This is a genomic window from Maricaulis sp., from assembly GCF_034670125.1.
Classification (GTDB): Bacteria; Pseudomonadota; Alphaproteobacteria; order Caulobacterales; family Maricaulaceae; genus Maricaulis.
This window is the reverse complement of the sequence record NZ_JAXMOC010000002.1, coordinates 57,672-171,588: the sequence shown is the minus strand read 5'-3', so window position 1 is coordinate 171,588 and position 113,917 is coordinate 57,672. Positions and strand designations below refer to the sequence as shown.

General features: G+C 63.2%; 108 protein-coding genes (2 of these 108 only partly in view). 41 read left to right on the top strand and 67 right to left on the bottom strand.

What is annotated here, in order from left to right:
• The 6 genes from VOI18_RS04125 to VOI18_RS04100 all read left to right on the top strand — a co-directional run.
• On the top strand, positions 1–651 hold the 3' portion of the coding sequence (locus VOI18_RS04125) for an arginyltransferase (protein ID WP_323761148.1). It extends 114 nt beyond the left edge of the window; only the last 651 of its 765 coding nucleotides appear in the window; the start codon falls outside the window, past its left edge; its stop codon occupies positions 649–651.
• Between the two features lie 36 nt (positions 652–687).
• Positions 688–1,809 carry a TRAP transporter substrate-binding protein gene (locus VOI18_RS04120; protein ID WP_323761147.1) on the top strand — a complete coding sequence of 374 codons (1,122 nt, stop codon included), beginning with the start codon at positions 688–690 and terminating at the stop codon, positions 1,807–1,809.
• 2 nt (positions 1,810–1,811) lie between these two features.
• On the top strand, positions 1,812–2,591 hold the full coding sequence (locus VOI18_RS04115; RefSeq protein WP_323761146.1) for a TRAP transporter small permease subunit: 780 nt from the start codon (positions 1,812–1,814) through the stop codon (positions 2,589–2,591).
• Positions 2,592–2,594: 3 nt separating this feature from the next.
• Entirely contained in the window at positions 2,595–4,187 is a 1,593-nt protein-coding gene (locus VOI18_RS04110) for a TRAP transporter large permease (RefSeq protein ID WP_323761145.1), read from the top strand.
• 12 nt (positions 4,188–4,199) lie between these two features.
• A complete protein-coding gene (locus tag VOI18_RS04105) occupies positions 4,200–5,399 on the top strand; it encodes an AI-2E family transporter (protein ID WP_323761144.1) in 1,200 nt (399 codons plus the stop codon).
• Positions 5,400–5,524: 125 nt separating this feature from the next.
• Positions 5,525–5,926 (top strand): hypothetical protein, encoded by a 402-nt coding sequence (locus VOI18_RS04100; RefSeq protein WP_323761143.1) that lies wholly within the window; start codon positions 5,525–5,527, stop codon positions 5,924–5,926.
• Here VOI18_RS04100 and VOI18_RS04095 read toward each other — a convergent pair.
• The 4 genes from VOI18_RS04095 to parC form a co-directional block, all read right to left on the bottom strand.
• Positions 5,923–6,744 carry a hypothetical protein gene (locus VOI18_RS04095; protein ID WP_323761142.1) on the bottom strand — a complete coding sequence of 274 codons (822 nt, stop codon included), beginning with the start codon at positions 6,742–6,744 and terminating at the stop codon, positions 5,923–5,925. The two genes, VOI18_RS04100 and VOI18_RS04095, sit on opposite strands and share 4 nt — an antisense overlap.
• Positions 6,745–6,975: 231 nt before the next feature.
• Complete coding sequence (locus VOI18_RS04090; RefSeq protein ID WP_323761141.1) at positions 6,976–7,995, bottom strand: M48 family metallopeptidase; 1,020 nt, start codon at positions 7,993–7,995, stop codon at positions 6,976–6,978.
• Positions 7,996–7,998: 3 nt separating this feature from the next.
• Positions 7,999–8,550, bottom strand: coding sequence for a LemA family protein (locus tag VOI18_RS04085; protein ID WP_323761140.1), 552 nt, complete (start codon positions 8,548–8,550; stop codon positions 7,999–8,001).
• A 74-nt stretch (positions 8,551–8,624) separates the two neighbouring features.
• Positions 8,625–10,901 carry a DNA topoisomerase IV subunit A gene (gene parC / locus VOI18_RS04080; RefSeq protein WP_323761139.1) on the bottom strand — a complete coding sequence of 759 codons (2,277 nt, stop codon included), beginning with the start codon at positions 10,899–10,901 and terminating at the stop codon, positions 8,625–8,627.
• A 164-nt stretch (positions 10,902–11,065) separates the two neighbouring features.
• Between parC and VOI18_RS04075 the strand changes: the two genes are divergently transcribed.
• The gene (locus tag VOI18_RS04075) at positions 11,066–11,446 is read left to right on the top strand and encodes a hypothetical protein (RefSeq protein WP_323761138.1); all 381 of its coding nucleotides are present in this window, start codon (positions 11,066–11,068) and stop codon (positions 11,444–11,446) included.
• A 630-nt stretch (positions 11,447–12,076) separates the two neighbouring features.
• Here VOI18_RS04075 and recO read toward each other — a convergent pair.
• Complete coding sequence (gene recO, locus VOI18_RS04070) at positions 12,077–12,805, bottom strand: DNA repair protein RecO (RefSeq protein WP_323761137.1); 729 nt, start codon at positions 12,803–12,805, stop codon at positions 12,077–12,079.
• Positions 12,806–12,930: 125 nt separating this feature from the next.
• On the opposite strand from recO, the gene VOI18_RS04065 reads away from it, so the two are divergent.
• Positions 12,931–13,440 carry a hypothetical protein gene (locus VOI18_RS04065; RefSeq protein WP_323761136.1) on the top strand — a complete coding sequence of 170 codons (510 nt, stop codon included), beginning with the start codon at positions 12,931–12,933 and terminating at the stop codon, positions 13,438–13,440.
• A gap of 198 nt (positions 13,441–13,638) precedes the next feature.
• Here VOI18_RS04065 and era read toward each other — a convergent pair whose 3' ends face one another.
• The 8 genes from era to folK are packed head-to-tail and all read right to left on the bottom strand — an operon-like array spanning position 13,639 to position 20,213.
• The gene (gene era / locus VOI18_RS04060) at positions 13,639–14,583 is read right to left on the bottom strand and encodes a GTPase Era (protein WP_323761135.1); all 945 of its coding nucleotides are present in this window, start codon (positions 14,581–14,583) and stop codon (positions 13,639–13,641) included.
• The gene (gene rnc, locus VOI18_RS04055; RefSeq protein WP_323761134.1) at positions 14,576–15,262 is read right to left on the bottom strand and encodes a ribonuclease III; all 687 of its coding nucleotides are present in this window, start codon (positions 15,260–15,262) and stop codon (positions 14,576–14,578) included. Before rnc ends, era begins: the two co-directional genes overlap by 8 nt.
• Entirely contained in the window at positions 15,255–15,683 is a 429-nt protein-coding gene (gene acpS, locus VOI18_RS04050) for a holo-ACP synthase (protein ID WP_323761133.1), read from the bottom strand. The genes rnc and acpS overlap by 8 nt, the downstream gene beginning before the upstream one ends.
• Positions 15,680–16,417: a pyridoxine 5'-phosphate synthase gene (locus VOI18_RS04045; protein WP_323761132.1), complete on the bottom strand. Its 738-nt coding sequence runs from the start codon at positions 16,415–16,417 to the stop codon at positions 15,680–15,682. The genes acpS and VOI18_RS04045 overlap by 4 nt, the downstream gene beginning before the upstream one ends.
• Complete coding sequence (gene pyrE, locus VOI18_RS04040; protein ID WP_323761131.1) at positions 16,414–16,998, bottom strand: orotate phosphoribosyltransferase; 585 nt, start codon at positions 16,996–16,998, stop codon at positions 16,414–16,416. The genes VOI18_RS04045 and pyrE overlap by 4 nt, the downstream gene beginning before the upstream one ends.
• Positions 16,995–19,226, bottom strand: a complete 2,232-nt coding sequence (locus tag VOI18_RS04035) for a bifunctional (p)ppGpp synthetase/guanosine-3',5'-bis(diphosphate) 3'-pyrophosphohydrolase (RefSeq protein WP_323761130.1) — start codon at positions 19,224–19,226, stop codon at positions 16,995–16,997. The genes pyrE and VOI18_RS04035 overlap by 4 nt, the downstream gene beginning before the upstream one ends.
• 6 nt (positions 19,227–19,232) lie before the next feature.
• Complete coding sequence (rpoZ, locus tag VOI18_RS04030) at positions 19,233–19,604, bottom strand: DNA-directed RNA polymerase subunit omega (protein ID WP_323761129.1); 372 nt, start codon at positions 19,602–19,604, stop codon at positions 19,233–19,235.
• A 48-nt stretch (positions 19,605–19,652) separates the two neighbouring features.
• A complete protein-coding gene (gene folK / locus VOI18_RS04025; RefSeq protein ID WP_323761128.1) occupies positions 19,653–20,213 on the bottom strand; it encodes a 2-amino-4-hydroxy-6-hydroxymethyldihydropteridine diphosphokinase in 561 nt (186 codons plus the stop codon).
• A gap of 34 nt (positions 20,214–20,247) precedes the next feature.
• Here folK and VOI18_RS04020 point away from each other — a divergent pair, with 34 nt between their 5' ends.
• Both VOI18_RS04020 and VOI18_RS04015 read left to right on the top strand, forming a co-directional pair.
• Complete coding sequence (locus VOI18_RS04020) at positions 20,248–20,787, top strand: NYN domain-containing protein (protein ID WP_323761127.1); 540 nt, start codon at positions 20,248–20,250, stop codon at positions 20,785–20,787.
• Complete coding sequence (locus VOI18_RS04015; RefSeq protein ID WP_323761126.1) at positions 20,784–21,446, top strand: uracil-DNA glycosylase; 663 nt, start codon at positions 20,784–20,786, stop codon at positions 21,444–21,446. The genes VOI18_RS04020 and VOI18_RS04015 overlap by 4 nt, the downstream gene beginning before the upstream one ends.
• 68 nt (positions 21,447–21,514) lie before the next feature.
• Here the strand turns inward: VOI18_RS04015 and VOI18_RS04010 are convergent, their stop codons facing one another.
• Positions 21,515–21,721: a glutathione S-transferase gene (locus VOI18_RS04010; protein WP_323761125.1), complete on the bottom strand. Its 207-nt coding sequence runs from the start codon at positions 21,719–21,721 to the stop codon at positions 21,515–21,517.
• A gap of 73 nt (positions 21,722–21,794) precedes the next feature.
• On the opposite strand from VOI18_RS04010, the gene VOI18_RS04005 reads away from it, so the two are divergent.
• A complete protein-coding gene (locus VOI18_RS04005) occupies positions 21,795–22,802 on the top strand; it encodes a GlxA family transcriptional regulator (protein ID WP_323761124.1) in 1,008 nt (335 codons plus the stop codon).
• 19 nt (positions 22,803–22,821) lie between these two features.
• Here VOI18_RS04005 and smpB read toward each other — a convergent pair whose 3' ends face one another.
• Positions 22,822–23,292, bottom strand: a complete 471-nt coding sequence (gene smpB, locus VOI18_RS04000) for an SsrA-binding protein SmpB (RefSeq protein WP_011643521.1) — start codon at positions 23,290–23,292, stop codon at positions 22,822–22,824.
• A gap of 11 nt (positions 23,293–23,303) precedes the next feature.
• Complete coding sequence (dapA, locus tag VOI18_RS03995) at positions 23,304–24,185, bottom strand: 4-hydroxy-tetrahydrodipicolinate synthase (RefSeq protein WP_323761123.1); 882 nt, start codon at positions 24,183–24,185, stop codon at positions 23,304–23,306.
• Positions 24,186–24,330: 145 nt separating this feature from the next.
• Here dapA and VOI18_RS03990 point away from each other — a divergent pair, with 145 nt between their 5' ends.
• The gene (locus tag VOI18_RS03990; protein ID WP_323761122.1) at positions 24,331–26,391 is read left to right on the top strand and encodes a lytic transglycosylase domain-containing protein; all 2,061 of its coding nucleotides are present in this window, start codon (positions 24,331–24,333) and stop codon (positions 26,389–26,391) included.
• Positions 26,392–27,029: 638 nt separating this feature from the next.
• Here VOI18_RS03990 and VOI18_RS03985 read toward each other — a convergent pair.
• On the bottom strand, positions 27,030–27,728 hold the full coding sequence (locus tag VOI18_RS03985; protein WP_323761121.1) for a helix-turn-helix transcriptional regulator: 699 nt from the start codon (positions 27,726–27,728) through the stop codon (positions 27,030–27,032).
• A gap of 124 nt (positions 27,729–27,852) precedes the next feature.
• Here VOI18_RS03985 and VOI18_RS03980 point away from each other — a divergent pair, with 124 nt between their 5' ends.
• Positions 27,853–28,209 (top strand): VOC family protein, encoded by a 357-nt coding sequence (locus tag VOI18_RS03980; protein ID WP_323761120.1) that lies wholly within the window; start codon positions 27,853–27,855, stop codon positions 28,207–28,209.
• An 18-nt stretch (positions 28,210–28,227) separates the two neighbouring features.
• Here VOI18_RS03980 and VOI18_RS03975 read toward each other — a convergent pair whose 3' ends face one another.
• The 3 genes from VOI18_RS03975 to VOI18_RS03965 form a co-directional block, all read right to left on the bottom strand.
• Positions 28,228–28,599, bottom strand: a complete 372-nt coding sequence (locus VOI18_RS03975; protein WP_323761119.1) for a hypothetical protein — start codon at positions 28,597–28,599, stop codon at positions 28,228–28,230.
• 49 nt (positions 28,600–28,648) lie between these two features.
• On the bottom strand, positions 28,649–29,092 hold the full coding sequence (locus VOI18_RS03970; RefSeq protein ID WP_323761118.1) for a helix-turn-helix domain-containing protein: 444 nt from the start codon (positions 29,090–29,092) through the stop codon (positions 28,649–28,651).
• A 224-nt stretch (positions 29,093–29,316) separates the two neighbouring features.
• Positions 29,317–30,306 carry a threonine/serine dehydratase gene (locus VOI18_RS03965; RefSeq protein WP_323761117.1) on the bottom strand — a complete coding sequence of 330 codons (990 nt, stop codon included), beginning with the start codon at positions 30,304–30,306 and terminating at the stop codon, positions 29,317–29,319.
• Between the two features lie 163 nt (positions 30,307–30,469).
• On the opposite strand from VOI18_RS03965, the gene VOI18_RS03960 reads away from it, so the two are divergent.
• The 4 genes from VOI18_RS03960 (at position 30,470) to VOI18_RS03945 (ending at position 35,124) form a co-directional block, all read left to right on the top strand.
• The gene (locus VOI18_RS03960; protein WP_323761116.1) at positions 30,470–32,113 is read left to right on the top strand and encodes a long-chain-fatty-acid--CoA ligase; all 1,644 of its coding nucleotides are present in this window, start codon (positions 30,470–30,472) and stop codon (positions 32,111–32,113) included.
• Positions 32,114–32,308: 195 nt separating this feature from the next.
• Positions 32,309–32,512 carry a superinfection immunity protein gene (locus VOI18_RS03955; protein ID WP_323761115.1) on the top strand — a complete coding sequence of 68 codons (204 nt, stop codon included), beginning with the start codon at positions 32,309–32,311 and terminating at the stop codon, positions 32,510–32,512.
• Between the two features lie 343 nt (positions 32,513–32,855).
• Positions 32,856–33,053, top strand: a complete 198-nt coding sequence (locus VOI18_RS03950; RefSeq protein WP_323761114.1) for a hypothetical protein — start codon at positions 32,856–32,858, stop codon at positions 33,051–33,053.
• A gap of 328 nt (positions 33,054–33,381) precedes the next feature.
• Positions 33,382–35,124 carry an alpha/beta hydrolase family protein gene (locus VOI18_RS03945; protein ID WP_323761113.1) on the top strand — a complete coding sequence of 581 codons (1,743 nt, stop codon included), beginning with the start codon at positions 33,382–33,384 and terminating at the stop codon, positions 35,122–35,124.
• Between the two features lie 58 nt (positions 35,125–35,182).
• On the opposite strand, the gene VOI18_RS03940 is transcribed toward VOI18_RS03945, so the two are convergent.
• The 14 genes from VOI18_RS03940 to hutI form a co-directional block, all read right to left on the bottom strand.
• A complete protein-coding gene (locus tag VOI18_RS03940; protein ID WP_416374861.1) occupies positions 35,183–35,851 on the bottom strand; it encodes a nitroreductase family protein in 669 nt (222 codons plus the stop codon).
• A 40-nt stretch (positions 35,852–35,891) separates the two neighbouring features.
• Complete coding sequence (tdh, locus tag VOI18_RS03935; protein WP_323761111.1) at positions 35,892–36,920, bottom strand: L-threonine 3-dehydrogenase; 1,029 nt, start codon at positions 36,918–36,920, stop codon at positions 35,892–35,894.
• Positions 36,917–37,756 carry a hypothetical protein gene (locus VOI18_RS03930; RefSeq protein WP_323761110.1) on the bottom strand — a complete coding sequence of 280 codons (840 nt, stop codon included), beginning with the start codon at positions 37,754–37,756 and terminating at the stop codon, positions 36,917–36,919. The genes tdh and VOI18_RS03930 overlap by 4 nt, the downstream gene beginning before the upstream one ends.
• Before the next feature lie 44 nt (positions 37,757–37,800).
• The gene (locus VOI18_RS03925; protein WP_323761109.1) at positions 37,801–38,910 is read right to left on the bottom strand and encodes an NAD(P)/FAD-dependent oxidoreductase; all 1,110 of its coding nucleotides are present in this window, start codon (positions 38,908–38,910) and stop codon (positions 37,801–37,803) included.
• A 347-nt stretch (positions 38,911–39,257) separates the two neighbouring features.
• On the bottom strand, positions 39,258–40,436 hold the full coding sequence (locus VOI18_RS03920) for a hypothetical protein (protein WP_323761108.1): 1,179 nt from the start codon (positions 40,434–40,436) through the stop codon (positions 39,258–39,260).
• Positions 40,437–40,640: 204 nt separating this feature from the next.
• Positions 40,641–41,570, bottom strand: a complete 930-nt coding sequence (locus VOI18_RS03915) for a hypothetical protein (protein WP_323761107.1) — start codon at positions 41,568–41,570, stop codon at positions 40,641–40,643.
• Positions 41,571–41,608: 38 nt separating this feature from the next.
• Positions 41,609–43,036, bottom strand: a complete 1,428-nt coding sequence (locus VOI18_RS03910; protein ID WP_323761106.1) for an amidohydrolase family protein — start codon at positions 43,034–43,036, stop codon at positions 41,609–41,611.
• Between the two features lie 99 nt (positions 43,037–43,135).
• Positions 43,136–44,338, bottom strand: coding sequence for a glycine C-acetyltransferase (locus VOI18_RS03905; protein WP_323761105.1), 1,203 nt, complete (start codon positions 44,336–44,338; stop codon positions 43,136–43,138).
• A 368-nt stretch (positions 44,339–44,706) separates the two neighbouring features.
• On the bottom strand, positions 44,707–45,042 hold the full coding sequence (locus VOI18_RS03900; protein ID WP_323761104.1) for a hypothetical protein: 336 nt from the start codon (positions 45,040–45,042) through the stop codon (positions 44,707–44,709).
• 492 nt (positions 45,043–45,534) lie between these two features.
• Positions 45,535–46,059: a hypothetical protein gene (locus VOI18_RS03895; RefSeq protein WP_323761103.1), complete on the bottom strand. Its 525-nt coding sequence runs from the start codon at positions 46,057–46,059 to the stop codon at positions 45,535–45,537.
• 242 nt (positions 46,060–46,301) lie between these two features.
• A complete protein-coding gene (gene hutU, locus VOI18_RS03890; protein WP_323761102.1) occupies positions 46,302–47,972 on the bottom strand; it encodes a urocanate hydratase in 1,671 nt (556 codons plus the stop codon).
• Entirely contained in the window at positions 47,973–48,785 is an 813-nt protein-coding gene (hutG, locus tag VOI18_RS03885) for an N-formylglutamate deformylase (RefSeq protein WP_323761101.1), read from the bottom strand.
• Complete coding sequence (gene hutH / locus VOI18_RS03880) at positions 48,785–50,308, bottom strand: histidine ammonia-lyase (RefSeq protein WP_416374860.1); 1,524 nt, start codon at positions 50,306–50,308, stop codon at positions 48,785–48,787. The genes hutG and hutH overlap by 1 nt, the downstream gene beginning before the upstream one ends.
• A gap of 5 nt (positions 50,309–50,313) precedes the next feature.
• On the bottom strand, positions 50,314–51,522 hold the full coding sequence (gene hutI / locus VOI18_RS03875; protein WP_323761099.1) for an imidazolonepropionase: 1,209 nt from the start codon (positions 51,520–51,522) through the stop codon (positions 50,314–50,316).
• 86 nt (positions 51,523–51,608) lie between these two features.
• Here hutI and VOI18_RS03870 point away from each other — a divergent pair, with 86 nt between their 5' ends.
• Positions 51,609–52,982, top strand: coding sequence for a formimidoylglutamate deiminase (locus VOI18_RS03870; RefSeq protein ID WP_323761098.1), 1,374 nt, complete (start codon positions 51,609–51,611; stop codon positions 52,980–52,982).
• Positions 52,979–53,713 carry a histidine utilization repressor gene (hutC, locus tag VOI18_RS03865; RefSeq protein WP_323761097.1) on the top strand — a complete coding sequence of 245 codons (735 nt, stop codon included), beginning with the start codon at positions 52,979–52,981 and terminating at the stop codon, positions 53,711–53,713. Before VOI18_RS03870 ends, hutC begins: the two co-directional genes overlap by 4 nt.
• Positions 53,714–53,851: 138 nt before the next feature.
• Here hutC and VOI18_RS03860 read toward each other — a convergent pair whose 3' ends face one another.
• The 8 genes from VOI18_RS03860 to VOI18_RS03825 are packed head-to-tail and all read right to left on the bottom strand — an operon-like array spanning position 53,852 to position 61,691.
• The gene (locus tag VOI18_RS03860) at positions 53,852–55,843 is read right to left on the bottom strand and encodes a TonB-dependent receptor (protein WP_323761096.1); all 1,992 of its coding nucleotides are present in this window, start codon (positions 55,841–55,843) and stop codon (positions 53,852–53,854) included.
• A gap of 44 nt (positions 55,844–55,887) precedes the next feature.
• Positions 55,888–56,514, bottom strand: a complete 627-nt coding sequence (gene hisIE / locus VOI18_RS03855) for a bifunctional phosphoribosyl-AMP cyclohydrolase/phosphoribosyl-ATP diphosphatase HisIE (protein WP_323761095.1) — start codon at positions 56,512–56,514, stop codon at positions 55,888–55,890.
• Entirely contained in the window at positions 56,511–57,278 is a 768-nt protein-coding gene (hisF, locus tag VOI18_RS03850) for an imidazole glycerol phosphate synthase subunit HisF (RefSeq protein ID WP_323761094.1), read from the bottom strand. Before hisF ends, hisIE begins: the two co-directional genes overlap by 4 nt.
• Positions 57,260–57,994, bottom strand: a complete 735-nt coding sequence (gene hisA / locus VOI18_RS03845; protein ID WP_323761093.1) for a 1-(5-phosphoribosyl)-5-[(5-phosphoribosylamino)methylideneamino]imidazole-4-carboxamide isomerase — start codon at positions 57,992–57,994, stop codon at positions 57,260–57,262. The genes hisF and hisA overlap by 19 nt, the downstream gene beginning before the upstream one ends.
• A complete protein-coding gene (gene hisH / locus VOI18_RS03840) occupies positions 57,991–58,590 on the bottom strand; it encodes an imidazole glycerol phosphate synthase subunit HisH (protein ID WP_323761092.1) in 600 nt (199 codons plus the stop codon). The genes hisA and hisH overlap by 4 nt, the downstream gene beginning before the upstream one ends.
• The gene (hisD, locus tag VOI18_RS03835; protein WP_323761091.1) at positions 58,587–60,482 is read right to left on the bottom strand and encodes a histidinol dehydrogenase; all 1,896 of its coding nucleotides are present in this window, start codon (positions 60,480–60,482) and stop codon (positions 58,587–58,589) included. Before hisD ends, hisH begins: the two co-directional genes overlap by 4 nt.
• Before the next feature lie 10 nt (positions 60,483–60,492).
• Complete coding sequence (gene hisG, locus VOI18_RS03830) at positions 60,493–61,377, bottom strand: ATP phosphoribosyltransferase (protein WP_323761090.1); 885 nt, start codon at positions 61,375–61,377, stop codon at positions 60,493–60,495.
• Complete coding sequence (locus VOI18_RS03825; RefSeq protein WP_323761089.1) at positions 61,374–61,691, bottom strand: YerC/YecD family TrpR-related protein; 318 nt, start codon at positions 61,689–61,691, stop codon at positions 61,374–61,376. The genes hisG and VOI18_RS03825 overlap by 4 nt, the downstream gene beginning before the upstream one ends.
• 142 nt (positions 61,692–61,833) lie before the next feature.
• Between VOI18_RS03825 and VOI18_RS03820 the strand changes: the two genes are divergently transcribed.
• The gene (locus tag VOI18_RS03820; protein ID WP_323761088.1) at positions 61,834–62,148 is read left to right on the top strand and encodes a metalloregulator ArsR/SmtB family transcription factor; all 315 of its coding nucleotides are present in this window, start codon (positions 61,834–61,836) and stop codon (positions 62,146–62,148) included.
• On the opposite strand, the gene VOI18_RS03815 is transcribed toward VOI18_RS03820, so the two are convergent.
• A complete protein-coding gene (locus tag VOI18_RS03815) occupies positions 62,145–62,672 on the bottom strand; it encodes a rhodanese-like domain-containing protein (protein ID WP_323761087.1) in 528 nt (175 codons plus the stop codon). The two genes, VOI18_RS03820 and VOI18_RS03815, sit on opposite strands and share 4 nt — an antisense overlap.
• Before the next feature lie 131 nt (positions 62,673–62,803).
• Between VOI18_RS03815 and VOI18_RS03810 the strand changes: the two genes are divergently transcribed.
• The 4 genes from VOI18_RS03810 (at position 62,804) to VOI18_RS03795 (ending at position 67,994) form a co-directional block, all read left to right on the top strand.
• Positions 62,804–63,673: an MBL fold metallo-hydrolase gene (locus tag VOI18_RS03810; protein WP_323761086.1), complete on the top strand. Its 870-nt coding sequence runs from the start codon at positions 62,804–62,806 to the stop codon at positions 63,671–63,673.
• On the top strand, positions 63,663–65,426 hold the full coding sequence (locus VOI18_RS03805) for a SulP family inorganic anion transporter (RefSeq protein ID WP_323761085.1): 1,764 nt from the start codon (positions 63,663–63,665) through the stop codon (positions 65,424–65,426). The genes VOI18_RS03810 and VOI18_RS03805 overlap by 11 nt, the downstream gene beginning before the upstream one ends.
• A 97-nt stretch (positions 65,427–65,523) precedes the next feature.
• Positions 65,524–67,479 (top strand): acetate--CoA ligase, encoded by a 1,956-nt coding sequence (acs, locus tag VOI18_RS03800; RefSeq protein ID WP_323761084.1) that lies wholly within the window; start codon positions 65,524–65,526, stop codon positions 67,477–67,479.
• Positions 67,476–67,994, top strand: coding sequence for a hypothetical protein (locus VOI18_RS03795; protein ID WP_323761083.1), 519 nt, complete (start codon positions 67,476–67,478; stop codon positions 67,992–67,994). The genes acs and VOI18_RS03795 overlap by 4 nt, the downstream gene beginning before the upstream one ends.
• Before the next feature lie 276 nt (positions 67,995–68,270).
• Here VOI18_RS03795 and aceB read toward each other — a convergent pair whose 3' ends face one another.
• Together aceB and aceA are read right to left on the bottom strand one after the other, a co-directional pair.
• Positions 68,271–69,914 carry a malate synthase A gene (gene aceB / locus VOI18_RS03790; RefSeq protein ID WP_323761082.1) on the bottom strand — a complete coding sequence of 548 codons (1,644 nt, stop codon included), beginning with the start codon at positions 69,912–69,914 and terminating at the stop codon, positions 68,271–68,273.
• A gap of 82 nt (positions 69,915–69,996) precedes the next feature.
• Positions 69,997–71,283 carry an isocitrate lyase gene (gene aceA / locus VOI18_RS03785; protein WP_323761081.1) on the bottom strand — a complete coding sequence of 429 codons (1,287 nt, stop codon included), beginning with the start codon at positions 71,281–71,283 and terminating at the stop codon, positions 69,997–69,999.
• 159 nt (positions 71,284–71,442) lie between these two features.
• On the opposite strand from aceA, the gene VOI18_RS03780 reads away from it, so the two are divergent.
• The 4 genes from VOI18_RS03780 to VOI18_RS03765 all read left to right on the top strand — a co-directional run bounded on the left by VOI18_RS03780 (position 71,443) and on the right by VOI18_RS03765 (position 74,347).
• Entirely contained in the window at positions 71,443–72,873 is a 1,431-nt protein-coding gene (locus VOI18_RS03780) for a helix-turn-helix domain-containing protein (protein WP_323761080.1), read from the top strand.
• An 11-nt stretch (positions 72,874–72,884) separates the two neighbouring features.
• Positions 72,885–73,505: a suppressor of fused domain protein gene (locus VOI18_RS03775; protein WP_323761079.1), complete on the top strand. Its 621-nt coding sequence runs from the start codon at positions 72,885–72,887 to the stop codon at positions 73,503–73,505.
• Between the two features lie 306 nt (positions 73,506–73,811).
• A complete protein-coding gene (locus VOI18_RS03770; RefSeq protein WP_323761078.1) occupies positions 73,812–74,060 on the top strand; it encodes a type II toxin-antitoxin system ParD family antitoxin in 249 nt (82 codons plus the stop codon).
• Positions 74,057–74,347, top strand: coding sequence for a type II toxin-antitoxin system RelE/ParE family toxin (locus tag VOI18_RS03765; RefSeq protein WP_011643568.1), 291 nt, complete (start codon positions 74,057–74,059; stop codon positions 74,345–74,347). The genes VOI18_RS03770 and VOI18_RS03765 overlap by 4 nt, the downstream gene beginning before the upstream one ends.
• 79 nt (positions 74,348–74,426) lie before the next feature.
• Here the strand turns inward: VOI18_RS03765 and VOI18_RS03760 are convergent, their stop codons facing one another.
• On the bottom strand, positions 74,427–75,518 hold the full coding sequence (locus tag VOI18_RS03760) for a ferritin-like domain-containing protein (RefSeq protein WP_323761077.1): 1,092 nt from the start codon (positions 75,516–75,518) through the stop codon (positions 74,427–74,429).
• A 388-nt stretch (positions 75,519–75,906) separates the two neighbouring features.
• Between VOI18_RS03760 and VOI18_RS03755 the strand changes: the two genes are divergently transcribed.
• Positions 75,907–76,821: a PAS domain-containing protein gene (locus VOI18_RS03755; protein WP_323761076.1), complete on the top strand. Its 915-nt coding sequence runs from the start codon at positions 75,907–75,909 to the stop codon at positions 76,819–76,821.
• A 692-nt stretch (positions 76,822–77,513) separates the two neighbouring features.
• On the opposite strand, the gene VOI18_RS03750 is transcribed toward VOI18_RS03755, so the two are convergent.
• The 3 genes from VOI18_RS03750 to VOI18_RS03740 form a co-directional block, all read right to left on the bottom strand.
• Positions 77,514–78,452, bottom strand: coding sequence for a sterol desaturase family protein (locus tag VOI18_RS03750; protein ID WP_323761075.1), 939 nt, complete (start codon positions 78,450–78,452; stop codon positions 77,514–77,516).
• A 2-nt stretch (positions 78,453–78,454) separates the two neighbouring features.
• Positions 78,455–78,883: a hypothetical protein gene (locus VOI18_RS03745; protein ID WP_323761074.1), complete on the bottom strand. Its 429-nt coding sequence runs from the start codon at positions 78,881–78,883 to the stop codon at positions 78,455–78,457.
• An 81-nt stretch (positions 78,884–78,964) separates the two neighbouring features.
• On the bottom strand, positions 78,965–81,685 hold the full coding sequence (locus VOI18_RS03740; RefSeq protein WP_323761073.1) for a TonB-dependent receptor: 2,721 nt from the start codon (positions 81,683–81,685) through the stop codon (positions 78,965–78,967).
• Between the two features lie 247 nt (positions 81,686–81,932).
• Between VOI18_RS03740 and VOI18_RS03735 the strand changes: the two genes are divergently transcribed.
• From VOI18_RS03735 to VOI18_RS03715, 5 genes are read left to right on the top strand one after another with little or no spacing between them, the layout of a single operon-like run.
• Entirely contained in the window at positions 81,933–83,219 is a 1,287-nt protein-coding gene (locus VOI18_RS03735) for a serine hydrolase (RefSeq protein ID WP_323761072.1), read from the top strand.
• Complete coding sequence (locus VOI18_RS03730) at positions 83,206–84,810, top strand: GMC family oxidoreductase (protein WP_323761071.1); 1,605 nt, start codon at positions 83,206–83,208, stop codon at positions 84,808–84,810. The genes VOI18_RS03735 and VOI18_RS03730 overlap by 14 nt, the downstream gene beginning before the upstream one ends.
• A gap of 10 nt (positions 84,811–84,820) precedes the next feature.
• Positions 84,821–86,242, top strand: a complete 1,422-nt coding sequence (locus tag VOI18_RS03725) for a coniferyl aldehyde dehydrogenase (protein ID WP_323761070.1) — start codon at positions 84,821–84,823, stop codon at positions 86,240–86,242.
• Between the two features lie 7 nt (positions 86,243–86,249).
• Positions 86,250–87,008, top strand: a complete 759-nt coding sequence (locus VOI18_RS03720; protein WP_323761069.1) for an SDR family oxidoreductase — start codon at positions 86,250–86,252, stop codon at positions 87,006–87,008.
• Positions 87,005–87,619: a methylated-DNA--[protein]-cysteine S-methyltransferase gene (locus VOI18_RS03715; RefSeq protein ID WP_323761068.1), complete on the top strand. Its 615-nt coding sequence runs from the start codon at positions 87,005–87,007 to the stop codon at positions 87,617–87,619. Before VOI18_RS03720 ends, VOI18_RS03715 begins: the two co-directional genes overlap by 4 nt.
• 34 nt (positions 87,620–87,653) lie before the next feature.
• Here VOI18_RS03715 and VOI18_RS03710 read toward each other — a convergent pair whose 3' ends face one another.
• Positions 87,654–88,148 carry a response regulator gene (locus tag VOI18_RS03710; RefSeq protein ID WP_323761067.1) on the bottom strand — a complete coding sequence of 165 codons (495 nt, stop codon included), beginning with the start codon at positions 88,146–88,148 and terminating at the stop codon, positions 87,654–87,656.
• A gap of 468 nt (positions 88,149–88,616) precedes the next feature.
• Here VOI18_RS03710 and VOI18_RS03705 point away from each other — a divergent pair, with 468 nt between their 5' ends.
• The gene (locus VOI18_RS03705; protein WP_323761066.1) at positions 88,617–88,964 is read left to right on the top strand and encodes a DUF6481 family protein; all 348 of its coding nucleotides are present in this window, start codon (positions 88,617–88,619) and stop codon (positions 88,962–88,964) included.
• Positions 88,965–89,069: 105 nt separating this feature from the next.
• Here the strand turns inward: VOI18_RS03705 and VOI18_RS03700 are convergent, their stop codons facing one another.
• Both VOI18_RS03700 and VOI18_RS03695 read right to left on the bottom strand, forming a co-directional pair.
• Entirely contained in the window at positions 89,070–90,842 is a 1,773-nt protein-coding gene (locus tag VOI18_RS03700; RefSeq protein WP_323761065.1) for an N-acyl-D-amino-acid deacylase family protein, read from the bottom strand.
• Between the two features lie 12 nt (positions 90,843–90,854).
• Positions 90,855–91,793 carry a bile acid:sodium symporter family protein gene (locus VOI18_RS03695; RefSeq protein ID WP_323761064.1) on the bottom strand — a complete coding sequence of 313 codons (939 nt, stop codon included), beginning with the start codon at positions 91,791–91,793 and terminating at the stop codon, positions 90,855–90,857.
• Between the two features lie 277 nt (positions 91,794–92,070).
• Between VOI18_RS03695 and VOI18_RS03690 the strand changes: the two genes are divergently transcribed.
• The 3 genes from VOI18_RS03690 (at position 92,071) to VOI18_RS03680 (ending at position 94,522) form a co-directional block, all read left to right on the top strand.
• Entirely contained in the window at positions 92,071–92,538 is a 468-nt protein-coding gene (locus VOI18_RS03690) for a helix-turn-helix domain-containing protein (RefSeq protein WP_323761063.1), read from the top strand.
• 246 nt (positions 92,539–92,784) lie between these two features.
• Complete coding sequence (locus VOI18_RS03685) at positions 92,785–93,933, top strand: parallel beta-helix domain-containing protein (RefSeq protein WP_323761062.1); 1,149 nt, start codon at positions 92,785–92,787, stop codon at positions 93,931–93,933.
• Between the two features lie 274 nt (positions 93,934–94,207).
• The gene (locus VOI18_RS03680; RefSeq protein WP_323761061.1) at positions 94,208–94,522 is read left to right on the top strand and encodes a hypothetical protein; all 315 of its coding nucleotides are present in this window, start codon (positions 94,208–94,210) and stop codon (positions 94,520–94,522) included.
• A 54-nt stretch (positions 94,523–94,576) separates the two neighbouring features.
• Here the strand turns inward: VOI18_RS03680 and VOI18_RS03675 are convergent, their stop codons facing one another.
• The 10 genes from VOI18_RS03675 to VOI18_RS03630 all read right to left on the bottom strand — a co-directional run bounded on the left by VOI18_RS03675 (position 94,577) and on the right by VOI18_RS03630 (position 105,761).
• Positions 94,577–95,947: a M28 family metallopeptidase gene (locus VOI18_RS03675; RefSeq protein WP_323761060.1), complete on the bottom strand. Its 1,371-nt coding sequence runs from the start codon at positions 95,945–95,947 to the stop codon at positions 94,577–94,579.
• Positions 95,948–96,099: 152 nt separating this feature from the next.
• Entirely contained in the window at positions 96,100–97,074 is a 975-nt protein-coding gene (locus tag VOI18_RS03670; RefSeq protein ID WP_323761059.1) for an NADPH:quinone oxidoreductase family protein, read from the bottom strand.
• A 25-nt stretch (positions 97,075–97,099) separates the two neighbouring features.
• Entirely contained in the window at positions 97,100–98,020 is a 921-nt protein-coding gene (locus tag VOI18_RS03665; protein WP_323761058.1) for an SDR family NAD(P)-dependent oxidoreductase, read from the bottom strand.
• A gap of 33 nt (positions 98,021–98,053) precedes the next feature.
• Positions 98,054–98,512: a MaoC family dehydratase gene (locus VOI18_RS03660; RefSeq protein ID WP_323761057.1), complete on the bottom strand. Its 459-nt coding sequence runs from the start codon at positions 98,510–98,512 to the stop codon at positions 98,054–98,056.
• Entirely contained in the window at positions 98,512–100,224 is a 1,713-nt protein-coding gene (locus VOI18_RS03655) for a class I adenylate-forming enzyme family protein (RefSeq protein WP_323761056.1), read from the bottom strand. Before VOI18_RS03655 ends, VOI18_RS03660 begins: the two co-directional genes overlap by 1 nt.
• A gap of 2 nt (positions 100,225–100,226) precedes the next feature.
• Entirely contained in the window at positions 100,227–101,456 is a 1,230-nt protein-coding gene (locus VOI18_RS03650) for an acyl-CoA dehydrogenase family protein (protein WP_323761055.1), read from the bottom strand.
• A 60-nt stretch (positions 101,457–101,516) separates the two neighbouring features.
• Complete coding sequence (locus VOI18_RS03645; protein ID WP_323761054.1) at positions 101,517–102,308, bottom strand: SDR family oxidoreductase; 792 nt, start codon at positions 102,306–102,308, stop codon at positions 101,517–101,519.
• 20 nt (positions 102,309–102,328) lie between these two features.
• Positions 102,329–103,468 carry an acyl-CoA dehydrogenase gene (locus tag VOI18_RS03640; RefSeq protein ID WP_323761053.1) on the bottom strand — a complete coding sequence of 380 codons (1,140 nt, stop codon included), beginning with the start codon at positions 103,466–103,468 and terminating at the stop codon, positions 102,329–102,331.
• 24 nt (positions 103,469–103,492) lie between these two features.
• The gene (locus tag VOI18_RS03635) at positions 103,493–104,659 is read right to left on the bottom strand and encodes an acyl-CoA dehydrogenase family protein (RefSeq protein ID WP_323761052.1); all 1,167 of its coding nucleotides are present in this window, start codon (positions 104,657–104,659) and stop codon (positions 103,493–103,495) included.
• A 193-nt stretch (positions 104,660–104,852) separates the two neighbouring features.
• Positions 104,853–105,761: an acyl-CoA desaturase gene (locus VOI18_RS03630; protein WP_323761051.1), complete on the bottom strand. Its 909-nt coding sequence runs from the start codon at positions 105,759–105,761 to the stop codon at positions 104,853–104,855.
• Between the two features lie 446 nt (positions 105,762–106,207).
• Here VOI18_RS03630 and VOI18_RS03625 point away from each other — a divergent pair, with 446 nt between their 5' ends.
• Complete coding sequence (locus VOI18_RS03625) at positions 106,208–106,429, top strand: hypothetical protein (RefSeq protein WP_323761050.1); 222 nt, start codon at positions 106,208–106,210, stop codon at positions 106,427–106,429.
• Positions 106,430–106,493: 64 nt separating this feature from the next.
• Here the strand turns inward: VOI18_RS03625 and ccmI are convergent, their stop codons facing one another.
• The 5 genes from ccmI to VOI18_RS03600 are packed head-to-tail and all read right to left on the bottom strand — an operon-like array spanning position 106,494 to position 111,860.
• Positions 106,494–107,348: a c-type cytochrome biogenesis protein CcmI gene (gene ccmI, locus VOI18_RS03620; RefSeq protein ID WP_323761049.1), complete on the bottom strand. Its 855-nt coding sequence runs from the start codon at positions 107,346–107,348 to the stop codon at positions 106,494–106,496.
• The gene (locus VOI18_RS03615; RefSeq protein ID WP_323761048.1) at positions 107,345–107,824 is read right to left on the bottom strand and encodes a cytochrome c-type biogenesis protein; all 480 of its coding nucleotides are present in this window, start codon (positions 107,822–107,824) and stop codon (positions 107,345–107,347) included. The genes ccmI and VOI18_RS03615 overlap by 4 nt, the downstream gene beginning before the upstream one ends.
• Entirely contained in the window at positions 107,821–108,354 is a 534-nt protein-coding gene (locus VOI18_RS03610; RefSeq protein WP_323761047.1) for a DsbE family thiol:disulfide interchange protein, read from the bottom strand. Before VOI18_RS03610 ends, VOI18_RS03615 begins: the two co-directional genes overlap by 4 nt.
• On the bottom strand, positions 108,351–110,330 hold the full coding sequence (locus VOI18_RS03605; protein WP_323761046.1) for a heme lyase CcmF/NrfE family subunit: 1,980 nt from the start codon (positions 110,328–110,330) through the stop codon (positions 108,351–108,353). The genes VOI18_RS03610 and VOI18_RS03605 overlap by 4 nt, the downstream gene beginning before the upstream one ends.
• Before the next feature lie 60 nt (positions 110,331–110,390).
• The gene (locus VOI18_RS03600) at positions 110,391–111,860 is read right to left on the bottom strand and encodes a sodium/proline symporter (protein WP_323761045.1); all 1,470 of its coding nucleotides are present in this window, start codon (positions 111,858–111,860) and stop codon (positions 110,391–110,393) included.
• A 175-nt stretch (positions 111,861–112,035) separates the two neighbouring features.
• On the opposite strand from VOI18_RS03600, the gene VOI18_RS03595 reads away from it, so the two are divergent.
• On the top strand, positions 112,036–113,256 hold the full coding sequence (locus VOI18_RS03595) for an acyl-CoA dehydrogenase (RefSeq protein WP_323761044.1): 1,221 nt from the start codon (positions 112,036–112,038) through the stop codon (positions 113,254–113,256).
• Positions 113,257–113,354: 98 nt separating this feature from the next.
• Positions 113,355–113,917, top strand: the 5' portion of a protein-coding gene (locus VOI18_RS03590) for a tetratricopeptide repeat protein (RefSeq protein ID WP_323761043.1). Its footprint extends 172 nt past the window's final position; only the first 563 of its 735 coding nucleotides appear in the window; its start codon is at positions 113,355–113,357; the stop codon falls past the right edge of the window.

Here is a 113,917-nt window from a genome sequence, read left to right as displayed (position 1 = left end):
GAAGGACCCGCGCTCAATGACGCGCTGACCCATGCCGGTTTCCGCCGGTCCCAAGGGGTACTCTACCGCCCGGCTTGCGAAGCCTGTGACGCCTGCAAGTCGGTGCGCATCGACGCCGAATCCTTTGACTGGAAACGGCGCTGGCGCAAGATCACCCGCCGCAATCGCGATCTTCATGTCTCGATCGACGCCCAGACCGCGACGATGGAACAGTTCGACCTCCTCTCGCGCTATCTCGACAGTCGCCATGGCGATGGCGACATGGCGGGCATGTCGTTCGGCGAGTATGTGATGATGGTCGAGGAAGGCGCCCAGCGTACCCATGTCGCAGAATATCGTGACAGCGACGGTGTGCTTCGGGCCGCCGCCCTGACCGATGTCCTCAAGGACGGCCTGTCGCTCATCTACAGCTATTTCGATCCGGACTGGGAGCGCCGCAGCCTCGGCGCGTACCTCATTCTGGACGCCGTCCGCCAAGCCGAACTCGCCGGCCTGCCTTTCGTGTATCTGGGCTATTGGGTGCGTCAGAGCCGCAAGATGAGCTACAAGGCACAGTACCAACCGCTGCAAGTTCTGACGCCCTCGGGCTGGCAGCCACATGCCGAACTCGCTAACCATGATATCGAAGACGAACAAGACGGTTTCGACTGAGCGAACACGCGCGGCGAAACTGCGGGGGAGTTGAACATGGATCGACGCACATTCATCAGCGGCGGCGCTGTCGCTGCTGCCACGGTTGCCACAGCTTGCGGGGAAACCGGCCAGGATACGTCCGGCGCCCCGGTGGCCCCGAACATCAATCGCGGCGTGACCCGACTGCGGATGGTGACGACCTGGCCGGCCAACTTCCCGGGACTGGGCACGGCCGCCAACAATGTCGCCGACTATATCAACCGCATGTCCGGCGGTTCGCTGGACGTCCGGGTCTACGCCGCCGGCGAGATTGTCTCGGCATTCGAGGCCTTTGACGCGGTCTCCGAAGGTACGGCCGACATGTATCATGGCGCCGAGTATTACTGGCAGGGCAAGTCTCCCGCTTTCAACTTCTTCACCGCCGTGCCAATGGGCATGACCGCCTATGAGATCATGGGCTGGGTCGAGGCCGGTGGCGGTCAGGCGCTGTGGGACGAGTTGTCCGGCCAGTTCAACATCAAGCCCTTTCAGGCCGGCAATACCGGCCACCAGATGGGCGGATGGTTCAAGCGCGAAATCAATTCGCTGGAGGACTTCCGCGGCCTGCGTATGCGCATTCCGGGCCTTGGCGGCAATGTGCTGCGCGAACTCGGCGGCGCAGCGGTGACCCTGTCGGGCGGCGAAATCTATCCGGCCCTGCAGTCCGGTGCCATCGACGGGACCGAATGGGTCGGCCCCTGGAATGATCTCGCCTTCGGCTTCTATCGCGAAGCCCCGTTCTACTATGGTCCGGGTTTCCACGAGCCCGGCTCGGCCCTGGCTGTCGGCATGAACAAGACGGTCTGGGATGGGCTGGCCAGCGACCACCAGGCCATCATCGCGACCGCCTGCCAGGCGGCCAACAACCTGTCGATTGCCGAATTCCAGTATCAAAACGGCATCGCCCTGGATGTACTGGTCAATGAGCATGGCATCGAGCAACGCCAGTTCTCCGACGAAATCTGGAGCCGGACCGGCGAGATCGCCGAGCAGGTCGTCGCCGATACCGGCAATGCCGACGCCTTCACCCGACGTGTCTATGACAGCTATCTCGCAACCCGCGACTCCATGCGTGGCTGGGGCCGGATCTCCGAAATGCCCTACATGGTCCAACGCGAACGCGTTCTGGGACGATAGGCATGCGCAAGGGTGACGGGCTGCTTCTGTCGGTCGTGCTGCTGTCGCTCGGCCTTCTTCTTGCCGACCTGGTGAGTGACGGCAGGCTGGGAGCCTTGCTTGATGAGCGGCTCCCCGGCCTGGCGCTGACCGCCGGGAGGCGATTGGCTCAGCTGGGCTTGTGGATCTCACCCGTCCTGCTTGTCCCCCTGGTCAGTGGCCTGACCGGCCGTTTCCTGCCGCTTCCATCGCAGACCTGGAGCCTGCTGGGTGCCATCGTGACGCGGATCGACGCCATCACCGAAACCATCGCCGGCGCCGCCCGCTGGTTTGCCCTGGGACTGGTGGTCGCCACAGCGATCATTGTCATCCAGCGCTACGTGTTCGGCTATGCCTCGACCAAGCTGGCCGAGAGCGTGATCTACATGCACGCCCTGTTGTTCCTGCTCTCATCGGGCAGCGCCCTGCTTCATGGCGGCCATGTCCGGGTCGATGTGTTCTACGCCAAGATGAGCGAACGCGGACGCGCCTGGGTCGACCTGCTGGGCACCTACCTTGCGCTGATACCGATGAGCCTGCTCATCCTGTGGTCCTCGACCGGCTATCTCAGCTCTACCTGGCGCATCCTGGAAAGCTCGCGCGAAAGCGACGGCCTGGCCTTTGTCTTTCTGTTGAAAACCGCCATACCGCTCTTTGCCATCTTGATGATCCTGCAAGGGTTTTCGATGGCTGCCCGGGCAGCGGCGACTTTGGCCGGGCAAGCTGCACCGGCCCTTCCCGCGTCAGCGGAGGGGGAGCTCTGAGCCATGACACTCTTCCTTGAACTCCTCCCCTTCCTGATGTTCCTCGCCGCCTTTGCCGCGCTTTTGCGCGGCTATCCGGTTGCCTTCACCCTTGCCGGTGTGGCCCTGGCGTTCGCGTTGATCGGCATGGCGATCGGTGTCTTTGACCCGATCCATTTCCGAGCTTTCCCGCAGCGCATATACGGTAATCTGATGGAGACCGACCGGTCGATCCTGGTCGCCGTCCCCCTCTTCGTCTTCATGGGTGTGATGCTCGAGAAGTCAAAGATCGCCGAGGAGCTGCTTGAGGCAATGGGCGCCCTGTTCGGCTCGATGCGTGGCGGATTGGGCATATCGGTCGTCATTGTCGGCGGCCTGCTCGCCGCCTCGACCGGTATCGTCGGAGCCACTGTGGTGACCATGGGACTTCTGTCCCTGCCCACCATGCTCAAGCGCGGTTATGACCCGGCACTGGCAACGGGGACAATCGCCGCGTCCGGCACGCTGGGACAGATCATCCCGCCCTCCATCGTGCTGGTCCTGCTCGGCGACCAGATTTCCAACGCCTACCAGGAAGCACAGCGTTCGCAGGGAATATTCTCGCCGGACATCGTTTCGGTTGGCGACCTGTTCGCCGGTGCCCTGATCCCGGGAATGCTGCTGGTTTCGCTCTATATCGGCTATCAGATCGTCATGGCGATCGTGAAGCCGGACAGCGCTCCGGCCGCCCCGGCAGAGGGCAAGGTCACCCTCGCCGGACTGTTGCATGCCCTGCTGCCCCCCCTGGCCCTGATCATCGGTGTGCTCGGCTCGATCCTGACGGGCCTGGCGACGCCGACCGAAGCGGCCGGTGTCGGCGCGGTCGGTGCGACTTTCATTGCCGGTGCCCGCAATGCCGGCCACAGCGGCAATCCCCGGCTCGGTCAATTGGTCAGCTATTTGGGTCTTGCCGCGCTGCTGGGCCTGATCGCCCTCGTCGTCTTTGCCAATATCGGCGCTGAACGCCGCCTCTATGTCACAGACCTTGGTACCCTCGGCGGCGTGTTGACCGGGGCGTTGGTGGTCATCACCCTGTTGGGCGCCGGTTGGAGCCTGATCCGCCTGAAACGATCCGGTGTGCTTGACCAGGTGATGGGCTCGACGGCGATGATCTCGGCCATGGTCTTCGTGATCCTGATCGGCGCGTCCCTCTTCTCCCTGATCTTCCGCGAACTCGGCGGCGACGATACGGTCGCGGCGGCCTTGAACGCCGTTCCGGGCGGCGTGTTCGGCGCCGTCGCCGTGGTCATGCTGGTGATGTTCATCCTCGGCTTTTTCCTGGACTTCATCGAAATTACCTTCGTGGTGGTCCCGATCGTCGCGCCGATCCTGTTGATGATGGGCGTCGACCCGGTCTGGCTGGGCGTCCTGATGGCGATGAACCTGCAGACCAGCTTCCTGACACCGCCCTTCGGCTTCGCCCTGTTCTATTTGCGCGGCGTGGCCCCCAAGACTGTCCGGACTACGGACATCTATCGCGGTGCCATCCCGTTTGTGATCATCCAGATACTGGCCATCATCGCGGTCGCCATCTTCCCGTGGCTGGCAACCGGTCTGCCCGAATGGCTGTACGGCTAGGAGGCCCACCCCATGAGCCCGCCACGCAAGCTGGAACTGCAACGCGCCTTCATCGCCGCACTGGCCCTGATCATCTCCGGCATCTTCCTGTGGATGATCCGCGACTACCTCGCCGCCCTCTTCCTGGCCGGCGTGATCACGCTCTTCCTCGCCAAACCCCATGACTGGCTCAGCGGAAAACTGGGCAAGCGCCGCGGTCTCGCCGCCGGCCTTCTGGTCACCGGAGCCGTCCTGGCCTTCGTCATTCCGGCGGCCATCCTGCTGGGACTGGTAGCCGAACAGGCGATCGACGTGACCGGCATGGTCACCCCCTGGGTCCAGTCGCAGGTCACCGAGATCCGGACCAATGGCCTGGATGGCCTGCCGGACTGGCTGCCCTTCCGTGACGAGATGATCGAATACCAGGCGACGCTGACCGCCCAGATCGGCAATCTGGCCGGTTCGGTCGGCCGGATGCTGGTCGGCTCCTTGCGGGCCGGCACAGGCGGTTTCCTGGTGGCGACGCTGAACTTTTTCATTCTCGTCTACGCGCTGTTCTTCTTCCTGATGACGGGACGCAATGCGGCGCGGTCCGCTGTCTCCTTGCTCCCGATGACGGTGGAATCCCGCGAGCTGCTGGCCGAGCGGGCGCTGTCCACCATCCGCGCCACGGTGAAGGGCTCATTCCTGATCGCCCTGGTGCAGGGTGGGCTGACCGGGGTGGGCCTGTTCGTGGCTGGCGTGCCGGGTGCGATCTTCTGGGCCGCCATCGCCGCCCTGCTCTCGATCATCCCGATGATCGGACCACCGCTGATCTGGGTCCCCGCGGCAATCTGGCTGGCCGCAACCGGTCACCCCGTCGCCGCGGCCGGCCTGGCCGCCTGGGGCGCCATCGTGGTCTCCACTTCCGACAACATCCTGCGCCCCATCCTGGTCGGCAAGGACGCCAAGATGTCCGACCTGATGGTGCTGATCTCGACCCTGGGCGGGCTGACCCTGTTCGGCGCCGTCGGCATCATCATCGGCCCGGTCATTGCCGCGCTTTTCACCTCGGTCTGGTTCATCTTCCGCGAGAGCTATGCGGGATTGCTGGACGAGGATGAGGATGGAAAAGCGGGTGCGGACGGGATGGAAGTCGTCGGGGCCGGCGCCGGTACAGGGGCGGCGGAGCGCGGTCTCGATGCAGGTGAGGACCAGTCAGCCCGTGATGACCAGGACAGCACACCCTCCTGAGCCTCCTGTTTGCCGATTCCCGCATTCCCCTCACGATGAGGTTGTTCTAGGATACCGTTCGGTCCCCACCGATTTGGGGTTGGAACACCAACGCGTTGGCCCGAGTGGCAACAGACAGGGCATGAATGCTGAAAAATCGTCGGCTCATCGTCGGGATCCTGCTCGCGCTCCTGACAATTCCAGCCTTTTTCTCACTTCAGATCGCTCTGGTACTGGCGGGTCAGTACCATCTCACGCCTGAACCCGCGAATGCGCAATATATTCTTCAATCCACCCCATTGTGGGCCTCGCTGGCACCGCCACTGCGAGTGCTGGTGTTGGCCGCGGCCCTTGCGCTGGCAGTGCGCCGGTCACGCTGGATCGTGCTGACCGCCTGCCTTGACCTGGCTCTTCACATCAGCGGATGGCTGACCATTATCGGCAATGGCAGCTTTGACCTGCCAACGGGATACATCACGTTCGCGATCCAGGCTGTGCTGTTCTATACGCTGGCGCAGTCAGGTTGCCTGCCGGTCAAACGCCTCTAACCCACCGGGGCGCCCCTCTCCAATTCGGCTTCGACCTCCCGCAGGAAACGGTTCACGTCACCCATGTCCAGGGTACGCGCCAAAGCGTCACAATCAAGCCGTCGCCGCGAAGACCTCAGGGTTCTGGACGCCTGGATGGCCGCTCGATGCGCATCGACATCTCCCTCAGGCAGAGCGCGCAGTTCGCGTTTCAGCCGGGCCAGAGCATCGCGATCACTCGCGGTATACAGCTCCAGCGCGTCGAACAACGCCTCGATATAGGTGATGTACAGCTCGCGGCGATTACCGACGAGGTCCGGCTCATGACCGTCAAACACGTGCCCGTAAAGCTCGCCATAGGCCTCGCCGGCCGGATTGGTGTGCGCGTAGCTGTCACCCAGCGCGTGGATCAAAAAGCCGGTCTGCCAGTCCACTCTGTCGGTTGACCTGACTCGCGCCTCGACCATGGCCGCAAGGTCAGCTCGCCGCTGGGCAACGGCGTCCCGGTCGCCGCCGTGAAGGGAATGCAGAACGGCGTTGATACGATGCCGGTAGCCCCAAGCCCCGAACAATCCCCACACGCTGACCTCCGGCGCTGCATAACGCAAAGCCAGATCGTCAGCTGCCTGATTGAAAAAGGCGAGACGGGCCGCCTCCTCGTCCGAGTGACCTGCCAGCCTCGCGATCACATAGGTCGTGTCCTGATGCCCGTCGCGCTGGTATTTGGGCTGCCCGTCGAGGCTCAGGCAAGATGGATTCAGCGTTCGGTATCCAGGGGTGGAGCAGGCTGCCAGGCCTGTCAGAGCCGCAAGCGCCGCTGTCCGGACAAGGTGTTTCATGGGGTTCCTCCGTTCCGTTCCGTTCCGTTCCGTTTCGATTGCCCGCCACAACCGGCGGTCCACAAGCCCAAGCCACCCAAAGCCTTGTCATCCCGGATGGACGCCCCGCGGAAACGGGGCACAAGTCCGGGACCAAGCTCTCGGCCACATCGAGGTTCCCGCCTTGCGTCCGGCCTTCGCCGGACATTCAGCGGGGATGACAAGGACAATGGTCAAGCCCTCGATCCGTGCTCAAACCTCCGGCACGCCGCTCCCGCGGGCGCGGCGTTTTCCGCCGGCATGCTCGACCAGCATCTCGATGCGTTTCTCGATTGGCGGGTGGGTCGCGAACACGCCCATGAAGCCGGATTTCGGGTTCTCGATGAACATCTCGCGGACTTCGTCCGGTGAGTCCTCGATGTCGGAGTTCCCGGAAATCTTCTCTAGCGCCGAGATCATGGCGTCAGGATTGCGGGTCAGCTCGACGGCGCCGGCATCGGCCATGTATTCGCGCCGGCGCGACAGCGAAAAGCGGATCATGATGGCCAGAAAATAGGCCACGGCGATGATGGCAATGGCGATCACGATGACCAGGCCGCCGCCGCGTCCGCCGGAACGCCGGTCCCCACCCGCGCGCATGCCCATCCAGAACATGCGGCGAAACATGATCTCGGCGACAAAGGAGATAATGCCGACAAAGATGATGGAGATCACCAGCAGCCGCACATCATGATGGCGGATATGCGAGAGCTCGTGCGCCAGCACGGCTTCCAGCTCTGCCTTGTCGAGACGCTGCATCAGACCGCGGGTCACGGTGACGGTATATTGCCCCTCGCGCACACCCGAGGCGTAGGCGTTGAGTGCGCCGGTCTCGATAACCGCCAGTTTCGGCATGGTCAGCCCGCGCGAGATGCACAGGTTTTCCAGCAGATTGTAGAGTTCCGGCTCGGCCTTGCGGTCAACCGGCCGCGCCCCTGTGGCGGCATTGATCATCGACTGGTGAAAGAACCAGGCGATGACAAACCAGATGGCCGCGATACCCAACGACCAGGCCGCGATCATGGGCAGTCGCGAGGCTTCCGAGGTCAGGAAGTCCATCCCGCCCCCGTCCTTGCCCGACTGGGTATGGGACGGGTCGCCGAAGCCGGTCATCAGGAGGGTCAGCGCATATCCGATGGCGACCAGCAAGACCGGAAAGGCCGCCAGCAGAAAGACCGAGCGCAGATTGTTGTTCCAGATATGGGTGCGGAGCCCTGTCGCGCCGCCCAACATGACCTAGAACTGCACCTTCGGGGCGGCACGCTCGGCTTCGCCGACTTCGAAATATTCGCGCTGCTTGAAGCCCATCGAATTGGCAATGACGACAGCCGGGAATTGCTCGGTCGAGGTGTTGTACTCGTTGACCGCATTGTTGAAGAAGCGGCGGGCAGCGGCGATCTTGTTTTCCAGATCGGACAGTTCGGCCTGCAGCTGCATGAAGTTCTGGTTGGCCTTCAGGTCGGGATAGGCTTCCGACAGGGCGAACAGTTGGCGCAGCGCGCCGGAGAGCATGTTCTCGGCGCCGGCCAGGTCTTTCACCGAGGTCGCATCAATCGCGGTCTGGCGCGCCTTGATGACGTTTTCCAGCGTCTCTTTCTCGTGACTGGCATAGCCCTGGACCGTGCTGACCAGATTGGGCACCAGATCATGGCGCTGCTTCAGCTGGACATCGATATCGCCCCACGCCTGGTTGCAGGTCTGCCGCAGGGCGACAAGCCGGTTGTAGACCATGACCAGGAACACGCCGAGGGCGATGATCACGAGCAATAGAATGAGGCCGGTATCCATGCCTGTCTCTCCTTGAGGGGCAAATTTCGAGCTGCGGCATCACCCCGCCGGGCGATGCACGGTCAAATCACTAACTATTCTGCCTTCGCCTGTGAAGCGAGGAATTCCGAACCGCGCGGCGAGAAACGGAGCGAACGCGGGAATCCACGCGGCGCCATCTTGCCGGCCTGGGCCCGCTTGGCTGTCCACAACAGCCAGTCATCCAGGCTGAACCGCCGTCCGGCACCGTCCAGCCAGGTCAGCCCGTCCTCGGCGTTGAAGACGGTGGCGTCCGCCAGCTTGGCCCCCTTGCCGCCGAGCAGCTTGACGCCCTTGCCGCGGCTCATGACCGGAATTTCCTCCAGTTCAAAGACCAGGAGCTTCTTGTTCTCGCCGATCAGCGCGACGCGGTCGCCGGTCGCCGGGATACACAGGAAGGCCTCGTCACCCTCTGCCAGGTTGAGGATCTGCTTGCCGCCCTTCTTCAGGGCCAGACAATCCTTCTCCTGGATGCGGAAACCGGAATTACCGTCCGACGCCACCAGCAGCGTCCGTTCGGGATCGAATTTGAACAGACCGATCGGCGCGGCATCATCAGGCAGATCGACATGCAGGCGCACCGGCTCACCATGACCGCGGCCGCCGGGAAGCTTGGAGGCTTCCAGCGTGTAGAATTTGCCATCCGTCGCGAACATCAACAGCCGGTCGGTGGTCTCGCATTTCACCGCGAAAGCGGACTTGTCGCCTTCCTTGAACTTCAGCTCGGTGACGTCGTTGATATGGCCTTTCAGCGCCCGTACCCAGCCGCGCTCCGACAGCACCGCGGTGATCGGTTCGCGCACGACAAAGGCCTCGATCGGCGCTTCGCCGGAAATGTCGGGGGCCTTGTCGAAGACGGTGCGGCGCTTGCCCAATGGCGTGGTCTCGGCATAGATCTCGCCCAGACTTTTAACCTCGCCGCGCACCTTGTCCCACTGCAGCGCCGTTGACCCGATCAGCTCCTTCAACGTCTTGCGCTCGGCGCGGAGGTTTTCATCCTCCTTGCGGATTTCCAGCTCTTCCAGCTTGCGCAAGGCGCGCAGGCGCATGTTGAGGATGGCCTCGGCCTGACGCTCGGTCAGCTCGAAATGCGCCATCAGCTTGGCCTTGGGCTCATCCTCGAAACGGATGATGCGGATCACCTCATCGAGATCGGCATAGACGATGAGATAACCGGCCAGCACTTCCAGCCGGTCCTCGACCTTGGCCAAGCGTGTCGTCGCCCGCCGCACGGCGACCTCGCGGCGATGTTCCAGCCAGATTTGCAGCACTTCGCGCAGACCCATCACGCGCGGCACGCCTCTGGGGTCCAGCACATTGAGGTTCAACGAGACCCGGGTCTCCAGATCGGTCAGCTTGAACAGGCTTTCCATCAGCATGTCCGGGTCGACCAGCTTGGACTTCGGTTCCAGCACCAGGCGGATATCCTCGGTACTCTCGTCGAGCACGTCGTCCAGAAGCGGCAGTTTCTTGGCATCCATCAACTGGGCGATGCGTTCGACCAGCTTGGATTTTTGCACCAGATACGGAATTTCGGTGACGACAATGCGCCACATGCCACGGCCGATATCTTCCTTTTCCCATTTGGCCCGCACCCGGAACCCGCCACGCCCGGTCTCATAGGCTGAACGAATGGCTTCGGGTGGTTCGACAATCGTGCCACCGGTCGGCAGGTCCGGGCCCTTGATATGTTTCAGCAGGGCTTCAGTTTCGGTCTCCGGATGGTCGATCAGCGTCATCGCGGCGGCGCAGATCTCGGCGACATTGTGCGGCGGCACCGAGGTCGCCATGCCGACAGCAATCCCGGTCGAGCCATTGGCGAGCAGGTTGGGAAAGGCACCCGGCAGGACCAGCGGCTCACGCTCGGAGCCGTCATAGGTCTCCTCGAAATCAACCGTGCCCTGGTCGATATCCTGCAGAAGGAGCTCCGCCGCCTTGGTCAGGCGGGCTTCGGTATATCGCATGGCGGCCGCGCCATCGCCGTCAATATTGCCGAAATTGCCCTGCCCTTCGACCAGCGGATAGCGCGAGGCAAAGTCCTGGGCCAGGCGGACCAGTGCCTCATAGACCGACTGGTCGCCATGCGGGTGGTATTTACCGATCACGTCACCGACGACACGGGCCGATTTCTTGAACGCCTGGTCCGGGTTCAGCTTCAGCTCGCGCATGGCGTAGAGAAGGCGCCGGTGGACCGGTTTCAGGCCATCGCGGGCATCGGGCAAGGCCCGCTGGGTGATCGTCGAGAGCGCATAGGCGAGGTATCGCCGCGACAGCGCCTCGTTGAATGTCTCCTCGATGATATGCCCGCCGTCGGGATCAAAATGATCGCCCATGAAGCCCACCTGACTGATTCGCGTTTGGGTCAGTATAGGCAGGGCTGGCGGGCAAGGCAGGGTCCGGACGCAGGATTAGCTGTGGGGAATGAGCGTGCGGGACAACAGTGGACTTTGTCATATCCGCATCTTAACGCTGTGCCATTGCACAAGCGCAAGGCACAATGAACTATAAAGCCCGCCGCATTGGCCTCCTGAAAACAAAGCGGATAAATCAGACGCTTGGCACCGAGCTCGAAGATGCTGACTTATGGGTCAGCAAAGCCGCACACCGGCACATCGCCCTCGACCATCCAAATGACTATTTGACCGTGCTACCCAATCTGAGCCGGGTTATCGAAGACCCGGCCTATGTCGGCCAGAAGCCGGGACAAGCCGACAATTTCTACCTGTTCCGCAAAATTCATGACAAAGACCGAGCTGTCCTGATCGCAATTGGCATCCGTAGAAACCGGTACGGGACCTATAATCTTCGCAGTGCCTATGCAATCTCGGACGCGAATATTCAACGCTACCGGATGGCTGGCCATCTCCGCATACTATAAAGGCCGCGCTGAGCGCGGCCCCTATCGTACTCGAGCGCGTTGCCAACCGCGACCTCTCGGCTCGAAGCCTCTACCTTTGCAGGTGTATGGGGTGGCTGTTCCCACCTCATCGAGTAGCTACTGTCTGCTTTATTTTGCCGGAAAAATCAAGAGATCTTGGCTCCACACGAGGGGCCAGGGTCGACTCTCGGGCTACTCAAGCAGTATGCGGTTCTACCGCCCTCGCCGCGTCCACGCCGTTTCGTAAATGGAGACCAGCGCACCAGACCTCGAACTCATCGGCCCGGTCGAAACCTCGAAAATTTTGACAGGAATTTCCTGACTCGCGGCTGGTGCCCCACCAATCCTCCAGAAACAAGGACACAGCCGGCAGCAATAACATTCAAAGGCCAGTCAAGGTCTTCGAGTCCAGCGTTCATCGTCGCGGTAAAAGCGAGACACCCAATCAGAATGACGCCTCGAGCAAGCTTGCCAAACTCATCCCACCAGCCAAACAGCCAATAAGCGCCCCAAAGTGTCCCAACGGTTGCGACAGGGAACAGCCAAACCGCGCTGGACACCTGAAACACTCCAAAAATGCTTCCAATGCCGGCTAGCATGTACACCCAAGTTTTCATCGTTTGCTGCTCCTCATAACCGTCCCACCCGCTCCAGCTCCGCCATCAAGCGTCCGCGCGCTTCCGGCAATTGCTTGTCGATCGGCCAAAGCACGCGGCGTTCCAGGAAATAGCCGGTCAGGGCGAGGCCACGCGCGATATCGCCCTCGGCGATCTTGCCCGAGCCGGCCATGAAGGGCGGGAGTTCGAGGAGTTTGGGGGCGTAGGGGGCGGCTTCCTCGCGGCAGACGGCGCGGCCGGTGCGCGGCGAGATATGGGTCAAGTCCTCGGTGACGCCGGTGACGGCACAGGCCGACATGTCGAGCCCATAGCCGAGGTCTGACAACAGGCCCGCCTCCCAGCGCACATACAGCGCCGGCCAGATATCGGGATTGTCGAAAGCGCCCAGCAAGAGCTGGAAGCCCTCATGCACGCGCGGATGGGCTTCGCGTTCGGGCAGGGCCATGACGGCAATCGCGCAGGCGGCGTTGAGGCCGGCCAGAGCGGTGCGGTCCTCCATCACCATGCCGGCAGTGAGATCATCCGCCTCGATCTGGAACATGCCGAGATGTTCCGACAGGCGGGCGCGCCAATTGACGGTTATCTGGTTGCCTGGTTGCAGGATCGGCCGCATCGACCGCGACCGCCCGCCGCGTACAAGCCCGGCATGACGCCCCTGCCCGGCCGTCAAAACCTCGACAATCGCCGACGTCTCGCCATGCGGCCGCACCGCCAGCACTATGCCCTGATCACGCCATTCCATGGGGTGGTTGTAGGTGAGTCTTGTTCGGCTGGCACACCCTTGTTGTGGCGCGCGTCCCATCCCAGTCTTGTTGTGGCGCGCGTCCCATCCCAGTACAACTTGCAAAGCTATCCTTGGAATCGCCTGTGAAACCGAGACTTTCCCCTACCGAAGCCTCCGCTTTCGAGAAAATCGGTTGTCTATCTCCCGAAACAGCCGTCAGCCTCGCATGCGGATGGATACAACAAGGGTTGTCATCAGACAGCCTTTTGGAGCTAGCCGCTTCACATGAACCTCGGCCGACCTGGTGCGACTACCAGACGGTTTTCCGCCGGGCCATGCGAGAGATCGGCGTTCCTGATTTTAGTCCGGAGCAAAGTTTGCGCCTTGCCCTGAAGTACCACCTCGAACAGTTCGTCGCGACGTCACCACCTTCATCGTTCAGTCAGCAAGCACTCGAAGACTTTCTCGTCCATCACTACCAAGGCGGTCCCTGGCAGGACGAAGCGCAACAGGTCGAGACACTCTACGTCATGCGATACCAGCTCGAGGAAATCGATCATTTGCCTGAGGCGGCAGGTCAGCGCGCCCACGAGCGAGCGCAATGCGTTGCCGATGCGCAGGTCGCGGCGCGCAGCGTGTTGAGCAGTCTCTAGCGGCGGCCGCACCGCCAGCACTATGCCCTGATCACGCCATTCCATGGGGTGGTTGTAGGTGAGTCTTGGTCCGGGGACACCGTGATTTCCCCCTCACCCGGCCCTGCGGGCCACCCTCTCCCATGGGAGAGGGACCGTCTTCCTTCTCCCCGGGGAGAAGGTGCGCGCAGCGCGGATGAGGGGGGATCAGCGTGAGCCCTAAACGTCGAAATCCAGACCCACATCCTTGTAGTGCGACCGCCGCGCCATCCATTTGGCGTCGACCTTCACATTGAGAAATAGGTGGACCTTGCAGCCCAGCACCTCTTCCAGCTCCTTGCGGGAGGCTTCGCCGATCGATTTGACGGCACTGCCGCCCTTGCCCAGCACGATGGGCTTTTGGGTCTCGCGCTCGACGATGATGGATTGTTCGATGCGCAGGGAGCCATCGCGCAGTTTCTTCCAGACCTCGGTCTCAACCATCGAGGCGTAAGGCAGTTCCTCGTGCAGGCGCAGATAGACTTTCTCGCGTGTGATTTCGGCAGCGAGGATGCGGGCCGGCAGGTCGGCGACCTGGTCGGCGGGATAATGCCAGACGCCTTCCGGCATCAGACCGGCGATGAACTCACGCAGCTGCGGAACGCCCGACCCGGTCTTGGCCGAGATCATGAAGACCTCGGAGTAGACGCCGGTCTCGTAGAGCGCCTGTGACATGGCCAGAAGCTGGTCACGCGGCATCAGGTCGACCTTGTTGAGGACCAGGATCGCCTTTTGCTCGGACTTCTTCAGGCCTTCGGTGACCCGGTCATCATCCTCGACCATGCGGCTGTCGCCGCTTTTGGCGCCGCCATGTTCCATCCGGGCGCGGGCACCGGCATCGACGACATGCATGATGGTGTCGGCCTCGCCGGCACCGGACCAGGCCGCCGCAACCATCGACTTGTCCAGCCGCGTCTTGGGCGCGAACACGCCGGGCGTGTCGACGAGGACGATCTGGGTTTCGCCAGCCAGCGCCACGCCGCGCACGGCGAAGCGGGTCGTCTGCACCTTGTGGGTGACGATGGTGACCTTCTCGCCGACCAGGGCGTTGACGAGGGTCGACTTGCCGGCATTGGGCGAACCGATAACCGCGGCAAAGCCGCAGCGTTTGGGAGTATCAGACATGCTGTCCTTCGCGTTTCAGCAATTCCTCGGCGGCGGCCCGTTCGGCGACCTGCTTGGAACCGCCCTCGCCCACAGCGGGCGCAAGGGGTGTGACCGTGACCTGCACGGTGAAGACCGGCCGGTGATCCGGGCCGGAACGTTCGGTGAGTTCATAGCGCGGAACACCGCGACCTGTCCTGGCTGCCCATTCCTGCAGCGCCGACTTGGCGTCCAGCGGCTTGGCCTTGAGCGCCTCGATACGTGGCCCCCAATGATGGTCAAAGAAGGCCTGGACCGCCGCGCGGCCACCATCGAGATAAAGCGCAGCCATCAGCGACTCGCAGGCATCGCCGAGAATGGAGGTCTTGTTGCGACCACCGCCCTTCTCTTCCGACTTGCCGATCCGCAGCGCCGCACCGAGATCGACGGCGCGGGCGACATCGGCGCAGGTTTCCTTGCGCACCATCGAATTGAGCCGCGGCGCCAGCGCGCCCTCATCGGCCTTGTCGAAGGACTTGAACAGCGCTTCCGCCGTCATCAGGCCGAGCACCCGGTCGCCGAGGAATTCCAGACGTTCATAGGTGGGGATGGTCTTGCGACCCTCGGCGAAACTGCCATGGGTCAGGGCGCGCTCGATCAGGCTCTTGTCGGTAAAGACATAGCCAATACGGGCTTCAAGCTCTGCGATCGGATCAGCCATGGGCGAGCCCGTCGAAATGATGGCCGATCGGCCGCGCTTCCAGCACGACAAACGCCTGGGCCCAGGGATGATCGTCGGTGATGGTGATATGGGCGACCGGCTCGTGACCGGGCGGCGTCAGCGCCAGGGCACGCTCCAGGGCCCGGCCCTTGAATTCCAGCGTCGGTTTGCCGCCAGGCAGATTGACCACACCGATTTCCTTCCAGGACACCCCACGCGCAATCCCGGTTCCGAGCGCCTTGGCACCGGCCTCCTTGGCCGCAAAGCGCTTGGCATAGCTGGCAGCGCGCATGCGGCGCCTGTCGGACTTGGCCTGCTCGATCTCGGTGAAGACGCGCTGGATGAAACGGTCACCAAAGCGATCGATCGATTTCTCGATACGCCGGATATCCATCAGATCGGAGCCAAGGCCGATGATCATGCCCGCGCTTCCTCAATCAGCCCGCGCATCGTTCCGACCGCTTCACGCAGACCCCGGAAAATCGCCTCACCGATCAGGAAGTGGCCGATATTGAGCTCGATCACTTCGGGAATGGCGGCGATCGGCTTGACGGTGTCATAGGTCAGGCCGTGACCGGCATGGACTTCCAGGCCGCGCTCATGGGCCACCGTGGCGGCACTCTGCAGGCGTTTGAGATGATGCTCGACCTTGGCGGTGTCGCCCGCAAGGAAAGCCTCGCAATAGGCGCCGGTATGCAGTTCCACGACCGCCGCGCCCATGGCTTCGGCAACGGCAATCTGGACCGGGTCCGGCTCGATGAAGAGCGAGACGCGGCTGCCGCCCTCACGCAGCTGCTGGACATAGGGGGCGATCGTGTTGTGACCCGCGGCGACGTCGAGCCCGCCCTCGGTGGTGCGTTCCTCGCGCTTTTCCGGCACCAGGCAGACCGCATGCGGCTTGTGACGCAGGGCGATGTCGAGCATTTCCGGCGTCGCCGCCATTTCCAGGTTCAGCGGCAGGTCGATTTCGGCCATCAGCCGGTCGATATCGGTGTCGGTGATGTGGCGACGGTCTTCACGCAGATGCGCGGTAATCCCGTCCGCGCCCGCCTCGGAGGCCTGACGGGCGGCGCGCACGGGATCGGGGTGCTCGCCCCCGCGCGCATTCCGGATCGTGGCTACATGGTCGATATTGACGCCGAGACGAATGCTCATGCCAGACCCCGGCTCCCGGGCTTGATGGCCGGGATGGCCGCCAGTTCCGGCGGCAGCTGGTCTGCTGGGTAGGCGGGGACCTTGTACTCGGTCAAGGCGATCAGCGGCACGCCGACATCGGCCTCGCCGCCCGAGCGATCCACCAGACAGGCCTCGGCGATGACCGTGGCGCCGGTCTTGTTGATGGCCTCGATGCATTCGCGCGAGGACAGGCCGGTCGAGACGATGTCCTCGACCACCAACACCTTGTCATCCTTGGACAGCTCGAAACCGCGGCGCAGGGTGAACTCGCCATTCTCGCGCTCGACATAGAGCCCTTTGAGCCCCAGCTGACGGGCCATTTCATAGCCCGGCACGATCCCGCCGGTGGCCGGGGAGACGATCACGGTCGGGGCATCGCCAAGCTCAGCGCGGACCTTCGCCGCCAGTGCCTTGCACAGACGCTCGGTGCGGGCCGGTTCAGAGAAGACGCGCGCCTTTTGCAGGAAGACGCCGCTGCGCAGTCCGGAAGAGAGGATGAAATGGCCCTCGAGCAGGGCGCCGGCGGCCCGGAATTCGGCCAGGACTTCGTCGCGTGTCATTCTTCCTTGATCTCCTCGATTTCCGCCCTTGCCCGGTCGGCAGAGACGACGGTCTCACACATGCGGATGGCGGCCAGGATATTGGCCAGATGCCGGGTATCAAACACTTCGACGTCGAATTCCATGTCGAAGAAGTCGGCGGCGCGATTTCGGGTCGTGACGCTGGCGATATTGCCGCGGTTCTCCGACACCGTCTTGGCAATCTCGGCCAGGGCACCCGGTTCATTGTGCATGACGGCCTGGATGCGGGCGATCGAAACGGCATTGCCTTCGGCCTCGGCGGTCCAGGCCAGGTCAAGCCAGTCATCCATCGCGTTTTCCTCGTACTGGGCGAGGCGTTCGCAATCGATGGTATGGATCTCTATGCCCTTGTCCTTGCGCAACAGGCCGACAATGCGGTCACCGGGCAGCGGCGAGCAACACTCGGCGAAATGCAGCGTCACGCCCTGGGTCAGGCCACGCCCGCGCACATAGAGCCGGGCCTTGCTATCCTGGATCAGATCCCGGCCGGCGACATCCGGACGCTCGTCGAGACGTCCCGGGAACGCCGCGTTGAGCATGTCGACCGAGGAGATGCGCCCGCGGCCGAGGGTTTCATACATCTCGTTGGCGTCCTTGACCTCCAGCCGCGCGAAGGCGTCCTTGAGGTCGGCCTCGATCAGCGTCCGGCCCTCGCGGCGGAAAGCGTGCTCGGCCATGATCTTGCCGATACGATGAAATTCGTCGCGCTCGCTCTCGCGGATCAGGCGGCGGATGGCCGCGCGGGCGCGACCCGTGACAGCGAGGTTTTCCCACCCCGCCGGCGGCTGACGGACGCCACCTTTCACGATCGCGACGACATCGCCATTGCGCAACTGGGTGCGCAGCGGACGCTCGCGACCATTGATCTTGGCGGCGACGGTTGTGTGCCCCAGCTCGGTATGGACCGCATAGGCGAAGTCCAGCGGCGTGGCACCGACCGGCAACGAAATCAGGTCGCCGCCAGGTGTGAAGCAATAGACCTGGTCGGCGAACATTTCGAGCTTGGCGTGCTCGAGAAACTCTTCCGGATCGCCGCCCTGATTGAGGATTTCCACGAAGGGGCGCAGGCGCTCCAACGGATCGCCACCGGCCGCCTGGGCCGCATCGGCATCATAGGTGTAAGAGGAGTTTTTGTAGCGCCAGTGTGCCGCCACGCCGCTCTCGGCCACCGACTCCATTTGCTCGGTCCGGATCTGCAGCTCGACGCGCACATTCTTCGGTCCCATCACCGTGGTGTGCAGGGAGCGATAATTGTTCGGCTTGGGCAAGGAAATGAAGTCGCGGAACCGCTCCGGCACACACCGCCAAGACTGGTGGATCACACCCAGAGCCCGATAGCAGTCATCCGGCGTGTCGACGATCAGCCGGAAGGCGTAGATGTCGGCGATTTCCTCAAAGGTCAGCCCCTTGCGCTCAAGCTTGCGCCAGATCGAGTAGGGCCGCTTCTCGCGCCCGAAAATCCGCCCTTCAATCCCCGCCTCCGCGAGGCTGTCGATCATGGCGCTCGAGACCACCGAGACTTCCTCGGCGTGGGCTTCCCGCAACCGTTTCAGTCGGGTGTTGATCGATTCATGGGCCGATGCATTGACGTGCTCGAAGGCCAGGTCCTCGAGTTCGACACAAACCCGGTTGATCCCGATGCGTCGTGCCAGCGGCGCATAGATTTCCAGCGTCTCCAGCGCGATCCGCTCACGCTTGTCGGCGCGCGAAATCGCGTCCAGCGTCCGCATGTTGTGCAAACGGTCGCACAGCTTGACGATCAGCACCCGGACATCATCCGAGATGGCGACGACCAGCTTTTGCAGGTTCTCGGCCTGTTTTGTCCGCTTGGAGCGCAACTCCATCTGGCCGAGCTTGGTCACACCATCGACGAGGCCTGCGACTTCCTCGGAAAAGGCCTCGGTCAGCTCCTCCAGCGTCGCCGGCGTATCCTCGACGGTATCGTGGAGCAGGCCGGTGCACACCGTCGCCACGTCCATGCGCAGGTCGGCGAGGATCATCGCAACCTGGGCCACGTGGGCAAAATAGGGTTCGCCCGACTGGCGGCGCTGCGGCCGGTGGGCTTCCTCGGCAAAGTCATAGGCGCGCCGAACGAAGTCGGCATCGACTTTGGGGAAATACCGACGGATACGCGCTATCAGCTCGTCCGCGCTGGGTATGGCGGGCGGCGACGGGTCCAGTTCGGGTGGCGTCGCGCCGGAGGTCAAGACGCGTTAGAGGCGGCCGTCAGGCGCGCCGTCCCGGTCGTTCTGGAGCGCCTTGAGCATCTCGGCTTCGTCAAGCGGAACCTGCGGTGCCGGAAGGGCCTCGAGCTGCTGGCCACGCTCTTCGCGGGCCGCGTCTTCCTCGTCCTCGCTCGGCAGCACGCGCTGCAGACCGTTGACCAGGCTGTCCTTCAGCGCATCCATGTCGAGCGTTTCGTCCGCGATCTCGCGGAGGGCAACGACAGGGTTCTTGTCATTGTCGCGATCAATCGTCAGCTCGGAGCCGGCCGAGATGTTGCGGGCACGGTGTGCCGCCATCAGAACCAGGCGGAAACGATTGGGAATTTTTTCAATGCAGTCTTCGACAGTGACGCGAGCCATGCGCGCGAACTCCTTGAACCAGCGCTAGAGGTTTTGGAACCGCGTTACCTAATCCCCTCGCCCTGCAAAAGCAAGGCTGTGGGGTGAGAGTTTTCCGGTCTCTTGCAGCTTGTATGTTGCGCTGCGATCCGCCTGTGGCAGCGCGGCAATCAGATCGGCGATGCCACGCCCGCTCAGCGGGTCGGTCCAGTCCGGGGCAATCTCGGCAAGCGGCAACAGGACGAAAGCGCGTGTCACCGCCCGCGGGTGCGGCACGGTCAGGCCGTCCGGCGCCGAGATTTGCTCGCCCCGGCAATCGATCAGGTCAAGGTCGAGCGGCCGCGGAGCATTGCGCACCGTCCGCGCCCGGCCGAACGCTGCCTCGATCGCGTGCAGCGTATCGAGGATGGTCCGGGCCGGCTGGTCCGAAGCGATCGCGACGACGGCATTGACGTAAGGTGGCTCAGCCGGATCGGGCCAGGCAGGACTGTGCCAGTCAGACGATGCGGAAATGATGGCCAGTCCCGCCTCGCCAAGGGCAAGTCGCGCGCGGTCCAGGGTCTGCCGCGGACTCCAGTCACCCAGTGGCAGATTGGCGCCGAGGGCGATATATATCGCGGCAGATTGCATTGCCCTATTCATAGACTGTCCCGAGGATATTCCCATGGCCTTTTACCCGGACGAGCGCATCGGCCTCTTCATCGACGGTGCCAACCTGTTCTCAACCACCAAGGCGCTCGACTTCGATATCGATTTCAAACGCCTTCTCGACGAGTTTCGCAAGCGCGGCAAGCTGATCCGCGCCAATTACTACACCGCCCTGCTGGAGCACGAGGAATACAATCCTTTGCGGCCACTGGTCGACTGGCTCAACTACAACGGATTTTCGGTGATCACGAAGCCGGCCAAGGAGTATACGGACGACCATGGCCGTCGCCGGATCAAGGGCGACATGGACATCGAGCTGGCCGTCGACATGCTCGAGGCCGCCACCTATCTCGACCACATCATCCTGTTCACCGGCGACGGCGATTTCCGCTACGCCCTCGCGGCGGCCCGCGCCAAAGGCGCCCGTATCTCGGTCGTTTCCTCGCTGAAAACCAACCCGTCCATGATTTCCGATGATCTGCGGCGGGAGGCCGACGCCTTCATCGAGCTGGACGATTTGCGGGCGATGATCGGTCGGTCGGCGGCCGGCTCGTGACCACGAGCGCCCCTCCCGAAGCCCCTTTGGACTGCCCGCTCTGTCCGCGACTGGTTGCCTTCCGGCAGGCGACCGCGGCGGACCATCCGGACTGGCACAACGCCCCGGTCGAGTCCTTCGGGTCGGACCAGGCCCGCCTGCTGATCATCGGCCTCGCACCGGGCCTGCGCGGTGCCAACCGGACCGGTCGCCCCTTTACCGGCGACTGGGCTGGCGACCTGCTGTACGCCACCCTCGACCGCTTCGGCTTCTCGCGCGGCACCTATGCCAGCCATGCCGAGGACGGTGTCGAACTGGTCGACGCGATGATCACCAATGCGGTGCGTTGCGTCCCGCCTGAGAACAAACCGGTCGGCGCCGAGGCCAATGCCTGCCGCCCCTTCCTGACCAGCCGCATCGCCGCGATGCCGCGCCTGAAGGCCGTCTTGTGTCTGGGCAAGATCTCGCATGACAACACGCTGCGGGCCCTGAGCCTGCCGCTCAAGACGGTCAAGTTCGGGCACGCCGTGACAGCCGACATCGCCGGTCCGAACGGGTCGCTGCGCCTGTTCGACAGCTATCATTGCTCCCGCTACAACACCAATACCGGCCGCCTCACCGAAGCCATGTTCGATGCGGTCTTTGCCGACATCCGGGCCTGGCTGGACACGGCGCCCTGATATCCTGCCACGTGTGTACAGACCGCATAAAATCCCCTAACAGGCGACTTTGCGGCGACTTGCGGGCGTCAGGCATCCGTCGGATTGGCAGTATCTGATGGCGCTTCGACCCGGCAGCGCTCGAACAGGCTCACCGCCGCCTCGAACTTGTCGCGACACCCCGGATTGCAGAAGCCCACAACGGCGCCGCGATACCACATCAGCGCGCCGGCAGAGACCGGTCTGCCAGACCAGGGGCACGTCTCATTGATGACATTTTCCAACGTCAGGATCATCGGGTCAGCCTTTCCCTGCTTTTCCCACTGAACCCGCTGGATATCCCGGCACACACATGGCATAAATGACCACATGCTCCCCTTTTCTGCCAATCCTGAACAAATCGAGCGCTGTGTCGCCTTTGTGACCTTCCCCGGCGTCAAGCTGCTGGACGTCACGGGGCCCCTGCAGGTGTTCGAGGACGCCAACACCTTTCTGGGCCGGACCGCCTACTCGACCCCCATTGCCTCCTACTACGGCGGCCCGGTCGAAACCGACGCCGGGGTCCTTCTCAACACCCGCCGCCTCGCGGGCATCGGATTGGACGAGCAGGACACACTGATGATTGCCGGCGGCGGCGGTGTCTTCACGGCGTGTCGTGATGCCCGGCTCGTCCAGGCGATCCAGAAGGCCGCTGAAAAAAGCGGACGCATCGCCTCGACCTGCACCGGCGCCTTCCTGCTGGGAGCCGCCGGATTGCTCAAGGGCAAGCGCGCCGTCACCCATTGGCGCCATTGCGACCGCCTGGCCGAGGACTGCCCGGACACCGAGGTCGACCCGGACCCCATCTTCATCGAGGATGGTCGGGTCTGGACCTCTGCCGGGGTCACCGCCGGGATTGATCTCGCCCTGGCGATGGTCGAGCGCGATCATGGCCGTGAGCTGGCGCTCGAGCTGGCCCGGTCGCTCCTGGTTTATGTCAAACGCCCCGGCGGCCAGTCACAGTTCTCAGAAGCGCTGAAGCAACAGAAACGCTCGGCCACCGGACGGTTCGACGCCCTGCATTTCTGGATGAAGGACAATCTGGTCGCCGACCTCAAGGTGGAATCGCTGGCCGAACGATCCGGCATGAGCCCGCGCAATTTTGCCCGCCTCTATACCGACGACACCGGCATGACACCGGCCCGAGCGGTTGAGCAATTCCGGGTCGATGCGGCCCGGGCGATGCTGGAAAATCCCAATGTCTCGATCAAGACCGTGGCCAGCCAGACCGGATTCGGCAATGACGAGCGCATGCGGCGATCCTTCGCGCGGCTGCTCGGCGTGACCCCGCAGGCCTATCGCGAACGGTTTGCGGTCGAGACGCCGGCCAGCGTCTGATCGAGCCCGACCCCGCAGGTCAGCCGTAATTCTTCATCAGGCGGGACTTCTGCTTGTTCCACTCGCGGTCCTTGATCGTCTGGCGCTTGTCGACCGTTTTCTTGCCGGTCGCCAGACCGATCTGGAGCTTGGCGAGGCCCCGACCATTGAAATACAGCCGCAATGCAACAATCGTCCGCCCCTGCTGGGTCGAAGCGCCTGTCAGCCTGGCGATTTCCTTGGCCTTGAGCAGGAGTTTGCGGTGCCGCTTGGGCTCGTGATTGAAGCGGTTGGCCGGTCCGTAGGGCGGGATGTCAGCATTGATCAGCCACAACCCTTCACGCTCGGCGCTGACATAGCTCTCGGCGATATTGGCGCGACCCTCGCGCAAGGATTTCACCTCCGAGCCCATCAGCATCAACCCGGCCTCGAAGGTTTCCTCGATTTCGTAGTCAAAGCGGGCACGCCGATTGACGGCGACAGGTGCGGTCTCGGATTTGGGTTTGCTCATGGTGCTTTCAATCAGGCCTGGTCAAGCAGGCCGGCATGGACAAGGGCGGCGCGGACCTGGGCATTGGAGGCTTCGTTCGGCTCGGTCAATGGCAGGCGCAGCTCGGTATTCATCACGCCCAATACGGACAGGGCGTATTTGGTCGGCCCCGGGCTGGACGAGGAAAACAGTGCGTGGTGCAGTGGCATAAGCTGATCGTTGAGCAGCCGCGCCGTCTCCCAGTCTCCCGCCAATGTGGCGTCCTGGAACTGCGCGCACAAGGCCGGCGCCACATTCGAAGTCACCGAGATCGCGCCGACACCCCCGGCAGCATTGAAGCCGAGCGCTGACGGATCATCACCGGACAGCAAGGCGAAATCGGTACCGATCAGCCGGCGGTGGTCCGACACCCGCGCCATGTCGCCGGTCGCATCCTTGATACCGACCACACGCTCGAGACCGGCGATCCGGGCGACGGTGTCTGCCTGGATGTCGACCACGGTCCGGCCGGGAACATTGTAGACCACGATCGGCAGATCGACGGCGTCGTGGATGGCCTTGAAATGCTGGAACAGGCCTTCGGCATTCGGCTTGTTGTAGTAGGGCGCGACCACGAGACCGGCATCGGCGCCGAGTTCCTTGGCGCGGCGCTGGTTGGCAATTGCGACCGCGGTGCTGTTGGACCCCGTACCGGCGACCACCGGGACACGCCCCTTTGCGGTCGCAACGACAATCTCCACCACCCGCATGTGCTCTTCAAAGGTCAGCGTGGCGTTCTCACCGGTCGTGCCACACGGCACAAGACCATGGGTACCCGCAGCGATCTGGCGCTCGGCCAGTGCGGCAACGGCATCCTCGTCGACGGCCCCATTCTTGAATGGGGTGACGAGCGCAGTCATGGATCCCTTGAACATGTTTCATTCCCGGATACGGCCAAATCAGCGCGCGACCATATCGACCGCGTCGCACACGGCCAAGTGTTCTTGTCAAGTCTGGACAGGGCGCCGGATTTGCTGTGATGATGGACGTTCCAGTCGATCGAAGAGTGTCCCGTTTGCCATGATCGCACGTTGCGTTTCCGCGTTTGTCCTGCTCGCAGTCTCCGTCGCCGCCGAGGCTCAAATTCCCTCGCCCCGCATCCGGCCAGAGCCTCTCAATTTCTCGCAATACCTGTCAGACGCCGACTTCACGCGTTTTCGCGAAGGACTGGACGCGGCCGATGACGAGGACTGGGCGCGGGTCCGCGAATTGCGCCTTGAACTCACAGACACCGCCGCCCGCGACATCCTTTTGTGGCGCATCGCGCTGAATGATGCCCGCGCCAGCTTTCTGGAACTCGACCTGGCGCTGACCGAACTCGACAACTGGCCGCGTGACAGTTTCATCCGCGCCGAAGCCGAGTCGAAGATTGACGGGTCCGGCCTTACCGCGCCTTTCATCCTGTCCTGGTTCGAGGAGAACCCGCCCACAACCGGCCGCGGCCGCATCGCCCATGCCGAAGCCCTGATCGGGGTCGGGCGGATTGTTGAAGGTGAAGCGCTGCTGCGCGAAACCTGGCGCTCGGGCCGGCTGGCCAGCCAGGTCCAGAGTGACACCTATTCGCGCCACCGCGACGTCTTCACCGAAGATGATCACATGGCCCGGATCGACTATCTGATCTGGTCCAACCAGCGCTCACTGGCGCGCCGGGTGCTGCCGCTCCTGTCCGGCAATAACCGCAACCTCGCCGACGCCCGCCTGAGACTGGCCGGACGGCAAAGCGGTGTCGACCGGGCCGTCAACCGGATTCCGGCCAGCCTGTCGAATGATCCCGGGCTTGTTTTCGAGCGCGCCCGCTGGCGCCGCCGCTCCGGCATGCGCGATTCAACCCTGCCACTCCTGCTGCAGCTGCCTGACAGCCACACGGACGTCACCGCGCTCGAACTGATGTGGACAGAGCGCAAACTGATGATCCTCACTCTGGTGCGTGATCAGGACTATGACACCGCCTACGAACTTGCCCGGGCGCACGGCATGTCCTCCGGAGCCGATTTTGCCGATGCGGAATTCATGGCTGGCTGGCTGGCGCTGGTTCATCTGGACCGTCCGGACGAAGCGCTCGCCCATTTCACGCGGCTTCGGGACAATGTGTCGACGCCCGTCAGCCAGTCCCGGGGCTCGTATTGGATGGCACGCGCCCTGGACGAACTCGGCCGGCCCGACGAGGCGGCCACACTCTATGCCGAAGCCGGTCAGCACTCGACGGCCTATTACGGCCAGCTCGCCCTCACCCAGCTCACCGGCACGGGTGGACAGCTGGCGCTGGAGCGTGATCCCGAACCGACGCCCGAGACCACGATCCGGTTCGAAGCCCGCCCGCTGGTGCGCGCGATGCGCCTGCTCGCCGAACAGAATGAGGAATATTATTTCCGCCTGTTCAGCTATCGGCTCGACGATCAGCTGACCGATCCGCAAGAAGCGGTCCTGCTGTCGCGGCTGGCCAGCAATTACCTCTATCTGCGCCAGGCCGTCCGGGCCGCCAAGGCAGCGCGCCTGCGGGGGATCATCCTGCCGCAAAGTGCCTATCCGACAATCCAGCTGCCGGCCCAGACCAATGCCCGTGCCCAGCGTCCGGAAGACGCCCTGACCCATTCCATCATCCGCCAGGAGACCGAGTTCGGCCAACATGCCGTCTCCGGTGCCGGTGCGCGCGGCATGATGCAGCTGATGCCGGCCACCGCCCGCGCCACCGCCCGCGATCTGGGCGAAACCTATCGCTACAGCTGGCTGACCGACGATCTGGACTACAATCTCACCCTCGCCATGCACCATCTCGCCGAAGTGGTGGACGATTATGACGGCTCCTACGTCATCGCGCTGGCCGCCTATAATGCCGGTTCGCACCGCGCCAATCGCTGGATCCGCGACTATGGCGACCCACGCGATCCAGATGTCGACCCGGTCGACTGGATCGAAAGCATCCCTTTCTCGGAGACCCGCAATTACGTCCAGCGCGTGATGGAAAACCTGCAGGTCTACCGCTCACGCCTCAATGACGACGCTGCCGTCCCGCTCCTCATCGAAGACGACATGCACCGCGGCGCAGCACCGGTCCGGATCATGGTCGATCCGGAGGAGTAGGCGGATCGCGCGCCTCCTCGCCTCACCGTCCCATGTCTGCGCAAGCACCTGCCGAGCCGGCTTGTCCCCGTTGTGCATCACTTTCCTTCTCCCTTGGGAGAAGGTGGCCGGAGGCCGGATGAGGGGGATTCTTCCCGCTGGTACCGGGATTTACCCCTCACCCTGACCCTCTCCCGGGGGAGAGGGAAAGCGCGCTTTGGCAAATAAAATCACCAAACTTATCCCCACCCCTCGCCACCAGGCGATAATGGCTTTGGTTTTCGGGACGGGAGGCACGAGCTCAGTCACTTGTGCCCGGAAACGAGCGGAGCCTGTCCGCGCCTTGGATGTGACAGTCCAAAGCTCCGGCAGGGCGTGCGACCAGGTCGCGGGGCACTAAACGACCGACCCCATCTACCTGACGCATTGGAATCGGGGTGGAGACAGCCCGGGAAATCTCCCACCTTTTTTTCAACAAAGATTTGGCGGGATGCCGAGGACACCACGGACACCGCCTACCAGCCAAACGGACACCCTGGTGTCCAACGGCATCCCGTTCCCTCCCACACTTCGGCGCAAAAGCGTGCGGAGACGAAAGTACATGCCGCAAGCGAAAGCAAGGATCGGATGGGGGCAAGGAGATAGGTCCCCATCCCGCGTCACACCAGCAGGTCATTACCGTCCAGCGACGACGCGAACGCGTCCCTGGGCAAGAGTTTGAACGGCGTGCCAGTCCGTCTGGCCGACAGGACCCGGTCACACCGGAACACACGCGACGCGTCCCGGAGATGATCGAAGGCGACCACATACCAGACCGGGTATTTCAGCAGGAGGTAATGAGGTTCGATCTGCCGATTGGAGGTCTTGCCGTCTTCGCGCCGATATTCGATCGCCAACCTTTCCTGATCCAGGAAGGTCTGGTGCAAGGCCTGCACGACGTGTCCCGGCGGCGCGGCCACACCCGCCTGGACGTAGGTCGAGGCGGTATCGCCAATCAGGATCCGGGATTTCATCCGGGTTACCTTGTGGCGCTTTTCCGGAGAAAAAGACGCCACAAGCTGTCGCCGCACCGATCCCAGGCTGGCGAGAAACATCGGCGAGCGCATCTGTTCAGACACCTCGATGCTGATCAGCAAATCGACGGCCTCGGGGTAGGACAGGTTCAGCCGTCCAACGCCCCAATTGCGGTCGAGCCGGACGCCACCGCCGCGACCCCGGTCGGAATCAATGGGCAGGCCCTGCTCGCGCATCAGCAGGAGATCGCGGGCAATCGTGCGCTCGCTGACATCATGCTGCCGTGCCAGGTCTGCGACCGTGCACAGCCCGTCCTGCTTGAGCTGGACGGCCAGCAGGTCCATCCGTCGCAGCCTGTCTTTCGAATTCGCGCGCGCCATCAAACAAATAAGACATAAAATGTCCTATTTGGCGATACACGTCGGGTCAGACACCAGAACGGTGCCTTGGCAGGCAGGAGCGCAAAACATGAAAATGAACTATTTCGTCATCGGCACGAACGACAAGGACGCATCGACCCGATTCTACGACGCCGTGTTCCAGGAGTTCGGCATCGATCAGGTGATGTCGAATGACCGGATGACCTATTGGCAGAGCGAGAATTTTGCCTTTGCGGTCGCCATCCCCTTCGATGAACAGCCGGCGACCCGTGGAAACGGCTCCATGGTCGGTTTCGCGCTCGGCTCCAAGGACGCGGTCAGGCGCCTGCACAGCAAGGTCATTGAACTGGGCGGAAAATGTGACGGCGAGCCCGGCGACCGCGGACCGATGTTCTCGGCCTATGTCCGCGATCTCGACGACAACAAGCTGTGCTTTTCGGCGTGAGGCTTTCGGGCGGCGGCCTCAGTCCGCCGCATCCTCACCGGAGACCAGTTTCGGGATCGAGGTGAACGCGAAAATTGCCGCGAACAGGCCGGTCAGGCCTATCAGGCCACGTTGCAGGATGATCAGGTCGTCCATGGTGACCGCGGCCCAGATGGCGGCAGCGGCCCAGCCTCCTGTGATGACGATGATCACCAGCGATTTTGCCCGCACACTGACATTGGCCAACAGGGCGAGAACCCCGATCGCCATGAAGGTCGTGCCGATCTCGTGATGCCAGGGCATGCGCGCCGCGATACCGGCGATGCCTTCGCGGATCACCCATCCGACGGAGACAAGAGCCCCGCCGGCCAAGGTGAGACCAATCCGGTCCATGATGGAAAGACGAGCCATGCCATCAGGGTAGCACGGCTCGCCTTCCAAGGCCCGATGAAAGACGAGGCTAGTATCGCTCTTGGTACCGCGACACGACTTCCATGAAGATGACCGGCAGCGCGTGACCGGCAATCCCGACTGTCCACCAGATCATCGGCCATTTCATTATAAACCAACCGGACCCCAGGCTGATCCCGGCAAAGATGATCATGCCGAACACATAGCTCGCCAGATGGATCCAGAATGACAGCTGCAAGGCCGCCCTGCCCTTGGCATTGCGTCGTCGGACCAGCTCGTCGGCCTCGACCTCCGGATCGATACACAAGGCCAGCACATCCACATTGAACGCCGCAGCCAGCGCCATCAGTGTTTCGCGTGAGGCGGCCTCGCCAGTCTCGATACGCTGGATGGTGCGCAGGCCGATGCCCGCGACTTCCGCAAGATGTTCCTGCGACCAGTGTCGCTCTTCACGCCAGCGTTTGATCTTGTCTGCGTCTGCCTTGAAAGCCATGTCCGTCTCCTGGAAAGCTTGTGTAAACTGATTGGCTCCAAAAAACAGACCGGCCGCCAAGGCACCACGTCAGCCTGGCGTCAGCACCACGCCACCCCGCCGCCAGTGGCCCGCCAGTGCTCCGTCACTCCCCGTGAATGATCGGCCGAGATGCCAACCAGGAGAGGGATTCACGACAACACCACCGCCGGAAATCCGTACAGCCTCCGCCATTCGAACGCAGGTCAGGCCCGAGCCAGCGCCTTCTGGAAAACCGCGGCGTCGACATTGCCGCCGGTTGCCAGGACACACACCGTCTTGCCAGCAACATCGATCTTGCCGGACAGCACCGCGGCCAGGGCCGCCACACCGCCCGGCTCGACCACGATCTTGAGATGACGCCAGGCGGCAGCCATCGCGTCCAGCGCCTCGTCGTCCGAGATGGCTGCACCGCCGGTCAGCTGGGTCGAATTGAGGGCCCAGGTCAGGGCGCCGGGGGTCGGGGTGATGATCGCATCGCAGATGGACCCGGTCAGCCGCTCATTGGTCTCGCGTTTGCCACTGGCCAACGACCGCCTGTGATCATCGAAATCGACCGGCTCGGCGGCCCAGATTTCGATGTCGGGGAAAGCCTGCCGCATGGCCAGACCGACACCGGCGATCAATCCGCCGCCGCCGGCGCAGCACACCACAATTTCGGCCTGCTCACCCAGCGCCTGCAACTGGTTTGCTGCTTCAAGCCCCGCCGTCCCCTGGCCGGCAATGATGCGGGGGTCTTCATAGGGCGGAACCAGGATACGCCCTTCGGTTTCACAGATGGCAGCGCCCAGCGCCTCACGGCTTTCGGTCGCACGGTCGAAATGCACCACTTCTCCGCCCCAGAACTTAACGCCGTCGACTTTCGAACGCGGCGCATCGGACGGCATGAGGATCTTGGCGTGCGTTCCATTCAACCGCGCCGCGGCCGCAACACCCTGGGCGTGATTGCCGGACGAATAGGCGACAATGCCCCGTTCCTTTTCAGCATCCGACAGGCGGGAAATCCGGTTGAAGGCGCCGCGAAACTTGAAGGAACCGGTGCGCTGCAGGCACTCGGCCTTCACGAACAGTCTTGCCCCCAGCCTGTCATCGAGCTGGTCGTTGCGGAGCAAGGGCGTTTCCACCGCCTGTCCCGCCAGGCGCGTCGCCGCATCGAGAATGTCCGCATATCCGGGCAGGTCTACTGGATGGGTCACGGGCGATCACTCCTCGACTGGACGCGGCGTCCGGCGACGCCATATGTGGAAAAACGCATAAGCAATTCAAACCGATTGAGCAAAGGGATTGCGCCGCCGCGCGATAGACCGTTTGATTGGCAAAACACAAAATGAAGCAACGGTTGTTACCCAGGGGAAAAACATGACTTTGCGCGCACACATGATGGACTGTCCGCTGATGATTTCGGACATTCTGGTTCACGCGGCAAAATGCCATGGCGATCAGGAGATCGTGACGCGGCTGCCGGAGAATGGTCAGATCCACCGGCAGAATTATGCCCAGACCCATGAGCGGACCCAGCAGCTGGCCAATGCCCTGCAAAAGAAGCTCAAGATCCGCGAAGGCGACCGGGTTGCCACGATCGCCTGGAACTCGCATCGACATTTCGAGCTCTACTACGCCATTTCCGGCATCGGCGCCGTGGTCCACACCGTCAATCCGCGCCTCGACCCGAAACAGCTCATCTGGATGCTCGACCACGCCCAGTCGAAGACCGTTTTCTTCGACAAGCAGTTCGCACCGCTGATCGATGCCATCTCGAAAGCCTGTAAATCGGTCAAGAACTGGGTTCTGATGACCGACAAGACCCATCTCGATGGCGTTCAGACCAAGTGCAAGAGCTATGAGGAATTGATCGCCGAATATCCGGCGAAATTCGACTGGCCGGTGTTTGACGAGTTTGCCGCAGCCGGGCTGTGCTACACCTCGGGCACGACGGGCGATCCCAAGGGCGTCCTCTACTCGCACCGCTCGACCGTTCTGCACGCCATGGCGTCGGCATCAGCCGATGTGATTGGTGTCGGCGCACGGGGCACGCTGTTGCCGGTGGTGCCGATGTTCCACGTCAATGCCTGGGGCATTCCTTACGCCGCGCCGATGAATGGCGCCAAGCTGGTCATGCCCGGCGCCCAGATGGATGGGGCCAGCATCCACCAGCTGATCGAGGATGAACGCGTCAGCTATGTCGCCGGCGTGCCCACGGTCTGGCTGGGCCTGCTCAACTATCTGGAAGCCGAAGGCAAGCGCATCGATTCCGTCGAGCGCGTCCTGATCGGCGGCTCGGCCCTGCCGGAAGCGCTGTTGCGCGCCTATGAGGACAAGTATGGCGTCGTCATGCAGCAAGGCTGGGGCATGACCGAAATGAGCCCGCTGGGCACGGTCAATGTGCTTCTGCCCAAACATGAAGGGCTCAGCCGCGAGGAAATCATCCAGGTCAAACTCAAGCAGGGCCGTCTCGTCTTCGGTGTCGGCATGCGCATCGTCGATGACAATGGCGAGGAACTGCCGTGGGACGGCAAGTCCTCCGGTCATGTGCAGGTCCGCGGACCGTGGATCGCTTCGGGCTATTACCGCGGCGCCGGTGCCGAGAGCTTCACCGAGGATGGCTGGTTCCAGACCGGTGATGTCGCCCATCTCGATGGCAGCGGCTTCATGACCATCACCGACCGCTCCAAGGACGTCATCAAGACCGGCGGCGAGTGGATCTCCTCGATCGACCTGGAAAACGCCGCCATGGGACACCCGTCCGTGGCGATGGCCGCTGCGGTTGGCATGCCACACCCGAAATGGCAGGAGCGACCGCTGCTGGTCGTCCAGCTCAAGGAAGGCGCCGAGCCGGATGCCGCCTCGATCATCGAGTACCTGCGCGGAGAAGTGCCGAAATGGTGGCTGCCCGACGCCGTCGAATTCATCGACGAAATGCCGATCGGCGCGACCGGCAAAATGCTCAAGACCAAATTGAGGGAAATCTACAAGGACTATGAATTCCCGACGGTTGACGCGTAATCGCGGAGACAATCGAAATGATCAAGCCCCGGCCATCTGGTCGGGGCTTTTTCGTGGGCCAATCCTGACGCGGGACTTAAATCGGTTTAATCCCCCCTGTTTCTCCCTTGTGCCGGCCCGCGGCCTCTCCTACATTCATATCGAAATTCGATAAGCCTCAGATCCGGTGATCGGCGGGGCGAAGGAGACAGGACAATGGAGGTTTACGTCATGGGTGGAGAAGTCGCGGTCATCGGCCTGCTGGCCTATTTCGTGCCGACCCTGATCGCCCTCCTGCGCGGTCACGACAATACGTTCGCGATCTTCCTGACCAACCTGCTTCTGGGTTGGACCTTCATCGGCTGGGTCATCGCCTTCATCTGGTCGTTCACTGCTATCCGCCGACGCGTGCGGGCCTAGGAGTTCCCCAAGCTCCCATCTCGGTTTGACCGCCCCAAGCCTCACACCCCAACGGTCAAACCAGGCAAACGCGTCTACCCCAACCGGCCCCAAACCGGACAATGCTGCGCCCGGATCGCCCCCAACGGTCCGGGCGCTTTTTGTTGCATGCAAGCCGCGTAAAAAGTCGTTCATGCCCTACTGGCTTGCGCCGAAGCGCAAGCGGGCAGTTCCGGCATGTACCGGTGTCGGGCTTGCCGGCGACGACATACCGGTCGCGATTGGAAAATGTAAAGCCAACTTGACGACAAGCGTCCTTTACATCATAGTGTCTCGACGCGTTGATGAGACAGGAGGCCTGAACATGGCATTCGATAATTGGACGAAAGAGCTGGGTGTCGGGCTCGGCGTGGCGATCGGGTCAAGCGTCGGCCTTACGGTTGGAATCGTGGTCGGCGCCATGTTCGGAGACGTCGTGAGCGGCATCGTTTTCGGTCCGATGATCGGCGCGGCCCTCGGTACAATTGCGAGCCTCTTTCTGCCAGACCTGTCGTCGAGCTAGGGTGCGCGCTGCGCGAGCAAAAACCAACGCGCCACCTTTCCGGGACCCGGTACCGCGCGGACGACTGGTCGCCACTCAGCAAGACGGCGGACAACTGCAACGTTAGTGAGGCAGGCGATCGGTTCGGTGCGCGGCCTCGCGCGGTTCGGCCTGATCCGGAAGGGCAACTGGCCACAACTGGCATCAAGCGATCATTGCCCTTGCCTTCAATTAGATAATTAGCTAACTGTCATATAACGAGCAGTGAGCGGCGCATTCACCTGGCCATGATTGGGCTGTCACATTGGTCGCCTTCACTGCAAGCCTGTCACCCAAAGGGAGAATTCTCATGTTCCTCAGCCGACACCTTTTTATGCTACTATCCAGCGTGCTCATCGCCTTCGTGATCGCGAGCTGCGCTGGAGCCTCCGACGATGGCGACAATCTTGATCCAGCCGGGGACTGGCAGGGAATCCTTTCGACCCCGCAAGGCGATCTGCGTCTGCTGATCACGGCAACCCAAGCGCCGGACGGGACTCATTCCGCCGTTCTGGAGAGCCTGGACCAAGCCCCCGGACAGAAAATCCCGGTCAGCGGCTTTTCGATCGACGCCCACGGCATGACCTTCACGATCGATGCGATCGGTGCGAGCTACTCCGGGACCTGGAACACTGATAGCCAAGGCTATGAGGGCACATTCAGCCAGGGCATGGACCTGCCCCTGACATTTGTGCGGCCCGGTGAGGCCAGCCTGCCGGTCATTGCGGGCATGGATGGTGTCTGGCAGGGCGTTCTGGATCGTGGCGACACGCCGCTGGAACTGGTTTTGAATATCGAGACGACCGAAGCCGGCACGCAGATCACACTCGATTCTGTCTCCCAGGCGGCCTATGGCATTCCGGTCACCAATCTCGCTCGCGACGGCAGCACTGTCAGCTTCCAGGTGCCTGCTGCGAATGTCAGATATGCCGGCGAACTTGATGCCAGCGGCGACATTCTGGCCGGCGACTGGACCCGCCCGGACTTCCCTGACGCTCGGGTGAGCTTCCAGCGCAGCGCCGACACGGTGACCGGCCCCAACCGCCCGCAGACCCCGCAAGCGCCCTTCCCCTATAGCGCCGAGGACGTCCGCTTTGACAATCCGGCCGCCGAGGGTGTCACCCTGGCCGGCACATTGACCGTGCCGCCGGGCGATGGCCCCTTCCCCGCCGTCATCCTGATTTCAGGGTCAGGCCCGCAGGATCGCGACGAGACCGTGTGGACCCACCGACCTTTCGCGGTGATCGCCGACCATCTCTCCCGCAACGGCATCGCCGTGCTGCGCTATGATGATCGCGGCTTTGGCGAGTCGACCGGCGATTTCGCAGCGTCGACTTCGATGGACTTCGCCAGCGACACGGCGGCGGCGCTCGCCTGGCTCAAGACCCGTCCGGAGATTGATGGCGGTTCGATCGGCCTGGTCGGTCACAGCGAAGGCGGGCTGATCGCGCCGGTTGTCGCGGCGGACAATTCCGATGTCGCCTTCCTGGTCCTGCTGGCCGGCCCCGGCACGACCGGCGAGCAGATCATTTTCGACCAATCGCTTGCTGCAGCCCGCGCGGCCGGCCAAAGCGAGGCGCAGCTTGACACCCTTGCCGATCTCATTCCGCAAATCACGGGCGCCGTACGCGACGCCGCCGATGCGGCCGCGGCCCGTGCAGCGCTTGATGCCCTTTTGACCGACGAGGTTCTCGCCCAGCTGGGCATTGTGCCGGCTCAGAAAAACCTCGTCATCGGGCAGAATGTCCGGGCCTGGTATCGCGCCTTCCTGCGCCATGACCCGGCGCTCTGGCTGGCGCAGGTTGACCAACCGGTTCTGGCCGTCAATGGCTCGCTCGACATCCAGGTCGTTCCGGGCGCCAACCTGACCGGCATCGAGGCCGGCCTGAGCGGCAATGACGACGTCACCATTCTCGAACTGGAGGGTCTCAACCACATGTTCCAGACCGCCGAGACCGGCGAAGTCGCCGAATACGCCCGGATCGAGGAAACCTTCGCGCCGTCAGCGCTGGAGCTGATCACGGACTGGATCACCACACGCTTCGCGGAGTGAGGCCCAAAAAGGGGACAGGTGTGATTAACGACGCGCGTTAATCACACCTGTCCCCAGCTCACAGCCAGGTCGTGATCTCGTCCAGCGACTTCTTGACCAAGGCGTGCTCGGGCACGGTTGCGTCTTCGGTCGGATAGCCGCCGACGATCAGCATGTAGGGCTTTTCTCCGGCCGGGCGTTCGCAGACCTCGTTGAGGAAGCGCATCGGATTGGGCGTGTGGGTCAGCGTGACCAGGCCGGCCTCGTGCAGCGCGGCCAAGAGGAAGCCGCAGGCAATACCGACGCTTTCATGGATGTAGTAATTCTTCTTGTCCTGGCCGATTTCCTCGCCGCCGCGCTTCTGGGCAAAAACGGCGATCAGGACCGGTGCATGCTCGAGGAAGGGCTTGCTGGCATCCGTGCCGAGCGGCGCCAGCGCGTCGAGCCATTCCTGCGGCGCCTTGCCATTGTAGAAAGCCGCTTCCTCGGCCTCGGCCGCCTCGCGCAACGCCCGACGCTTGGCCGGATCGGTCAGCACTACAAAATGCCAGGGCTGGTGATTGGCACCCGACGGCGCCGAACCGGCGGCGATGATGGCCTGTTCGATGACAGCCCGTTCGACCGGTTTGTCGGAGTAATCCCGAACCGTGCGACGGCGCAGCAGATTTTGTGTGAAGCGGCTGACCCGATCGCGCATCTCGGCTTGCGGGTACTCGATATAGTTTTCCAGCGGTACGCGTTTTTCCATTCCCATCAGGACCCTCCCCGGTCCGGTCTGGTCAGACCTATCAATCCCACTCCAAAACCACCTTGCCGGATTTGCCGGCGCGCATGGCGTCAAACCCCTTCTGAAATTCATCCGCCTTGTAGCGGTGGGTGATGATGCGCGAGACGTCGAGACCGCTCTCGAGCATGGCGATCATCTTGTACCAGGTCTCGAACATCTCGCGGCCGTAAATGCCTTTCAGCGTGATCGCCTTGAGCACCAGCTGGCCGAAATCGACCTCGATCGGTTTGGACGGCAGGCCGAGCATGGCCACCTTGCCGCCCATCACCATATTGTTGAGCATCGAGCCGAAAGCCTGCGGCGCGCCTGACATTTCCAACCCGACATCAAAGCCCTCGGTCATGCCCAGCTCCTTGGCCACGTCCTCGATCTTCTCTTTCGAAACATCGACCGTGCGGATCTTCGGCGCGACCTGGCTGGCCAGGTGCAGGCGGTGGGTGTTGATGTCGGTCAATACGACATGGCGGGCGCCGACATGGCGGGCAATCGCGGCGGCCATGATGCCGATCGGACCGGCACCGGTGATCAGGACATCCTCGCCGATCATGTCGAACTGCAGGGCGGTGTGCACGGCATTGCCGAGCGGGTCGAGGATCGAACCAATCTCGTCGGGCACGTCCTCGGGCAGCGGCACGACATTGAAAGCCGGCAGCTTCATGTACTCGGCAAAGGCGCCGGGAATATTGACGCCGACGCCGCGGGTTTCCGGGTCGAGATGGAAGCGCCCGGCGCGCGCCGCGCGGCTGGTCACGCCGACGACATGGCCTTCGCCGGAGACACGTTGTCCTGCCTTCACGCGCGTCACGTTGGAGCCGACATCGACGATCTCGCCCGCATATTCATGCCCGACCACCATCGGCGTAGGCACATTCTTGGCGGCCCAGTCATCCCAGTTGTAGATGTGGATGTCGGTGCCGCAGATCGCCGTGCGCTTGATCTTGATCAGGACATCATCCGGGCCGATCGTCGGCTCGGGCACATCCTCCATCCAGATACCTTCTTCCGGCTTGGCTTTGACCAGGGCTTTCATGCGGTGTCCTCAACTCGTGGCGTTCCCGTCTGGGCGGGCTTGTCGCGAAGATACATCACCGCGGCGGCGGGGAAAGTCAGCATCATCGGAATGAGCAGTATCCCCATCAGTTCAGCGACATATCCGTTGGATCCGCTGATCCAGGTCGCCGCGATGGAGAGCGCGCCGACCGCCGCCGGAATGGCCAGGATACGGCGCCGGTCCATCCACAACATGGCGGCCAGCCAGGCCGCATAGGCGGCAATCAACCCCCACTTGATCCAGGTGTCGATACGCAGCATCTCGATCCGAACCGGCAAGAATGTGTCAAAGGCGTAAGAGACCAGTTCCGCTTCTGCACTGGCCTCGTCAAAATAGCCGCGCGGCAGGCAGTCGCGTAATACGACCGCGTCACGCCCGTCTGCGGGTTCCATGCCCTCGCCGCACAGCGGATTCTCGATTTCGGCGAGAATGCCGTTGATGGTCGCATTTTCCTGCCAGTCGGCTGGTATCGTCGCCAGCGCCAGGCCGATCCCGATCACCGCCAGAAAGCGCCCGCGCAGGGCCATGCCCAGAAAGAAGACTGCCGCCATGCCGGCATAGGCAACCGGGAAGAACCAGTCGAGAAACTGGACCTCCTCCAGCCAGGCCCTGAGCTCCGCCGCCCCGTCGCCCCGCAGAAAGGCGATGTCGTCAATGTCCTCGGCGAATTCCAGCGCCAGGATGGGAGTCTGGAATCCGTCCTCCATCGGCGCGCTGCCCGGATTGGGCGGCGAGCCGAACAACGCCAGCGGGAAGGCCAGCGTGACCAGCGTCAGCACAAGAGTGGCCACAAAGGCCCAGCGCGATAGTGTCATGTCATCCCCCGATTGACGCCATAATGGACCGCGCTCCGGCGGGATCAAGCGATGAGACGCTCGGCAACGGTCTCACCGAGCGCCAGCGAGGCCGTAAGCCCCGGGCTTTCAATACCGAACAGGGCCATCAAGCCTGCCAGGCCATGCACTTCAGGCCCGTCCAGGCGAAAGTCCGGTTGCGGCTGCCCCGGCCCGTGCAGCTTCGGTCGGATGCCGGCATAGTCTGGCGTCAGGGCGCCGTCCGGCAGGCCGGGCCAGAAGCGCCGGGCGGTCGCCTCGAACGCCGCCGCCCGGGACGGGTCCACCGTGTAATCTTCCTCTTCGACATAAGCGAGATCAGGCCCGAACCGCGCCTGCCCGCCCAGATCCCGGCGATAATGGGTGCCAAGCGCGCCAGGTATCGGCAGCGGATAGACCAGCCTGGAAAACGGCGCCTTGCCGGACAGGGTGAAATAGACGCCCTTGCCGTAGTGCAGCGCCGGAATTTGGTCGGCCGGATAGCCGTCAACGCCGGACGCGGCGGCCTGGGCGCCCAAACCGGCGGCGATGACCAGATAGCGGGTCGTCACCTCGGTCGGATGCTCGCCACCGGTGCGGATCCGATAACCGCCCTCAGGCAGTGCCGTCGCGCCCGCGAACGGCGTGTTAACCGCGATCGCCCCGCCATGCCCGGCGATCTCGCCTGCCAGAGCGTCCATATAAGCGTGCGCATCCATCACGCCGCTTTCTTCCGACAGCAGGGCTGCCTCGGCGCGCAATTCAGGCTCGAGCGCCCGTGCTTCGGCGCCACTGAGGCGTCGCATGCCACCGACCTGGTTGATATGCGCCTGGTCGAGGATGGCATCCAGCCGCTCAATTTCGTGCGGCTGGGTGGCGACGACCAGCTTGCCGCATTTGTCGTGCGGCAGATGGTGGTGTTCGAGAAAGGCGTAGAGCATCAACCGCCCGGCCACGCACAGGCGGGCTTTCAGCGAGCCGGTCGGATAATAAAGCCCGCCATGGATGACCTCGGAATTGCGCGAGGAAATGCCCTGGCCGATCGCCTTGTTGGCTTCCAGCACAACGGTTTCATGGCCGCGCCGGGCAAAGGCCCGCGCCGTCGCGAGGCCGACCGCGCCGCCGCCGACAATGATCGCATCCGTCTCAAACGCCATGCCTGCTCTCCCGACGCGATGTCCGACTCGGCGACATGATCGGCGCTGTTGCGTCGCGGGTAAATGGCGAGCCAGAAGCCATCAACAAGCCCGAGGCTTTGAAGGGGAGCGCGACGGCGCTCAACCGGCCATAAATCCCTTGCCGGGAATTCGCTCTGTCAGATCAGGTCGGTCAAGGCGCATGCCCGCTTAGCGGCGCCGAAGGCGGCCTTGACCGGCCTGATCTGACAGAGCCCCCTGGCTGACATGGGATGAATGGCGAGGTCCGTGCGCGGGCGCGGCCGGACGTCACGAAAAAGCCGCCCGGCGCGGGACCGGGCGGCTCTTCATCTGAGGGCCAAGTTCGATCAGCCCTCAGCGGCACTCACCGGCGGGAATATACGGCCCAGCGGTCCGACCTGCGGGATCGGCAGCAGCAGGATCCGGCGGACCGGGTTCCACGCTGCGCCCAGCACCACGACCACGCCGCCCAGCACCAGCAGGGTCACGGCAACAACGGCGCCGGCACCGAGGCCCGCCGAGTTGACGATGATGCCAATGGAGACGCCGGCCGTGACCAGTCCGGAGACGATCAGCGCCCGGCGATTGATGAGCAGCGAGACCAGGGCGAAAATCCCGATCACGGTCAGGGCCGTAATGGCCAGGCGGGTCGCCTCGGCACTGTCCGACGCCATGGCGGCAAACAGGTTGAGGTTTTCAGGATTGGCAAAGTCACTTTCTTGAAAGGTCCAGCCGGTCTGGGTGACGTTGAGGACGGCGCCCAGCAGGACCGGCGCGGCGAAGAAATGCAGCCAGAAAGCGGTGCCGGCCAACCGGGTCTCGCGGCCCGGATCCCGGGCGTCAAAGAGGATCCCGGCCAGCAGCAGCGATGCCCCGGCCGCGACATTGATCGTCGGCGCCCAGACAATCACCGTGTAGGGGTCAAAGGCCAGCAGTGTCATCACGGCGGTCAGCACAACACCGACCCCCATCAACCCGCCCGCATAGGGCAGGCGATAGCTGAAATAATAGGCCGCCACCGGCAGCAGGAAGGCGAGACCGAACACGACCGGCATGAAGCGGATCGAGACCGGCAATTGTGCCAGCACCATCATCACGGCTTCACGCCCGAACTCCATATTGTCGACGCTGTCACCCGCAAGTTCGAAGGACTGTTCGCTGAGGCCTGCGCCGTGGATCAGGAACTGGGCATAACCCCAGATCAGCACGATACTGGTCGCCACACCGAATACGCTGGACAGTACGATGCCCGGCAGGATGCGGCGCTGCTTGCCGACCAGCAGGGCCGACAGAAACCAGATGAAGACAGCGATACCGCCGATCAACGCCATCAGCGCGTTCTGCCAGGCCTGCTCGCCTTCATCGAGGCCCATCCCGACCATCACCTGGCCGGCACCGACCGCCAGACCACCCAGCAGGATCAGGACCCCGATGGTGGTGAAAATGTCGTGGAAATTGTTCAAGAACGGCAGCATCTCGTCGGATGGCCGGGCGCTGCTGGCGCTCATCTCGCTGGTCTCAGTCATCTCAGTCCCCTGTCTCACGATATCCGTGTGATGCCCCCCGGCGATCAATCGGATGCAGAATTCGCCAGAAAAGCGAGTCTGACCGGGAGACACTACGCGCGTTTGGGGAAAAGGTCAGGGGGACTGGTTGGGGCGGCGTCCCGGGGCAAGGCGAACCCGCCGCCGCGGATGATCCGATCGGCTGTTATCAATTAGCTGATGCAGCTACTCCTCAGTGTAGGTATCTCCAACTTCCACCAACCGTTCAGCTTCGCTCGCGGCTGCGCTGTCACCACCACTCATTGCCCAAAATGAGACCCCGTAGGTACGCCATATTTGTTCGACATCATCGAGCGACAACCCAGTACCAAAAATCGCAGCGAAGGCATCTTCACCGACGGCAATCCCTTGACCGATCGCGTCAAATAAATCGCCAAAAGTAAGCGAATACCCTGGATCCAACTGATACTTTTCTCGATCGCGAGAATTCAACACTGAATGAGATAGCCATTCTGAACGGTAGGCCCTGACGCGACCGAAATGGGGTGACTTGGCATAATCCCGAACATGCGCGATTGCAGACTTTCTAGCAGCCGCATCTTGTTGCTCTCTGCTTTTGGCATTGCGAATTCGTCGGCGAAGGGTTTCCGAACAGGATAACTCCCGTGTTTTTCCATTCACCGTAACCCAATACTGCCCGGTGGCGCCCCAACGGCGTGATGCCCGATTGAAGAGGCTCCTCACACGCGCGTCGCTGTCCAACAAATCAGCCACATACAGGAATGACAAATTGGCACTAGGCCCGATACCACCGGATGAAGAAAACAGTCGATCGAGTGTCGCGACTGCGTCGCGCAACAGTGATGTCTCGATCAAGCGAAATGCATTGCCGCGATAAGTCCCATTAAACCTGTCCCGCACTGTGTCCTGCTCGAAGACGCCGTCCAAAAGAGCCTTAATCATCACCAATCGCTCAAGGTCTCTAGCAATTCGGCGCCTGGCCTCTTGCAGGCCTGCCGGCCAAAGGTCTTCGAATTTTCGAGCGGTTAGCATTTCTAAACCTCCTCCCCCCAGCTCCTTGCCCGCCTTCGCCAACGCCGCCACCGGGCGATCAAGAATGTCGGGCGCGTCACCCGCCAGCATCGCGACGCGCATGGGACGCATCCCCACGCCGCAATAGCGGACAGATGACCCTATCGCGCTTTCAAATCATCGCGTGCGAGGGGCTCTCCATGCAGGATGACGGTCTGGATGGTGTCCCAGGCGGCGATATCAAGGCGGGGATTGGCCTCCAGCAAGAGCAGGTTGGCGACCTTGCCCACCTCGACCGTGCCATAGCGCGCCTCAAGCCCGAATTGCCGTGCCGGATTGATGGTCCCCGCCCGGAACACGGACTCGGGCGACACACCGGATTGCGCCAGGCTCTCGATCTCGAGCCGCGTGCACAATCCCGGTTGATTGGCGCTCGTCGGGCTGCCGGGACAATCACTGGCCAGAAGCAGCGGATGCCCGGCTTGCTCAAGAAAGGCCGTCGCCCGCTGAACGCGCCCAACACCATAGCCGAAAATCGCGGCCATCTCTTCTCGTGGCATGTCCGGCGGGAAATCGGCAGCCAGTTCGTCGGCAAACCAGTCCGCACCGCCCGCGCGATACCAGTCGAGCAGGTTGGCTGGCACAATGTCCGCGTATTCAGGTGCATCCATCCGGGCTGGCAGCAAGTGTTCGCCCAAGCCCGCCATGACGCGGTGGGTCGGCATGTAGCCGACACCCTGCTCATGCACGCGTTGCAGGACTTCCGCGACGGGCGGGTCGCCCTCTGGCCATTGCCAATTCCACAGGCCGTGCGCCAGCACATCAACATCAGCATCAAGCGCGATCTGATACATGTCGATTGCATTGGCATGGGCGAGAAGGGGAAGCTCGTGCGCCCGCGCCGCGTCCCGGATACGGCCCAGTATTTCGGCGTCGTACAGCGGCCATTCCGACTCCGCGCCGAAACCGTCTTCCAGATAGACTTTTACACAGATCGCGCCGTCCGCAGCGATCCGCTCGACCACCCTTTCCGGCGTCTGGGTCGCCGTAATGCGATACGGGTAAAGCGAAACCATATCCGCATCATCGCGCTGATTGATCGGATAGCCGGCTTCCTCATTGGGAATTTCACCGCAGCGGAAAAAATCCGGCCTCTGGCTGATCGCGGCAAAGTCACGCCAAGCCAGAAGTGGTGCGGGATCGAGGATCTGCGTCACCCCGAAATAGAGCAGACTGCGCGGCTGTTGGGCCATATAGGCAGCGACCAGCGCCTCCTGCTCACGCGCCGGCGCGACACCCATCGCGCCCATGCCCGGCACGAAGGCCACATGGTGGTGACTGTCCATCAGGCCGGGCGTCAGAAAGCGACCGCTGCCATCGATACGCGTCGCCGATCGGTCGGACTGAATTGGCTCGGCGGATATCTCCGCAATGACACCGTCACGGATCAGGACATTCATGGCGTCCGACGCAGACTCGCGCTCGGCGGAGACGATCACGACATTTTCGATCAGGAGTTCGTCGCGCTCCGACGTGCACCCGGCCAGTCCGAAGCCCGCAAGAATTGTCGTAAACAGCAAAAACCTCACAGCCACACTGTCCTTTTCTCTGCTTTCTTGTCGCCTGCATCGCCAATGAGCCACGCGACAGGTATTTTTCGGCCAAACCGGGGCGTTGCCGCGTCGCGCCTAGATAACCCCGAGCTCCCGGCCCACCTTCGTAAACGCCGCGACCGCGCGGTCGATCTGCTCGAGCGTATGCGCCGCCGACATCTGCGTGCGGATACGGGCCTTGCCCTTGGGCACGACGGGGAAGAAGAAGCCGATCACATAGACGCCCTCACCCATCAGCCTGGATGCCATCTCCTGGGCCAGCTTGGCATCGCCCAGCATGACCGGGATGATCGGATGTTCGCCCGGCAGCAGGTCGAAACCGGCCTCGCTCATGCCGGTGCGGAAGCGTTTGGCATTGTCGAACAGGCGGGCGCGCAGATCATCGCCTTCGGCGACCATGTCGAGCGCTTTCAGCGAGGCACCGACAATGGCCGGTGCGAGGGAGTTGGAGAACAGGTAGGGCCGCGAGCGCTGGCGCAGCATGTCGATGATCTCCTTGCGCGCCGCGGTGAAGCCGCCCATCGCCCCGCCCAGCGCCTTGCCGAAGGTACCGGTGATGATGTCGATCTCGCCCAGCACCCCGCAATGCTCCGGCGTGCCGCGCCCCTTTGCGCCCATGAAACCATGAGCATGGCAGTCATCGACCATGGTCAGCGCGTCATACTGTTTGGCGAGGCGGACGATGGATTTCAAATCGGCGATATAGCCATCCATCGAGAACACGCCATCGGTGACAATCAGGATATGCCGCGCGCCATCAGCCCGGGCCTGTTTCAGCTGGGTCTCCAGATCCGCCATATCGGAATTGGCATAGCGATAGCGCTTGGCCTTGCACAGACGCACACCGTCAATGATGGAGGCATGATTGAGCGCGTCGGAGATGATCGCATCCTCCGGCCCCAGAAGCGGCTCGAACACGCCGCCATTGGCGTCAAAGGCCGCCGCATAGAGAATGGCATCCTCGCAGCCGGCAAAGGCCGCGACCTTGGCTTCCAGCTCTTTGTGCAGGTCCTGCGTGCCACAGATGAAACGCACCGAAGCGACGCCGAAACCGTGACTGTCGAGCGTCGCCTTGGCCGCCTCGATCAGCTCCGGCCGGTTGGCCAGGCCGAGATAGTTGTTGGCGCAGAAATTGATCACATGGCTGGACGCCCCGTCCGCCGTCACATCAATCTCGGAGAATTGCTGCGAGGTGATGATGCGTTCGCGCTTGTACAGCCCGTCGGCATCGATCTGCTTCAACTCGTCGGACAGGTGGGCGTAGAAGGCGTCGGACATCGGGAGCTCCCAAGGGTGAGTCTGGTGTTGATCCACCTTCTATTGCCCTGCCTCAAACTTGTCATCCCGGCCGGACGCCGTGTGCAAGCAGGGCGCAGAGCCGGGATGACAAGCGGGGAGCGTCTTTCTTCCCCATACCATGGGGAAGTGGGCCGCTGCGCAGCAGCGGGTCGATGGGGCCGAGCGCAGCGAGGACAAACGGCTACGCCGCCCCTCCGTCCCTGCGGGACACCTCCCCATGGAATGGGGAGGAAAGCCGCTAGAGCTTAGACTGATCGAAATTTGGGCTCGTCGTTCATTCTGCAGCATCGCTGCCCAAACCGGTCATGCCGCTTATCTCATGAAACCGACTGATTGAGACCTCATCATCACGGGCTCAGCGGAGCCTCGGCCGACACCCGTTCAATCTTCAAGATCACATCGTCAAGCACGCATAAACGGTAGGCATCGCCCGCCTCCAGATCCGCCCTGATATCTAGCAACAGAAACAAAATGCCGTGCAAACTACCGGGTATTTCATAATCAGCGCCTTCAAACGTGAGAGTGGTCTCCGGGAAGCTATGCATCATGAGCTCCCGATCAGGTTTCCGGCCATCAAATGTAGCGACGACGATAGTACACTGGCTGGCCAGCAGCGCGGCCCGGCTGCTCGCCAATGGCAAATACGTCATGAGGAAGTGCGCGCCGCCAATCAGCGTAACCAAGCCGAAAACAATGACACCATTCAGGCGTTTGCGCTTTTCAAAAATTTGACAATGGCCATAGGTCGATCAGCCGTGGAAATGCGATAAAGGCGGCGGACAACACGTAAAATCCCAGGATCAAACGCCATTCGAATACATCCCAGACAGAGACATCCGCGACCGTAAACACCAATTCGCTCATTCACTTTCCCCCGACAGCCCTAAAACCAGCCGCCAAAAACCCGAAACGAATAAACACGCTTTCATCACCTAAACCCTCGAACTGGCAAGCGAAGACCCCTTTCTTCCCCATACCATGGGGAAGTGGGCCGCTGCGCAGCAGCGGGTCGATGGGGCCGAGCGTAGCGAGGAAATACGGCTTCGCCGCCCCTCCGTCTCGCCTCTAGAGCTTCAACAGGGCGAGCCCTTTGCTCTTCGCTCATACCAAGGAAGCGTGGCCCGGATCGATCAAACTTCCTATGTCCGCACAACGCTCTGATAAAGCCAGCATATTCATGGGCTCGGAGCCCCGGCGACAGGCGCGTGCTCGATCCTCAAGATCACATCGTCCAGCACACATAAACTGTAGGAGCGCCCTGCCTCCAGATTTGCCCTAATGACAGGGAGCAGATACACGCTGCCGTACAAACTTCCGGGCATTTCGTAGTCGGCGCCTTCAAAGGTGAGTGTGGTCTCTGCGACGCTAACTGTCATGAGTTCCTGATCAGGTTTGCGGCCATCGAATGACGCAACGACAATGGCGCATTGGCCTGCCTGCAGCGAAGCCTGACTGCTCTTCAATGGCAAATACGTCATGAGAAAATGCCCGCCGCCCATCAGCGTAACCAAGCCGGACAACAACACTCCATTCAATCGTTTGCGCTTCTCAAAAAAGGCAAAGTTTGACAACGGCCAGAAATCAAGTAGGCGCGGAAATGCAATGAAAGCAGCAGACACCACGTAAAACACCGGTATCCAGCGCCACTGGAACACCTCCCAGACGGAGGTCTCTGCGACCGTAAACACCACATCACTCATTCACTTGTCCTCAAATAGGCCTGCACTCAGCTGCCAGCAGACCAGAAACCAACAGACCAGCTTACATCACGCGCCTGCCCGCATTGACAGGTAAACACGCCCTTCTTCCCCATTGCATGGGGAAGTGGGCCGGTGCGAAACAGCGGGTCGATGGGGCCGAGCGTAGCGAGGAAATACGGCTTCGCCGCCCCTCCGTCCCGCCCTTCGGGCGATCCACCTCCCCACAATGTGGGGAGGAAAACCTAATCCACGCTCGGCAGATCCAGCCCCTGCTCCCGCGCGCACTCCTTCGCGATCTCATAGCCCGCATCCGCATGACGCATCACGCCGGTCGCCGGATCGTTCCACAGCACGCGGCCGACACGAGCGGCGGCCTCATCCGTGCCGTCGGCGAGGACGACCTGGCCGGAGTGCATGGAATAGCCCATGCCGACGCCGCCGCCATGATGCAGCGAGACCCAGGTCGCGCCGGAGGCGGTGTTGAGGAGCGCGTTCAGGAGCGGCCAGTCGGCGACGGCGTCGGAGCCGTCCATCATCGCTTCGGTTTCACGGTTGGGACTGGCGACCGAGCCTGAATCAAGATGGTCGCGGCCGATCACGACCGGGGCGGAGAGCTCGCCCGTGCGGACCATCTCGTTGAAGGCCAGGCCCAGCTTGTGGCGTTCGCCCAGGCCGACCCAGCAGATGCGCGCCGGCAGGCCCTGGAAGTGGATGCGCTCGCGGGCCATGTCGAGCCAGCGGTGAAGATGCGGATTGTCCGGGATCAGCTCCTTCACCTTGGCGTCGGTCTTGTAGATGTCCTCGGGATCACCCGACAGCGCCGCCCAGCGGAAGGGGCCAATGCCGCGGCAGAATAAGGGGCGGATATAGGCCGGCACGAAACCGGGAAAGTCGAAGGCGTTGGTGACCCCCTCATCATGCGCCATCTGGCGGATATTATTGCCGTAATCGAGCGTCGGGATGCCTTGCTCCCAAAACGCCAGCATGGCCTTCACCTGCTCGGCCATGGAGGCTTTCGCAGCGGCTTCAACAGCGGCAGGATCGCTCTCGCGCTTTTCGTCCCATTCGGCCAGCGTCCAGCCAGCGGGCAGATAGCCGTTGGCCGGGTCGTGGGCGGAGGTCTGGTCGGTCACCATGTCCGGCTTGACGCCGCGCTTCACCAGTTCGGGGAAGACCTCGGCAGCATTGCCCAAGAGGCCAACGGAGACCGCCTCACCCCTGGCGCAGGCGGCGTTGATGAGCTCGAGTGCCTCGTCCAGCGTGCTGGCGCTCTTGTCGAGGTAGCCGGTCTTCAGTCGCATCTCGATCCGGCTGGGCTGGCACTCGACCGCCAGCATGGAAGCGCCGGCCATGGTCGCGGCCAGCGGCTGGGCGCCGCCCATGCCGCCAAGCCCACCGGTCAGGATCCACTTGCCGGTGAGATCACCATCATAATGCTGGCGACCGGCCTCGACGAAGGTCTCGTACGTGCCCTGAACGATGCCCTGCGAGCCAATATAGATCCACGACCCGGCCGTCATCTGGCCGTACATCATCAGGCCCTTTTTATCGAGTTCGCGGAAATGGTCCCAATTGGCCCAGTTGGGCACGAGATTGGAGTTGGCGATCAGCACGCGCGGCGCATCCTTGTGGGTGGGAAACACCCCGACCGGCTTGCCGGACTGGACCAGCAGGGTCTCGTCTTCCTTCAGGCGCTTCAACGTCGCGACGATGCGGTCATAGCTCTCCCAGTCGCGCGCCGCCCGACCGATCCCGCCATAGACGACCAGCTCCTCCGGCTTCTCGGCCACGTCGGGGTCGAGATTATTCATCAGCATGCGCAGGGGCGCCTCGGCGGCCCAATGGGTGGCGTCGAGCTTGGAGCCATGTTTGGCGCGGATGATGCGGGAGTTGTCGCGGCGGGTCTGGGTCATTTACTTCACCTCTCCGGAATAGAGACTTTTCGCCGCGTTGAGTGCGGCTTTCATGACGTCCTTGAGGGCAGCGCGCAGCTGGTCGGCCTTGGCCGTGTCCAGCGTCCAGGGCGGCGCTTCGCTCATATAGGCGGACTGGGCGAGTTCCATTTGCAGGGCGTGGATATTCTGGCTCGGTCGCCCAAAGGCGCGGGTGATGAAGCCACCCTTGAAACGGCCATTGACGATGGAGGCGTATTCCTCGTGATCCATCATCGCCTTGACGGCCCAGCGCTCGATCGTGCGGTCACAGCTCTCGCCGCCATTGGTGCCCAGATTGAGGTCCGGCAGCACGCCCTCGAACAAGCGCGGGACCTCGGATGCAATCGAGTGGGCATCCCACAGCAGCGCATATCCATGCTCCATCCGGGTCGCCATCAGCGTCTCGGTCAGGGCACGGTGGTACGGATCAAAACAAGCCGTGCGACGCTGCTCGATCTCTTCATCATCGGGAGCCTCGCCGTCCTTGTAGATCGGCGTACCGTCAAACAGGGTTGTCGGAACCAGCTCGGTCGTCGCCTGGCCGGGATAGAGGGAAGAGCCGGTCGGGTCTCGATTGAGGTCGATGACATAGCGCGAGTAATTGGCCCGGATGACGGTGGCGCCGAGCCCGTCGAGAAAGTCGTAGAGCTCGGGGATGTGCCAGTCCGTATCCGGCAGCCCGCCCGCAGGCTCGCTCAAGCGATCCGCCAGGCCCGGCGGCAGGGCTGTCCCCGAATGCGGCATGGAAACAACGAGCGGCGCAGTGCCGCGCTTGAGCGTGAAGACGTCCATCAGGCAATCCCGGGAAGCGTGCCCGCATCCGCGACAAGCCCCCTGCCCGTCACCAGATCGCGTGCATTGGCGATATCGGTGGCAAAGTAGCGATCATCGCCATAGGCGGGAACAGTTTCGCGCAACCGACCCTTCGCCGCCTCCAGCACCGGCGAGGAGGTCAGACCGTCATGGAAGTCGGTCCCCTGCGCGCCGCACAGCAGCTCGATCCCGACCACCGCGTGAAGGTTCTCCGCCATTTTCAACAAGCGAAAGGCGCCATGGGTGGCCATGGAGACATGGTCTTCCTGATTGGCGCTGGTGGGAATGCTGTCGACCGAAGCCGGATAGGCCTTCTGCTTGTTTTCCGAGACCAGGGCCGCCGCAGTCACATGGGCGATCATGAAACCGGAATTGATACCCGGATTGGGCGTCAGGAAGGCCGGCAAACCGCTGACCGCCGGGTCTGTCAAAAGCGCAATGCGGCGCTCGCAGATCGATCCGATCTCGCAGGCCGCCATGGCGATCTGGTCAGCAGCGAAAGCGACCGGCTCAGCGTGGAAATTGCCGCCGGAAATGGCTTCGTCGGTGTCAGTGAAGATGAGCGGATTGTCGGTGACGGCATTGGCTTCGCGCTCCAGCACCGAGCCGGCCTGGCGCAACAAGTCGAGCACCGCGCCCATGACTTGCGGCTGACAACGCAGGCAATAGGGATCCTGGATCTTCTCGCAGCCTTCATGGCTTGCGAGAATGTCCGATCCTTCGAGCAATCCGCGCAAGGCGGCTGCGACGTCGATCTGGCCTGGATGTCCACGAAGGGCGTGAATACGCGGATCGAACGGCGCGACCGAACCCTTGGCAGCATCAACACTCAGAGCGCCAGAGACCAGGGCCGCCCGGAAGCCCGCCTCGACCTCGAACAGTCCGGCCAGCGCCAGCGCGGTCGAGGTCTGGGTGCCATTGAGCAGGGCCAGGCCTTCCTTGGGACCGAGCCGGACCGGTGCCAGGCCCGCCTTGGCGAGACCATCGCGGGCCGGCATGCGTTCGCCCTTCACCGTGACATCCCCGGCGCCGATCAGGGCGGCAGACATGTGCGCCAGCGGTGCCAGATCACCGGACGCGCCGACCGAGCCTTGCGACGGGATGACCGGCAGCACGTCCGCATCCAGCATGGCCTGCATGGCTTCGATCGTGGCCCAGCGCACGCCCGATGCGCCGCGGCCCAGACTCGCCAGTTTGAGCGCCATGACGAGGCGGACAATGCGACTGTCCAGCGCCTCTCCGATCCCGGCGGCATGGGACAGGACGAGGCGCTCCTGCAAGGTCGCCAGTTCGTCATCGGCGATCCGCGTTTGGGCCAGCTTGCCGAAGCCGGTATTGAGGCCATAAACCGCCCTGCCGGAGGCGATCAGGCGGTCGACTGTAGCCGCCGCGGCATCGACACCGGTCCTGGCGGCAGGATAGATGCGGATCGACGCGCCATGCCAGATGGCGGCCCAGTCGGCCAGCGCCATGGCGCCGGGTTTGATGGTCACAGTGGTCACAACTGTCACTGCCATTCTCCTGCGAGGATGCGGCCATGCAGCGGCCGGCGTCCGATCCATTGGATGATTTCTGCGGGACGTTCGACATCCCAGATCGCGAGGTCAGCCGCCTTGCCGACTTCCAGCGTCCCGATCTCGTCCTGCAGGCCAAGCGCCCGCGCGGCATTGCGGGTCATCCCGGCAAAGGCTTCGGGCAGGGTCAGGCCGAACAGGATGCAGGCCATGTTGGCCGCGGTCAGCAAGGATACCAGCGGCGAGGTTCCCGGATTGGCGTCGGTGGCGACCGCCATGGCAACGCCGGCCGCCCGCATCGCCTCGACCGGCGGCTTTTTCGTTTCGTTCAGGGCATAGAAGGCTCCCGGCAGCAACACGCCGACCGTGCCGGCCTTGGCCATCGCGGCGATGCCCTCGGCATTGGTGTATTCAATATGGTCGGCGGACAGGCCACCGAACTCGGCGACCAGCCTGGCACCGCCGGTATCGGAGAGCTGGTCGGCATGCAATTTGACCGGCAGACCGGCAGCCTTCGCGGCGATGAAGAGGCGCCGCGTTTCTTCCGGCGAAAACCCGATGCCTTCGCAATAGGCGTCGACCGCGTCTGCGAGACCTTCGCGAGCCGCCTCGCGGATCAACGGTATGCAGACCTCGTCGATATAGCGGCCACTCTCACCCTTGTACTCAGGCGGCACGGCGTGGGCCGCCAGCAAGGTGGCCGACACACGCATGCCCGAGGCCCGCGCGACGCCGCGAGCGGCACGCAACATGGTACGCTCACTGTCGCGGGTCAGCCCGTAGCCGGATTTGATCTCGACCGTGCCGACACCTTCCTGGGCCAGCGCATCTAGCCGGGTCAGCGCACCCGCCGCCAGCTCGGCAGCACCGGCCTGCCGGGTTGCTTCGACCGAGCGGGCGATGCCGCCACCGGAGCGCGAAATGCTCTCATAGCTTTCCCCGCCCAGACGCCGCTCGAACTCGTCCGAGCGGTCACCGGCGAAGACCAGGTGGGTGTGACAATCGATTAGGGCCGGTGTCACCCAGCGGCTGGCCAGGCGCTCGGTCTCACGGGCCTCGCCCGGAATCTCGGACATCGGACCGATCCAGGCAATCCGTCCGTCCTTGATGCCCAGTGCCGCCTTCTCGATGACGCCATAGCCGCCATCTCCAGCGACCATGGTCGCCAGTCGGGCTTCGGTCAGCAAGCGGTCGAATTGCATCGGCATAGGCTCCCGGGGACTTTGCAAGTGGCTAATTGTCTATACAATAAATCCCGGTTTTCGAGTCTGTCCAGCCGGGAGACACCGTGTCCACTGATTTTCATCTCGCCTGCGCACTTCTGCCCGATGGCTGGACGGACAATGTCCGCCTTTGCGTCGGGCCCGATGGCACCATCACAGCCCTGGCCACCCGTGAAGACCCCCGGCCCGACGACACGCGGCTCGGCACGGTCCTGCCCGGCATGGCCAATCTGCACTCCCACGCCTTCCAGCGTGCCATGGCCGGCCTGTCGGAGCGTCGCGGCCCGGGCACGGACAGTTTCTGGTCCTGGCGCGATGTCATGTACCGTTTCCTTGACCGGCTTGACCCCGACGCTGTGGAAGCGATCGCGGCAATGGTGCAGGTGGAGATGCTGGAGGCAGGATTCACCACGGTCGGCGAGTTCCATTATCTGCACCACACGCCGGACGGCTCGCCCCATGACGACCCCGGCGAGATGGCAGCCCGCATATGCACTGCGGCAGAGACAACCGGGATCGCGGTGACCCTGTTGCCGGTCTTCTATCGCTGGTCCGGATTCAACATGGCGCCGGCCACGCTAGGCCAGCGGCGCTTCGTCTGCGACCCCGACCAGTATTCAACGCTCGTTGAACGGGCCCGCCACCACGCCCGGTCCCTGCCCCACGTGCGTGTCGGGATCGCACCCCACTCACTGCGGGCAGCGTCGATCGACGATATCACCGCCATCCTGCCGCTCGCCGAAGAGGGTCCGGTCCACATTCACATCGCCGAACAGATCGCCGAGGTCGAAGCCTGCCGCGACGCGACCGGTCACCGCCCGGTTCGATGGCTGCTTGACCGGCAACCGGTCGATGAACGCTGGTGCCTGGTGCATGCGACACACATGGCGGCCGACGAAATTCGCGACCTGGCAGCATCAGGAGCAGTCGCCGGCCTTTGCCCGCTCACCGAGGCCAGCCTGGGTGACGGTCTGTTTCCCGCCGTGGACTTTCTCGCCGCCGGCGGGCGCTTCGGCATTGGGTCGGACAGTCATATCCGTATCGACCTGGCCGAGGAGCTGCGCCTGCTGGAGTACGGACAGCGCCTCACGCGACGCGAACGCAATGTGCTCTCCGCGCCCGGCGTCAGCACGGGCCGTCACCTGTTCGATGCGGCCTGCGAGGGCGGCGCGCAGGCGACAGGACAGCCAACCGGCCGGATCGCGGTCGGTCACCGCGCCGACCTGGTCGAGCTGGACGAGCGCCACCCCGTCCTGACCGGCCGAACTGGCGACTCCCGGCTGGACAGCTGGCTGTTCGCCGGTGATGGGCGACAGGTGCGCAGTGTCCATGTGGGCGGCATGGCGCGGGTCATGGACGGGCAGTCTACCTGCCGGGAGATGGTTTCACGGCGCTATGAAAAAACCCTGCAAACCATCATGGCGGACTGGACGGCATGACCAACTGGCGCGACCAGCTTCAGCTTGATGGCGAGGGTCCTGTCTATGACCAGATCCGCCAGGCCATCCTTGCACGCATCCGCAGCGGCAGCTGGCCGCCGGGTTATCGCCTGCCCTCGGAAGCCGATCTCTGCGATCATTTCGGCACAGCGCGGATGACGGTGAGCCGGGCCTTGCGCGCACTCACCGAGGACGGGTTGGTGATCCGAAAACGCCGCGCCGGCAGTTTTGTGGCCCAGCCCGCCGCGCCGGCCGCCCTCCTTAAGATCATCGACATGGCCAGCGCCATTCCCGCGCGCGGACAGAGTTATGACTATGAATGTCTGAGCAGCGGGACAATTCCCGCCAGCAAAGAGACAGCCCGCTTGATGCGCCTTCGCCCCGGCGCCCGCGTGCAACATGTCCGCTGCCTGCACTCAGCCGACGCAAAGCCGGTCGAACTCGAGGAACGCTGGATCAATCTTGCCCTGTTGCCGGACGTCGCCCAGACCGACTTCACACAGGAAGGGCCGGGCAGCTGGCTGCTCCGCAAGACGCCCTGGACCGAGGCCGAACACACCGTCTCCGCGATCAATGCCGACCGCGCCCTTGCCGCCTGCCTCGGCGTCGACCTCGGCGCGGCCTGTCTGGTGCTCGAACGCCGCACCTTCCAGGGCGATGACGTCGTCACCCTCGCCCGTCTCACCCATCCGGGCGATCGCCACGTGATGAGCGAGCGCTTCGTGCCCTAGGTCGGGTTGGAGGCAAGCCACCCGGATCGGATCAAGACCGTGTCCAATGCTCGGCGCCACGCGCACAGCCTTGCATAGTTCGCGTGTCAGCCAGCTGGCCGCCTCCGAGGCGACCCCTCCAGGTCGATCAACACAGCATCAGAACCCGGCCCGCACCCCGACACTCAACCCCCGCCCCTCGCCCGGGAAATAACGATCCGAGCCGAACGCATAATCAGCACGCTCGGCGTAGCGGGTGTCGAGCAGGTTGCGGATGGCGGCGAAGACCTCCAGGTCCTCGCGCCATTGATAGCGGGCGCGCACATGGAAAAGGTCGTGGCCGTCATAGGTGTGTAGATTGCCGGCATCGGTGAAGTAACGGCCCATGTGCGACCATTCCAGCTCGCCGCTGAAGCGCGCGGTCGGTTGCCATTGCGCGCGGGCATTCCACAACCATTCCGGTGCGGTATCAATCTCGGCACCGGCACGGATGGTCTCGCTGGCGGTGGTGACCGGCTGGTCGAAATCATAGAGGTGGCGGGCCCAGCTGCCGGCCAGATTGAGCGTCAGGGTCGATGAGGCCCGCCAGTCCAGCGCCAGTTCCACCCCGTGATGCCGGGTTTTACCACCGGTCACGTTGAAGCCGTCGGAGTCGCGGAAGAAGACATTGCGCTTTTGCATGGCAAAGGCGGTGACGGACCAGTCGAGGCGCGCGCTGCCGCGCCGGTATCCGATCTCGAAACTGTCCAGCGTTTCCGGCTCGATGCCGTCGATCACCTGACCGGGCTGGAGCCGGTAGAGCTCGGCGGTCTGCGGCGCGCGGGCCCCGCGGGCCAGACGGGCCACGACATGGCTCGAGGCAGCGACCTGCCAGCTGGCGCCGATATGGGGCAGGACAAGGTCATACGCGTCGCTTCGGTCGGCGACGCGCAAATAGCGCCCGATGGCAATGTCAGCAAGCCGGTTGTCATACTCATACTGCACCCGCTCAAGCCGCAATCCTGCTTGCAGGCGCAAGGCATCGGACGCGTCCCAATCGCCTTGGCCATAGAGGGCCGTCAGGGTGCTATCGACGGTGTAGTCATAATGCTCGCCCTGGACGAAAGAGAAGAGGGTCGGGCGGCTCTGGGTCTCGCGCAGCGTGCCGGTCGTGGCTTCGACATCGGCGCCCAGCACCCATTCGCCCCATCCGGTCTGCCGGGTCATCGACGCCTGCACGCCAGCACTGGCGTGACCGCTTTCCTCCAACGCCTCGGACGGGAGAAAATGCATCAGAAAGTCCATCTCGTTGGCCCGCAAATAGGGTGTCAGTTGCCAGCGCGTGCGGGCGCCGGCCTGACCGCTCAGGCTCAGGGCCAGGCGCAGCGCCTGGGCGTCGCGAAAGGCTTCCGGGTCGGCATTGCCACGGGCCAGGCCAGGGTCACGATAGGCATCCCGTCCGCGGATATAGCCGGCGGTCTCCTGTTGCAGGGTCACCAGGGCCGCCGTGGCGCGCCAGTCAAAGTGCGAGCCCTCGCCGTCAACCCGAACCAGGGCTTCGATGCGATCAAGGCCCGCCTCGGCGCGCCAGCCATCCTCATGCTGGCCAGCGACCGCGAACAAGGCCGACATTGCATCGTCAGGACGCGCGATGGTCAATCGCCCCCGTCGCCGACCGAAGGCACCGATTTCGGCCTCGAAACTGCTGGCGGCATGCGCCGGATCCGGTGTGAGAAAATTGACGACACCATGCAGCCCGTTCGAGCCTTGCAGCGCTGAGCCGGGGCCCCGCACAACTTCGATGCCGCCGGACAGGCCATTGAGGGCCTCGAACAGGCCATTCACATTGGCAAAGCCGGCGGCCCGCAACGGAATTCCGTCTTCAAGATACAGAAATGACCCGGCACCGGCGCCGCCGGTCAAAACCGGCGAACGGATCGCCGTCAGGTGTTCCGCGCCATTGCCGCGGTTCAACCTGACGCCCGGGATACGGGCAAGGAGTTCGGATGGATGTTGGGCCGCGGTCTCGTTCAGGGTCCCGGCATCAATGTATGTGACCGGCAGGATGGTCGAGTCGGCCGCCTCGCCGCTGCGGGTGCCGGTGACGACGATCACCTCGCCCGGCTCACGGCCTGGCTGGGCCGCTTGGGCCGTCGTGTTCACGGTCAGCATGATGCTCGCCGCGAGCCAAGCCGACGCCGTGAGCCGCTGCACCATCAATCCGGCTTCGACGCCCGGACCGCGTGACGGGTGCGCAGGACATCGACAACTTCATCCAGGCCCAGCTCGCGGGATTCCAGCAGCACCATCAGGTGGAAGAGCAGGTCTGCGGCTTCGCCGGTCAGCGCCTCCTTGCTCTCGGACACGGCGGCCATGGCCACTTCAACGCCCTCCTCACCGACCTTCTGGGCCGGGCGTTTGGGCGCTTTTGCCATCAGGCTGCCGACATAGGAGCCCTTGGTCTTGTCCTTCTTGCGCTTGCGGATGATGGCCCGCAAATGGGCCAGGAAACCCAGCCCCGGCCCCGGATCATCACCAAAACAGCTGACCGTGCCGGTGTGGCATGCGGGGCCCTTCGGCTTGACCTCGACCAGCAGCGCATCGCTGTCGCAATCGGCCGCCAGAGAGACCAGCTTGAAGGTATTGCCGGAGGTCTCGCCCTTCTTCCACAGGCGCTGCTTGGAGCGCGAGAAGAAATGGACCTTGCCGGACTTGATGGTCTCCGCGAGCGCCTCGGCATTCATGTAGCCCAGCATCAGTACCTGCCGGGTCGCCGCGTCCTGGATGATCGCCGGGATCAGGCCGTCGCCCTTCTTCCAGTCGAGCGTCTTTTCATCAATCATGGTCTGACCCTGATTCCTTCACCATCAAGCCAGGCCTTCAACTGCCCGATCTCGATGACCCCCTTGTGAAACACGCTGGCGGCCAGCGCACCATCGACCTTGGCAAGTTCGAACACGGATTTGAAGTGCTCTTTCCGTCCGGCGCCGCCTGAAGCGATCAAAGGTGTGGAACACACGCCGCGCGCTGCTTCCAATTGCTCGATGTCATAGCCGTCGCGGACACCATCCTGGTCCATGCAGTTAAGCACGACCTCGCCGGCGCCGCGGTCGACGCCCTCGGCGATCCAGTCGAGGGTGCGGCGGTGTCCGGCAAAGCTCTTGTCCGGATCGCCGGTATATTGATGCACCCGCCAGGCGCCTTCGATCATGCGGCTGTCGACGCCCAGCACCACGCACTGGCTGCCGAACTCGGCGGCAAGGCGATCAATGATGGTCGGGTCCTCGAGCGCGGGCGTGTTGACCGAAATCTTGTCGGCGCCGGCAAACAGGCGGGCCCGGGCCTCATCCACCGAGCGGATCCCACCGGCGACACAAAAGGGAATGTCCAGTTCGCGGGCGACAGCGCTGACCCAGGCCGGCTCGATCGTCTCGCCACGCGCGCTGGCGGCGATGTCATAGAAGACCAGCTCGTCGGCCCCTTCACGGGCATAGCGCCGGGCCAGGTCGACGATGTCGCCGACATCCTCGTGATCACGGAAGCGGACACCCTTGACCACGCGCCCGTCGCGGACGTCGAGACAGGGAATTATGCGTCGCGCAAGCATGCGATCGCCTCCCCGACCGTGAAGCGGCCTTCATAAAGGGCCTTGCCGGTGATGGCGCCCGCCGCCCCGGCCGCCCGCGCGGCGCGCAGATCGTCGAGTGAGGACACGCCGCCGGAGGCCTGCCAGTCAATCGTCGGGTAGTCTGTCGCCAGCCGCTTGTAGAGTGCAATGTTGGGACCGGAAAGGTCGCCATCGCGACCGATATCGGTGACCAGGGCATGGGCGAGCCCGGTACCCTCATAAGCCGCGATCACATCGTCCAGGGCGGTGTCGGCCATGTCGGTCCAGCCCTTCAGCGCCGGACGGTATTGGCCGCCGACCTGGCGCACATCGAGGGCCAGCGTGATCCGGTCAGCGCCATAGTGCTGCAACCAGCCGGCAACCCGCTTGCTGTCCGTGACGGCCAGCGAGCCGATGATGACCCGCTCGACACCGGCGGCCAGCAACGCCTCGATGTCCTCGCCCGAACGCACGCCGCCACCCGTTTGTACCCGCAGGCCGGTCTCGCACAGCGAGCGGATCAGCGCGCCCTGTCGCCGGGCGCCATCACGGGCTCCGCTGAGATCGACGATGTGGACCCAGACGGCGCCCGCCTCACCGAATTGTTCAGCAACGCGTTTCGGGTCATCGCCATAGTCGGTCACGGCATCAAAGGCGCCCTTGTGCAGACGCACGACACGGCCGTCCAGAAGATCAATTGCTGGATAAAGTATCATGCCGAACTCTTTGCAAAGTTTGTCAAAATTCGCGCCCCGACAACACCGGAACGCTCGGGATGGAACTGGCAGCCGGCGACATTCCCCTTGCGGACGATCGCTGAAACCTCACTGCCATATCGGGAGTTCGCCCGCGTATGGGAGCCCACCGGCGCGAAAAACCCGTGCACGAAATAGACATGGGCACCCCTCTTCACGCCAGCGAGCAGCGGTTCTGCCCCCGGCGTAAAATCCAGCGTGTTCCAGCCCATGTGAGGCCACACGCCATCATCTGGCCGCGGCAGTTTCTCGATGCCCCCCGGGATCAGCCCCAAACACTCGACATCCCCCTCGGCCGAGCGCTCGAACAGGAGCTGCATGCCCAGGCAAATGCCCAGAACCGGACGGGTTTCGGCTTTCAATGCGGTGTCCCATCCACGCGCCTGCAACTGCGCCATGGCGGGTCCGGCCGCGCCGACGCCGGGCAGGATGAGCCGTTCACAGGCCGCACCCTCGTCCGGACGCGTGACGACCCGGTAGGACAGCATTGCCCGCTCCAGGGCAAAGCGAACCGACGCCAGATTGGCGCAACCGGTATCGATCACTCCGATGGTCATGCCAGCATGCCCTTGGTTGACGGCAGCGCGTCGCCCTCGACCCGCAACGCCTGGCGCAGGGCGCGCCCGAAGGCCTTGAAACACCCCTCGACCATGTGGTGTGCATTCTCGCCCTCCACCTTGACGTGGATCGCCGCGCCGAGGCTCTCTGCAATCGAGCGGAATGCGTGGGCCGTCATCTCGACCGGAAACTCACCGACAAACTCACCGGGTATCTCACCCTCGAACTTCGCAAAGGGACGACCGGACAGGTCGATCCAGGCCGCCGCGCGGCTCTCATCCATCGGCAGTTCGAAGCCAAACCGGCCAAGTCCGCGCTTGTCACCCAGGGCAGCGCGCAGGGCTTCGCCGAAGGTCAGGCAGACATCCTCAATGGTGTGGTGTCCGTCGATCTCCAGATCACCCTCGACCGCAACATCCAGGGCAAAGCCACCGTGACGGGCGACCTGGTCCAGCATGTGATCGAAATAGCCGATCCCTGTGGCGATGCGGATCGGTCCATCGCGGTCCAGATTGACGGTGACCGTCACATCGGTCTCCTTGGTCTTGCGCCGCTTGGTACCGGCACGCGGCCCGGCTAGCGGCGCGGTGTCGTCCGTGCTGGCACGCTCGCGCCGCAAACGCATTGCGAGGCCGTGCGCGTCGAGTTGCTCGAGCGCTGCCAGACGTTCGACCGTCGGGGCAATGGCAACGGCGCCGGCTTCACTGGCACGCAGAATGGTGGTGGTCTTCTGGAAACTCTCTACCGACACACCCCCATGCGCCCGCGCCGCACCGGCGGTGGGCAGGGTGTGGTTGGGGCCAGCGGCATAATCGCCGACCGCTTCAGGCGTCCAGGCACCGACAAAGATCGAACCGGCGTGACGCACACCGGCCAGCAGGCGTTCGGCGGACTCGGCCTGCAGGATCAGGTGTTCCGGGGCGTATCTATTGGCGATCTCAATGGCGTCATCGACGCTGTCGCAGACCAGGATGCTGGACGCAGCCAGAGCCTCGCGCGCGATTTCAGCGCGGGGCAGGTCCTCGAGCAGGGTCGAGACGGACGCAGTCACCCGTTCCGCCGTTTCGGCGTCAAAACAGACCAGCACGACCTGGGCAGAGGGGTCATGCTCGGCCTGGCTCAACAGGTCGCTGGCGACGAGATCCGGATCGGCGGTTTCATCGGCGATCACCATGACCTCGCTCGGCCCCGCGGGCAGGTCGACCGCCGGGCCGCCGGGAAGACTGCTGACATAGGCCTTTGCCGCAGCAACATAGGCATTGCCCGGTCCGAAAATCTTGTCAGCCCGCGGCAATCCCGCGGCCCCGAAAGACAACGCCGCGATCGCTTGCGCCCCGCCGATGGCGTAGACCTCGTCCAGGCCCAACAGGTCTGCGGTGGCCAGAAGCGCAGGATTGACACCCTCCGTCCCGGCGGGCGGCGCGACAACAACAATGCGCGGCACGCCAGCCAGTTGGGCGGGAACCGCCAACATCATCAGCGAGGAGACCAGCGGCGCCGAGCCGGCCGGGACATAGAGGGCCGCTGTATCGACCGGCGTGGCACGGCGAGACGCCGTGACGCCGGGCCAGGTTTCGACGCTATAGCCACGATAACCTTGCTGGACATGGAAACGACGCACGGCATCCGCCGCCGCCTTGATGGCCTCGGCATCGAGGGGGTCGAGTGCGGCCCGTGCCGCTCCCAAATCGCTTGCGGGCACCCGGAAATCTTCCGGCGCGAACCCATCCAGACGCTTGGCATAGGCTCTCACGGCCGCGTCGCCCTGATCACGGATGGCATCAACGATGTCGCGAGCAGCCGGCGCGGCTGAGGTGTTGCTGGCCGGTCGTGCCAGGGCACGCGCCCGCGCCTCGGGTGACGCGGCAGTCCAGTTGAGAATGTCGAGCATGGTCGTTGCCTCAGGCGAGCATTTTTTCAATCGGCAGGACAAGGATGGCGCGCGCGCCCTCTTTTTCCAGGGCTTCAAGGGTCTCCCAGAAGACCCGCTCCCGGCACACGGCGTGGACAGCGACGACATCTTCACGGCCGGCCACCTTGGCGATGGTCGGCGCATCGGCGCCCGGCAGCAACGCGCGGATAGCTTCAAGCCGGTCCGTCGGTGCATTGAGCATGATGTATTTGGTCTGGGAGGACGCAATCACCCCCTCGGACCGGCGCATCAGGATGTTGGCGATGGCATCGGTGTCGGCTGGCCGGTCCGACTTGCGGCGGATCAGAACCGCCTCGCTGCGCAGCACGGTTTCAAACGGCTTGAGGCCATTGGCCTGCAGCGTCGCCCCCGATGACACCAGGTCACAGATCGCGTCGGCGATCCGCAGGCGCGGCGCGACCTCGACCGATCCGCGCATCTCGACGATCTCGGCCTTGACGCCGCGATCGGCGAGATATTGAGCCGTCAGCGCCGGATAGGACGTCGCCACCGCCTTTCCCTCCAGGTCAGCGACCGTTCGGATGGCGCCATCCTCCGGCGCGGCGAGCTTCAGCGTGCACCCGGCAAAACCAAGGCGCAGGGCGACTTCGAGTTCGCGGGCGCGGCCTCCGGCGGCCTGCTCCTCGGCAAGCACATTCTCGCCGACAATCCCGTAGTCACAGGCACCGCTGCCGACAAAGTTCGGGATGTCGTCATCGCGGACCAGCATCAGATCGACCGGCATGTTCTCGGCCCGCTGGTGCAGCTTGTCACGGCCATAGGCGAAGCGGAGTCCGCAACGCTTGAGGAGGTCCATCCCTCCTTCGGCCAGTCGGCCCTTACTTTGAACGGCAATACGCAATCGGGACGTCACGATCCGGTCTCCTTGAGTCGGTTGAGGATGGTCCGGTAGCCCTGCCAGGGCTCCTGGCTGAGAAAACGGGCGACGCGGGTCACAGTGGTGGTGCTGGCCCCGGTCATCTCGGATATTTCGCGATAGGAGTGGCCGCCCTCGGCCAGCAGACCCGCCACGCGCCAGCGCTCGGCCAGCGTCTTCATCTCGCCGGGTGTCAGCAGATCGCGCAGGAAACGATCCGCCTCCTCGGCATTCCTCAAGGCGAGAATGGCGGCGCTCAGGGCGCTTAGATCTGTCGGGCCGTCAGGACGGCCCGGAACGGGATCGGTCATGGTTGTGTCTCCTTGGGAGCGGATATAGCGTGTTAGCGCGCTAACACAATGACCAATCGCACACCCGAAGACTTCCTTGCGACATTGCTGATTATCCGGCCTGATCCTATATGTGCAGAGCTACGCAATTAACGGATCGCCCATGCAGTATGATGAAATGAAACCGATGGCGGAGACGGTGGCCGATCTGATGAAGACGCTCGCGCACCCCAACCGCCTGCTGGCGCTGTGCGCAATGATGGAGAAAGAGCGCTCGGTCGGCGAGCTGGCAGCAGCCTTGGGCATGCGCGACCAGGCCATGTCGCAGCAATTGGCCATCCTGCGCAACAAGGGTCTGGTCTCCACACGGCGAGACGGCCAGACCATCTATTATGGCCTGGCCGATACGCGGATCGAGACAGTGATGTCGGCGCTATACGCGACCTATTGCGCGCCAGGCGATTACAGCGCGCCTTAACCCGGACGAAATCCGAGCTTGGCGAAGACCGAGCTGGCCGGACAGAATCCGGTGAAGCTGGCTTGCAACAACATGGCACTGACACCGCCGCCCAGGATCAACCAAAGCGGCGTGAAGGCGACCGACAGGCCAATCGAGACCAGCACCAGGAAAGACGCCATGGCCATCACCGCCTGCTGGATCGTCATTCCGGTCGGCGCATCCTCGGCCCGTTCCGTGCCCAGCTTGGCCGCTTTCCAGCCAAGAATGCCGCCTTTTACATGCCCGGCGACCTCGACCCCTTCCGCCTTGCACATGTCCAGGGCGCGGGCAGACCGCCCCCCCGATTTGCAATGCAGTACAACCGCGCGATCTCCGCTCTTGGGCAGGTGCGCCGGCTTGAAGCAGGACAGCGGTGCCAGAATGGCCCCTGGAATGCGTTCGTCTGCGAACTCACCCGGTTCACGCACATCGATCAGTTGGTACCGTCCGGCCTCGAGGCCGGCCTGTATCTCGGCGGGTTCAATTTCCTTGTGGTCTGTCATAGTGATCATCCAATGATTGAGTCTGCCCTCACCGGGCTGTTGCACCTCGTATAATCGTACTTGCATAGTTTTGCAAATATATTATGTAAGAAGACCACACACGTTCAACAGACAACCCGAAAGGCCGGGCCATGACCCAGACACCCACTGTCAAAGCCTTCTTCGATGAAGACACGTTTACCGTCAGCTATGTCGTCTCGGATCCTGAAACCGGCAAGGCGGCCATCATTGATTCGGTGCTTGATTTCGACCCGGCATCCGGCCGCACGGCGACCCGTTCCGCCAACGCGCTCCTCGACCATGTCCGCCGGGAAAACCTGACGATCGACTGGATCCTCGAGACACACGTCCATGCCGACCACCTCTCCGCGGCGCCCTATCTGGCGCGGGAAACAGGCGGGCGGATCGGTATCGGCTCCCACGTTACGCATGTTCAGGCCGTTTTCGGAGACCTGTTCGACGCCGGCGCAGATTTCGCCCGTGACGGATCGCAATTCGGGCATTTGTTCCAGGACGGCGAGCGGTTCTCGATTGGATCCATCGAGGCCGATGCCATTTACACGCCCGGACATACTCCCGCCTGCATGGTCTACCATATCGGCGACGTGGCCTTTGTCGGGGACACACTGTTCATGCCCGATTTCGGGACCGCCCGTTGCGACTTTCCTGGCGGCGATGCCAGGGCGCTGTACCGATCCATCCAGAAAATCTTCGCATTGCCAGACGCGACCAAGCTTTACATGTGTCATGACTACAAGGCCCCCGGTCGCGATCATTTCGCCTGGGAAACAACTGTTGCAGAACAAAAGGCCCGCAACATTCACGTCCACAGCGGCACGACCGAGGACCAGTTCGTTGCCATGCGTACAGCCCGCGACGCCGAACTCGCCATGCCGCGCCTGATATTGCCGTCCGTGCAGGTCAATATGCGCGCCGGCAATCTGCCGGAACCGGAAGAAAATGGCCGGCGCTATCTGAAAATCCCGCTGGATGCGGTCTGAGCCGGTGGGCTGGCTGCGTCGCATCCTGCCAGGGCTTGAATGGCTTGACGGCTATGACGGCAAACGTTTGACCCAGGATGGCCTGGCCAGCCTGGTCACGGCCATTTTGCTGATCCCGCAAAGCCTCGCCTATGCCCTGCTTGCCGGTCTGCCGCCGCAGGCGGGATTATACGCGTCCATTGCCCCCCTGCTCGCCTATGCCCTGTTCGGCTCCAGCCGCGTCCTGGCAGTCGGCCCGGTGGCGGTGATTTCGCTGATGACCGCAGCCGCGATCGGCTCGCTCGGCCTGACCGATCCGGTTGACCTGATGGCCGCGGCCGGTGCCCTCGCCTTGCTGTCGAGCGTCTTTTTGCTGCTGTTCGGCGTCCTCCGTCTCGGCAGCGTCGCCAATTTCCTGTCCCGCCCGGTGGTGGAAGCCTTCATCACGGCATCGACCGTCCTTATCATTGCCAGCCAGTTGCGCCATTTTTTCGGCGTGGAGATGGAGGGCGCCACGATTCCGGAACTCGTGGTCTCGCTGGTCCGCCATTTCGACGGCATCAACACCACCGCCCTGGCCATGGGTGTGGCCAGCCTGGCCTTCCTGCTCCTGTCCCGCTCACTGCTGCCCAATTTGCTCAAACGGATCGGATTGACCGCCTCGTTGGTCAGCATCCTGACCCGGATTGCTCCGGCCGCGCTGGTTGCCCTTACAGCCCTGACAGCCTGGACCTTTGGCCTGGAGGAGCGCGCCGGTCTGTCGATCGTTGGCGAGCTGCCGTCCGGCCTGCCACCCTTCGCTTTTCCGATCGTGCCGCTGGAGACCTGGCGGGCGCTGATCGGGCCGGCGGCGCTGATATCGCTGGTCGGCTTTGTCGAGAGTGTGTCGGTGGGGCAGTCGCTCGCCGCGCGGCGCCGCGAGACCATCAATCCGAACCGGGAATTACTCGGCCTCGGCGCAGCCAATGCCGCTGCGGCCTTCACGGGCGGCTATCCGGTCACCGGGGGTTTCGCGCGATCCGTGGTCAATGAATCGGCGGGTGCCGAAACGCCGATCGCCGGTGTCTTCACCGCGATCATCATACTGCTCGTTGCCGCTTTCCTGACGCCGCTTTTCCATCACCTGCCCAAAGCTGCGCTGGCCGCGACCATTCTGGCGGCGATCTGGCGGATGGCGAATTTTCATGACGCCTGGCAGGCCTGGAAATATTCGCATGCCGATGGCGCTGCAGCCTTCCTGACCCTGGTCGGCGTGCTCTTTCTCGGTGTCGAGATCGGCCTGACCCTTGGGGTCGCGCTGTCAGTCGGCCTTGTCCTGCAACGCTCGATGCGCCCCCACTGGGCCGAGGTCGGCCAGGTCCCCAACACCCATCATTTCCGCAATATCCACCGGCACGATGTGGTGTGTTCACCGCATGTGGTGTCCTTGCGGATCGATGAAGCCCTCTATTTCGCCAATGCCCGGTTCCTGGAGGACCTGGCGGGTCAGATCATTGCCCGGGAAAGCCGTCCGACCGACCTGGTCCTGCTGTTTCCCGCCGTCAATTTCGTCGATGCGAGCGCGCTCGGCAGCCTCAGGGTGATCAATGCCCGGCTCGGAGATGCCGGGGTCAGACTGCACCTGTCCGAGGTCAAGGGACCGGTAGCCGACAAGCTCCTGGAGGCCGGTTTCTACGAAGAATTGTCCGGCGAAGTCTTCCTGTCCCACTACGCTGCCATGCGCACGCTCGACCCGCAAACGACCCTGCGGGCCGAGGGCGTCGCGCCGGACTGACCGTCCACGACCTGCCTGAAGCCGGGTCGCCGGATTGCCTGCCCGGCTTGAATCGCTATCGTTCTGCGCAAACCTGAACACACGAGGCGATTCCGACATGTCCCACACCGATCAGAACACCGTCTTCCCGGTACCGGCGGATCGTGCCGCGACAGCCGGCATTGATGCCGGTCGCTATGCCGACATGTATCGCCGATCGATGGACACGCCTGACGTCTTCTGGCGTGAGGAAGCCAAGCGGATCGACTGGATCAAGCCCTTCAGCGAGATCTCTGATGTCAGCTGGAACAAGGATGACCTGCACATTCGCTGGTTTGCCGATGGCACCCTCAACGCCAGCGCCAATTGCATCGACCGCCACCTGCCCGAGCGGGCCGATGACACCGCCATCATCTGGGAGGGCGATGACCCGACCGTCGATGCAACCATCACCTTTGGCCAGTTGCATGAACGTGTGTGCCGCCTCGCCAACGGCCTCAAATCCGTTGGCGTGACGAAGGGAGACCGGGTCACGATCTACATGCCGATGATCCCGGAAGCCGCCTACGCCATGCTGGCCTGCGCCCGCATCGGTGCCGTGCACTCGGTGGTCTTCGGAGGCTTTTCGCCGGACGCGCTGGCCGGACGCATCACCGATTGCGAAAGCCGGTTTGTGATCACCGCCGATGAAGGCTTGCGAGGTTCCAGGCCGATCCCGCTCAAGGCCAATGTCGACAAGGCGGTCGCGACCGCCGGTATCGTGGACAAGGTGATCATGGTGAAACGCACGGGCGGTGCCGTCGACTGGGACGACAGCCGCGATGTCGCCTATGAGGCGCTGGTCGAGGCCGCCAGCCCGGATTGTCCGCCCGAACCGATGAATGCCGAGGACCCGCTTTTCATTCTCTACACCTCGGGGTCGACCGGAAAGCCCAAGGGCGTGCTGCACACCACCGGCGGTTACATGGTCTGGGCCTCGATGACCCATGAATACGTGTTCGACTACAAGCCCGACGAGATCTACTGGTGCACCGCCGATGTCGGTTGGGTCACCGGGCACACCTATATCGTCTACGGACCGCTCGCCAATGGCGCCACAACGCTGATGTTCGAGGGCGTGCCGACCTGGCCCGGACCGGACCGTCTGTGGCAGGTGGTCGACAAGCACCAGGTCAACACGCTCTACACCGCGCCCACCGCGATCCGCGCCCTGATGCGCGAAGGCGATGAACCGGTGAAGAAGCATTCGCGAGCCTCCTTGCGCCTGCTGGGCACGGTCGGCGAGCCCATCAACCCGGAAGCCTGGAACTGGTATTACAACGTCGTCGGCGACGGTCGCTGCCCGATCGTCGATACCTGGTGGCAGACCGAGACGGGTGGCGCGCTGATCACCCCCCTTCCCGGCGCCACCGCGCTCAAGCCCGGCTCGGCCACAACACCGATATTCGGCGTCGAGCCGGCGCTCATGGATGCCGAAGGGAAACGCATGGGTGACAACGGCGCGGCGGAGGGCAACCTGGTCATCTGCCGCTCCTGGCCCGGTCAGATGCGCACCATCTACGGCGACCACAACCGCTTCATCGAGACCTATTTCACGACCTATCCTGGCCATTATTTCACCGGCGACGGTGCCCGGCGCGACGAGGACGGCTATTGGTGGATCACCGGCCGCGTCGATGATGTGCTGAATGTCTCCGGGCACCGGCTGGGCACGGCAGAGATCGAGAGCGCCCTGGTCGCTCACAAGGATGTCGCCGAAGCGGCCGTGGTCGGTTACCCGCACGACCTCAAGGGTCAGGGCATCTATTGCTATGTGACCCTGATGGGCGGCCGCGTCGCCGCCGATGAAGATATCGACCAGCTCAAGAAATGGGTACGCCAGGAAATCGGCCCGGTGGCGACACCCGACCTGATCCAGTTCGCGCCGGCCCTGCCCAAGACCCGCTCGGGCAAGATCATGCGCCGCATCCTGCGCAAGATCGCCGAGAACGAGTTTGGCAATCTGGGAGACACGTCTACACTGGCCGACCCGGGCGTCGTTGATGACCTGATTGCAAACCGGAAAAACCGATGAAACGTGTTCTTGCTCTCGTCTCCACCACTACCGTGTTGGGTCTGTCCGCCTGTGCCACCGAAACCGTGCCCATGTGCCGGGCCCCGCAGGCGCATGAAATGGCGGCCTTTTCGGCCATTATCAGCCATAACGAGACGGCGGTCGCCGATGCGATGGCGCCGGGCCGGCTGCAAAACGCCTTCATCTCACGCGACCCGATGGTGCGCAGCCATGTCTGGGGCAGTGAGGGCAATACGCGCGGTACGGTGACCGGCATGCTCAGCCAGCCGCCGCTTTGCATTTTCGACGATCCCGGCTTTATGGCGACAGACGCATCACGCCAGATCCTGGTCTATCCGCAGCGCCGATACGCCCGGGTTGCCCCGGCCCCCGACACTCCGCTTCTCGACGCCCCCCTGCCCTGGGGCACCTATCGCGGCGATTACATGACCTGCCGCTTCGAGCAGACGGCGACCGGGTGGAAACTGGCCGATCTGTGTGGCTATCGGATGCCAGGCACGGGTGTGACGGGGTAGCCAGGCGCTGGTTACTCCCGGCGTTTGTCATCCCTGATGGACGCCCCGCAAAGGCGGGGCGAAAGTCAGGGACCTATGTGATTGCAACCAGTTAGGTCCCCGCCTTGCGTCCGGCCTTCGCCGGACAGAAGCCTGCGCCCGCGCAAGCGGGTGGCGGGGATGACAACCGAGCGAGCGACCAGGCGCCCCCCAAAACATACGGGGCCCGGGCCGGTCGTTTCGACCTCACCCGGACCCCGCGCCTGAGACGACCAACCGTCATCAGCCTGTTTGTGCTCAGTCCTCGAACTCCATCAGCTTCATCGGAGCCTTCAGGTCCTCGGTCAGGCGGTCATAGGCCGGCAGGGTCAGGAATTCGGCGAATTCCGTCGACAGGACCAGTCCGGTGAGGATATCGGCGGCGGCGCGGATGCGGTCGCACAGCTCGGTCTGGTCAGGAACTTCATCCTGGATCGCGGTGCAGATGTCCTCGATCTTGTTTTCCAGCATCGGACCGGTGAGCGCGGTGCCCTCGACCGTCGACTGGCCAAAAGTGCGCCACTGCCACAACTGGGCCCGTGCGATTTCGGCGGTAGCGGCGTCTTCCATCAGATTGCGGATCGGCACGGCTCCGCGACCACCCAGCCAGGCGGCGATATAGCGGATCGCCACGTCGATATTCTCATCGACACCGGCATCGGTGATGTCGCCAGCCGGGGCCTCGAGCAGTTGCTGCGTGGTGACCGGACGATCATGCGGATCGGCCGGGCGGTCCAGCTGGTTGGGGCCCTTCATGCGCTGGTTGAAAACCTCCATGGCGACGGGCACCAGATCCGGATGGGCGACCCAGGTGCCGTCATGGCCATTCTTCACTTCACGCAGCTTGTCCTCACGCACCTTCTCGGTCGCGGCAGCATTGGCGGCCGGATCATTCTTGACCGGAATGAAGGCCGACATGCCGCCCATGGCGTGGGCGCCGCGGCGGTGACAGACGGCCACCACGCGGCGCGAATAGGCGGCCATGAAAGGTGAGCTCATGGTTACCGCCGACCGGTCCGGCAGGACATGGTCCGGGCGTGACTTCAGGCGCTTGATATAGCTGAAGATATAATCCCAGCGGCCGCAATTGAGGCCGACGATATGATCTTTCAGCTCGTACAGGATCTCGTCCAGCTCGAAGGCCGCCGGCAGGGTCTCGATCAGCACCGTGGCGCGCAGCGTGCCGCGCTCCAGGCCCAGCTCGTCCTCGGCATGCTGGAAGACCAGGCTCCACAGGCGCGCTTCCAGCCGGCTTTCCAGCTTGGGCAGGTAGAAATACGGCGCCGTGCCGCGTTCCTTCAGGGCCGCGTGATTGTGGAAGACATAGAGGCCGAAATCAAACAGCGAACCGGAGATCGCCTGGCCGTTGACGTGGACATGGCGCTCGTCGAGATGCAGGCCGCGCGGACGGACGATCAGGACCGCGGCGTCATCCTTGACCTGATAGCGCTTGTTGTTCTTCGGATCGGTGAAATCAATCTCGCGGGTATTGGCGTCGCGCAGATTGATCTGGCCCTCGATCAGGTTCGACCACAGCGGCGATGTCGCGTCCTCGAAATCGGCCATGAAGCACTTGGCGCCGGAGTTGAGCGCGTTGACGACCATCTTGCGATCGACCGGGCCGGTAATCTCGACGCGGCGGTCCTGCAGGTCGGCCGGAGCCGGACGGACCTTCCATTCGCCTGAGCGGATATCGACGGTCTCGTGCGGGAACATCAGCAGCGCGCCCTGGTCCAGCTCGACCTGGCGCTCCTTGCGATAGCGCAACAGCGACTGGCGGCGCTTTTCAAAACGGCGGTGCAGGCCGGCCAGGAAACCGAGCGCTTCATGGCTAAGGATATCGCGATAGCCGGGCTCGAGATGGCCGAGGACTTCGACGCCGGAGGGGGCAATGAGGGTCATGTCAGTCTCCTGGATGGGGCGGAGAGAAAACCGGGGTGCGCTCGGAGGGATCGCACCCCGGCAAGGAGCAGTGAGTGAGGCGTTACTCGGCTGCGAACTGGGCTGACTCAGTGGATTCGCCCATGGCCGTGGTCGAGGCCTTGCCGCCGGAGATGGCCAGCGAGACCTTGTCGAAATAACCGGTGCCGACTTCGCGCTGGTGGCGCGTGGCGGTGTAGCCGTCGGTCTCGGAGGCGAACTCGGCCTGTTGCAGCTCGGAATAGGCGCCCATGCCGCGGGACTTGTAGCCGCGAGCCAGTTCGAACATGCCGTGGTTGAGCTGGTGGAAACCGGCCAGGGTCACGAACTGGAACTTGTAGCCCATGGCGCCGAGTTCCTGCTGGTAGGTTTCGATCGTGGCCTTGTCGAGATTGGCTTCCCAGTTGAAGGAGGGCGAGCAGTTATAGGCCATCATCTTGCCGGGGAATTCCTTCTGGATCGCTTCGGCGAAGCGGCGGGCCTCGTCGAGGTTCGGCTTGGAGGTTTCCCACCACAGCAGGTCGGCAATCTTGGCATAGGCCAGGCCGCGCTTGATGCAGTGATCAACACCAACGCCTTCTTTCAGGCGGAAGAAGCCTTCCGGGGTACGGCCGGCGTCGAAATCGATGAACTCGTGATCACGCTCGTCGATGTCGGAATTGATCAGGTTGGCAGATTCGGCGTCGGTCCGGGCGACGGTGATCGTGGAGACACCGAGGACATCCGCGGCGAGACGTGCTGCCGCGAGATTGCGCTCATGCTGGCTGGTGGGGATCAGGACCTTGCCGCCCAGATGGCCGCATTTCTTCTCGGCCGCGACCTGGTCTTCGAAATGGACGCCGGCAGCGCCCGCTTCGATGAAGGCCTTCATGATCTCAAAGCAGTTCAGCGTGCCACCAAAACCGGCTTCGGCATCGGCGACGATCGGAGCGAACCAGTCACGGCTAGCCTGACCGGTCTCGGAAACCTCGATCTGGTCGGCGCGTTGCAGGGCGCGGTTGATCTTCTTGGCCAGCTCCGGTGCCGAATTGGCCGGGTAAAGCGACTGGTCCGGATACATCGTGCCGGCGGTGTTGGCGTCGGCCGCGACCTGCCAACCGGACAGGTAGATGGCTTTCAACCCGGCGCGGACCATCTGCATGGCCTGGTTGCCCGACAGCGCGCCCAGCGCGTTGATATAGGGCTCGGTCTTCAGGAGCTCCCACAGCTTGTTGGCACCGCGCTCGGCCAGGGTCTGGCTGATGGTGACCGAGCCGCGCAGCTTTTGCACATCTTCGGGGGAGTAGGGACGCTCGATACCGTTGAAACGATCATCGGCCGTATTGGGGACCAGTTCCGCGAAAGTTGTCATTTTTGTCTCCGTTCCGGCTTGGCCGGTTTGGCTGGCTTGATATTGCCCTCAAGCTGTCAAACGGAACGGGGCCTGTCGATATGGCTTTTCCTATAAAGAGGTTTGCGTGTATGATCATTACATTGTGTTGATGTAAGTTTGTAAAATTTGGTACAAGACATGAGCGACAACCAGGCCTTTGAGAAGATCTTTGCCGGTGCCCGCCTGCGCCGCCTCCGGCGCGAACGCGGCATGACCCAGGCCGAGGCGGCCGAGGCGCTGGGCCTGTCGGCGAGCTATCTCAACCTCTTGGAACGCAATCAACGACCGGTCACGGCGCGGGTGCTGCTGGCCCTGGCGGAAGCCTTCGACGTGGATGTCCGCAGCTTTGCCAATGAGAGCGACCGGCAATTGATCGCCGATCTCACCGAGGCGGCTGCCGACCCGGTCCTGGCCGGTCTCGAGCTCGACCGCGTGGAACTCAACGAGCTCGCCGACAGCCAGCCGCGCGCCGCCGAGGCCCTCACCCGCCTGTTCCAGTCCTATCGGGAAATGGCCACGGCCACGGCCGATCTCGCCACGCGCATGTCCGGCCCCGGCGCGACAACGGGCGGCCCCGGCGCCGTTCTGGAATCTGTGCGCAATGCCATCGACGCCCACCACAATCACTTCCCCGACCTCGAGGAAGCCGCCGAGGCCCTGAGCGACCGGGCCGGTCTGCGCAGCCGCAATCGCGACCAGGCGCTGGCGACCTATCTGCAGGACCAGCACGGCTTTACCGTCCGGGTGCTGGACGAGGACGTGATGGCTGGCGCCCGCCGCCGACTGGATTTCCACGGTCGCCGCCTGCTGCTGTCCGAGACGATCGCGCCGGCATCGCGGGGCTTCCACATCGCCGTGGTCCTGGCCTCGCTGGAGCAGGCCGAGCTTCTGGATCGCCTGTGCGACCAGATCGCCCTGCCCTCAGCTGAAGGGCGGCGCCTCCTGCGCATCGGTCTGGCCAATTACTTCGCCGGCGCCGTGCAGATGCCCTATGCCGCGTTCCACAAGGCCGCCGAAGACAGTCGGTATCATCTCGGCGTGCTGCAACGCCGTTTCGAGGCCAGCTATGAACAGGTCTGCCATCGCCTGACCACGCTGCAGCGGCCGGGCGCGCGCGGCCTGCCCTTCTTCATGATCCGGGTCGATGCGGCGGGCAATGTCTCCAAGCGTTTTGGCGGCGGTATCATGCCCTTTGCCCGTGCCGGCGGCGGCTGTCCGAAATGGAATCTCTACGACGCCCTGCGCATGCCCGAGCGCATCCTGACCCAGTCCTTCGAGCTGCCCGATGGCACCCGCATGCTGTCGCTGGCCCGAGGCCAGTCAACGCAAGGCCCCACAGGCCAGCCGCCGGCCCTGCACGCGATCGCCCTGGGTTGTGACTGGGACAATGCCGGCAAGATCGCCCATGCCGACGGGATGAGCGACACCATCCCCGCCGCGATCGGCCTCGCCTGTCGCCTCTGCGACCGCGAAGACTGCGCCCAGCGCGCCTTCCCGCCCCTCAACCGCAAACTGACCATGGACCCGCACCAGCTGCGGGCTTCGCCCTATGCGTTCGGGGAGAGTTGAGGGAAAGCACGATGGAGGAACTCCGCAACTACACGACCGATGAATTTGAAGCGAAGCTCGGCCGAATTGAGAGAGGCTGGCGATTGCAGGAGTTCAACACCCATCAGCCTTTTCAAATCGTGGAAGTCGCATATCCGGACCCTGTCGCGGATCGGGCTTTTGCGACATTGGGCCTGAGCAATCTCCGCGTTTGCGCCTCGAACCCGAACCAAATGATCGGCACAGAACTCATTATCGGGCTTAGCCAGAAACACGCCGGGTCATGGGTGCTGCAAATGCTGGAGCGTCTGGCCAAATCCGTAATTGGCGGCGAAGACTCGGTCGGCCCAGGGTGGGGATCTAACCCAGTCGGCCCAGGTTGGGTATCTATGATTTTCGATCCATTGCCGACGGCCCCCTGGTTCGATCGCTTCTATTTGAGCGAGTTGAAGACAATTTCACCAAGCACCGGTGATAAAATCACACGCATCAACGACGTGTCGATCCTGTCTGTGGTGCCGATATCCGAGTCAGAACATGAATTCATTGCACAGAGCGGCAGCATCGAATTCGACCGGGCGCTGGCTAACTTGCGCGCCCATCCGTGGGACCTCGACCGAGCCCGAATACAGCGCGACTTGTCGCGACCATGACGACCAGGGGCGTTGCCCTATGCGTTTGGTCAGGATTGAATCCGCGGTCATTGCAAGGTCCTGACCGGAAGCGCCGAGCGCGCATCGCCCCATAAATCGCTTGCCGGGAGTAAGCCGTCTCCGCTTCTTCAACTCAAGGGGCAGACCCGCGCAGCGGCGGCTTCGCCGCCCTTGACTTGAAGAAGCGGAGACGGCCCGCTGGCTGACAAGCGATCTATGGGTCGACCCGCGCCTGCGCGGCCTTTTTGAACTAGCATCAGCCACACACCCCTCCTATATTCATTTTGAATATCCAGGAGCGCAATCATGGCATCGACCAGCCTCTCACTCGGCCCCCACTGGGAATCCTATATCCGCGATGAGGTGGCGAGCGGCCGCTATGGAACGGCCAGCGAAGTTGTCCGGGCAGCCCTGCGGGAGCTGGAGGGCCGCGGCGCGCGGCTTGCCGCCCTGCAACGCCATGTGCGCGAAGGCCTTGGTGAAGCCGAGCGCGAAGCCTTCGTTGGTGACTACGACATTGAAGCCCTCATCGCCGAGGCCGGGCGAGAGGCATGACACTCCGGGTGCGGCTTACGCCGCGCGGCGTTGCAGATATCAAGGCCATCGCTCGCTACACCACGCAGACGTGGGGCCATTCGCAGTGTCAGAGCTATTTGCGATCCCTGGACGACCGCTTCAGATGGCTCGCCGAACATCCGGCCTCCGGGCGACCGCGCGACGACGTCGCCGAAAGTTCCCGTTCATTCCGACACAACGCGCACATCGTTTTTTATCGCACCCGCGACGACGGTATTGACGTCCTCGCGGTCGTGCACAGCGCCATGGATATCGACGGCATCTGATCAACCCTCCCCCCAAAAGAAAAGGGCCCCGCATGATGCGGAGCCCCAATCCAGAAGTCAGTCGTGTAAGACAGCTCGCCTATTCGGCCATGCCGCCGACCGCATGGACATAGGCGGTACGGACGTCCTGGTGCTTGACGGTGTCGAGCTCGCGGGCGATTTCCTCGTCCTGCTTGGCGAGAGCGTCGAGGTCCTGGTCGGCATAGTGCAACACGCCCATATCGGCATAGGCCTTCTGGATCTTCGGTCCCCACAGGCCGATATCCTTGACCACCGGCACGATGCGCTGGAACAGCAGGGTCTTGAACAGCTGGTTCATTTCCGACTGCTCGGCCCAGGCGACGCATTCCTCGACCGGCAGGCCCATGACTTCATAGACCTCGCGCGCCTGGAAGCGGTCACGCATGTGGTAGCAGGCCTCGACCAGGAATTCCTCGCGCTCGTCACGCTCGGCCTGGGTCAAGTGCGGATAGTAATCGCGCAGTGACAGTCGACCAAAGGCGACATGACGCGCCTCGTCCTCCATCACATAGGCATTGACCATCTTGGCCAGCGGGTTCTGGGCCAGATCGCGGATCGTGCCGAACGCGGCCAGGGCCAGGCCTTCGATGACGACCTGCATGGCCAGATAGGTGAAGTCCCAGCGGCTGTCGCGCAGCGCCTCGTCGACCAGCTGGCGCAACGGCTCGGTCATCGGGTAGGCGACACCGAACTTCTTCATCAGGTTCTTGTAGGCCTCGACATGGCGCGCCTCGTCCATGACCTGGGTCGCGGCGTAGAATTTGGCGTCGAGATCGGGCACCGATTCCACGATCTTGGCGGCGCAGATCAGGGCCGCCTGCTCGCCCTGCATGAATTGCGAGATATTCCAGGCCTGGGCATGACGGCGGAACTCGATCTGTTCCTTCTTCGTCATCTTCTCCCACATTGGCGACCCGTGCAGCGCGATGCCTTCATCGGGCAATTGCATCGGGTTTTCCGGGTCCAGCTCCAGCGTCCAGTCGATGCGGTTGACCGCATCCCACTGCATGTCCTTGCCCTTCTGGTACAGGTGCATGAGGGTCGAGCGACCGTCGTCATACTCGAAATCAAAAGTGGCGTTGAATTGTTCCGGTATCGACCAATGCTTGTCGATGTCCGGCATCGGATAGAGCTCGCGAAGCGATGCCATGGCGCGTTACCTCCCCAGGAGCGACCAATCATGTCTCGTGCGTGTGCAGTCATCGCACACAGCGCTTTGGTGAACAATGTTCACAACACGAACGTCTGTCAAAACGGGTCGGTTGGCAAGTCCTGTCGAGATTGATTGGGGCAGGAAGCAACGAAACATACCCACCTGACAGGCTTGGGGCGTTGACCGGTCGGCCTGACTTTGACGGTCGCCAAGGGATGCACAATGCTCGCCTGGCCCCGGCGCCCGGGAGAAACATCGCCAAAAGCTCGACCCGGGATGACGAATCCTTCCCCTCGCCAATCTGGCGCCTGTGGCCGTGATGCGATAGAAGGAAACCGTCCGGCAAGACTACAGTGACATCACCTGTAGAATAAATGGGGCTAAGTTGGACCTGAAAGAGATCACATCGTCGCTTTACGACCACATGACGGACGCGGTCCTCATCACGGAAGGCAAACCGGTGAAGGGCCAGGGGCACCGTATCATATGGTGCAACAAGGCGTTCAGTGATCACTCCGGTTATCTATTATCGGACATTGTTGGTCAGACACCCAGTCTCCTCCAAGGTGTTGGCAGTAGCCGGGAAGCTCGCAAGCGGATGCGTGACGCGCTTTTTTCCGGACTCCATGTCCGGGAAGAAATCCTCAACTACACCAAGTCAGGGACGCCGTTCTGGAACGAGGTTGATATCGTACCCGTCATTGGTGCGAGTGGTGCCCCGGATTTCTTCGTCTCGGTCCAACGAGACATCACTGATCGCAAACGACGCGAGTTGGAGATCAGGGCGCTCAGACTATGTGCCGACTTCGCGAGTGATCGCGCACCATTTGTCGAAACGGCGGCAACCGTCCTCAGCGCGACACAAGTCGGTGTCTGGCAGTTGGAACTTGGAAACTCGTTGGTTCGCTGTGACAGACGCGCCGCCGAAATTCTCACCGGGACCGATTCGGTACACATCCACATCGATGACCTGCTTCACAACCTTCAAAGCGATGACAAAGAGGCCATTCGAAACCTGTTCCTGTCGGCCATGGAAGAACGGGCGCCCTTTTGCACAGTCGTCGGGTATCAGCGGCCAGACGGAAACAAGCGGGTCTTGAGGTTATGGGTCGATTTTCTGCTCATAGACGGTCGGCAAACCATGATGGGCGTGCTCGCCGATGTTACCAGCGGCTCCCAGCTCATCCGCTCATCTGGTTCGACCGCGGAACGAACTACCGGTGGAGCCGGCCAGGGCGAGACGTCCGCGCCCAATCGGTTGGGGCGTTCGCTTGCCGGTTTTCTGGGTCTGAGCCGATAAGACGAGACCAACGGTGCAACGGCCCCAAGCCACCGTCGCCATTCCCTTACCCTCAACCATGAGCCTGAAGAGCCGGTTACGGCCGGCTGGCCGACAGGAGCTTTATGGATCAATTCGCGCGACACGTTGGGGGGTCGGCAACAGGAACATCCACGACCTTTTGTCTCCGCGCGCAATTGCGCCGAAGTGTGGGAGGGAACGGGATGTCGGCGGACACCGGGGTGTCCTGTGGGTGGTCTGCGGTGTCCGTGATGTCCTCGACATCCCGTTCGCGAAGATTTCCCGGGCTGTCTCCACCCCGATTCCAATGCGTCAGGTAGATGGGGTCGGTCGTTTAGTGCCCCGCGACCTGGTCGCACGCCCTGCCGGAACATCGGGTTGTCACCCCCGACGCGCGGACAGGCTCCGCTCGTTTCCGGGCACAAGTGACTGAGCTCGTGCCTCCCGTCCCGAAAACCAAAGCCATTATCGCCTGGTGGCGAGGGGTGGGGATAAGTTTTCGCGGATTTTTGCTGACACGCACTTTCCCTCTCCCCCGGGAGAGGGTCAGGGTGAGGGGTAAATCCCGGTGAAAGCAGGAAAATTCCCCCCTCATCCGGCCTCCGGCCACCTTCTCCCAGGGGAGAAGGAAAGGGGTGCAGGGCGGGGATAGTTGGCGTGGATCAAGCAAGGGCGAGGTGCGGCCCAGGCCCCTATTCCGCGGCCTCGACGTCAGCCTCTGCCGCCTTGTCCTGCCGGGCCTGCCACTTGGCCTTGATCGTTGTCGACGTCTCACGCGACCCATCCGGCGACCAGCCGGGCGGGGCGAGCAGGAACATTGCCGCGTCCTTTGCAGACTTGGCCCCGGCCATGTCCTTCACGATGCCCATCCACTCATGCAGGCAGATCTTCAGCGGGTTGTAGGTGCCGAGATTTTTCACGATGCCGTAGCGGCAGGGCTCATCGTCGCGCTCGGCCTGGAAAGTGCCGAACATCTTGTCCCAGATGATGAAGATGCCGGCATAATTGCGGTCGAGATAGATGGGATTGGTCGCATGGTGGACACGGTGGTGGGAGGGTGTGTTGAACACCGCCTCGAACCAGGCCGGGCACCGCTTGATCGCCTCGGTATGGATCCAGAACTGGTAGATCAGGTTCAGCGCCCCCACGAAGGCCACCATGGCCGGGTGAAAGCCGAGAAAGACCATGGCCGAACCCAACCACAGGAATTTCAGCGTGAACGGGCTGATCCAGGGCTGACGCAGGGCGGTGGTCAGATTGTAGTGCTGGGACGAGTGATGGACCACATGGTCGGCCCAGAACCAGCGCACGGTGTGGGCCCACCGGTGTGACCAATAGTAGAGAAAATCGTCGAGGACAAAGGCGATCACCCAGACCCACCAGGCGAAGGAAATGTCCATCAACCGGTGTTCATAGACAAAGACCGACCAGCCCCCCAGCAACAGGCCGAAAATGATGCCGGAGACATTGTTGCCCAGGCCCATGACCAGGCTGGCGGCGGTGTCGCGGGTCTCGAACCGGGTCTTGCCGGTCAGGCGGGCATGGATCATCTCGGCGAACACCGAAATGGTGAAGAACGGGATCGCCAGGGTGATCGGGTTCCAGTTCTGGACAAAGGCGGGAACGTCCATGATCAGCTCCTGACAGCCGGCTGGAGGACGCACAGCCGCTCGGCCCACAGCGAGGCCTCGTCGGCCGTATGAAAGCGCAATCTGGCCGGCGCGAAAACAAAGTCATTGAGGCGCAGTCGAATGCTGTTGCCCTCGTCAACGGTCGCGTCCCGCACACTGCCGGGAACCAGATAGCGGATCACCAGGTCGCTGCCGCGGGCGACCAGCAGGCCGATGCAATCGCCAGAGCGCTCGGCGATCAAAGCGGCCTCTCCGTCGACCGCGAGAACACCCTCACCGGGGTCAAATCCGACCCGGTCGGCATCCAGCCTCCGGGCCGCATCTTCCAGATCGGTCAGGCGCGACGGTTGGCTGATCCCGAGCCAGGCATTGACAAGGACCATGGCGCTGACGCCGAGGACGGACCCGACCAACAGGTAGATGAGCGACATCTCTATGCTCCGCGTCAAACGAAAACGGGCGGAGGCCAATGGCCCCCGCCCGCAATCATACGCGTTTTTGAACGCTGTTCACTAGCCGCGAACACGCAGGGTGATGCCGTAGGTCTGCGGATCACCCGGATAGGCGTTGTAGCTGGTGCCAAGATAACCCACCGACGGGAAACCACCCTTGGTGTAGTTCTCGTCAAAGATGTTCCGGCCCCAGAGCTGAACCGCCCAGGCACCATTATCCGAGCCCAGCGTCACCGACGCATTGTAGAGCTGGAAGGCATCCTGGTTGGCGAAAGGCCGCGGATCCTGGCCGGTCGTGTGAGCGAACTCGGAGACATGGTTCATTTCGCCACGCCAGGACATTTCCATGCCGTCACCGACCTGATGGGTGTAGGTGGCCGTCAGGGCAGCGAGGAACTCGGAGTTGCCGCGGTCACGACCCGACAGGTCGTTGAACAGCGCCGTCACGCCAGCGCCATTGGTGCGCTCGGCACCGGGCACGCAAAGCGCGAAAGCCGGATCGGTGGAGTCGAAGCTGTCCGGGCAAGGCGCGTAGAGATACTCGCCATACTTGCTTTCGAACAGATAGGTGAAACCACCGGTGAACAGCAGGTTGTCGGTCGGAGCCCACTGACCTTCGAACTCGATCCCGGACACTTCGATCGAACCGGCATTTTCCAGCGCGAAGCCGTTGCCGACGAAGTTGTTGGTCTGGAAGTCGGTCACTTCCTGGCGGAAGTAAGCGGCTGCGTAGACGAAACGACCATCGTCAAACGAGCCCTTGGCACCGAATTCGATGTTCTCGGCGGTTTCTTCCTCGAACTCGAACACACCGGTAAAGGCGGCATTGGTCGAGACGTTGAAGCCACCCGGCTTGTAGCCCGTCGCATAGGACGCATAGACGTTGAAGGTGTCAGACACGTCGTAGGACAGGATGATATTGCCCGAGAAGTTGGAATCGCTGCGCGAGGTCGGGAAATTGCTCGCATTGACCGGCGGGAAGTTCTGGAAGGCGGTGAAGCCCAGCAGCGGGTTCAGGGCCGGGTTGGACGCCTGCGCTTCGGTCAGGGCCGTGGTCGGCGAGATGCCCAGCGCGAGCAGCGTGTTGAGCAGGGTCGGGTCGCCACCGATGGCTTCCGCCTGGGCCTGACCGAACAGGATGGACGGAACCAGGTAGGCACAGGCGTCACCGCCGATGACACCGAACAGGCCCGGATCACAGGTACCCGGCGTCACCAGACGCAGATCGCGCGCCAGGTCGACAAAAGAGAAGGCCGACATCGGGTCCGGCTGATTGATCGCCGTCACCATTTCCTTGTCTTCGTCGGAATAACGGCCACCCAAGGTGAGGGTGAACTGGTCGGTCAGGTGCCAGTCAACCGTACCGAAGGCCGACCAGGCCGTGGTGTCGTACTGGTAGCTCTCCGAGATCAGACCGTGCTGCGTGGAAATGAAGCCTTCGGTGGGTGTCGTCGGCAGGGCGCCATTGCCCGAAGCCAGCGGCACGAAACCGCCAACGCCGGCAGCCTGGTTCATATCGAGGAAGATCTCGAGCAGCGACACACCGCCGGTTCCGGCCGGCAGGCCGAAAGACGACACCAGGGCGGCAACGCTCGGCGCCGAGGCCGCATCGAAGAAGGTCCGCGCATCGGCGCCATAAGGCGTCGAATTGTCGTAGCTCAGCTCGTTGTTGTAGTAGAAGCCACCAAACATCCAGTCGACCGCATTGTCCCCGGTGGAGGTCACGCGGAACTCCTGGGTGAAGCTGTCATACTGGTTCTGGATCGAACGCCGGCTGACCAGGTCGAGATCCGAGAAATCGGCGTCGAAGTTCTGGTCCTCGTCATACTGACGGTAGGCGGTGATCGAGGTGAAGGTAAAGCCGTCGAAATCGTGCTCGATCTGGGCCGAAATACCTTGCGTGGTCAGGTCAGTGTTAAGATTGCCGTCAATCGCGATGGTGTCGCCGCCATTGACATCGGCCGGAACAGCCGTTCCGCCAAGACCCACGAGTGCCGCGAGGTCGATCGGATCATAGAAGGCGAACGGAGCCGCACAGCAATTCTCGTCGATCCGTCCCCAGTCAGCGATGATCCGCACTTCGGTGTTGTCGCCCGGATTGAACAGCAGCTGGCCGCGGAAGCTCATGCGGTCGCGATTGTTCGCCTCGCGCCCGTCGACGACATCGATATAGCCGTCATTCTGGTGCACATTGGCGTCAAGGCGGATCGCCATGTTGTCGGACAGCGGACCGGTCACGGTACCGCGCGCCTGGCGCATGCCGTAATTGCCGACCGTCACTTCACCGGCATAATTGGTGTCGAAGTCCGGTTCCATCGTGATGACACTGACAACGCCGGCCGGTGTGTTGCGGCCGAAAATCGTCGATTGCGGGCCACGGATGACCTCGATGCGCTCAACCGACATCAAGTCGTTGATCGCAGAGCCCGAACGCGGGCGATAGACACCGTCGATGAAAACACCGACGGACGGCTCAAGGCCGGGGTTGAAGCTTGAAGTACCGATGCCGCGAAGATTGAACTCGGTATTGGTCGAGGTCGCGAACTCGGAGACGCGGAGCGCCGGAACGAGGGTCTGCAAGTCGGCCGCGTCGCGGATCTGCGACTGCTCGAGTTGCTCGCCGGTGACAACGGCGACGGAGACCGGCGTGTCCTGAAGCGTCTGTTCGCGCTTTTGGGATGTCACGGTAATCACGTCGACCTGAGCCATTGCACTACCGGCAAAAAGCCCACTCAGAATTGCCGTCGTGCCCATCGCGACGGCTTTGGAAAACAGTTTCATTGGAATTTCTCCCCTGTGGCGCGGTTTTATAAGCCAACCATTCCGCGCACCTGTCCAATATATGAACACCGCTCGACACCTCTGTCAGCCGGTTTATCCCCGTCCCGCAAAAAACATGCCCGGCCTGATGCACGGATACCTCACCCCTGAAATTCGAATTTCGGGTCCGACCCGCCCCTTTTCTCCCGTCGCAACTCTGATACGTTAGCGAGTGAACAGCGTTCAAATCGCTGTCATGGGGAGAAAAATGAAGAATTTTATCATAGGGTTAGTTGCAATTTTCGGCGCCATGGCCATTGCTGGCGCCGGGTGGTTCTACCGGCCCTGGTCGGAATACTCTCCGGCTGAAATCCAGGCTGCCACCCAGCCCGAACGCCTCGTGGAAACATTTTCGAACATGGGGGATGTTTTCCCCTACCGCGCGATCAATCCCTCCGAATCGGCGCGGGCGCTGCCCCGAAACCTTCAGTCAGGCACGGTCGGCTACCGTTTCGGTGAAGCGGACCGGACCGTTGATGACTGGATGGACGACAGCGACACGACCGGCCTGATGGTGATCCATAACGGTGAGATCGTCCACGAAACCTACCGGCTTGGCGCCGATGCGGATACGCGGCACACCTCTTGGTCGGTCGGCAAGAGCTTCGTCGCCACGCTCATCGCCATGGCAATGCAGGACGGACGCATCGCCAATCTCGACCAGAGCGCCGAAATGTTTGCCCCACAATATGGCGGATCGGACTATGGCGACACGACGCTGCGCCACCTGCTCATGATGTCGGCCGGCATGGATTTCGAGGAAGACTACAACGCCCCGAATTCGGACATCCGCCGTCTCTTCCTCGGCGCCAATATCTATGGCCAGAACATTGATCGCCTGGTCGGCGAGATCGAGCGCAACCGCACACCCGGCGAGGATCTGCACTATGTCAGCGCCAACACGCAGGTGCTGTCGGCAGTGGTTCGCGGGGTTTATAACGACACGCTCGCCAACATCGTCCAGACCCGCATATGGGAACCCCTGGGCATGACCGGCGAAGCCTACTGGAACCAGAACATCTCTGGCGAGGCTGGCATGGCGATCGGTTATTGCTGCCTCAATGCGACCCTGGAAGACTATGCCCGCTTCGGGCAATTCTACCTGCAAGATGGCATCTGGGACGGCGAACGCCTGTTGCCCGAAGGCTGGGTCAACCAGGCGACCCGTCCGAATGCCCCGTTTCAGGACGCCGGACCGGATGCGGTCTATCCCCACCGCGGTTACGGCCTGCATTTCTGGGTCCCGGAAAACCATGACGGCGAATACTTCATGGCCGGAGTCTACGGCCAGTACGTCTGGGTCGATGAGCGCCGCAATATCGTCATCGCCCGCACCGCTGCCGACACCGAATGGGGCGGACGGACCGAGGAGTCGATCATCGCCATGCGAGCCCTTGCTGCCCACTATGGTGACGCGGTGACGATGGAGCCGACTGCGGTCGAACCCACGTTGCAGGACGAACAGGACACGGGAGCCGGTGATGGACAGGACTGATTACGACTACATCATTTGTGGCGCCGGCTCGGCGGGCTGTACCGTCGCCGAACGCCTGTCCCGTGACCCGTCGGCTTCGGTTCTGGTGCTGGAGGCCGGCGGCTCTGACGACAGCCCCATCATCCGTACACCCATGCTGCTGCAATACGCCGTGACCGGCGAGCAGTTCAATTGGGGCTATTGGACCGAGCCCCAGAAAAATCTCAATGACCGCAAACTCCTGTGGCCGCGCGGCAAGACACTTGGCGGCTCGTCATCGATCAACGCCATGCACTACATGCGCGGGGCGCCGGAAAATTATGACGAGTGGGAACAGGATTACGGCGCCGGAGGCTGGGGCTGGAAGAGCGCCCTTCCCGCTTTCAAGGACGTCCAGAACCAGACCCGCGGGGCCAGCGAGCTGCACGGCACCGGCGGTCCGCTTTGGGTGCAGGACATCGCCCCGCTCAACCCGCTGACCGAGGATTTCTTCAAGGCTGGCGACCAGCTGCAATACAAGCGAAATGACGACTTCAACGGCCCGCAACAGGAAGGCTTCGGCCCCTACCAGGTGACCCAGAAAGGCCGCAAGCGCTGCTCGGCAGCCGACGCGTTCCTGAGGCCCGCCCTGGAACGCGACAATTGTGATGTACAGACCGGCGCCCTGGTCCATCGCGTCGTGATTGAGGATGGCCGGGCCACGGGTGTCGAAGTCGAGATCGAAGGCGAGATCCGCGTGCTCAACGCGCGACGGGAGGTCATCCTGTCAGGCGGCGCGATCAACTCGCCACAAACATTGCTGCTGTCCGGCATCGGGCCGGCCGACGAATTGCGCGAGGCCGGTGTCAGCGTCGCCCACGACCTGCCAGGGGTCGGCAAGAACCTGCAGGACCATCTCGATGTGACCGCCCAGGTCTGGACGAAATCGGCCACCTCGATCGGCAATTCGGTCCGCTCCCTGCCCCACCACATGTACATGGTGGCGCGCTGGGCCCTGCGCGGTGACGGTCCCTTCACCGTCAATCCGGTGCAGGGCGGCGCCTTCATCAAGTCGGCCTACGCCGAGGACCTGCCGGATCTGCAACTGGTCTTCATCCCGGCGATCTCGAACCCGCACGGCGTCGAGAAGGCAAGCGGCCACGGCATCACCTTGCACGTCTGCCAACTCTATCCCAAGAGCCGAGGCGAGATCCGGCTGAAGTCGACCGATCCCACCGACCACCCGGCCATCCAGCCCAACTATCTCGACGCGGACTTCGACCTCGACGTGATGACCGATGGCCTGGCCAAGGTCCGCGATATCCTCAACGCACCCGCCTTCGATCATGACCGCAAGGCGGAGCGCTATCCCGGTGCCGACATCACCACGATGGACGGGTTGCGCGACGATGTGCGGGCACGGGCCGAAACGCTCTACCACCCGACATCGACCTGCGCGATGGGAACCGGCGAGCTGGCGGTCACCGACAGTCGCTGCCGGGTCCGCGGTATCGATGGGCTGCGTGTCATCGACGCCTCCGTCATGCCCCGCCTTGTCGGAGGCAACACCAACGCCCCCACGATCATGATCGCCACCCGCGCAGCCGCCATGATCGCCGAAGACAACGCTTGAGGAACCCACCATGAGTGAAGCAGAAGCCAAACAGATCGAACGCATGAAATCCCTCCTGGCGAGCCAGAAAACGGCCTTTCGGGCCGAGCGGCACCGCCCCATCGACAAGCGCAAGGCCGATCTCGACCGCGTGGCCAATCTGTGCCGCAAGCACGCCGACGCCATCGCGGACGCCATCAGCCAGGACTTTGGCAATCGGGCCAAACAGGAAAGCGTGATCGCGGAGATCGCCTTCGTGATCCAGGATGCCGGCCATGCCAAAAAGCATCTCGGAAAATGGATGAAGACCCGCAAGGTTGGCGTGCCGCTTACCCTGGCGCCGGGTTCCGCCAGCATTCGCCGCGAACCCAAGGGCGTTGTCGGCATCGTCTCACCGTGGAACTACCCCTTCCAGCTGGCCATGGCGCCGCTGGTGGCCGCGCTTGCCGCCGGCTGCCGGGCGATGATCAAACCGTCGGAATACACGCCTGCGACGGCCGAACTCATGAAGTCCCTGCTGGCTGAGGCCTTCGAGGAGGACCATGTCACCGTGATCACCGGCGGTCCGGCTGTCGGTGAGGCCTTCACCAAGCTGAAATTCGATCACCTCTTCTACACCGGCTCGACCCAGGTCGGCCGACTGGTGGCCATGGCGGCTGCCGACAATCTGGTCCCCGTAACGCTGGAACTGGGCGGCAAGTCACCGGCGATCGTGACCCCTTCCTATCCGCACGACTCTGCGGCCAAATCAATCGGTTGGGGAAAATTCTTCAATGCCGGCCAGACCTGCGTCGCGCCGGACTATGTCATGGTGCAAAACGGAATGGAGACAGCGCTGGGCGAGGCCATCATCAAGGTTGCCGCGCACCAGTTTGCCGACGCCGCCAGCGACGATGCCTACACCGCCATCGTCTCGGACCGGCATTATGAGCGCCTCACCGCCATGATCGAGGAAGCCCGCGCCGGCGGCGCGACAATCCTGCAGCCCGAACACGACGCCCAGGCCGCACAGGCCGGTCGCAAGATTCCGCCGACGGTTGTCGTCAATCCGCCCGCCGACTGCCGCCTGATGACCGAAGAGATTTTCGGGCCGGTCCTTCCCATCATCGGCTATTCCGAACTGGACGCCGCCACCGACCATGTCGCCGAGCGTGACCATCCCCTGGCGCTCTATGTCTATTCCACCGACAGGACCGAAGCCGACCGTGTGCTCGACAGCACCATGTCCGGCGGTGCCGGCGTCAATATCAACCTGCTGCACCTGTCCGTGCCCGACCTGCCCTTTGGCGGCGTCGGAGCCTCCGGTCAGGGCAGCTATCATGGCGAGCATGGCTTTTTGACCTTCACCCATGAGCGTTCGGTCTTCCGCACCGGCAAATGGCACCCGTCCCGCCTGCTTGCTCCGCCCTATGGCAAGATGTACGAAACCGTCGCAAAGAAGCAGATGAAATAGGCGCGCAATGACGGGACAACTCGCGGGCAAACGGGCCCTGATCACCGGCTCCAGCCATGGTGTCGGGCTCGCCGCCGCACACATGTTCGCCGCCCAGGGCGCCGAAGTCGTGTTGCACGGCAACCAGAACATGGCGGACGCCGACAAGGCCGTGCAGACCATCGGTCCGGCCGCGCTGGGCGCGGTCCAGGCCGACCTGGCCCTGCCTGGCGCCGGCCGCGATCTCTATGATGCGGCCTTGCACCTGGCCTCAGGCCGGCTCGACATCATCGTCAACAATGCCGGCATTCATTGGGCCAGCCCGTTGGACAGTTCTGACAGTGACTGGGAGACAAGCTGGGCCACGACCCTGCAGGTCAACCTCATGGCCGTGGCCGATATCTGCCGCGCGGCGATACCGGAAATGGTCGCCTCCGGTGGCGGTGCGATCATCAATATCGCCAGCCGGGCCGGTTATCGCGGAGAGGATCGCAACCACATGGCCTATGGCGCCTCCAAGGGAGCCCTGCTGTCGCTGACCAAGACCATCGCGCGGCAATGGGGCTGTGACGGGGTCTATGCCTACGCTCTCGCGCCGGGCTGGATCGATACACGCATGGGGCCGCAGCACGAGGAAGACCGGGCCCGCGCCAAGGCCGAAATCCCGATCGGCGAGCTGGCCCATCCTGACGAGATTGCGGCCATGTGCGCCTTCCTCGCTTCCGGGGCCTGCCGCAGCGCGACGGGCAGTTGCATCGATGTCAATGGCGCCAGCTACGTCCGGTGACGGACGAAATTCCCGCTCCCCTGTTCGACGATGACCCTGGCTTCCACCAGGCCCTGCACTGCCTGTTGGGGGAAAAAACCGTCGCCGAGGCCGCGCTGCAGGCGCACTGGATCGCAACGCCGGTCGGGCCGCTGCTGGCTGTCGCCGACGCAACCCATTTGCGCCTGCTGGAATTCTTCGACCGCGGCATCCTGCCAGCCGAACTTCACAAGCTGCAGGCCAGCGCCGGTTCCGGCATCGCGCTGGGATGTCCGGCGCCGATTCACGCTCTGACAGCAGAGTTGCAGGCCTATTTTCAGGGTCGGTCGGCGTCCTTCACCACCCCGCTCGCACCGGTCGGTACCCGGTTTGAACAACGCGCCTGGAAGGCCCTGCTGGACGTCCCGGCCGGCGAGACCCGCAGCTATGGCGAGCAGGCTCGCGCCCTAGGGCAACCGACCGCGACGCGGGCCGTCGCCCGCGCCAACGGCGCCAACCCGATCGCCCTGGTCATCCCCTGCCACCGGATTATCGGGGCGGATGGTTCATTGACGGGGTATGGTGGTGGATTGTGGCGCAAGCGCTGGCTGATAGATCACGAGCGGCGGGCCTTTGGCCATGTGCTGATCTAGGCAATCGCGGCCATTGCAGGCCAACCGCACCGCGTCAGTAGCGCTGATAGGCCGCGGTCGGGCGCTGGGCCAGATCCGAACGCGACGGCGTGGCCGCCCAATCGGGTTCCGCGCCCAACTCATCGCCCTCAACCGGACTGGGGGACTGGTAGGCATGGAAGACGTCGAGCAATTGTGCGCCCAGCAGCATGATGTCGAACGGTTTTGCGATTACCGCCTGGGCACCGCTCTCCTTGAGCTGTTTCCAGTTGGCCACGTCCGACCGGGCGGTCAGGAAGACAAAGGGGGTTGCCTCCCCTCCGGGCAGGGCCCGGATCGCTTGCATCGCATCAAGTCCGGTCATGCCCGGCATCAGATGATCGAACAGGCAGATATCGTAGGCGCTGGTCTTGAAACATTCGATGGCTTCACGACCGTCCGCAGCATGAGTCACCTCAAATCCCGAAACAGACTCCAGCGAAAAGCGGATGAGATTTGCGTTTGCCTCAATGTCCTCGAGCAGCAAAACGCGCTTCAATATCTTGCCCATACCAAACTACCCTTACATCGTGCATCATTCAGGATGTGCACTTTGGGACAGTGTCCCGGCCGGGCTTGAAACTATGGTTAACAGCTTGCATCCGGCCCGACCGGCCGAGGGACGATGTTGATTAAGTGTGTTTTATTTCAAATGTTTATTGGAAATATCGGCGGAGAAATGAGGGCGGTCATATAATATTCCGCCCCTCGATCGCGCCCCAGGGCGGACAGGTGAATGCGATCCTCGGCGGGCGCCGGCTGGCCGGATGGGACCACCGCGCGGCATCCAGCCGACCGTGGCCATGAGGGCCCAGACCCTGTGATCCCGGATCAACACCTCGGACCAATCTGTCCTCACTCATCCGTCATGACCCTGCATGGGGTTGTGCTTGGCCCCCGGCACGGGCAGATAGGGGCCAAGCGCTGCAACCTGCAGCGAGCCTTTACGGCCTCCAACCTCACCAGGGACCCACACAGCTTGAAAAACTACGCAAACCCGAGTTTCGCCGACCGCAACAAAAGCGCTGCAGAGGCCAAGAAAAAGCTTCTGGAAAAATTCAAGAACGCGCCCAAGCCCGACGAAGCGCAACTCGCTGCCCGGCGCGCCGAACGCGAAGCGGCCGACAAGGCCCGCGAAGCGCGCCGCATCGAGCGCGAGCGCGTGAAGGCCGAGGAGAAGGCCCGCAAGGAAGCTGAACTCGCCGAGAAGGCCGCTGCCGCCCTCGCTGCCGAAAAAGCCGCCGCCGACGCCCTTGTAGCCGAAGAAGCCGCCAAGAAAGCCGCCCGCGACGAACGCTACGCCGCCCGCAAGGCCCGCAAGCGCTAGCGCCTACCCAGGCAGTGGCCGAGGGACATGGACCTGTGGTCCGTGTCCCGTCTGGAAACTTGCGTCGGGAATGGGACACGTACCGGAGGTACATGTCCCTCGGCCCTACTCCGCCGCCACAGCCTGTTGCCCGGCCCGATAGACCGTGCCCGGCATGGCGCCGGTGAGCTGGCCCTCTTCCATCACCACTTCGCCGGCGACAATCGTGGCGACATAGCCGGTGGCGCCCTGCAACAGGCGCTGACCGCCGGCTGGCAGGTCGCGCTCCATGTGGGGTGGTTCCATCTGCAGGCGGTCGAGATCGATGATGTTGATGTCGGCCTTGAGGCCCTCGCGCAGATAGCCGCGGTCGGTCATGCCCATATAGTCGGCCTGCGCACCCGTCAGCATGCGGACCACGCGGGGCAGGTCGAGCTTGCGGCCGCGTTTGCGGTCGCGGGTCCAGTGGGTCAGCATGTAGGTCGGCATCGAAGCGTCGCAGACCGTGCCGACATGGGCGCCGCCGTCGGACAGGCCGTAGAGCGCCTGGGGGTGCTCCATCATCTTGAGCACATTGTCGTAATTGAGCTCGGTATAATTGTAGAGCGGCAGGTAGATCAGCTCGTGGCCATCGCGCTCCAGCAGGGTGTCATAGACCATCTCCATCAGGGAGACGCCCTTGGCCCGCGCCCGCGCGGCCAGCGAGTTTTCGCCGGATTGCTCATAATCGGGTGGATTGCCGAGCTGGAAGAATTTCTCGGCCACGAATTCGATATGCTCCATCAACATGTCGGCCAGAGGCGGCACAGACGAACCCGGCCCCGACAGCTTGTCGGTCGTCTCGGACAGGATCTGTGCCTTGAAGGCCGGGTCCTTCATCCGCGCGACGCGCTCGGCCAGCGGCAGGTCGGCAATGGTCTTGTAGCTGGGATAGCCCATGAAGGGGTGGAAGGTGCAATTGAAACCCAGGAAGACGCCGATGGCTCGCGGGGCGACCTGCATCCGGGCATCGACGCCCTCATCCTTCAGTTTTTCGGTCCGCTCGATCAGTTTGAGCCACTGATCCGGCGCGAAATCTCGCTGCATGAGCGAGAAGGAGAAGGGCCGGCCGGACGCCTTGGCATAGTCGGCAATGATGCTCCACTCATCGTCGAAATCCTGTTCGCCGCGCTCCAGATTGAAGTCCGACACCGCTTGTACGACGCCGTAATCGAGGCCTTTGAAGGCCTCGGCGATGCCGGTCAGCTCTTCACGCGTGGATTCCGATGACGGGGTCCAGTCGCCGTCAGCGGTCTTGTGGACGTCCGAGCGCCCGGTGGCGAAACCGACCGCGCCGGCTTCCAGCGCCTCCCGGGTCAGACGACGCATCTCGGCGATGTCGGCGTCATTGGCCGGCTCGGAATGAACGGCCCGATCGCCCATCACATAGACCCGCAGCGGATCGTGCGGGACCATGGCCGCGATATCGATGGTGCGCGGGATTTTCGACAGGGCGTCGAGATAGTCGGGAAAGCTCTCCCAGTCCCAGGTCAGGCCCTCGTGCAGGGCGGTGCCGGGAATGTCCTCGACGCCTTCCATCAGCTTGATCAGCTTGTCGTGGTCAGCCTCGCGCACCGGCGCGAAACCAACACCGCAATTGCCCATAACGGCCGTGGTCACACCGTGATCGATCGAGGGGCGCAGCATGCCGTCCCAGCTCGCCTGACCGTCATAATGGGTATGGATGTCGACAAAGCCCGGCGTGACCAGCCTGCCAGTCGCATCGATCGTGCGCGCAGCCTCGCCCAGATCCTGACCGATGGCGGCAATGCGCCCGTCCTTGATGGCGATATCCGCGATAACCGGCGCCGCGCCGCTGCCGTCATGGACCTGACCGCCCGTGATCTTGAGATCAAACATGTCTGTCTCCCGTCATGTGTCACGCTCTGTGGCGTTTGCCGCGAGTGTCAGCGAATCGACCAGACGGAACAAGCCTGCCAGCAGTGAACCGCCGACCAGGTGCCAGATGCTCCAGGTACCGATGATCGCTGCGGCGCCACCGACGCCGCTGAACTGGCTGAGCAGGATCACCAGGCCGAGGCCGGAATTCTGGATCCCGACTTCAAAGGTCAAGGCCCGGCGTCTTGCCGTCTCCATGCCCAGCGCCCGGCCGCTCAGCCAGCCCAGCGCGAACGCCGATCCGTTATGCAGCACGACTATGGGGATGATGATCGCACCGGTGGCGAGGATCAGCGGCCAGTTCTGGACGATCCCCACCGCCACAAGCAGGGCAATGCAGCCCAGCGCCAGAGGTCCCAGAATGCCGGCCGCGCGGGCGGCGAGTGCCGGTTTCCGGTGGTTGAGTACCATGCCCAGCAGCAGGGGCACGGCCAACAGGGCGGCGGTCTGCACAAAGAAGGGCCACGGATCCACATCCAGGGACCGGACCAATGCGTCTGCCGGGCCGTAAAGACTCGCCCAGAACAGGATCGAGAGCGGCGTCACCACGGCCGCGGACACGCTGGATATGGCAGTCAGGGTGACGGAATAGGCGGTGTTCCCGTTCGCGGCCCGGGTCAGCAGGTTGGAAACATTGCCGCCGGGGCAACTCGCCACGATCAACATGCCCAGCGCGATACTGGCCGGCGGTGACAACAACAGAATCAGACCCAGCGTCAGCAATGGCAGCCCGAGCAACTGCACGGCGACGCCGCCCAGAACCCGTCCCGGTTCACGCCGCACGAGAGCGAAATCCTCGAGCTTCAGTGTCAGCGCCACCGAGAACATCATCACGAACAGGATGATGGCGATGCCCAGCCGCGACTGGTCATCAACTATTACCTGCAATTGGTCGATCGAATGCGCGTTCATAAAGGCATGGTCCGTCAACAGCTTGTCACGCCTGGCGCGTCCCGGTCGGGCGCCCAGAGAGCCGCTAACCAGTTGTCATGTCAACATAAGGGTCGCCAAACTCACCTCAGCCTGTATCGTGTCTGATGCGCCTTGCCTGCGCAGTCGGGATTTTTCGGACCGTGAGGGCTTGGCGACCACAGGGACAACACCTCGCCTCGGGGGCCGGGTGCTGTGGTATACGGGTATTGGTTGAGCAGGTCGCACGGGCAGCGACCAGGTGTTTGGGGGACCGGGAATGGGTCGAAAACGTTTTGATGAAATGTCCTGCGCGATTGCGCAGACCTTGAATCAGGTTGGTGACTGGTGGACGCTTCTGATCGTCCGGGATGCCATGAAGGGCGCGCGCCGCTTCAGTGATTTCCACGAGAGCACGGGTATCGCCAAGAACATCCTGACGGACCGCCTCAACAAGCTGGTCGAGAATGGCATCATGGTGCGCGAGGAAGTCGGTGTGCGCGGTCAGCGTCAGGAATATGTCCTGACCGAAAGCGGCGAAGCCCTTTTCCCTATCCTCATGGCCATGCAGCAGTGGGGCGACAAATGGGTCTATGGCGACACGGAACGCCCGCTCGAAGTCTTCGACGTCCGCACCGGCGAAGAACTGGCCCCCATGGGCGTCGCCAACCAGAGCGGCGAACAGGTCACCCATCGGGATATTGCCGGTCGCGATCCCAGCAATCGTGGTATCCGCGAAGCGGGCTGACCCAGCAACCTTCGTCCGGGCCTGCGACCCTGCGGGCCTGAATCCGATTGGCGAATCGGATCCGGCATTGTTGAATTCCCGCCTCTGCGATCAGCCCGATTGCGTGACCGGGAGCCGTCGATGAATGTGAGCTTGCGACCCTTGTCCTTGTTTCGCACAGCCTGTCTTGTTGGCACCCTGTCTTTGGCTGCCTGCGGAGAGACAGGAACACGTGACGTCCGCGACGCTGACCGCTCTTATCCTTTTTTGCTGACCGAACGTCTGGTCAATGCCCGCCCTGGCGATGTCATTGATATTCCGGAAGGCGTTTTTGCGTTTGACCGCCCGCTGGCCCTGACTGTCGACGGGCTGACGCTGCGCGGTCAGGGGGCGGACCGCACCATCCTGTCCTTCCAGGACCAGGTGATGGGCGAGGAAGGCCTGCTGGTTACCGCCCGCAACATCACACTCGAGAACCTCGCCATCGAGGATCCGATCGGGGACGGGGTGAGTATCAGCCAGTCCGAGAATGTCGTCATTCGCGGACTTCGTGTCGAATGGACTGATGGCCCTGACGCCGACAATGGCGCCTACGGGATCGCTCCGATCGGGTCGACCAATGTCCTGGTTGAAGACTCCATCGCCATTGGTGCCGCGGCCGCCGGCATTCATGTGGGCCAGTCGCACAATGTCGTCATTCGGCGCAACCGCGCCGAACGAAACCGGGTCGGCATACAGATCGAGAACACGACAGACTGCGATCTCTACGAGAATGTGGCGACGGGCAATTCCGGCGGAATCCTGGTGACCGCCTCACCGGCCCAACCCGCATCCATCGGCTCGACCCGCATCTTCGACAATCACGTCTTCGACAACAATTTCGAGAGTTTCGGTCGAACAGACACCGCCGCGGCCCGGCTTCCGACCGGATCAGGCATCGCTTTGCAGGCAAGCGATCAGGTTGAAATCTTCGGCAATGTGATCGCCGATCACCGGTCCGCCAACATGATCATTGCGGCGCTGACCGAGGCCGGACAACCGATCCTGGACGTCGGGGCCGGGTTCGACCCCTACCCCGAAACCCTGCATGTTCACGACAATGACTTTCGTGGCGGCGGGCTCAACCCGGACGGGCTTGAATTGCAGGTCCTGCGCCTCGTCATCGCCGGACCGCTGGGCCGCATGCCGGACATTCTCTGGGATGGTTATCTTGACCCCGCCAAACTGGTCGATGGCCAAATGCCGGACAGCCTCCGGATCTGCATCGACAACGGCACAGCCGATATCGTCGACGCCGACCCTCAGGGCGGCCGCGCCAGTCCACGGATCGTTACGGACGCACATCGGTGTACCCATCCGCCCCTGCCCGCAATCCATCTCGACTTCGCCACACCGGCCGGAGTCGGGACCGACTGAGCATCGGCATACCCGATTGGTGATCAGTGCCCGTCATTGCCTTCCCGGATCCGCCCGGTCCCAGCCGCCACCCGAGCCGCGTTGATCCCTCAAGCTGCGCCGTGTTGCCAGCAGGAAAACCCCTCCACCCAGGCAATCTCCTGTCACGCGAATTTTGCGAAGAGATGTATTGAGGGACGGGAATTCCCCCTCTATCTTCATACCCGGTGCACGAAATGGCGCGTTCGCCGCCAATGCTCATGCAACAACACGCACCAATCAGGGGAAGACCACAATGCTGATCAGTTCAATCCTGCTCGCCGCCGCGCTTCAGGCCTCGCCGGTCGACACGCTTGTCGCCAATGCGCTTGAAGTGAGCTCGCCGTCGGGCAGCTACATCACCTATTTCGAAGCCGATGGGACCTACACCACCAATGTCGGCATCTCCGGCACCTGGTGGGTGGACGGCGCTGAACTCTGCGTCCAGCGCAGCACCGGGGAAAGCGGCTGCGCACCTCTGGGCGAGAGCCAGGAAGTCGGGACGTCATGGACCGGCCAGAACGCCGCGACCGGCGAGACCGTGACCTACACCATCATCCCGCGCGGGTAAGCCGGGCCGACGGACAGGCCAGCGGCCTGTCCGTCACGGCCTTTCGGGATGGCGTCAGTTGCCGAATGAGCCGGCCGGTCCCGGGAACACCACGGGCGTTTCCGAGCCGTCCAACGCGACGGCCGAGACACCGAAATAGTAGTTGTCGATCACCACATTCTCGAGCGTGAACGTGTCGGTGATGCCGACAAAGCGGCTCCACTGCCATTGCGGTTGGTCGGTCAGCCGCCAATGGACGCGATAGCCGGCCAGATTGCTGGCGGCCTCACCCTCCGCGGCATTCCAGCTCAGCGTGGTCGAGGGACGCACTGCCCCTTCAATCGTGACATTGGCCGGGAATGGCGGCGCGCCGGCCATCTGCGCCATCACCGCAACATTGAGCGCCGTCAGGCGCGCGGCATGATCGAAATCCACACCCTCGATGGTGTCGCCATAGGGACGGCCATCCTCGACCCGCAAATCCTGGTGCTGGCGGTCATAATGCTCGTTTGTCTCCATGATGCGGACACCGGGATAGCCCACGCCATTGAACGGGCGATGGTGCCCCCCGCGAGCGAAGCGATCGAGCCGGTAAACCATCATCACATCGAGATTGGGGATGTACTGGTCCGCGGTCTGGTCGACAAAGCGCGCCAGATTGCGCGACGGACTGTCGACCTCGCCGCCGGTAAAGCGGCGGATACGGGCTTCTTCCGGGGTCTCAACCGCTCGTGTTCCTTCAGAAAACACGCGCGCTGTGGTGTTGTTGATGACGCCATTGATGCCGGCGATATTGCCGATCATGTCATTGTTGAGCACGCCCTTGATGCGCCAGCCATTCTCGATGGCGTGAGCCGCCACGATCTGGCCACCGAACAGGCCCTGCTCCTCACCGGACAGACCGGCATAGATAATCGATCCGTCAAACGCGTGCTGGCTGAGCACCCGCGCCGCTTCGATCACGCCCGCCATCCCCGAGGCGTTGTCATTGGCACCGGGGCTGTCAGACGTGCCGTCGAGCGGATCAGTGACCCGGCTGTCGATATCACCGGACATCATCACATAGCGGTCGGGGTCGATCCGGCCGCGCTGGATGGCGATCACCGAGACCACCTCGACCGGATCGGGAATGCGGGTCTCGCCGGAAATCGTGTCGGAGATATACATGACCTCCAGGCAGCCGCCGCACTCGGCGGAGATTCGTTCGAACTCGTCAAAGATCCAGCGCCGGGCGGCGCCAATGCCGCGCGTGTCGCTCTCGGTCTCCGACAGGGTGTGGCGGGTCCCGAATTCGGCCAGTGTGCGAATATCGGACTCGATCCGGTCGGCCGACACGGCGGCGACGTGATCATGTACGGCCAGGACTTCCGACGGTGGTGCGTGCTGCTGGGCCAGTGCAGGTGTGGCCAACAAGATGGCCATGGATGCGGTGGTCACGAACTTCATGCTTCCCTCCCCCGGAAACGCGTAAATACACTGACCGGATGATGGGCCAGACAGGCTGCGGGTCAAGCGCTCCGCCTGCTTTGTCCGTCCAGAGACGAGAACGGCGCACCCACCGGGCGCGCCGCTACTTCTGCCTGGACGGCGAATGGCCATCAGGGCGTCAGGATCACCTTGCCGATCGCCTTGCGGCCGGACAGGGCGTTGAAGCCTTCGATGAAGTCCTCGAGCTTGTAGGTCCCGGCCACGTGCGGCTTGATCTTGCCGGCTTCGAACATTGCAAACAGCTCGTCCATGTTTTGCTTGTGGCCACCGGGTACCGACCCGGCCCAAGCGCCCCAGAACACCCCGACCACGCTGGCCATTTTCAGGAGCGGCAGGTTGAGCGGGAGCTTGGGGATCTCGCCAGCGGCAAAACCAATGACGAGATGGCGTCCACCGGGCGCAATACCGCGGAAGGCGGTCTCGGCGTAGTCGCCGCCGACCGGGTCATAGATCACGTCGACACCCTTGCCGCCGGTCAGTTCCTTGATCCGGGCCTTGAGGTCCTCGCTCGAGTAATTGATCAGCTCGTCGGCACCGTGCGCCTTGCACACCGCCAACTTCTCGTCGCTGGACGCGGCCGCAATCACCTTGGCACCCATCGCCTTGCCCAGCTCGACCGTCGCCAGGCCGACACCGCCCGCCGCACCCAGGACCAGCAGGGTCTCGCCGGGCTTGATCTCGGCCCGCTGCTTGAGCGCGTGATAGGAGGTGCCATAAACGATGGTCAGGCCGGCGGCCGCATCAAACGGCATCGAATCGGGGATTGGCGTGACGGCAGGCGCCGGCACAACCGCCTGGTCGGCAAAGGCACCGACCGGCGTGTTGAACAACACCTTGTCACCGACACTGAGGCCCTCGACGCCCTCACCCAGTTCCGAGATCACGCCCGCGCCTTCCGTGCCCGGCACGAAGGGAAGCGGCGGCTTGAACTGGTATTGCCCGCGCACGCACAGCAGGTCGGGGAAATTCAGCCCCCCGGCCTTTACATCGATACGGACATGCCCCGGCTGGATCGCCGGCGCGTCGATATCTTCGACGACGAGCTGGTCCTCGGGACCGAACGCCTTGCAGAGAAGTGCTTTCATGGCCTTGGCCTCTCCTGTTTTGGGGTCAGCCCAGCTTGACGCCGGCCTGGGCCGCCGCCTTGGTGAGAAACTTGATGGTCTGCTCACCGCCAGCGCCCAGCTCTTTCTGTCCGGCCTCGTCGCAGATGTCGGCGAAACGCGCGGCGACGTTTTCAGGCGTCTGCTGTTCGGGCGGCAGGAAGATGCCGTCGGTCTCATGGACCTTGGTGACGGCATAGCCACCGGCTCCGGCACACAGGATGGTGCGGCTGGGACATTCATCGCTGACCAGGAAGACCAGACCGGTCGACACCGATTCCGGCGTCATCAATTCCAGCGCGGCGGGCGGCAGCAGGTTTTCGGTCATCCGGGTCGCCGCCGTCGGTGACAGCGCGTTGACGCGGATATTGTATTTCGCGCCTTCCAGATGGAGCGTGTTCATCAGGCCGACCAGACCAAATTTGGCGGCGCCGTAATTGGACTGGCCGAAATTGCCATACATGCCCGACGACGAGGTGGTCATGGCGATGCGGCCATATTCCTGCTCGCGCATGATATCCCAGACAGCCTTGGTGCAGACAGCCGAACCATTGAGGTGGACGTCAACCACAGCCCGGAAGTCGTCCAGCTCCATCTTGGCAAAGGACTTGTCGCGCAGGATGCCGGCATTGTTGACCAGGATGTCGACCCGGCCCCATTTGTCCATCGCCTGGGCGACCATGTCGGCCACCTCGTCAGCCTTGGTCACATTGGCGCGATGCGAGATCGCCTCGCCACCCGCATCGCGGATTTCTGCCGCGACATCCTCGGCAGCTGAACCGGTGCCTGTCCCGTCCAGGGACCCGCCCAGATCATTGATGACCAGCTTGGCGCCCCGCGACGCCAGCGCCAGCGCGTGGGTGCGACCAAGGCCCTGGCCGGACCCGGTGACAATGGCCACACGGTCGTCAAAACGAATTTCACTCATCTTGTCGTCATTCCTTGATTGTTGGTGTGCCGGTCAGCCGACAACCTGCAGGGTCAGCCACTGCGCCATCAGCGCCGGCTTGTCCTCGTTTTCAATCTCGACCGTGACATCGTATTTCAGCATCCACTGGCCCGGGTTGCGCTCGACCGCCTCGGCCAGTTTGAACCGGCCCCGGATCTTCCGGCCCGCTCGGACCGGGGTGAGGAAACGGACTTTCTCGAAGCCGTAATTGATCCCCATCACGATCCCGTCGAGGACCAGCGCCGTGCCGCCCGCCATCGAAGACAACATCGACAGGGTCAGGAAGCCGTGCGCGATGGTGCCCCCGAACGGGGTCTGGGCGGCCTTTTCCGGGTCAATATGGATGAACTGGTGGTCATCCGTGACGTCGGCAAAGGTGTTGATCTGGTCCTGGGTGATCTCGGCCCAGTCAGATACACCGATCTCGGTCCCGACCATGCCGGGCAGTTCACTGGGTTTGGTCGCAGCCATCAGCCTGCCTCCCCTTCGGTCAAAAGCATCTTGCGCAGGCCCGGCTTGTCGATCTTGCTGGTCCCGCCGCGCGGCAGCGGCTTGTCCATGTGCCAGATCCGCTCTGGGATCTTGAACGGCGCCAGGTGCGGCTTGAGGAAGGTCTTGATGTCGTCATCGGTCAGGTTCGCGCCATCGCGAGCCAGCACCGCCGCTCCGACCCGCTCGCCAAGGCGTTCATCAGGAATGCCGATGACGGCCGCTTCCAGGATGTCGGGGTGATGCGCCAGTGCGCCTTCAACTTCCAGACAGCTCACATTCTCGCCGCCACGCAGCAGCATGTCCTTGATGCGATCAACGATGAACAGGAAACCATCCTCGTCGAGGATGCCGACATCGCCGGTCTTGAACCAGCGGTCCTCGGTCAGCACGTCGGCGGTCGCCTCCGGTTGGTTGAGATAGCCGCGGAACACCGCCGGCGACTTGATCCAGACCTCGCCCGGCTCGCCGGTCGGGGTCTCATTACCGGTCTCATCGACGGTTTTGATGTCGGTCACCGCCGGCAAAGGCGCGCCGCAGGAGCCCGGCTTGGCCTGATATTCGGCATAGCCATTATAGGTGCCCAGCGCATTGGTCTCGGTCAGGCCATAGCCCGAGGACGACCAGGCTTGCGGGAAGACCTCGTTGATCTTCTCGACATGGGCTTCGGGACGCTTGGCGCCGCCGGTGCCCATGGATTGCAGGGTTTCCAGCACCTCGCCCCGGCGTTCAGCCTCCAGGGTCAACTCATGCGACATGGTGGGAACACCGACCATATCGGTCAGCTTTTCCGCCTGGATGAGCTCGACCGCGTCGCCGGCATCCCATTTGCGCATCAGCGCCATTTTCCGTCCGGACACCAGCGACAGCATGAAGACAGCGTGCGAACCGGTACAATGAAACAGCGGCAGGCAGACCAGGACGCCAGGATTGCCATCGACAAATTCCTCATCCCCATTGGCCAGTTTCAGCGCCGCCCCCAGAAGGGCAAAGGACAGGATGGTGGTAACCGCGCCGCGATGGGTGAGTTGCGCCCCCTTGGGCTTTCCGGTCGATCCCGACGTGTAGAAGATTGCGAAGTCGCTATCGGTGTCGATCACCAGTTCCGGCGGTGCCTTTCCGGCGCTGGCCGCAACCATCTGATCGAACGTGTCGGCGACACCCTCGATCTCGCCGCGCCCGGCAATCAGGGTCAGCCCCAGACGTCCGGCATGGGGACGGATCCGTTCGATCTGGCGGGCGCCGGCGATCACGATTTTCGCGCCGCAATCCTCCAGCCCGAAGGCCATCTCCTCGCTGGTCCACCAGCCATTGATCGGCACGATCACACCGCCCGCCGCGATCACGCCAAGGAAGCACGCCATCCATTCCGGACAATTGCGAAGCGCCAGGGCAACACGCGTCCCCGGCTTGACGCCGTGCCGGTCGATCAACGTATTGGCGACAGCGACCGACCGCGCCGCCAGATCATTGAATGACCAACGCTGGTCTTCGAACACCACAGCGGTCTTGTCGCCATGCTCCATCGCTTTCAGCAGCAAAAAGCGCAGGTCTGCCGGTGCATTGACATAGGCCTTCTGGCGAACGCCGAGCACATCGGCCTCGCCGATATTGAGGGCGGGTTCGGCCTCCGCCACCTTCCGGGCAATCTGTTCGAGCATGGCCCGCGGCGGGGCCGGTTTACGCTGCGCCATGATCAGACCTCATTGGCGTAGGGCTTGAGTTCCTTGCGACCGATGACCATGCGGTGGACGGCATCCGGACCATCAGCAAACCGCAGCGTGCGCAGACCGGTCCACATCATCGCCAGCGGGGTATCCTGTGACACCCCGGTGCCGCCATGCATCTGCATCGCCTCGTCGACCGTCTCCAGGGCGACGCGCGGGGCAACGACCTTGATCTGCGAGATCCACGGCGCAGCCGCGCGCGGATCGCCCTGATCCATCATCCAGGCGGCCTTGAGGCAGAGCAGGCGCGCCTGTTCGATCGCCATGCGGCGTTCGGCGATAATGTCGTAATTGGCGCCCAGCTTGGCCAGCGGCTTGCCAAAAGCGGTCCGCGTCACCGAGCGGCGACACATCAGCTCCAGCGCCCGTTCGGCCTGACCGATGGCGCGCATGCAGTGGTGGATACGTCCCGGTCCAAGCCGGCCCTGGGAGATCTCGAAACCGCGCCCCCGACCGAGGATGAGGCAGTCCTTGGGAACACGGACATCGGTAAAACGGATATGCATGTGCCCATGCGGTGCATCGTCATGACCGAACACCGTCATCGGGCGCAGGATCTCGATCCCCGGCAGGTCACTGTCGATCAGGAATTGCGAGTGACGGCCATGGCGCGGCGCGTCATCACCCTCGGTCTTGGTCATCAACACATAGACGGCGCAACGCGGATCACCGGCGCCCGAGGCCCAGTATTTCTCTCCATTCAGCACCCACTCATCACCATCTTCTACAGCGGAGAAGGCGATATTGGTGGCATCCGAAGACGCGACGTCCGGCTCGGTCATCAGATAGGCCGAGCGCATTTTGCCTTCGAGCAGCGGCTCGAGATACTTCTTCTTCTGGGCGGCGTTGCCGTAGCGCTCGATGACTTCCATGTTGCCGGTGTCCGGCGCCGAGCAGTTGAAAGTCTCGGCCGCCAGCTGCGACCAGCCCATTTCCTCGGCGAGATAGGCGTATTCCACGGTCGAGAGGCCATAGCCGCGATCCGAACCGGTGAGCCAGAAATTCCACAGGCCGCGTTTGCGGGCCTCGGCCTTGAGGTTTTCCAGGATTTCGGTTTGGCGGTCGGTGAAGGCAAAGCGGTTGCCGGCCTTGCCGATCTCCGCGTGGTATTCCTCTTCGACCGGCATGACGACATCACGCACCATGGCGCGAACCTGCTCGATGAGCGGCTTGACGCGCTCGGACATACCCAGATCCATCTCTCTCCCCTTTATCTTTATACCGTTGTGTCTGTTTCGAATTCTTGTTGTAGCTCGGCGCTAGACCGGTCGTCCGCGGGCGCCCATCAACAGGCGGCGAAACTTGCGCATGCCGCCAATCCAGCGGTCGCGCTCATTGGCGCGAGCCTTTTCGTAACCGACGACCGACGCGTGCGGCAGCGCCAGGAAACGTTTCTCGGCGATCGCGGCGAGGGTTTCGGCGGCCACATCGGACGGCTCGACGATACCGTCGGCGCCGGCGATACCGCCGTCCTCGCTGTCACCCAGCATCGCGGTACGCACCGCCTGCGGGCAAACGCACACCACTTGCAATCCCTCATCACCATGCCCGATCGCCAGGCTCTCGGCAAAGGACACGGCCGCATGCTTTGAAGCCGTGTAGGAAGAAGCCCCGATCTGGGCCAGCAGGCCGGCAGCGGATGCCACCAGCACAAAGACACCGCCGCCATTCGCTTTCATGCGGGGCCAGACCTGCCGGGCCCCGCGAACAGCACCCATCACATTGACCTCGAAACTGTCGTGCCAGGCCTTGTCGTCTGCGCCTGCCGCATCCCAGCTCGGCTCATCCGAGCGCAGGATGCCGGCGTTTGAGACGTAGACCGCAATCGGACCCAACTCGGCTTCCGCCTTGTCGAGAAAAGCGCCGATCTCGGCCTCCCTGGTCACATCGACTTTCATGCCGATGCCACCAAAAGCCTTCGCCGCCTCCTCAGCGCCATCGAGATCTGCCAGGGCGACCTTGGCGCCTTGGGCGTGAAAGGCCTGCGCCATGGCCAGGCCGATACCACGGGCGCCACCAGTGATCGCAACCACCTTGCCTTGATAGTCCATGAGGTCTCCTCCCGAGCCGCTCAGTACTGCCGCATCCGGGCGAATTTCTCGGCGTGATAATTGGCATCCCCATAAAGCGCCTCGGCAACCCGGATCCGCTTCATGAAGAAACCGATGTCGAATTCATCGGTCATGCCCATGCCGCCATGCATCTGCACGCCTTCCCGGGCTGCCAGCTGGGCGACCTGGCCCAGCTTGGCCTTGGCGGCGGAGACCATCATCGCAGCGTGCTCCGGCGCGGCGTCGAGGGTTTGCAGCGCCTTCATGACGATCGACTTGCCCAGTTCCACTTCCGAGTAGAGATGGGCCGCCCGATGCTGGAGTGCCTGGAAAGTGCCGATGATCTGACCGAACTGCTTGCGCTCTTTCAGATAGCCGACCGTGCTGGCCAGACATTCCTGGGCCGAGCCCGACATTTCAGCGGAGAGACCGGCCCGACCGGCGTCCAGAACGGCTTCGAGCGCCGCCAGACCGCCATCGACCTCGCCGAGCGCCGCATCCGCCGTCACCTCGACCCCGTCCAGCGTCACGGTCGCATAATTGCGGCTATCGACGGTCTTGATCCGCTCGACCGAAACACCGGCCGCATCAATCGGGACCAGGAAGAGCGAAACGCCCTCCGCCTCGGTCTCACCTCCGGCCGTGCGGGCCGAGACGATCATCATGTCGGCGACATGGCCTTCGGCCACGAAACTCTTGCGACCGCTCAGTTTGAAGCCATTGCCCGAGCGTTCCGCCTTGGTCGCGACATTGGACGGGTTGTGCTTGCGGCCTTCATCGACGGCGATGGCGGTGATCGCCTCGCCGGCGGCGATGCGCGGCAGCCACTCAGCCTTCTGACCGTCCGAGCCGAAGCGCGACAGCGCCGTGGCGCCCATGATGGCCGTCGACAGGAAAGGCGATGCGGTGAGCGTGCGGCCCATCTCCTCGGCAATGACGCCAGCGGCGACATGGCCCATTTCGACACCGCCATGGGCTTCCGGCACAAGTACGCTGGTCCAGCCCATTTCGGCCATCGCAGCCCAGGTCTTGCGGTCAAACCCGTCGGCATTGTCGGTGTCGCGCAACTTGCGCAATTGCGCGACCGGCGCGCTGTCCGCGAGAAATCCGCGGGCGGCATCCTTGAGCATGCCGGCTTCTTCGTTCAGCACCATGGCCATGGTGACAACTCCCTCTGGTGCGCCCTAGGACGTCGGCAATTCGAGAATGCGTTTGGAAATGATGTTGAGCTGGATCTCGGACGTGCCGCCCTCGATCGAATTGCCCTTGGTGCGCAGCCAGTGGGCCGCGGCGTCATTATCGGCGCCCCATTCCAGCCCGTCCTGACCCACACTGTCCATCATCAGCTCGAGACGGCGCTTGTTCAGCTCGGTGCCGAAGTATTTCAGCATCGAGGAATTGGCCCCGACACCCTGCCCGGCCTTGGCCTCGTCCGCCACCCGCTCCATCGTCGCCATGAAGGCCAGACCGTCGATCTCGAGGCGTGTGATGTCGGTCCGCAACATCGGGTCGGCCAGCCGCCCCTGCTCGTCCTTGCCGATCATCTGAACGGCGACATCGCCGGCCGGACGCATGGCGCCGGAGCCCATGCCGCCAATCATTTCGCGCTCATGGGTCAAGAGGTATTTGGCGACCGACCAGCCCTTGTTGAGATCGCCGACGACATTGTGCTTTTCAGCCCTGGCGTCATCGAAAAACGTCTCGCAGAAGGGCGATTTGCCGGAAATCAGCTTGATCGGCTTGGTGGTCACACCCGGCTGCCCCATGTCGACCAGGATGAAGGAAATACCTTCATGTTTCTTGGCCGCAAAATCGGTGCGGACGAGCGCGAAGATCCAGTCGGCCTGGTCGGCATAGGACGTCCAGATCTTCTGGCCATTGACCAGATAGTGATCGCCCTTGTCCTCGCACTTGGTCATGATCGCGGCGAGATCAGAGCCGGCATTCGGCTCGGAATAGCCCTGCGCCCAGCGGATCTCACCGCGCGTGATCGGTGGCAGGTGTTCGAGTTTTTGCTCGTGTGTGCCGTATTTCAGGAGCGCCGGCCCCAACATCCAGATACCGAAGGACTGCAGCGGCGGGCGCGCCTTGATGCGCTTCATTTCCTCGCGCAGGACCTTGGCATGGGCCTTGTCCAGACCACCACCGCCGTACTCGACAGGCCATTCCGGGACCGTCCAGCCCTTGGCCGCCATCCGGTCGAGCCACAGTTTTTGCGGTTCGCTCAGCTGACAGTTGCGACCACCCCAGACGATATCGTCTTCACTGCCAATCGGCTGGCGCATTTCCTCGGGACAATTGGCCTCAAGCCAGGCGCGGGTCTCTTCCCGGAAACCTTCCAGATCGGACATGATCTCCCCTTTATCGATTTAATCGAGCATTCGGTATGATGCACTTGCGAGGACGCTAACGCTGAACGCAGGTCAGGTCGAGGGGGAGAAGCGGCGATTTCAGTGAAAGTTACGCATGCGCAAACGCATGAAAAAGCCCCGGCCGATGGACCGGGGCTTTCACTCTGCTCGCAGGACGGAGCTGCCCGATCGATCAGGCGAACTGCGGCGCGATCTCGAGATTCTTGGCGAGACCCAGACGGCGCATCACCAGAAGCGCGGTCCCGTTATAGTCCACGACCCTGTTCCAGAAGCCTTTCTTGGGCAGGTGAAGGGCCGAGCGCGGGAAGTCATGGTGGTGGTCGTGCAGGGCTTCACCGCCGGTCAGCAGGGCCAGCAGATAGTCGAACCATTTCGGCGTTTTCATGTGACCGAACACATTCACACCCAGCGTGGTGGCATGGAATTGCAGACCGCGACCAATGATCACACTGGCGTGGATCAGGGCGGTCAGGATCAGCGAACCGCCGCTCAACGCCACGATCAGATAGATCACGGCCGGAATGGCGAAATGCATGACCAGGGACAGCGTGATGTGAAATCGGTCGGCGAAATGGACCACCGGATTGTCCTTCAGCCACATCGGCATCGGGCGGGCGAGATCCTGTTCGTCGCGCCACAGGATCCAGCCGACCCAGGCCCAGACTTTCGACTCAAACGGGTTGTGCGGATCGCCGGGCTTGTCGGCAAAGCGGTGATGCTGGGAATGGTAGTTCACCCAATCCTTCAGCGTGCCCTGCATCGCCAGGATGCAGTTGATCATGATGATGACCTGGCCGGGCCATTTGATCTCACCGGCGCGGTGCTGCCAGATCCGGTGCAGCGGGCCGATACCCATATTGCACAGGAAGATGGTCAGGGCCGTGACACCAAAACAAAGCGGCGCATACCACCAATGCAGGGTCAGGCCGCCGAGCGCCAGGCCAAGGACGACCATGGTCGTCAACAGGGCGACGCCGAGGGCCGGATAGATGATCGCCGAAAACGCGCTCGCCCAATTGAGCGTGCGCCAGGATCTCAGGATCGCTTCGGAACGCGCCAGGATGCGGGATTCAAGGGTCATGAAGAGCACTCTCTGCAGAAAACAAAAGAACCGGTACGGAACTGGCCGGGAGTGTCAGCTGTCATGCACCCGGCGTCAAACACTCAGTGTATGGGCTGCACTGGCGTACCCGCGCCAGTCATAAGCGAATAGTGGTGGATCGAGGTTTTCGGTAACGCGACGGTAAAGCTTCGCCCTTGCCACGTCGGCCGCCGATGCGAATCGGGCCGGCGTGAAGCCCCTGCAACGAATCGCCCTTCACGCGGACATGCGGCACAGGTCACGGTGTCGGTCGTGGTCATGTTGTCGGTACCGGTCACATGGAATCCGATCGCGCCCCCGACCTGTGAACCTGCCGGCAAAATACCGCCAAATATGTTGAATCTTATCGTTTCTCGGGATGGACGAGCGGGCATTCTTACGTTTTCGTAAGGATACTGGCTATTCGATTCACCGCTGGGGAGCTGATGATGAAAGCGATTGCGATTTTCCTGGGCAGCGTCATGGGTGTGACCGCACTGGCTGTCGGTTGCCCGCCCTCCGTCCGGACTGCCGTAGTGGAGCGGACCAGCATCCCGGACCATGTCTATGTCGAGGCCGAACGTCAGCTCGACGTCTTTGTTGCCTGGGCGCGCAATGACGGGTCTGCACCGCAAATCGACAACGAACCAACCGACGCCATCTCCTGACCGCATAGCGCCAGGGTGAACCGGCCCGTCCGGAGCATCCGGCGTCGCGCGGGCAAAACCCGCCCTACCGGTCGGGCGTTTCAGCTGTACCGGCTTCTGCTTCGGCGGCGCGCAATCGGTCTTCAACCATTGAACGATACGCCGCGTCCGGACCGGCTTCCGTCAGGATTGCCCGCCAGGCGTCCAGTGCCCGCTCCCGATCACCGGCCTGGTATTGCGCTTCAGCCATGAAGAACCGCGCCCGGACATCTCCGGGGTCGAGATCCAGCGCGCGGGCAAAAGCCTCGCGGGCGGCGGGGGTCATCTCCCCACCCGCCTCAAACAGCCGCGCCTGTCCGAGTGACGCGAAGAGAAACGCCGACGCGGGTTCCCAATTGATGGCATTTTCAAACGCAATCGCCGCCTCACCATAGCGACCAAGCTGGATCTGCGCCTGACCCAACACGGCCCAGCCCTGCGGATTGTCCGGCCGATTGGCCAGCTCCGCGCGCAGATTGTCCAGTTCCGCCAGGATTTCGCGCAGCTCTTCCGGCATCTCCGGCGCGGGCGCGGGCCTCATCCCGACCAGATAGGGGCTGCCCAAGGCCATATAGAGCGCTACCGCCACGATGGCACAGCCTCCGGCCCCTGCGACCAGGCCGTGCCGGAGGGTTTTTGAGGCCACGCCTGGTCCGGACCTTGCGGCATCGTCTGTTGGCACTGCCCCGGCCTGACTGATCCGGCGACGGATATCGAGCTCGGCCTGCCGGGCGGCGTCTTCGTCGATGAAACCCAGCTCATGGTCACGCTTCAGCTCGGCGAGCTGGCCGGCAAAGGCCCCGCGCCCGTCCGAGACCGGCCCGGCAACGCCGCGCAACACCGGCACAATCAACGCCAGGACGACCACACACGCCATAAGCGCTATGAGGATCCAGATCATGCCTGCCCCTCCTCGTCGCGCAGCCGGGCCAGTTCCGCCGCCTCGTCGGCATCGAGTGGCATGTTGGCCCGGGCCGACTGGCCCCGAAGGAAAATGACGATCGCCACACCGCCGCCGGCAAGGGCCAGCAGCGGGAACAGCCAAAGCAGGATCGTATTGCCCTGCACCGGCGGCGACATCAGGACATAATCGCCATATCGGGTCTGCAACCAGGCGCGAACCTCGGCGTCACTGTCACCGGCCAGCAAACGCTCTCGGACGATGGCCCGCATGTCTGCCGCGAGCGGCGCATTGCTTTCGTCGATGCTCTGGCTCTGGCAAACCACACAGCGCAGATCCCGATAAAGACCGCGGGCGCGCTCTTCCAGGGCGGCATCGTCCATTTGCTCGTCCGGTTGGGGCGCCGCCACAGCGTGTCCAGGAGCGACCACATGGATGAAAAGGACGAGACCAATGAGAGAGACAAGGCGCATCATGACCGCTCCAGCTCCTCGATCATCGGCAACAGGGTATTGCGCCACACCTCTTCGGTGATGATCCCGACATGGTGATGGCGGACCCGGCCCTCGGCATCGACAAGGAAAGTCTCCGGCGCGCCGGTGATGCCCAGATCAATGGCCAGCCGCCCCTGCGCATCATCGCCGACGCGCTGGTAGGGATTGCCGTGACGGGCCAGCCAGGCCGCTCCCGCGCCCGGCTCATCGCGCCAGTCGACGCCATAGAGCGGTACCCGTCCCGACCGGCTGATCTGCATCAGCATCGGGTGCTCGATCGCACAGGGCGGACACCAGGAGCCGAATACATTGAGCAGGGACACCTGGCCGAGCAGGTCGGTATTCGACAGGCCCGGATCGCCCGCCTCGAGTCCGGCAAGGTCGAATGCCGGCAGTGGCCGGTCGATCATCTGGCTGGGTATGGCGGACGGGTCCTGCCGCAAACCCATCCCGAAATAGACAAGCGTGACGGCAAAGATCGCCAGCGGCACGAACAGCAGGATCCGGTTCATTGGTCGCCCCCCATCGCTTTCACTGGCGAGGCCTTCGCCACCAGCGACCGACGTCCGCGGTCGGCAATCGACAGAATACCGCCCAGCCCCAGGATCGCCGAGCCGATCCACAGCCACATGGCAAAGGGGTAGAGATAGACATGCACCGGCCAGCCCCACTCCGGGCTGGGCTGTCCGATCGTCACATAAAGATCTCCGGTCGCCCGCGCTTCGATCGCCGACTCGGTCGTCGACATGCCCCGCACCGGATAGAGGCGGCGTTCGGCGGTCAGATTGCTGACCAACTGCTGGTCACGTCGCGCAGTCAAATAGCCTCGCTCGGCGACATAATTCCGGCCCTCTACCTGCTCGACCCGGTCCAGCGTCAGCGTCAGCTGGCGGATTTCAAGACTCTGGCCCGGCATCAGAAAAGCGCTGGTTTCCTGTTTCCACGCACTCACACCGGTAATGGCAAAGACCACGACGGCGAGACCGAAATGGGCCACAGCCATGCCCCATATGCCCAGGGGCAGACGCGCCATGCGTGCCAACGAGGCCTGCAATGCGATTTCACCCAGCTTGAAACGCTTGGCCAGGTCAATCACCACACCGACCGCGATCCAGACCGCCAGAGCGGTACCCAGCGCGCCGGCGATCAGGCCGCGATCCGCAATCCACAGCGCGACGACGCCGCCGGCCATGGCGGCGATGGCGGCGGGTGCAAGATCGCGCAGGACCGGCATCAGCTTACCGCGCTTCCAGGCCAGCAGGCCGGAGATCGGTACCAGGACCAGAAGCGCGCCCAGCATCGGATTGAAGGTGTTGTTGTAGAAGGGTGCCCCGACGGTCACGGTCTCATCGCTGACCGTCGTGATGAAGAGCGGATAGAATGTGCCGAAGAAGACCAGGGCACAGGCCGCTGCCAGAACCAGGTTGTTGATCAGCAAAAGGCTCTCCCGGCTGATCGCCGAGAACACGCCGGTCGGCTTGAGAAGCCCGGCCCGCAGGCCGTAGATCAACAGGGAACCGCCGATCAGCGCCACCAGAATGGCCAGGATGAACACACCGCGCTCCGGATCGACGGCAAAGGCGTGCACCGAGGTGATGATGCCCGAGCGCACCAGGAAGGTCCCGGCCATCGACAGGGCGAAGGTCATCAGGGCCAAAAGAATGGTCCAGGCTTTCAGCGTGTCGCGCTTTTCCATCACCCGCAGCGAATGGATGAAGGCGGTGCCGGCCAGCCACGGCATCAGGGACGCGTTCTCGACCGGGTCCCAGGCCCACCAGCCGCCCCAGCCGAGCTCGTAATAGGCCCAGCTGGCGCCCAGGGCGATGCCGATTGTGAGGAAGGTCCATGCGGCCAGCGCCCAGGGCCGCACGATCCGCGCCCAGCGGGCATCGACACGCCCGTCAATCAGCGCCGCGACGGCAAAGGAGAAGGTGATCGAGAAGCCGACATAACCGGCGTAGAGCATGGGCGGGTGCGACGCGAGACCGGGGTCCTGCAGCAGCGGATTAAGGTCCTGCCCGTTCTCCGGCCCCGGCCACAGGCGGGCAAAGGGATTGGAGGTGAACAGCAAAAAGGCCGTAAAGGCTGCCGTGATCAGTGACTGAACCGCAAAGGTCAGCGAGATCAGCCGCGCCTCGACCGGCTTGGCCGACCAGGCCAGCGCTGCCGTATATCCGGTGAGGATCAGCCCCCACAGCAGCATCGAGCCTTCATGATTGCCCCACACGCCGGTGATTTTGTAGAGCATAGGCTTGTCGGTATGCGAGTTCTCGGCGACGACCAGCGCGGTAAAGTCCGAGGTCGCAAATAGCACCGTCAGACAGGCAAAGGCAGCCAGAACCAGCACGAATTGGGCGATCGCCCCGGCGCGCGCAAAGCCGTGCACGACCGCGTCCCGGGTCCGCAGTCCCGCAAACAGGGCCAGCGACTGGAACAGCGCCACCACAAAGGCAAGGATGAGGGCAAACTGCCCGAGTTCAGCAATCATGCCGCCGACTTGTTACGGGATGGCGCCAAGGTCAAGGCGCGAGGTGTCGCAGGGGTTGGGTCAGACAGCCGCCCTCACCCGCCCGAACCACAGGATCAACAGCGCCGGCAGCCACGGAAAGACCCGCTCGAACGGATCGCCAGGCAATTGCGCCCATTGCGCCGCGACGGCGCCGGGACCGCTGAGAGTTGAGGCGTCCAGCGCGCCCATGGCGTTGAAGAAGACGGTCAGGCCGAAGCCGACAATCATCGCGGCCAATACCGCCAGGTGACCGGACTGGACGCCCACCACCCGCATCACGATGACCGGGCCAAAGGCGGCACCCAGCGCGGCCCAGGCGAAGAGGACACGGGCGAAAATGGTCGATGGCAGGGCCAGCGTCATCCACACGGCGATCAGGGCGATGGCGACCATGACGATCCGCGAGACAGTAACCTCCTGCCCCTTGAACCGGCGCGCCACGCCCAGATCCCGGCTGACCGCCGAGGCAGCGACGAGCAGGATCGAGTCGACCGTCGACATGACGGCCGACAGCACGGCAGCGATCACCAGACCGCCGACAATCGGCGGCAGATAATCCCTGGCGACCTGGTAGAACACCGCCTCGCCATTCGAGCCGGCGCCGACCAATGCCCGGCCGGACAGGCCCAGCACGGTCATCCCGGCAAAGACCGCGACCGCCCAGACGATGGCGATCTGGAAGCCGCGCTTGCGGGCGGCTTCGTCCTTGACCGCCATCAGGCGGGTGATCAGTTGCGGCTGTCCCAGCGCGCCCAGGCCGACGCCCCAGACCCCGACGATGAAACCGATCAGCACCATGGCCGGCATATCGCCGGTGAGGCTGAGCCAGGCGGCGCTTTCATTGGCCTGCAGGGTCGCCATCACGCCCGACGGTCCACCAGCGGCGATCAGGGCGGCGATCGGCAACAAGACCGCCACCAGCAGCATCAATGCGCCCTGCAGCATGTCGGTGACGCTGACCGCCCAGAAACCGCCCAGCAGGGAATAGATCAGGACGATCCCCGCGCCGACCAGCACCGATTCGACACGCGGCAGCGCGAACTGGGTCTCGAAGGCCTGGGCGGCCGCGCCGAACTGGGCGGCAATATAGAAGATGAAGCAGAACAGGATCATCGCCGCGGCGACCGCGCCGATCAGTCTCTTGCCGCCGGCTGACTGTCCACCGGCGAGGAAATCACCGGTGGTGACATGCCCCTGTTCGGCAGTCTCGCTGCGCAGGCGCCGCCCGAACCACAGCCAGATTGCCACATAGCCGGCCCAGATCCCCGGCACCATCCACAGTGCGGAAAAGCCGTTGAGATAGACAAATCCCGAAAAGCCCAGCAGCACCCAGGCCGAGGAGGTCGAGGCGGCGTAGGACAGGCCGGCCACCCAGGGTCCCAGCCCCTGCCCGGCGATGAAGAAATCGCTCTCGGTCTGATTGCGATTCGAAGCCCAGACGCCCACGCCGACGAGCAACAGCTTGTAGGCAATCAGCGTTGCCAGCACGATCAGGCTTTCCTGCGACATCCATCCCTCCCCGAATGACGTCCCGCGCGACCTTGCCGTCACGCTCACCCCACCTCTACGCGTGTTTGCGATACCACGCCAAGCCGAACCGCTCCGGCAGCTTGCCCCCGCTGCCCGGCCCGGCTAATCCGGCATCAAAGCCAAACTCGCAACCGCCCCGGGGAGCCATATCATCATGACCGACAAGCCGACGCTGAAAGCCAAGGATGCCCCGGATCTGGGCCGTTTTGACTGGCAGGACCCGTTCCGCCTCGACGACCAGCTGACCGAAGAAGAACGCATGGTGCGCGATACCGCGCGCAGCTATGCGCAGGACAAGCTGCAGCCGCGCGTCATCGAGGCCTATCGCGAGGAAAAGACCGATCCGGCCATCTTCCGCGAAATGGGCGAACAGGGCCTTCTGGGCTGTACGCTTCCGGAAGAATATGGCGGCGCCGGCCTGGGCTATGTCGCCTATGGGCTGGTCGCCCGCGAAGTCGAGCGGGTCGATAGCGGTTATCGCTCGATGATGTCGGTCCAGTCCTCTTTGGTGATGTACCCGATCTACGCTTATGGCTCGGAAGAACAGCGGCAAAAATACCTGCCCAAACTGGCCTCGGGCGAATGGATCGGCTGTTTCGGCCTGACCGAACCCGATGCCGGCTCCGACCCGGCCGGCATGAAGACCCGCGCCACAAAGACCGCCAATGGCTACACTCTGAACGGCGCGAAAATGTGGATCTCCAACTCACCGATCGCCGATGTTTTCGTGGTCTGGGCCAAGTCAGACGCCCATGACGGCAAGATCCGCGGCTTCGTGCTCGACAAGGGCATGAAGGGCCTCTCCGCTCCGAAAATCGGCGGCAAGCTGTCGCTGCGCGCCTCGATCACCGGCGAGATCGTGATGGACAATGTGGAAGTCGGCGAAGACGCCCTGCTGCCGCATGTCTCCGGACTGAAAGGCCCGTTCGGCTGTCTCAACCGGGCCCGCTACGGCATTTCCTGGGGCGCCATGGGCGCCGCCGAGTTCTGCTGGCATGCGGCGCGCCAGTATGGCCTCGACCGGATCCAGTTCGACAAGCCGCTGGCCCAGACCCAGCTGTTCCAGAAAAAGCTGGCCGACATGCAGACCGAAATCACGCTGGGCCTGCAGGGCTCGCTGCGCATCGGTCGCCTGATGGACGAGGCGCAAGCGGCGCCGGAAATGATCTCGATCATGAAGCGCAATAATTGCGGCAAGGCGCTCGACATTGCCCGCATGGCGCGTGACATGCACGGCGGCAATGGCATCTCCGAGGAATTCCAGGTGATGCGTCACATGGTCAACCTGGAGACCGTCAACACCTATGAAGGTGCCCACGACGTCCACGCCCTGATCCTCGGACGGGCACAGACAGGGCTGCAGGCGTTTTTCTAGGCGGACCGCAAACGGGTTTCCACGGCACGTCCTGCGCGACATCTTGCCCGCCACAACCGGCTCGCCTAAGACAGTCTGGTTTGGCGCGGGGGGAAACGATGCCGATTCTGATGGGGTTGCACATTCTGGTGTCGCTGGGATGCGCGGTGCACGTGATCCGCACCCAGCGCCAGATGTACTGGATTTTCATCCTGTTCGCCTTTCCGGCGCTGGGCTCGATCGTCTACCTTCTGGCCGAGGTCCTGCCCTCGGCAGCCGGCGGGCCGACCGGTCGCAAGGCCCAGGCCGCGGCCCGCAAGGCGCTCGACCCCGGGAAAGAAGCACGTGAAGCCCTGGTCCAGGTCGAGATCAGCCGCACGCCGGGCAATCTGCGCCGCGCCGCCATGGCCCTTCTGGCCACCAACCGGGCCGATGACGCAGTCATCATGGCGCGTGAGGCGGCCACCGGGGCTTTCGCTGAAGACGCCGCGATGATGCATACGCTCGCCCTGGCCCTGTTCGAGACCGGGCGTTACGAGGAAGCCGCCGACCAGCTCGCCGCCATGCAGGCCGCCCACCCCACGCTGCGCCATCCCGAAGCCCATCTGCTCCACGCCCGGACACTGGAAGCGCTGGGCCGCCTCGACGAGGCCAGCGCCACCTATGACAGCGTGTCCGGCTA

Bases quoted from the DNA above. Each gene is read 5' to 3' on its own strand.
- VOI18_RS04120 (WP_323761147.1), top strand. From the start codon at position 688: ATGGATCGACGCACATTCATCAGCGGCGGCGCTGTCGCTGCTGCCACG.
- VOI18_RS04115 (WP_323761146.1), top strand. From the start codon at position 1,812: ATGCGCAAGGGTGACGGGCTGCTTCTGTCGGTCGTGCTGCTGTCGCTC.
- VOI18_RS04110 (WP_323761145.1), top strand. From the start codon at position 2,595: ATGACACTCTTCCTTGAACTCCTCCCCTTCCTGATGTTCCTCGCCGCC.
- VOI18_RS04105 (WP_323761144.1), top strand. From the start codon at position 4,200: ATGAGCCCGCCACGCAAGCTGGAACTGCAACGCGCCTTCATCGCCGCA.
- VOI18_RS04100 (WP_323761143.1), top strand. From the start codon at position 5,525: ATGCTGAAAAATCGTCGGCTCATCGTCGGGATCCTGCTCGCGCTCCTG.
- VOI18_RS04095 (WP_323761142.1), bottom strand. From the start codon at position 6,744: ATGAAACACCTTGTCCGGACAGCGGCGCTTGCGGCTCTGACAGGCCTG.
- VOI18_RS04090 (WP_323761141.1), bottom strand. From the start codon at position 7,995: ATGTTGGGCGGCGCGACAGGGCTCCGCACCCATATCTGGAACAACAAT.
- VOI18_RS04085 (WP_323761140.1), bottom strand. From the start codon at position 8,550: ATGGATACCGGCCTCATTCTATTGCTCGTGATCATCGCCCTCGGCGTG.
- parC (WP_323761139.1), bottom strand. From the start codon at position 10,901: ATGGGCGATCATTTTGATCCCGACGGCGGGCATATCATCGAGGAGACA.
- VOI18_RS04075 (WP_323761138.1), top strand. From the start codon at position 11,066: ATGAACTATAAAGCCCGCCGCATTGGCCTCCTGAAAACAAAGCGGATA.
- recO (WP_323761137.1), bottom strand. From the start codon at position 12,805: ATGGAATGGCGTGATCAGGGCATAGTGCTGGCGGTGCGGCCGCATGGC.
- era (WP_323761135.1), bottom strand. From the start codon at position 14,583: ATGTCTGATACTCCCAAACGCTGCGGCTTTGCCGCGGTTATCGGTTCG.
- rnc (WP_323761134.1), bottom strand. From the start codon at position 15,262: ATGGCTGATCCGATCGCAGAGCTTGAAGCCCGTATTGGCTATGTCTTT.
- acpS (WP_323761133.1), bottom strand. From the start codon at position 15,683: ATGATCATCGGCCTTGGCTCCGATCTGATGGATATCCGGCGTATCGAG.
- VOI18_RS04045 (WP_323761132.1), bottom strand. From the start codon at position 16,417: ATGAGCATTCGTCTCGGCGTCAATATCGACCATGTAGCCACGATCCGG.
- pyrE (WP_323761131.1), bottom strand. From the start codon at position 16,998: ATGACACGCGACGAAGTCCTGGCCGAATTCCGGGCCGCCGGCGCCCTG.
- rpoZ (WP_323761129.1), bottom strand. From the start codon at position 19,604: ATGGCTCGCGTCACTGTCGAAGACTGCATTGAAAAAATTCCCAATCGT.
- folK (WP_323761128.1), bottom strand. From the start codon at position 20,213: ATGCAATCTGCCGCGATATATATCGCCCTCGGCGCCAATCTGCCACTG.
- VOI18_RS04020 (WP_323761127.1), top strand. From the start codon at position 20,248: ATGGCCTTTTACCCGGACGAGCGCATCGGCCTCTTCATCGACGGTGCC.
- VOI18_RS04010 (WP_323761125.1), bottom strand. From the start codon at position 21,721: ATGATCCTGACGTTGGAAAATGTCATCAATGAGACGTGCCCCTGGTCT.
- VOI18_RS04005 (WP_323761124.1), top strand. From the start codon at position 21,795: ATGCTCCCCTTTTCTGCCAATCCTGAACAAATCGAGCGCTGTGTCGCC.
- smpB (WP_011643521.1), bottom strand. From the start codon at position 23,292: ATGAGCAAACCCAAATCCGAGACCGCACCTGTCGCCGTCAATCGGCGT.
- dapA (WP_323761123.1), bottom strand. From the start codon at position 24,185: ATGTTCAAGGGATCCATGACTGCGCTCGTCACCCCATTCAAGAATGGG.
- VOI18_RS03990 (WP_323761122.1), top strand. From the start codon at position 24,331: ATGATCGCACGTTGCGTTTCCGCGTTTGTCCTGCTCGCAGTCTCCGTC.
- VOI18_RS03985 (WP_323761121.1), bottom strand. From the start codon at position 27,728: ATGGACCTGCTGGCCGTCCAGCTCAAGCAGGACGGGCTGTGCACGGTC.
- VOI18_RS03980 (WP_323761120.1), top strand. From the start codon at position 27,853: ATGAAAATGAACTATTTCGTCATCGGCACGAACGACAAGGACGCATCG.
- VOI18_RS03975 (WP_323761119.1), bottom strand. From the start codon at position 28,599: ATGGCTCGTCTTTCCATCATGGACCGGATTGGTCTCACCTTGGCCGGC.
- VOI18_RS03970 (WP_323761118.1), bottom strand. From the start codon at position 29,092: ATGGCTTTCAAGGCAGACGCAGACAAGATCAAACGCTGGCGTGAAGAG.
- VOI18_RS03960 (WP_323761116.1), top strand. From the start codon at position 30,470: ATGACTTTGCGCGCACACATGATGGACTGTCCGCTGATGATTTCGGAC.
- VOI18_RS03955 (WP_323761115.1), top strand. From the start codon at position 32,309: ATGGAGGTTTACGTCATGGGTGGAGAAGTCGCGGTCATCGGCCTGCTG.
- VOI18_RS03950 (WP_323761114.1), top strand. From the start codon at position 32,856: ATGGCATTCGATAATTGGACGAAAGAGCTGGGTGTCGGGCTCGGCGTG.
- VOI18_RS03945 (WP_323761113.1), top strand. From the start codon at position 33,382: ATGTTCCTCAGCCGACACCTTTTTATGCTACTATCCAGCGTGCTCATC.
- VOI18_RS03940 (WP_416374861.1), bottom strand. From the start codon at position 35,851: ATGGAAAAACGCGTACCGCTGGAAAACTATATCGAGTACCCGCAAGCC.
- tdh (WP_323761111.1), bottom strand. From the start codon at position 36,920: ATGAAAGCCCTGGTCAAAGCCAAGCCGGAAGAAGGTATCTGGATGGAG.
- VOI18_RS03930 (WP_323761110.1), bottom strand. From the start codon at position 37,756: ATGACACTATCGCGCTGGGCCTTTGTGGCCACTCTTGTGCTGACGCTG.
- VOI18_RS03925 (WP_323761109.1), bottom strand. From the start codon at position 38,910: ATGGCGTTTGAGACGGATGCGATCATTGTCGGCGGCGGCGCGGTCGGC.
- VOI18_RS03920 (WP_323761108.1), bottom strand. From the start codon at position 40,436: ATGACTGAGACCAGCGAGATGAGCGCCAGCAGCGCCCGGCCATCCGAC.
- VOI18_RS03915 (WP_323761107.1), bottom strand. From the start codon at position 41,570: ATGCGCGTCGCGATGCTGGCGGGTGACGCGCCCGACATTCTTGATCGC.
- VOI18_RS03905 (WP_323761105.1), bottom strand. From the start codon at position 44,338: ATGTCCGACGCCTTCTACGCCCACCTGTCCGACGAGTTGAAGCAGATC.
- VOI18_RS03895 (WP_323761103.1), bottom strand. From the start codon at position 46,059: ATGAGTGATGTGGTGTTTACGGTCGCAGAGACCTCCGTCTGGGAGGTG.
- hutU (WP_323761102.1), bottom strand. From the start codon at position 47,972: ATGACCCAGACCCGCCGCGACAACTCCCGCATCATCCGCGCCAAACAT.
- hutG (WP_323761101.1), bottom strand. From the start codon at position 48,785: ATGGACGTCTTCACGCTCAAGCGCGGCACTGCGCCGCTCGTTGTTTCC.
- hutI (WP_323761099.1), bottom strand. From the start codon at position 51,522: ATGCAATTCGACCGCTTGCTGACCGAAGCCCGACTGGCGACCATGGTC.
- hutC (WP_323761097.1), top strand. From the start codon at position 52,979: ATGACCAACTGGCGCGACCAGCTTCAGCTTGATGGCGAGGGTCCTGTC.
- VOI18_RS03860 (WP_323761096.1), bottom strand. From the start codon at position 55,843: ATGCTGACCGTGAACACGACGGCCCAAGCGGCCCAGCCAGGCCGTGAG.
- hisIE (WP_323761095.1), bottom strand. From the start codon at position 56,514: ATGATTGATGAAAAGACGCTCGACTGGAAGAAGGGCGACGGCCTGATC.
- hisF (WP_323761094.1), bottom strand. From the start codon at position 57,278: ATGCTTGCGCGACGCATAATTCCCTGTCTCGACGTCCGCGACGGGCGC.
- hisA (WP_323761093.1), bottom strand. From the start codon at position 57,994: ATGATACTTTATCCAGCAATTGATCTTCTGGACGGCCGTGTCGTGCGT.
- hisH (WP_323761092.1), bottom strand. From the start codon at position 58,590: ATGACCATCGGAGTGATCGATACCGGTTGCGCCAATCTGGCGTCGGTT.
- hisD (WP_323761091.1), bottom strand. From the start codon at position 60,482: ATGCTCGACATTCTCAACTGGACTGCCGCGTCACCCGAGGCGCGGGCG.
- VOI18_RS03825 (WP_323761089.1), bottom strand. From the start codon at position 61,691: ATGACCGATCCCGTTCCGGGCCGTCCTGACGGCCCGACAGATCTAAGC.
- VOI18_RS03820 (WP_323761088.1), top strand. From the start codon at position 61,834: ATGCAGTATGATGAAATGAAACCGATGGCGGAGACGGTGGCCGATCTG.
- VOI18_RS03815 (WP_323761087.1), bottom strand. From the start codon at position 62,672: ATGACAGACCACAAGGAAATTGAACCCGCCGAGATACAGGCCGGCCTC.
- VOI18_RS03810 (WP_323761086.1), top strand. From the start codon at position 62,804: ATGACCCAGACACCCACTGTCAAAGCCTTCTTCGATGAAGACACGTTT.
- VOI18_RS03805 (WP_323761085.1), top strand. From the start codon at position 63,663: ATGCGGTCTGAGCCGGTGGGCTGGCTGCGTCGCATCCTGCCAGGGCTT.
- acs (WP_323761084.1), top strand. From the start codon at position 65,524: ATGTCCCACACCGATCAGAACACCGTCTTCCCGGTACCGGCGGATCGT.
- VOI18_RS03795 (WP_323761083.1), top strand. From the start codon at position 67,476: ATGAAACGTGTTCTTGCTCTCGTCTCCACCACTACCGTGTTGGGTCTG.
- aceB (WP_323761082.1), bottom strand. From the start codon at position 69,914: ATGACCCTCATTGCCCCCTCCGGCGTCGAAGTCCTCGGCCATCTCGAG.
- aceA (WP_323761081.1), bottom strand. From the start codon at position 71,283: ATGACAACTTTCGCGGAACTGGTCCCCAATACGGCCGATGATCGTTTC.
- VOI18_RS03780 (WP_323761080.1), top strand. From the start codon at position 71,443: ATGAGCGACAACCAGGCCTTTGAGAAGATCTTTGCCGGTGCCCGCCTG.
- VOI18_RS03775 (WP_323761079.1), top strand. From the start codon at position 72,885: ATGGAGGAACTCCGCAACTACACGACCGATGAATTTGAAGCGAAGCTC.
- VOI18_RS03770 (WP_323761078.1), top strand. From the start codon at position 73,812: ATGGCATCGACCAGCCTCTCACTCGGCCCCCACTGGGAATCCTATATC.
- VOI18_RS03765 (WP_011643568.1), top strand. From the start codon at position 74,057: ATGACACTCCGGGTGCGGCTTACGCCGCGCGGCGTTGCAGATATCAAG.
- VOI18_RS03760 (WP_323761077.1), bottom strand. From the start codon at position 75,518: ATGGCATCGCTTCGCGAGCTCTATCCGATGCCGGACATCGACAAGCAT.
- VOI18_RS03750 (WP_323761075.1), bottom strand. From the start codon at position 78,452: ATGGACGTTCCCGCCTTTGTCCAGAACTGGAACCCGATCACCCTGGCG.
- VOI18_RS03745 (WP_323761074.1), bottom strand. From the start codon at position 78,883: ATGTCGCTCATCTACCTGTTGGTCGGGTCCGTCCTCGGCGTCAGCGCC.
- VOI18_RS03740 (WP_323761073.1), bottom strand. From the start codon at position 81,685: ATGAAACTGTTTTCCAAAGCCGTCGCGATGGGCACGACGGCAATTCTG.
- VOI18_RS03735 (WP_323761072.1), top strand. From the start codon at position 81,933: ATGAAGAATTTTATCATAGGGTTAGTTGCAATTTTCGGCGCCATGGCC.
- VOI18_RS03730 (WP_323761071.1), top strand. From the start codon at position 83,206: ATGGACAGGACTGATTACGACTACATCATTTGTGGCGCCGGCTCGGCG.
- VOI18_RS03725 (WP_323761070.1), top strand. From the start codon at position 84,821: ATGAGTGAAGCAGAAGCCAAACAGATCGAACGCATGAAATCCCTCCTG.
- VOI18_RS03720 (WP_323761069.1), top strand. From the start codon at position 86,250: ATGACGGGACAACTCGCGGGCAAACGGGCCCTGATCACCGGCTCCAGC.
- VOI18_RS03710 (WP_323761067.1), bottom strand. From the start codon at position 88,148: ATGGGCAAGATATTGAAGCGCGTTTTGCTGCTCGAGGACATTGAGGCA.
- VOI18_RS03700 (WP_323761065.1), bottom strand. From the start codon at position 90,842: ATGTTTGATCTCAAGATCACGGGCGGTCAGGTCCATGACGGCAGCGGC.
- VOI18_RS03695 (WP_323761064.1), bottom strand. From the start codon at position 91,793: ATGAACGCGCATTCGATCGACCAATTGCAGGTAATAGTTGATGACCAG.
- VOI18_RS03690 (WP_323761063.1), top strand. From the start codon at position 92,071: ATGGGTCGAAAACGTTTTGATGAAATGTCCTGCGCGATTGCGCAGACC.
- VOI18_RS03680 (WP_323761061.1), top strand. From the start codon at position 94,208: ATGCTGATCAGTTCAATCCTGCTCGCCGCCGCGCTTCAGGCCTCGCCG.
- VOI18_RS03675 (WP_323761060.1), bottom strand. From the start codon at position 95,947: ATGAAGTTCGTGACCACCGCATCCATGGCCATCTTGTTGGCCACACCT.
- VOI18_RS03670 (WP_323761059.1), bottom strand. From the start codon at position 97,074: ATGAAAGCACTTCTCTGCAAGGCGTTCGGTCCCGAGGACCAGCTCGTC.
- VOI18_RS03665 (WP_323761058.1), bottom strand. From the start codon at position 98,020: ATGAGTGAAATTCGTTTTGACGACCGTGTGGCCATTGTCACCGGGTCC.
- VOI18_RS03660 (WP_323761057.1), bottom strand. From the start codon at position 98,512: ATGGCTGCGACCAAACCCAGTGAACTGCCCGGCATGGTCGGGACCGAG.
- VOI18_RS03655 (WP_323761056.1), bottom strand. From the start codon at position 100,224: ATGGCGCAGCGTAAACCGGCCCCGCCGCGGGCCATGCTCGAACAGATT.
- VOI18_RS03650 (WP_323761055.1), bottom strand. From the start codon at position 101,456: ATGGATCTGGGTATGTCCGAGCGCGTCAAGCCGCTCATCGAGCAGGTT.
- VOI18_RS03645 (WP_323761054.1), bottom strand. From the start codon at position 102,308: ATGGACTATCAAGGCAAGGTGGTTGCGATCACTGGTGGCGCCCGTGGT.
- VOI18_RS03640 (WP_323761053.1), bottom strand. From the start codon at position 103,468: ATGGCCATGGTGCTGAACGAAGAAGCCGGCATGCTCAAGGATGCCGCC.
- VOI18_RS03635 (WP_323761052.1), bottom strand. From the start codon at position 104,659: ATGTCCGATCTGGAAGGTTTCCGGGAAGAGACCCGCGCCTGGCTTGAG.
- VOI18_RS03630 (WP_323761051.1), bottom strand. From the start codon at position 105,761: ATGACCCTTGAATCCCGCATCCTGGCGCGTTCCGAAGCGATCCTGAGA.
- VOI18_RS03625 (WP_323761050.1), top strand. From the start codon at position 106,208: ATGATGAAAGCGATTGCGATTTTCCTGGGCAGCGTCATGGGTGTGACC.
- ccmI (WP_323761049.1), bottom strand. From the start codon at position 107,348: ATGATCTGGATCCTCATAGCGCTTATGGCGTGTGTGGTCGTCCTGGCG.
- VOI18_RS03615 (WP_323761048.1), bottom strand. From the start codon at position 107,824: ATGATGCGCCTTGTCTCTCTCATTGGTCTCGTCCTTTTCATCCATGTG.
- VOI18_RS03610 (WP_323761047.1), bottom strand. From the start codon at position 108,354: ATGAACCGGATCCTGCTGTTCGTGCCGCTGGCGATCTTTGCCGTCACG.
- VOI18_RS03605 (WP_323761046.1), bottom strand. From the start codon at position 110,330: ATGATTGCTGAACTCGGGCAGTTTGCCCTCATCCTTGCCTTTGTGGTG.
- VOI18_RS03600 (WP_323761045.1), bottom strand. From the start codon at position 111,860: ATGTCGCAGGAAAGCCTGATCGTGCTGGCAACGCTGATTGCCTACAAG.
- VOI18_RS03595 (WP_323761044.1), top strand. From the start codon at position 112,036: ATGACCGACAAGCCGACGCTGAAAGCCAAGGATGCCCCGGATCTGGGC.